This window comes from Bradyrhizobium sp. ARR65, from assembly GCF_000472385.1.
Lineage (GTDB): Bacteria > Pseudomonadota > Alphaproteobacteria > Rhizobiales > Xanthobacteraceae > Bradyrhizobium.
Genome location: NZ_AWZU01000004.1, coordinates 1 through 113,646 on the forward strand (window position 1 = coordinate 1; position 113,646 = coordinate 113,646).

The following is a 113,646-nucleotide window of genomic DNA, read 5'->3' on the forward strand; positions in this document are numbered from 1 at the left end:
CGAGGCCGACGCCGCCGATCACGCCGGCGCCCAGCCACATGATCCAGAGCTGATGCACATAGACGCCGAGCGCCGCGATGACGAGGCCGCCGCCCCAGCACAGGGCGGCGACGACGCCCGCCTTGCGCGNGCCGACGCGCTCGAGCCAGCCGCCCCAGATCGCGGCGGAGACGCCGAGCAGCACGAAGAACAGCGTGAACATCCAGCCCATGCTGGCGACNCGCCAGTCGCAGGTGGTGGTGAACAGCTCCTGCCACAGCGACATGTCCGGACAGGCCTTGCTCTGGGTGATGCCGATCGCGCGCGACAGCGGCAGCCAGAACACCGAAAAGCCGTAGGCCATGCCGATGCAAAGATGGATGCAGAGCGCCGCGGGCGGCACCAGCCAGCGATTGAACCCCGCCTTGGCCACGGTATGCGAGCGATCAAGAATACCCACCCCGGCGCCCGACAGGACGCCGGCAGTCTCAGCAGTCGTCATTCAAATCTCCCCTGGACAGCCACCCTCTGGCGCTGCCTGCCCTAAAGATCCCGGTCCCACAACTCCGGCTGATGTGCGCCCACATCTTGCCGCTTCGCACAGCTTTCGAGATGCGCCGGGATCAAGAACGCGCATCTCAAGGCTCCGACATCCTTTCCTGCCGTCGATGCGCGATCTCAGGAGAGGCCGAATAGCCTCCTGAACGCTGCATCTTCGCCGATCGACAGGCAAACTTTTACGACCTGCGGAAGGAAGTCTGAGCGCAGTGCATGGCTGCAGGAGGCTTCTCCCTGCATGGGCTGGATGGCGAAACTGCGGCAGGAGCGCGGTATCGGGAACGCTGCATGAGCCTTGCGCCGAAAGCCGAGAGATGCCAGCGGCGGCGATGCCGCAATGCGAGGTCATGCGCGGCATTGCCATTCATGCCGGCCAGATTTCGAAGATCGCCTGCCAGCCTCGTCTCGTGTCCATATATTCGCGGACCAGGCTGATACGCTCATCGGCCAGCTTGAACACGAAGCAATAATCATTGTCGTACGGCCTGCCGCCCGGCAGCGTGGCCCGCATTCGCTCTTCGACAATCACGGTGTCGCCGTCCGCGTGAATGCCGCGAAAGCTGATGTCGATCTCGGAAAACAGCTTGTGCATTTCGAAGGCGATGAAGTGCGCGATTTGATCTGCACCAATCATGTGATGAGTGTGTGACAGCGCGACGGCTGTCGCATTGTCCTCCGGCGCAATCCATTCGGCATCGGGCGTGAACAGGCCCGCGATCAGGCCGGCGTCGCGGGTCTTGAATGTCTTCCAGGCGTTGATGACGATGTCTTTGGCTGTCGGGCCCATGGCTTGCCTTCCGTATGTCAGCTAAGGAGATCGCTCTGGTGTAGGAGGGCGCGCCGGTTGCTGCTGGCCGGAATCGGACCTGATCATCGCGGGCCGATTTTGTTGCCCGGCGCGGTACGCTATGATCTGCTCATGCTCGACTTCGAGACCTGTAACGCGGCGCGACTGCGGCGCGATCCGCGCTATGATGGCCGCTTCTTCACGGCGGTGAAGACCACGCGGATCTATTGCCGTCCGGTCTGTCCGGTGAAGCAGCCGCTGACGCGCAACGTGACATACTATCCCACGGCGGCGGCGGCCGAGGCCGCGGGCTATCGGCCATGTCTGCGTTGCCGCCCGGAGACGGCGCCGTTCTGCGCTGCATGGAACGGCACGCGCTCGACCATCACGCGCGCCTTGAAGCTGATCGAGAGCGGCGCGCTCGATTGCGGCTCGGTGGCCGCGCTTTCCGAGCGGCTCGGCATCAGTTCGCGCCATCTTGCGCGCCTGTTCGAGCGCCACGTCGGAGCGAGTCCGCAACAGGTCGCCAAAACGCGACGTGTGCAGCAGGCAAAGCGCTTGCTTGATACGACGGACGATCCGCTGGCGCAGATTGCCTACCGTGCGGGATTCGGAAGCGTGCGCCGATTCAACGCCGCCTTCCTGGAACTGTATGGCCGATCGCCATCGAGCATCCGCGGCTCCTTGCGGCCGCCAGCCGCCATTGCGCATTGACCCACTGGTCGGGCGAATCTGTCGCAGCCCAACAATGAAATGCGAGCCTCTTCACATTTGACTTTTGCTACCCAAGGTATAATTACCGTGGCGTTCAGGGATTGTGAGTTGCGCTGCAAAGAGCCAGCCGCCTGCGGCGGTATCGAGGCCAATGGTGCAGCAAAGACGAATGGTCACGCTCGCAAGGTCCTGTCGGGCCTGATATAGTCAGTGTCGTGGACGCACCTTTATTGGAGGGTACGCCATGCCTTCGTCGCCCGCAGAGTGGTTGTCCGCTTCAGTTGCGCCATCGAACGCAGACCTCGAAATCTGTGTCCTGGATTATGATGGAATAGTCCACGCGCTCGCCTTTCCCTGCCAAAAAGATGGAACCGAATGGGTCGATGCTTCAGGTCAGAAGCAGATCGACATTCAGCCGACGCATTGGCGTAAATGGGCTGAACGCAGTGAGGTGAGCGTGTGAAGCGTGATGCCGGCCCCGCAAGGGCCGCGCATGAAGACTGGAAGCAATTTTCTAAACGCGCGACCAGCGGGGCGCGCGTTCGCTGGAGTTCGGCAGAGACTTTTCGGTATTTTGATGCTGCATTTTGATCTCGCTAGGGTTTAAAGGAGCAAGGATTCCGGAGCATCGCTAGCCAAAAGACGTGCGCTTAATGAGCGTTTAACGCTTTTGCGCGACAGATGATGCCACCAGCGCGAAATGACATCCTAGCAGAAATGCGGCTCCGTCCCCGGGGAGGGGAATGGCATGGGACTGCTTGTCATCGGCGTGGTTGCCGGACTCTTGGTCGGATTCGCCTGGCTCGCGCCGTCGCAGGGGCACCTGCAGACGTGCATGTTTCAGTGGCAGGGCTGCTTCGACAAAGCTGCGATCAGCCCACTGGCACAGCCCCAGCAAGTGGCCGTCAAGCCGGATCCGCAGAAAGCGCAGGCGAAGTCTCACAGCCCCGCGAAGCCCAGCAAACATGCGTCCGCCAAGCCGCACAGGCCCATCGCTCACGCCAAGAACGCGGTTTCGGCGGCGAGGATCACCGTCTCCGCGCCCGATCATCGGCCGGACGAGACATCAGATCCCGTCTTGAACAAGGCAAGAGCCGCGATCGCGGCGAAGATGGAAAATCCGGCGTCGGCAGAGTTCAGCGATATGGATCGCGCTTTCAGGAAAAATACGTTCGGGCGGGCCACGGACACGATCTGTGGCCACGTCAAGGGGAAGACAGCGTCAGGCGAAGATACTGGAGAGAGGCCGTTTTTGTATCTCGTGAAAGAGGATGATGCATATGTGGTCGACGGGAAGCCTGATACGGCGGCGGCGATCGCATATCGAAACATCTGCAACTAGAGCATGATTGCCGAAAGAGATACCGGATTGAAACATGCTCACGGGACCAGGGCGCTCGCGGTGCGATCGGATCGCGTCGCGCGCGAACTGGGTCGTGCGGAAAGAACTTCCGCCTGGAATTGATACGTGAATCTCTTTCGTGCAACCCGTCGCACGATTGCCGTGCTCGGGCTGCAAGGACACGCCGATAGAAAATCTCGCGTGGCGTGCATTGTGACGAAGCCGAGAGATGGGCGCTTCGCATTGAAAATCGGGGACTGCACGATCGGAAGTGGAAATTTGAAGAAGTGAAATTGGATCAGCAGTTCTTTGCATCTCGGGGCCATTATGGACGACATCGTCAATTCCGTAGAACGGCTGCACGGATCGCTGCAGTTGCCGGCCGTCGTCATCATCGAGCCGCTCACTTTGACGCGCACCTGCATCTTGAGCATTCTCAGGAAGGAATTGGTCGGCTTCGATCTCATCGATATGGCAACGACGGACAGTCTGGATTGTGCATCGGCACGGGACGTCCGGCTGGTGGCGCTGAGCATCGCGGACAAGTCCATCATCGATCCTTCGGTCGAATACGACCTCATGCTGGTGGCAGATTGCCACCCCAATGCCTCGATCACGCTCTGGTCAAATCGTGATGACGAGGCGACAGCGCTGGAGGCGATGAACCTCGGTATCCGCGGCTTCTTCCCTACCTCCTTGCCGATCGAGCTTGCAATCGCCGGCCTGCGCCTCGTCCTCGCCGGCGGCGTCTATAGGCCGCTGCCGATCGTCGGGCCACATGCGATGTCGCGCCTCGAGCAGCCGTGTCCTCGCGGGCTGCCGGGGCCGCAGCTTGCCAACGGCCTTGCAAAAGCAGTTGCCGATAGAGGCACGATCGATTTCACGCCGCGCGAGCAGCAGGTGCTGGCGGAACTGGAACTCGGCCTTCCCAACAAGCTGATCGCGGCGAAGCTCAAGCTTTCGGAAAACACCGTCAAAATGCACATTCAGCACATCATGCGCAAATGCGCCGCGCGCAATCGCACCGAGGCAGTCCTGCGCTGGAGCGGCCGCTTGCCGGCTCGTAATCGTCATTCCGATACAGGCGAGCCTTCGCCGTCGTGAGCCCTGCACCCGAAGCGCACTAGTGGCAGCCGTGGGGCCGTCCATCCTTCGAGGCTCGCTTGCGCGAGCACCTCAGGATTACGGCCGGAACGCGCGCCCTCTCCGATTCGCTGAGCTCGGCGACTGCTCTAATCCTCGCGGAATGCACTGTGGAAGCTGTCGAGCAGGGGCCTCAGTGCATAGAGCGCGACCGTGCCGCGCCCGGTCGTGATGAACACTTCGGCAGGCATTCCCGGGATGATCTTGATGTGGTTCTCGCGTATCCGGGGATCTTCCACGCGAATTTTCGTCGCGTAGTAGGGTTGGTCGGTCCGCTTGTCGACGAGGCGGTCCGCGGACACGTGCACCACCGTTCCCTTGAGGCGCGGGACGCGACGCTGATTGTACGGCACGAGATGGACCTCGGCATTCAATCCCGGATGAACCACATCGATGTCCTCGGGCCGAAGGCGCGCCGTCACGATCAGGCGATCCTGCCGCGGCACCAGATCCAGCAGCGGGGCGCCGGCCGCGATTACGCCGCCCGTGGTATGAATCCGCAGGTCCGTGACCACGCCGTCTTCGGGCGCCTTGATCTCCGTTCGGGATAGCTGATCCTCCACCGCCAACAGTTTTTCGCGCAGCTGGAAGATCTGGTTCTGTGCTTCCCGCAGTGCCTGCGCGATCTCGCTTTGCCTGTCGCTCTCGAGCTTGAAGCGCGTTGCGATCGATTCGTTGATGACCTGCTCGGCGCGCGAAATCTGCGCGGTGATCTCGCCACGGCGTCCTTCGATGTCGGCCATTTCCCGTTGCAGACTCAGAAGGCGCGGTCGCCGCTCGAGTCCCTTGTCGACGAGAGTCGCGACCATGTCGAGTTCCTCGCGGACGATATCGGCGCGCTGGGTGGCGGCAGCCTTTTGCGCCTTGAGGCCCTCGATCTCCGAGTCGACCTCGGACTTCTTTTGCCGGATCACCGCGATCTGCGATTCAAAAACCTGCCGGCGTGCTTCGAAGATGTTTCGCTGCGCCGTCAGGACGGTCGCGGCCGACGGACTCTCCCGCGCCGCCGCCTCCAGCACAGCCGGGAACGTCACCCGATCACGCTCCTGCTGTTCGGCCCGGAGCCTTGCCTCGCGTGCCGCGGCATCCCACAACTGGCTCTGCAGACTCTGCACCTCGGCGAGGACGCGCGTGTTGTCCAGCGCGATCAATGTCTGCCCGGTGCGTACGACGTCGCCGTCCGCGACCAGGATTTTTTTGACGATGCCGCCCTCGAGATGCTGGATGGTCTTGCGGCTCGACTCCGGCTCCACGACGCCGGAAGCGATCGCCGCGCTCTCGAGCGGCGCGAAGCCCGACCACGTTCCGAGACCGACCACAAAGCAGAGCACGAGCAGATTGCCTGCCAAGGTGACGCCGCGAAGCCTGGGGCGAGGCGAGGCTGGCGCCGGCAGCGGGCACCAGGCAAACTCAGCGGGCTCGAAATCGTCGATGGCGGTGATCACAATACCTCGCCGGGATTCCCTGAGTTCGGGCGAAGGCCCGCCTGCTCCTTGTCGCTTCCAGGTGTGTTGCAGCTTCCTGGTCACGGGACGGCTCGCTCCTGTGACGGGTCGTCGGTGGAAGGCTTGTTCTCGGGCGGCGTGACCTGCGATGACACCTGCGGGCGGCTCAAATGCGTCTCGAAAATCTGCTCGCTCTCGCCGAATGCGGTGACCGTGCCGGCCTCCATGATGGCAATCTTGTTGGTCGCCGCGAGCAGGCCCATTCGATGGGTGACGACGACCACGATGGTATTGGCGGCCTTCATTTGCTCAATGGCGTCCAGCAGCACGCGTTCGCCGACATAGTCAAGGCTGGCATTCGGCTCGTCGAGCACCACGAGGCGCGGCTCGCCGAAAAACGCCCGCGCAAGGCCGAGGCGCTGGCGATATCCGCGGGAGAATCCCGAACCGCCATTGGGAATGACTGTGTCATATCCCTCGGGCAGGCGCATGATCGTATCATGGATGCCGACGAGCCTCGCCGCTTCGATCACTTTCTGAAGATCGGGATCGCCAGGCGGTCCAATGACTTCCTTGATCGTCTCGCCGAAGAGGTTGATGTCCTGCGGCAGATAGCCGAGGCAACGGCCGCCCCGTGCCTCGCGCAAGACTGACACGTCGATATTGTCGAGCAGAACACGACCCCACGTGGGTGTCGAGAGCCCGGCAATGATCTGGCCGAGCATGGATTTCCCGGAGCCCGATGGGCCGATGATGCCGAGGCATTCGCCGGGCCCAACACTGAATGAGATGCCCTTCAGCAGAAAGCTGCGGGAGTCCCGCAGCCATACGCCGATGTTATCGAGGACAAGGCCGCATTGCGGCCGGTCCGATGGAATATCCGTATTGTCTCTCGCTGCAGGGGCGGCGGCAAGAAAGCCATCGAGCCGTCGATAGGTGCTCCTGGCCGTCGTCAAGGCCTTCCAGCCCGCGATGGCGCCCTCGACCGGCGCGAGCGCGCGACCGAACAGGAGTGTCGTCGCGAAGATGATGCCGCCGCTCTTGCCGTAATCGAGCACGAGCCAGGCCGCCGCGCCCATCATCAGAACCTGTCCTAGCGCACGTATCGGCTTGGCGGCGAGCATAACGATTTCCGCGCGCAACTGGGCCACGTCCTGCCTGTATCGCGCCTCCTGCGCGGCATCGCAGATCTGGCGCGCGGCGCCGTCGAGCATTCCCATCGTGCGGATCAGGTGAATATTGCCGAGGGCGGTCGCGAGCCGGCCATAGCTTTTCGCCAAGGCAGCGCCGGATTTCGTGAGCGCCTCTGCGGTGAGGAATTCGCTGGTAAGCGCGAGCGCGAACAGAACAAACACGTTGCAGGCCGCGATCACGCCAAGCAATGGGTGGATGAGAAAAAGCACGGCGAGAAACAGCGGGGCCCAGAGTGCGTCGAACAGCATCGGGCATGCATTGGACTCGATGAATTGACGCAAGGCGGCAAGATCGCGATAGACCGCCGATGCGGCTGCGGGATCGCTGCGGACCGCAAGCTCGAAAGCGGCCGAGAGCGCGTTTGGGCGAAGTCGATCTTCCAGCCAGGAGCCCAGTCGGCCCAGGACGGCGCGGCGCAGCGTGTCGAGCACCCCTCCGACGATGACCGCAAACGCAACGATCAGTGTGAGCATCAGCAGCGTGTGACCGCTGCGGCTCGAAAGGACGCGATCATAGATCTGGAGCAGGTAGATCGAAGGAGCAAACAGCAGCAGATTGTAGCTGCAGCTATATGCGAACACGAGGCCAAGCGGGCCGGCGCAGGCCCACAGCGCCGCCTGCAGCGGAGTTTGTGGCGAGGCCAGCATATTCGACCGGGTGGGCGGCTTTGGCATTGTCGTAACCGCCAGAGGTTTTGAGACTAGATCCTCTCGTTCGACCGTCAATTCCAGCGTGGACGAGCCGGCCGGCGACGGTCAGAGACCGGCGGCGGATGCCGCCAGTCTCTGTCAGCCGGTATCTATCAGCGGGGCTTGCCGCCCGTCAGATGGACGGATCGAGGTGGAAATCCACATTGCCGCCCACCGCGGCGTTGTCGTTTCCGCCATTGCCGCCAATGCCGGCCATCACTTCCTGATGCAGGTCGGCCATCAGGGAGTTCGTCTGAGTGGCTGTCGTATTGGCGGTAACGGTGGACGTGTCGTGACCGCTCGACGAGCTCTGGTCGCCGCTCGAATTTGCCCAGGCCTTGGCCGTTGACCCCTTGTGAGCGTCCGCGTCCGCCGTGCCTGCGTCCCAGGAAGCCTTTTGATAGACGTGATCGCCGTTCTTGACGGAGACGTCGGCGCCTTCGGCCTTGTTGGTGGGGTCGAAGTTGAGCGTCGGCGCGTTGACGACGTATCCCTTGAAAATGCCGTCGCCGCCGTTGCCGGCGCTGTTGTGGCCCGTGTCGATCGTCTTGAAATGGATGGAATCCGAAACGTGAATTGACGGCTTTGCAACCATATGAGCCTCCGTGATTGGTTGTGTTCGTAGGTCATCCGTCCAGATCGGGATGACCGATCTACGCGACGAGTGTGAGCCCCGCTTGCGTGCGCGCGATAGATGCCAAATGGGATGTCATTCGGCTCGGTGGACTACGTCCGAAAGACCTACATTCATCGTGCGCATCGTGATGCGATGACATGCGGATGTGGCCAGCCGCGCATCCGAGCAGCGGATTTTCACGGGGCTCGACGCTGAGATTTTTTGCGCGTGGAGTTTTCGCAAAAGTCACGACGCGCTTTGCGCTGATCCGCCCCGAACGGGGCCGGATCATTTTCTATGCGACCAAATGAAGATCGGAGAGGAGGTGTGTCGCGAGCTCGCCACCAAGCGCTATGTTGCCGTTGCCGCCGTCTCCGCCAACTCCGGCGATCTGGACCGCGCTCTGGTCGAAGTGCACGTTGTTGATCTGGTCCGCTTCGGCTGTCGCATGCGGGCCCGCGATTGCGATGTTGATCGGAGCATAGATCGCGATGCTGACATCGACGAGGCTGCCGGAAAAGTGACCGCTGCCGCCATCGCCTGCGCCGTTGCCTCCGGTTGCGATCGTATCGGCACCGCTGGAGAATTTAGACAGAAGGCCGCCATTCCCGCCCGTTGCAGCGTTGCCGCTGCCGCCATTGCCTCCGATGCCTGCCATCTGCGACGAAGACTGATCCAGATTCACGTTGTTCGTCTGATGAGCATCGGTGCTGGAATTGAAGCCGGCAACAGCGATATTGATCGGGTCATACACGGCGACAGAGGTGTGGACGAGGCTGCCATGGAAGAAGCCGTTTCCACCATTGCCGGCCTCGTTGCCGCCCGTCTGAAGGAGCTGCCAGCCGCCCAATAGCGAACCGGATCCGGCCGTGGATATGTCCCCACCGATGGCGATATTGCCGCTTCCACCATTGCCGCCGATCCCCGCCATCTGGAGCACGGACTGATCGATCTCCACCGTATTCGATTGCGAGGCTTCGGCCGTTCCACCCGAGCCCGCCAGCGCAATGTTGATCGGGTGGTAGACAACGACAGGAGCGTCCACGAGCGAGCCGGAGAAGGAGCCGGAGCCGCCGTTGCCGGCGCTGTTGTGGCCGGTCGCGATCGCATCGGAGCCGGAGGACGAAACGCCGACATTGCCACCAGAGGCGATATTGCCGTCGCCTCCGTTTCCGCCGATGCCGGCGATCTGAACGGCGGATTGATCGATGCTCACATTGTTGGCCTGGTCGGCCAACGCGATGGAGCCGTATCCTGCCGATACGCTGATATTGATGGGGTCATAAAACACCATCGAGGCATGAATGATGTTACCGTAAAAATAGCCGTCCCCGCCGTTGCCGGCGCTGTTGGCGCCGGTCTCGATTCCGCCCGAAGCAGGCCCGGCATGAACCGAAGCGGCGCTGGGCGCGAGCGCGGAAACGGTGCCGCCCTGGGCCAGATTGTCGTTGCCGCCGTTGCCGCCGATGCCCGCCATCTGGACGGCATGCTGGTCGATCTGAACCAGATTGGATTGATGCGCATCGGCGTGGCCGAGACCTCCCGCCTGCGCGGTGTCGACGGGACTGAAAATGGCGTTGGGCGCGTTGACCACCAGGCCCGCAAAGAACCCGTTGCCGCCATCGCCCGCGCTGTTATCGCCAGTGTCGATGGAATCGGAGAAGGAGGCCGGCCAACCCGGTGCATCCGCGTGATCGCCATGGTGCCCGTGATGATGGGGCTGATGCTGCGGTCGGATTCCATCCGATAGCTGCCAGAAGTTCATGGTCGCTCTCCGTAGCGGCGATGGCTCCGCATGGCGCAATCGCCCGTCCCGACCTCGCGGGGAACAAATCTCATCCTGACCAAGTCAAAAGCCGAGTCGTCAATTCGGATGCAGCGTTTCGGGTGGCGGGTGCCATATCGGCTACATCCGTTTGTATGCGGGCAGGTGGGGCCTGGCGGGGCTCAGCCGCTTCGAATTGGGTGGGAAATCATCCAGCCGCAGTGCCACTATCTGTGTGCGTAGCGGGTCTGCATCTGGCGCGGCGTTTGCGCTACGCCTACGCCTCGGTGGGCTCGATATCTTCGGTGTGCTTTTTCTCCGCGTCGAACAACCTGACTTGCAGATAAGGGAAGCGCCGCTTGAGGTCCTCGGCGCGGGCGCGCGCCGCGTCCTTGCTCTTGAACTCGCTCTTGATCTGGCCGTCGACGATGAGTGCGTAGCCGCTGGTCGGCATCTCCGGCGCCGTTCTCACGATCGGACCGGGGGCCGGCGTGATCGGCTGCCTGCGCGTTCTGCGCATGGAGTTTCTAGCCATGTGCGATCCTCCTCGAGGATGAGGCGGAAGTGCGGTGGCGAAGCCTGATCGCACTCCGGCCTATGATCGGGCATGGTCCTTTCGGAAAGCCGGCGCCGACTTTTCCGGATCATGCTCCGCGGTCGGGGATCGCCTCCGTTCGGAGATTTTCGCGCTCGACAAGCTCGGCCGTCACCTGCCTTGAGCGTGCGAGCGTTGCTCTGATAGCGGCTGGACATTGCCGGCGCGCTGCAAACAGCCCGCTTCCTGATAGTGGCACTCCGGGCAGCGGAACCGTATCTCCTGGCGCGAGGAGCTTGCTTTCGGCAAGCTCGCAGCCATCGGCCAGGCACCGCAGCGCGGACATTTAACGAGCAGACTATCGGTCTCGATCACGTTGAAGGCTCCCAACCTGAAGCCCCCTGCTTGCCAAGCCAACACGCTGGGGCCGCTGGTTGTTCCGGCAATCCGTCAATGAGCAAACGACTGGTCGTCCCGGCGAAGGCCGGGACCCATACCGCGGAATCGATCGGTGGACCCCTAGGCGAGACGTCCTTCGCGATAATGGCCGCCCGGGTTGATGGGCCCCGGATCGCGCTCGCGACCCGCGAACGCTACGTGTTGCCGGGCGCTCGCTTGCCCGGGAACGACGGCGTTGGTGGCGGTCATCCCCTCACGCCTGGCCGAACACGCGCTTGAAGATGGTGTCGACGTGCTTCAGGTGGTAACCGAGATCGAACTGCTCCGTGATCTCGGCATCGCTAAGATATTTCCTGACGTCGGGGTCCTTCTTCAGGAGCGTCTGGAAATCGCCCTCGCCGCGCCAGACCGGCATGGCGTTGCGCTGCACCAGTTTGTAGGCTTCTTCGCGGCTGGCACCCTTCTGCGTGAGTGCCAGCAGGACGCGTTGCGAGTGCACGAGCCCGCCGAGCCGGTCGAGGTTCTTTTGCATGTTCTCTGGATAGACCAAGAGCTTCTCGATCAGGCCGGCGAGCCGGTTGAGCGCGAAGTCCAGCGTCACCGTGGCATCGGGGCCGATCATGCGTTCCACCGAGGAGTGGGAGATGTCGCGCTCGTGCCAGAGCACCACGTCCTCGAGCGCCGGCGTCACATAGGCGCGTACCATGCGTGCAAGCCCGGTGAGATTTTCCGACAGCACTGGGTTGCGCTTGTGCGGCATGGCCGAGGAACCCTTTTGGCCCTCCGAGAAGAACTCTTCCGCCTCCAGCACCTCGGTGCGCTGCAGATGCCGGATTTCGGTGGCGAGCCGCTCGATGGAGGAGGCGATCACGCCGAGTGTCGCAAAATACATGGCGTGACGATCGCGCGGAATCACCTGCGTCGAGATCGGTTCCGGCGTCAGCCCCATGGCTTTCGCCACATGCTCTTCGACCCGCGGGTCGATCTGGGCGAAGGTGCCGACCGCGCCCGATATGGCGCAGGTCGCGATCTCCTTGCGCGCGGCGATCAGCCGCTTGCGGGCGCGGGAGAACTCCGCATAGGCATAAGCGAGCTTCAGCCCGAAGGTCACCGGCTCGGCATGGATGCCGTGGGAGCGGCCGATGGTCGGCGTCATCTTGTGCTCGAACGCGCGCTTACGCAGCGCGCCGAGCAGGCGATCGATGTCGTCAATCAGGAGGTCGGCGGCGCGGGTGAGCTGCACATTGAGGCAGGTGTCGAGCACGTCGGAGGAGGTCATGCCCTGGTGCACGAACCGCGCTTCGGGGCCGACGATCTCGGCGAGATGGGTCAGGAATGCGATCACATCGTGCTTGGTTTCGCGCTCGATCTCGTCGATCCTCCCGACGTCGAAGATCACGTCGCGCGCCTTATGCCAGACGGCCTTCGCGGCCTCTTTCGGAATTACGCCGATTTCGGCCAGCGCATCCGCTGCATGCGCCTCGATCTCGAACCAGATCTTGAAGCGCGTCTGCGCGTCCCAGATCGCGGCCATTTCCGGGCGGGTGTAGCGGGGGATCATAGATAGGGACTCCGAAGGTCAGGGGCGGAAGCGCGAGGGCGTCCGGGCCAAGTTTTTACGCCGCGCTTTAGCAGATTGCTGTTCCGGAAACCACCACTACGAGCGCCGGGTGGAAAACTGCCGGGATCTGGACCGTCATCCCGAAGGCGCTCGCGCCAGCGAGCCTCGAAGGATGAACGGCCCCGCTGCAGCAGGCGGGCCGTCGCCCTTCGAGGCCGCCGCGGAGCCTGTCATCGGGCCGCGCTTTGCGCGGACCCGTTGGCGACGGCGCCTCCAGCGACAAACGGCGAAGCCGTTTGCGCGGGGGTGACGGTGATGGTTGGAAGCTCACTTCGACGATCATCTCCGGCTTACGGGCTGGTCAGCCCGCACTCGGCCGCCAGGCGCACGAGCTGGGCGTCGGTGCGCATGCCGGTCTTGGCCTTGATCAGATAGTGGTAGTTCTGCACGGTCTTCAGGCTGAGATTGAGACTGGCGGCGATCTCTTCCTTGGTGGCGCCGGCCGCCAGTTGCCTCAGGATCTCGATCTCCCGTTCCGCGAGCTGATCCAGCAGGGAGCCCACGGGCGTCAGGCTATCGAGCGCCAGCACCTGCGCGACGTCGTCGCTCATGGCGCGTTCGCCCCGAGCGACCGAACGGATCGCCCTGATGAGCACCGCCGGCTCGCTGCTCTTGGTGACATAGCCGCTGGCACCGGCGTTGAACGCGGCCTTCACCAGCGGCGCCTCGCTATGCATGCTGAAGACAAGAATGCGCGCGCGCGTGCCGCGCAGGCGGATGTTCCTGATGGCATCGAGGCCGCTGGCGCCGGGCATCGAGATGTCCATCACCACGATATCGGGAGCATGGGTCTTGAACGCGGCGTAGGCATCCGTGGCGTTGTCGGCTTCCGCGACCACCTGGAAGTCGCTCTGATGTTCCAGCACGCGCCGATAGCCTTGGCGGACGATCGGATGGTCGTCGACCAGCAGGATCGAGATGCCCTTGCCAGGTAGCGCGGTCATCGGTGCATGCCGTCAGGCCGCGAGCGGAATGGTCGCGGCAACGCTTACACCGCGCCTCGCGCGCGCGATCGACAGCGAGCCGCCGAGCGCCGCCAGCCGCTCGCGGATTCCGGTCAGGCCAAAGCCCGCCGATTGTTGCACGCTCGCCGCATCGCCGCCGCCATCGTCCTCGACGCGGATCAACAGCGCATTCTCTTCGCCGCTGCGGCGCTCGATCCGGAGCACGATCTCCCGCGCTGCGCTGTGGCGGAGCGCATTGGTCAGGCATTCCTGCGCCACGCGATAGGCCGTGGCGGCGACGGTGCCGCGCACATCGGCAAGGTCGCCCTGCATGTCGAGCTGGATCAGCGGCCGCGCCGCATGCTGCGAGTGCCAGCTGTCGACCAGGCTGATCAGGCTTGCTTCCAGGCCGAGTTCTTCGGCGGGCGGATGGCGCAGGCGGTTCAGCGTATCCCGCAACGACGCCATGATCCGTAAGCTCGCCCGCGAAATCATCCGCGCATCCTCGGCGACGCTCTTGTCCTGCGTGCCGGCTTCGATCGTGTTGGCGAAGGCGAGGATGGCGGTGAGATTCTGCCCGAATTCGTCATGCAGCTCGCGGGCCAGCGCCCGCCGCTCGTCATCGCGGATTTCGAGCAGGCGCCGGGTGAGGGCGGCGCGCTCTTCCATGGCGGCTGCCAGCCGGTCGCCGAGATCGGTTACGGCCTTTCCGATCATGGCAAGTTCCATGGAATGGAAGCGCGGCAGAGCGGTGCGGTATTGCCCATGCGCCATACGCTGCAGTGCGGCAACGATGGACCGCGCTGGCGCCAGCGTGTGCGCGATCGCGATCGAGGCGAGCAGCGCAATCGCCGCGGCCATCAACAGGGCGACGCCGATATTGTCCAGGATGTGGGCCCAGGCGAGCCGGATCGCGGCGTCGGGATCCGGGCTGGCGGATACCACGCCTGCGGTTGTTTCTCGCGCGCTGATCGGCCGCGCGACAGCCGCGTGGCCGCCGAGAAGGGTCTGCACGGCGCTCGCGAACCAGCGCGGCGGCGCTTTGCCGAGCCCTTGGCTCTGCCCGCAGAGCGGCTTCTCGAAGGGCTTGGCCGGCTCGAACTGGACGCAAATGCCAGGCGAGATCAGCTTCACCGTTTCGGTGGTGCGCCATTCCGGCACTGGCAGGAGATGTTCGTGCATTCTGCTGCTGCGCAACAGCAGTTCGCGCCAATACAGCGCCTGCAGCGCCTCGGAGACGCGGTCGGCGGAAGCGGCGGTCGCCCGGTCGACGCTGCGATAGGCGTCGACGGTGGCCCAGACGGTCGCGGCGGTCAGACACAGGATAACGACGACGAGGAGACGAGCGACGAGCTGAAGCACAAGGCGCATGCGATCACCCTCAGCGAGCGGGGGAGGACGATAACAACACCGCCCTTCGCTGCCAATTGCAAGCGCGGCGCATCCGGGAAAATCGGGAAATTTTCCCAAGGGATCGCGGGCATCCGTCGGCGGACCGGGCCGGTCCGCTTTGCTTTAACGGAAAGCGGAGAGCCCGTTTGCCAACAGGCGCAGAAAACGTCTTCGGGAGCTAACGCCAGCCATGAGTTCCATGATCGGCGCCGTGAGCGCACCGCCCGCAAGCGACGCTCCAGAACGAAGCGTCCTGCTGCTCTGGATGATCTTCACCGGCCTGTCCGTGTTCGCCGCCGTGCTGCTATGGCGCTACGGCTTGATCCACCTGATGGTCTCCTCCGACCGCACCTACATTTCGAGCGTCATCGCCGTTCTCTACATCATCACCAGCTTTCACTGCTTCTTTCGAACCCGCGCGATTGCGCGCGAAGGCGATGTGGCACGGCGCTGCCGCGCCATCCTGTCGGCCGCTAATGGCGCCAGGGCGCTGGAAAGCGATGCGCGGGCGCTGCCGGTCGGGCTGGTGACGGATCACATCCGCAGCCTGGTGGAAAAGGCCAAGGCGCAAGCGACGGGGCGCATCGACCAGACGCTGCTATTGCGCTCGCTCGCCGACCGCCTGCGCGGCTCCAACGGCTTCGGCGCTTTCGCGTCCGATACGCTGATGAAGCTCGGGCTGCTCGGCACCATCATCGGCTTCATCATCATGCTGGCGCCGATCGCCACCCTCGATGCGGCGGACAAGGCCGCCATGAAATCATCCATGGGGCTGATGAGCGACGGCATGGCGGTCGCCATGTACACGACGCTCGCCGGCCTCGTCGGCTCGATCCTAGTCAAGATCCAATATTACATGCTCGATGCCGCCACCCAGCGGGTGTTTTCCGATGCCGTCATGCTGACCGAGACGCACGTCACCCCAGCATTGGAACGTCGCCTTGGAACGCCGCAATGATGGATGAGTTCGGCCTCTATCCGCGCGAGGACGCGTTCGATCCGCTCGGCGTGATGCTGTTCAAGGCGTTGCAGGTCGTTGCCTTTTTGTTCTTCATCGCGCTTCTTGCGGTATCGCCGGACTCCAAAGACGGCAAAATCGATTCCAAGGCCGAATTCATCATCACCATGGACTGGCCGGACAATCACCCTGATGACATCGACCTGTTCGTGCAGGACCCGGCTGGCAACATCGCCTGGTATCGACATCGCGAGGCCGGCTTTCTCACGCTCGATCGCGACGATCGCGGCGGCACCAACGATTTCATCGTCGTCAACGACAAGAAGATCCCCTCGCCAATCCGCGAGGAAATCGTCACGGTGCGCGGCATCGTAGCCGGCGAATACACCGTCAACGTGTCGCATTTCCAGGCCACAACCGGGCAGCCGGTGCCGGTGACGGTCAAGGTCCAGAAGCTTAACCCGTCCACGCAGGTGGTTTTCGACAACACGGTGATGCTCGATCATACCGGCGAGGAAAAGACGGCCGTGCGCTTCTCGCTCGACCGCGAGGGCAAGGTGATCAATGTAGAGCAGCGGCAGAAGTCGCTCTTGGAGACCTTTCGCAGCGCGTGGAGGAATGGTGCGGACGTCGATGCTAAGACAGGCGTCAGGATGGGACGGCCGTGACTAGTCTGCAGTCGGACATTCTCACGCTGTCGATCGCCTATTCCCTGATCGGCGCGCTATTGCTCCTGGTGCTGGTCTATGCGCGCTTGCCCTGGCCGGTGAAGGCGGTAGCCGTGGTCGTGACCAGCGCGTTCTATATTGTCAGCTTCGTCGGCATGCGCGGACTGTTGGGCTGGGCCAGCGTCGACAGGCTGCCGGCCTTGTTCAAATTGCTGCAGGCGCGGATCGTCGAGCCGCATTCGCTTCAAGGCGACCCGGGCTCGATCTATCTGTGGGTCGAGGCGCTCGACGAGAGCAACCGCCCGAGCGGCGTTCCCAGGGCCTACCGCATTCCCTACAGCGACTCGCTGGCCGAGAAGACCGACAAGGCGCAAAGCGAGATCGCGGCCGGGCATCCGCAGGGCGGCCGGGCCGCCGATTTCGGCACCGGCGAGGGCGGGCTGCTCGAACAGGCCAGAGCCTACATCACGCCGAGCGCCATCGTCGACACCTCGGGCGGCGATCCTTCGACGGGAGGAGGGGCGACCGCGATCCCGCAAGGTGCGGAAGGGGTGTCGTTTACCCCGCTGCTGCCGCCACGCATGCCGCCGAAGGACGAGCAACAGACCTCGCCCTGACGGAGGTTGTTTGACATCCCTCAACCCGGTAACAGTCACCCGCCCGAGAACGCGAGGGGATCAAGGCCCCTGGCGTTCTAGCATTTTAAGCAGAGCATGATCTTTTCGGAAAACCGGTGTCCACTTTTCCGGATCATGCTCTAGTCTATGGGCGGGAGGATAGCGTGCTGCTGGCGATCTTTTCGGACATTCATGCCAACCGGCAGGCTTTCAGCGCATGCCTTGAATCGGCGCGCACCCGCGGGGCGCGGCGGATCATTTTCCTCGGCGATTTCGTCGGCTATGGCGGCGATCCCGAGTGGACGGTGGACACCGCCATCCGCCTGATCGCGGATGGCGCGGTCGCGGTGCGAGGTAACCACGACCAGGCCGTCACAAGCGCGAGCGAGAGCATGAATCCGGACGCGCAGGCGGCGATCGAATGGACACGCGGCCGGCTCAGCGCCGCGCAGCGCCGCTTTTTGGCCGAACTGCCGCTGACGTTGGAAGAGGACGATCGGCTCTACGTCCACTCCGAGGCCTCCAGCCCGCAGCGTTGGCGCTACGTGCAGTCGACGCCGGATGCGGCGCGCAGCCTGATTGCGACGCCCGCGCATGTCACGTTCTGCGGCCACATCCACCGGCCCGCGCTTTATTCCATGTCGGCGACGGCCAAGATGACGAGCTTCGTGCCGACGGCGCATGTCCCGATCCAGCTCCTGCGCGGCCGGCAATGGCTGGCTGTGCTGGGCTCGGTCGGCCAGCCGCGCGATGGCGATCCCGCCGCCGCCTATGCCTTGTACGACACGAGCTCGCGTGAAATCACCTACTGCCGCGTTCCCTACGATGTCGATGCGGCGGCGGCGCGGATCAGGGAGAACGGCCTGCCGGACCGGCTCGCCGACCGCCTGTTCGTGGGGAGGTGAGGTTGGCCAGGCCGAGCGTCCAGCCGGGCGTGGTCATCGACGGCTTCAAGGTCGGTGAACGCCTGCACTCCGGCGGCATGGCGACGCTGTGGAGCGTCACGCGGCCGGACATCAACGTGCCGCTCTTGATGAAAATCCCGCGGATATCCGAAGGCGAGGACCCGGCCGCGATCGTCAGCTTCGAAATGGAGCAGCTCATCCTGCCGCGGCTCAAGGGACCGCATGTGCCCGCGTGCTTTGCCACCGGGGATTTCGCGCACCAGGCCTACGTCGTGATCGAGCTCATTCCAGGACAAACGCTCTATCGGCGGTTGCCCGAGCTGCCGCTGCCTTACGGAGAAGCCTGTCTGATCGCAGGCAAGATCGCCGCCGCGCTTGCCGACTTGCACCGGCAAAACGTGATCCACCACGACATCAAGCCGTCGAGCATCATGTTTCGCGACAGCGGCGAAGCCGTGCTGATCGATTTCGGCCTGTCGCATCACACGCAACTCCCGGACCTGTTGCAGGAGGAGTTCCGTCTGCCTTACGGCACCGCGCCCTACATGGCGCCCGAGCGCCTGCTCGGGGTGCGCGACGATCCGCGCAGCGATCTGTTTTCGCTGGGTGTGCTGCTCTATTTCTTCACCACCGGCGTGCGGCCGTTCGGCGAGACCGAGACGCTGCGCGGCATGCGACGACGGCTGTGGCGCGATCCGCATCCACCGCGCAAGCTCAAGCCTGATTATCCGCCCTGGCTGCAGGAAGTGGTGATGCGGTGTCTGGAGATCGAGCCGGCGTCGCGCTATCCGACGGCGTCACAACTGGCGTTCGATCTTGCCCATCCCGACCAGATCAAGCTCACCGCGCGCGCCGAGCGCATCAAGCGCGATCCGCTGATGACGGTCTGGCGGCGGCGCTTCAACCAGGGCCTGTTGCAGGTGGAGCGCAAGGTCGACGTCGCGGCCCAACTCGCCTCCAGCCCGATCGTGGCGGTTGCGATCGACACCGTGGACGGCACCGATGAATTGAACGGCGCCCTGCGGCGCACCGCCGCGCGCATCCTGGAAACGCTGCCCGCCGCGCGGCTCGCCTGCGTCAATGTTCTCAAGCTCGGCCGCATCACCATCGATCGTACGCTGGACGAGCAGGGCCAGAACAAGCACGTCGACCGCCTGGTGGCGCTCAAGCACTGGGCAAGCCCGCTCAAGCTCAACGAAAGCCGCCTGACAGTGCATGTGCTCGAGGCGATCGATCCGGCCTCGGCGATCCTGGAGTTTGCCCGCGCCAACCATGTCGACCACATCATCGTCGGCGCGCGGCAGGATTCCTTCGTGCGGAGCCTGCTGGGCAGCGTCTCGGCCAAGGTTGCCTCGGAAGCGCCGTGCACCGTCACGGTGGTGCGCCCACAGCGGCCGGCGGGTTAGGGCGCGATGGCGTCCGCTCGCAACAATTCTCCCGGCGAGCAAGGCGCGCCTGGAGGCGAGATAGCGATGAATTTTCGGGCCCCAGCATTCGCCGAGTTGAGCGAATCGAGAGGATGCGCCCAAGCTCCGGCGTCATTGCGAGCGCAAGCGAAGCAATCCAGACTCTCTCCGCGGATGCAGTCTGGATTGCTTCCCTACGCGCAAAGGCGCTTCGGCGGGACTTCACGCCTCGCCATAGCTCGCGCAACGAGCGACGGCGGGTCGTCGCTTTCGCTTCTCGCAATGACGGGCCTGTCGGCGGATGCTCTAAAGCTGAGCTTCGATGGCTGTCTTATCGATGACCGACCATACTTGCACAATCTTCTTTGCCCGGAATTCGTAAAAGACATTCTCCGTAAACGAAACTCTCTTCCCGTTGACATCGAGGCCAAGGAACTTTCCCTTTGGCGAACAGTCGAAGGCCAGCCGGCTCGCTATATAGGGCGCATCGGAAATCAGTAGTTCAATGTTGAAGCGAAGGTCCGGAATTTCAAGAAAATCCCTCTCCAGCATTTTGCGATAACCTGACAGCCCGATCTGCTGACCGTTGTAGCAGACATCATTATCAACGAACCGTTCCAGCTTCGGCCAATCCTGCTGGTTCAGGCAGGCGATATAGTCTCGGTAAACGTCGGTGAGCTCGGCCTCGATCATGGCACTTGTTCCCTGTGTTTCGACAAATCCCGCTGCAACTCACACTAGGCAGTAGTTCCGCAGGCCAACAACGCTGTTGATAATCGGAAAATCGGACGCCGCCCGTTACTCGTCCTGCGGAACCGGCCGCGCCGGGCGCGAGTTGGTGCCTCACAAGATGGCAGGAATATTGGCATGGCCGAGGAGCGACATTTCAGTCGGCGTGGACCCGCGATCATTGCGGTCGTGGTGGCCGTCGTCTGTGTGGCTTTGTTGGTGCTGCTTGTGCGCGATCGCTGGAATCGTCCGCAAGTCAAACCGCCGGAGGTGGCGCAGTCGACCACGACGGGGCAGACAGCCCGTTCGGCCGGTGCCAACGTGTTGCAGACCGACCCGAAACTGTCGGTCGAGCCGACGCCGGCTGAACAGCCGCCGGTGCAGCCGGCCAATCCGAACTGATCGGAAATACACCTCTCGCGCTGTTGCGCGCATCAAGCGTCGTGCACGTGAGAGGCGACGCAATATTCGTCCAGCGGCGGCCGGCGCTACACCGCTTCGCCGCGTGCGGCTGCTGCTTTCAGGCGGATCGCATCGATATTGGTCTTATAGGCCTCCTTGGTGCCGCCCTTGAAGACGGCCGAGCCGGCGACGAAGGCGTTGGCGCCGGCGGCCGCGAGCTCGCCCGCGACATCGGGGCCGACACCGCCATCGACCTCGATATCGATGTCGCGTCCCATCGTCATCGCGCGCAGGTCGCGGATCTTACCGAGCGCCGCCGGGATGAAGGCCTGGCCGCCAAAGCCGGGATTGACCGACATGATCAGCACCAGGTCGACCATATCGAGCACATATTCGATCGCCGAGAGCGGCGTGGACGGGTTGAGCGACACGCCGGCCTTCCTGCCCAGTGCGCGGATCGCCTGCAGCGAGCGATGCAGATGTGGACCTGCCTCCGCATGCACCGTGATGTGATCGCAGCCGGCTTTCGCGAAGGCCTCCAGATAGGGATCGCAGGGCGAGATCATCAGATGCGCGTCGAACACCTTCTTGGTATGCGGACGCAGCGCCTTGATGACATCGGGACCGTAGGAAATGTTGGGAACGAAATGTCCATCCATCACGTCGAGATGGATCCAGTCGGCGCCGGCCGCATCGACCGCGCGGACCTCCTCGCCAAGCTTGGCGAAATCGGACGCCAGGATCGACGGCGCGATGACGAGAGGACGTGGCGTGAATGACTGGGTCATGGCCGAACAAACGCTTTCTTGAACCGCCATCCTGAGGTGCTCGCCACCGGGTCCGCGCAACGCGCGGCCCGAAAGGCTCCGCGAGCCTCGAAAGATGAACGGCCCCGCTGGGAGAGCCGGACTGTCGCTCTTCGAGACGCACGCAAAAGCGCGCTCCTCAGGGTGACGGTCAGCCTGAGCGTCCGCTTCAAGTGACGCGACCGCGCTCCTAACATGCGGCATGGGCATCGGCAATAAAGCGGGAAAAATCTTCCCAGGCCGGCAGCTCTTGCCCGGGGACCGAGGCGGCCTGGCTAAACCGAAAGGCTGATTTTTCGGGCATTTTGCCGCTGGCACGCCGCTTGCTCAAGCTATGCCGTAAATTGAACGAGCCGCTGACGAGGCGCCCTTGGTGGGAGTTCCCTGATGTTTTTTGCGCTTGGTGCCGCCGCATCCCTGCTGGACGGCCTTCAGTCGTTGACGTCGTCAACATCCTCGACGCAATCGACGAGGTCTCAGAGCGGTGGCAATGCGTTCACTTTGCCCGCAGGAGCGAGCCCGCAAACCTTCGATTCCACATCCGGAGCAGGCTTCTCGCGCGTTTCGCCCGAGACCATGAACGAGCTGATTGCCATCCAGAGCCAGTCGGGTTCGGCCACTACGACGGCCACGTCCAGCCCGTCCGACTCCCTGAAAGATCTGTTTTCCCAGATCGACGCCGATGGTGACGGACAGATCACCAAGAGTGAATTCGAGAACGCGCTCGACGCCGGCGGCAGCAATGTCGCGCAAGCCGACAGCGTGTTCGGCAAGCTCGACAGCAACGGCGACGGCAGTGTCAGCCTCGGCGAATTGAAGTCGGCGCTGCAGGGCGCCGGCGGCCATCATGGCGGGCATCATCGCGTTGCGGACAGCGGTGATGCCGCTGGACTGGACAGCGGAGCCAATAGCGGCGGATCGGATACCGATCCGTTGATGCAGGCGCTCGACGGCGCCTCGTCCTCGGCCGTGACCAACAGCGACGGCTCGACCACCACCACGATCACCTATGCCGACGGCTCCAAGGTGACGATGACGACGCCCGCCGCATCCACGAGCTCGAACTCCGCGGCGGCGAGCGCCGCCAGTTCGTCCTACAACTGGATCGAGAAGATGATCCAGGGCGAGGCAAAGGCGCTCTCGACGCAGCCCGGAAGCGCGCTGTTGGTCAGCGCCTGATCGGTTCGTCGTCGCTGATTTCGCTGCTAACCGAAACGATCCTTCCACGCCGGCAGCGCGCCTTCGAAGGGCAGCGCGGTCGCTTCATAGACGCCACGGGCGATGGCGCGCGCCATCACATTGGCTGCGGTCATCCCAAGCTCGGTGAGGCCGACGACGGGATCGACCGGCTTCTCGCCGGTCGCGGCCGCGAAGACGACGTCGCCATCGAGGGGCGCATGCACCGGATAGATCGCACGCGCGAAGCCGGTCTGCGCGATCATCGCAAGCCGCTTGGCCTGTACCTTGGTCAGCGCGGCGTCGGTGACGAGAACGGCGATCGTGGTGTTTTCGGCCGCATTCGCGGCGGCGCCGCCCTTCATCCGTAGTTTCAGCATGTCTGGCGCGAAGGAGGAGGGCCAGCCGCGCCCGCCATATTCGCCATCAAGCTCGAACGGCGCCGCCCAGAACCACGGACCGTCGCCGACGGTGACGCTGCCGACCGCGTTGACGGCCGCCAGTGCTGCGACCTTGACCCCGCCAGCGGTGATGGCCGAGGCCGAGCCGAGCCCGCCCTTGAAGTTCGCGGTGGTGGCCCCGCAGCCTGCGCCGACGCTGCCGAGCGCGAAATCGGCGCCGGCGTTTGCCGCCGCGGCATAGCCAAGATCGCGGTAGGGCGAGAACCGGCCCCAGGCCTTGTCGCCGCCGTTCAGGAGATCGAACAGGATCGCGCCGGGCACGATCGGGATGACGGCGCCGCGCACCACAAAGCCGCGGCCCTGCTCCACGAGCCAGGCCTGGATGCCGCCGCCGGCCTCAAGCCCAAAGGCCGACCCGCCGGCGAGCGCAAAGGCGTCGACGCGCTCCACGGTGTTGGCGAGATCGAGCAGCGCGCCCTCGCGCGTGCCCGGTCCGCCGCCGCGGACGTCGATGGCGGCGACCGCGGGCTGATCGAAGATCACGGCGGTGACGCCGGAGGCGATCCGCGCATCGTCGGCATGGCCGACCTTGACGCCCGCGATATCGGTGAGAAGATCTTTCAAGACGCCCATCCGCAAGGCAGGTTACCAATCCGAATGTTTTGCCACGTGACCCGCCCGGGGCAAAGCCTCGGCAGGAATGATCCCTGCGGCGCAGAAGAGCGGGTGGGGTTTGGCGGCGCTGTCCGCCTCCTCTTGTGATTGAAGGTCCGACGCCCTTGCGAGTAGTCGCACGCGGCCTAAACGCGCTCCTGGTAAGCTCCTACCCAGTCGCCGCTTTTTCTTTCGTCACCCGGAACACCGCTGGCGCCTTCATGTTGGAATTCCGCAAGAATCGAGACACATGCAACGGCTCTGTCCGCCGCAGAGGGTTGCCAACAGTGGGAATCCGACCATGGACGCAGATGCAATCAAGCAGGCAGAGCAGATCTCAGGGGGACAGAAGAAGGCGGGCGCCAGCCAAATCGACGAAATGGCCAAGGCCGTTCACGGCGCCGCGGATGAACTTCAGGACCAAATGCCGAAGGCCGCCGAGTTCGTCCACGCCGCTGCTTCGCGTCTTGAACAGGGCGCCGGCGCCCTTCGCGATCGCAGCATCGAGGACCTCATGAGCGGCTTCAACGACTTTGCCCGCAAGGAGCCTCTGGCCTTCTTCGGCGGCGCCTTGCTCGCTGGATTTGCGATCTCTCGTTTTCTGAAAAGCAGTACCGAGCGTTCGCGCTGAGACCGTTCACGCCAAGGAGGTTGCGATGGCTGCTCCCAATCCTCAGCGCCCCGTTCCCGAAATCATCAGCGATCTGTTTGCGCAATTGGCCACGCTGCTGCGCAAGGAGACGCAACTCGCCCGCGCGGAGGTGTCCGACAACGTGGCCGGCATAGGGCGAGGCCTCGGCCTGATCATTGGCGGCGCAGTCCTTCTGATCCCTGCGCTCGTCATTCTGCTTCAGGCGGGAGTTGCGGCATTGGCGCAAGGCTCCGGCTTGGCGCCCTATTGGTCTGCGCTCATCATCGGTGGCGGGGTGCTGATCCTCGGCATCATCTTGCTTCTGATCGGTGCGAGCCGTCTCAAGATCGAAAATCTCGTGCCCAACAGAACCGTCCACCAGTTGCGGCAAGACGCATCGGTGGCAAAGCAACAAGTGAGCCAGGACGATGAGCTACACCGAGCAGCTTGAACGCGAAACGGAGCAAGCCCGAAACCAAATCGCCGACACCTTGGAGGAGCTGCGCACCTCCATGACGCCGAGGCAGGTGTTCAATCAGTTGGCCGATCGCGTCGGGGATGCAGGCGGCGCGGCCTTTGTCAGCAATCTGAAAAGGCAGACCATCAACAATCCGGTTCCTGTCGCGCTTATCGGAGCGGGCTTGGCTTGGCTCATGCTTGGCGGCCGCCGGTCCGAGGCGCTGGGGCGCTCCCTGGCCGGCGATGCCGCGCAGCGGCTCGGCGAGGCGGCGAGCGCTGCGGGCGATGCCGTTCGCGGTGCCGCCGATGCGACAGCGCAGACTGCAAGCCGGAAAGGTGCAGAATGGCGTGATGCGGCGAGCCAGAAACGAGCCGAATGGAGCGAGGCCGCGAGCCAGAAGAGTGGGGAATTGAGCGATGCGGCGGGCGGCAAAGGCGCGGAGTGGAGTGATCAGGCGGCAGGGCTTGCCGATGATGCGCGCAGGCGGGCCGGCTCGGCTGCGGATCGCGCACGACAGTCCGCCGCAGAAGCCGCAGATGCAGTCGAGCAAATGGCGGGCTCGGTAACCGAATCGGCCCAGCGCAGCGCGTCGGCAGGTTATGAAGCGCTGTCGGACGGCGCGCGCCGGACCGCGGCCACGGTGAGCGGGTCGACCCGTGCGGCCGGGCAGCGCACACTTCAAGCCGGCAATGCCTTCGCGGATTTCTGCCGGGACGAGCCGCTGGTGTTGGCCGGGCTTGGTCTTGCGATCGGCGCCGCCATCGGCGCGCTGTTGCCTCAGACCGAGACCGAAGACCGCCTGATGGGCGAGCGCAGTGACAAGCTGAAGGAGCGCGCGCAGGGCGTTGTGTCGGAGCAGTATGAGGCGGCGAAAAAGGTCGGCGACAAGGCGCTCGACGCTGCAGGGGACGAAGCCGCCAAACAGGCCGGCGAGCAGTCGCAAGCCGCCTCATCTGACGCCGCGGCAGGCGCTGGGGAAACGCATGAACCCTCGCTCGTGCCCACGCATTTCGATGATCCTTCACCGGGAGGCAGCCTGAGCGCCGACGATCCGCACCCGTGACCAGACGGTCTCTTCGCGGGTTCACTTCGGCGGGGCCGTGAACTCCGCCATTGAGCCCCTTCGCGTCCGCCTCAACTGGCGAGCGCGATCCGGATCATCCGGGCGAGCTCCGGCTTGCGGTAGGGCTTGGCGAGCAGCAGCACGCCGGGATCGAGCCGGCCGTGATGCAGGATGGCGTTTTCGGTGTAGCCCGAGGTGTACAGCGTTTTCAGGTTCGGGCGGCGCTTGACCGCCTCGTCGACGAGCTGACGGCCGTTCATCGGGCCCGGCATGATCACGTCGGTAAACAGCAGATCGATGTCGGGATGCTTGTCGATGATGGCGAGCGCTTCGGTTACGTTGGCGGCTTGCAACGTCGTGTAGCCGAGGCTCTCGACCTGGGTGACGACATATTTGCGCACCAGCGAGTCGTCCTCGACGACGAGCACGGTCTCATGGCCGCGTTCGACCGTGGGGAGGGTCGCCGTATCGGCCGCGCCCTCCTGCAGGCCGCTCGCGCGCGGCAAATAGATCTTCACGCTGGTGCCGTGGTCGACCTCGCTATAGATCTTTAGGTGCCCGCCTGACTGCTTGACGAAGCCGAACACCATGGAGAGCCCGAGGCCGGTCCCCTTGCCGACTTCCTTGGTGGTGAAAAAGGGGTCGAACACCTTCTCCAGATGCTGCGGCGGAATGCCTACGCCGGTATCGCTGACGGCGATCATGACATAGTGCCCGATCGCGACCTCGCTGTGCATGCTGGCATAGCCCTCGTCGAGATAGACGTTGCGGGTTTCCAGCGTCAGCTTGCCGCCACGAGGCATCGCATCGCGCGCATTCAGCGCGAGATTGATGATCGCGGTAGTGAGCTGGTTGGGGTCGACCATGGCCGACCAGGCGTCCTGCGCAAGCTTCGGATGGATCTCGATCTGCTCGCCGAGAGTGGGATGCAGGAGCTTGGCGGCTTCCACGACGAGGCTGTTGACGTCGATCTCGCGCGGCTGCAGCGGTTGCTTGCGGGCGAAGGCGAGCAGGTGCTTGGTCAGTTGCGCGCCGCGCTCGGCGGCGTCGTCGATCAGCCTGGCGATGGAGGAGAGCTCGGGCCGGTCCGCGACCGCATCCTGCAGGATGCTGATGGTGCCGGTGATGACGGTCAGAATGTTGTTGAAGTCATGCGCGACTCCGCCGGTCAATTGTCCCACTGCATCCATCTTTTGCGCATGGCGGAACTGCGCCTCGGCCGCGCGCTGCTCGGTCACGTCGCGTCCGATGAAGAAATGGCGACGCACCGGCTCCGACCAGGATCCCGCCCAGTTCAGCAGCACGGCGTGGCCGTCCTTGTGGATATAGCGGCATTCGAAGCTGCGCAGTTGCTTGCCGCGCCGCGCGGCACGCATCTCCTCGCGTGTGGCCTCGAGATCGTCGGGATGGATGAACTCGACCGCGCTGTGCCCGATCATCTCGTCCGGCCGATAGCCGAGGATGGAGATCGAACTGGGGCTGACCTGCACGAAATTGCCGACCTTGTCGGTGACCAGGATCAGGTCGTGCGAGGTCTCGAAAATGCGTTGCCGCTCCTCGATCTCGCGGCTGAGCGCGTTCTGGGTCCGCTTGCTCTCGGTGATGTCGCGGGCGATCTTCGACGCGCCGATGATATCGCCGGACGCGGAGCGCAGCGGGGCGATGGTGAGCATCACGTCGAGCATTCTGCCGCTTTTGTGCATCCGCCGGGTTTCGTGATGTTCGATCACCTCGCCTTGGCGGATCCGCTCGATGATGTCGTACATCTCGTCGTGCCGGTCCGGCGGAACGATCGTCCGGATATGCTGGCCGACCGCTTCCGCCGACGAATAGCCGAACAGATGTTCGGCCGCCCGGTTCCAGGCGGTGATGGTGCCGTCGAGCGACTTGGTGATGATCGCGTCGTTGGAGGATTCCACGACGGCGCTGAACAGCCACTCGCGTTCGCTGACCCGCTTGCGGACGATCGACAACAGGCGCGACAGTTGGGTCTGCATTGTGACGTTGTCTACGAGCAGCACGATCAGCACGAAGGCGGCCGCGCACAGGCCATAGATGCGTCCGACATAGAAGCCGAGATCGTAGCGGGCGACATTGACGATGGCCGACAGCGCGATGTCGAACAGCCAGGCGCACATCACCACCATCAGCCAGATGTCGAGTACCGAATGCGGCCTTCGCAACAACAGCGCCAGCAGCGCGGCGAGGCTCAAGCACCACACGGCGGAGACGACGCCGATCATGACCGGCGTGTAACGGCCGCCGCCGAGCAGGACTGGCAAAAGGTCGTGCTTGGCAGTGACGACATAAACGAGCGCGGCGATGACCGCGAACACCACGGCGATGCTTGCGATGATCGCGGTCGGGGCCGAAACCGTAACCTCAGGGCCGCCGCCTTCGGCCTTGCTCAAGGCGTAGCTGAGAACCAGAAGGGGGAATCCGGCGTGCCAGATCATGAAAAGCCAGACGGTCGTCTGCGGACCCGCGCCCAGGAGGCCGGCGGGCGCGAACAGGCCGGGAAAGCTGACCGCATGCGCCATGGCCGCCAGTGCGGTGAAGATGTAGCCGCTCGACAGCAACAGCAGGGCGCGGGAACGCAACACCGCGAATTGCGCAAACAGCAGCGCTGCGGTGATGATGTCGCAGGTCGCAAGCGCCGATTGATAGCTCGCGACAAAGGCGGGAACGGGCGTCAGCGCCACCCCGGCATAGGGCACCGCGAACGCGAACAGGATCGCTGAGATGCCGACGACCCAAAGCGCCACCGCGCGGTCGCGCCGCGAGGCCGGAAAGGTCGCGAGAAAGACATGACGGTCGTTACCGGTCTGCATGTCGTCTCCGCCACACCGCGGCTCTAGATCTGCAATTCCGCGCGAGAGACACGCAATGCGCCCATCCCATCTGCCGAGAAGTCAACGAGATCGATCCGACGTCTGATATTAGAAGTCTGATATTACTTGATATTGGCCGCCCGGCCAGAATTGGAGCCGGCAGGGGTAACGCCTCCCTTACGGCGGGGTTGCAATTTCGCCCGGGCTCTTACCCCATCCAATACGCCAAGTCGTAGTTACATTGTAGAATTGCCTGGCAAGCCGCCGGGAGTTCCCGATACCGGGTGGATCGAGAACGACGAGGATATCCGCGCGATGATCTGCATCGTGCTGCGCGTCGACCGTCGTGAGGTCGAAGCGCGAAATAGAAAACGCCCCGGACGTGGCCGGAGCGTTTCGCGTTGCTCAGGTTTGGGCCTCAGGAGCCTTTCTCGTTCACCTCGGCATAGCCGCCCTTGTCGTCCCATCTGTACACGACATAGTCGAGCTGCTTGATGTCGCCCTTGGAGTCGTATTCCAGCTTGCCGATCACGGTGTCCCAGGAGCCGGCCTTGATCGTATCCATCACCTTCTTCGGATCGGTGGTGCCCGCCTTGGCAGCGGCCTGCGACCACACCTGCACGGCCGCATAGGTGTAGAGCGTGTAGCCCTCGGGATCGATGTTCTTGACCTTGAACTTTTCGACGATCGCCGCCGCGGTCGGCTTCTTGCGCGGATCGGGGCCGAAGGTGAACAAGGTGCCGGCGGCGGCGGGCCCGGTGATCGAGGCATATTCCTTGTCGGCCATGGCGTCGCCCGCCATCAGGATGGTCTTCAAGCCCTGGTCGCGCATCTGGCGCAGGATCAAGCCTGCCTCCTGATGATAGCCGCCGACATAGACGAGATCGATGTTCTCAGCCTTCAGCCGCGAGACGATGGCGTTAAAGTCCTTGTCGCCCTTGGTGTAGGATTCGTAGAGCTTTTCGGTGACGCCGGCCTTGTTGAGCGCCTTCTTGGTCTCGTCGGCAAGACCTTTGCCATAGGTCGTCTTGTCATTGAGGATCGCGATGTTCTTGCCCTTGAAATTCTTGGCGATGTAGTTGCCGGCGACCTGGCCTTGCTGATCATCGCGGCCGCAGACGCGAGCCACATTCCACAGCTTGCGTTCGGTGAAGGTCGGATTCGTCGAGGCCGGCGTGATCTGCAGCACGTTGTTTTCCGCATAGGCCTCCGAGGCGGGGATCGACGAGGACGAGCAGTAGTGGCCGACGACGAATGGAATTCGCGCGCTGCCGATCTTTTCCGCCACCGAGCGCGCCTGCTTGGGATCGCAGGCATCGTCCTCGACGTCGAGCGCGAGCTTCTTGCCAAGCACGCCGCCTGCGGCGTTGAGGTCCGTCACGGCCATGTCGGCGCCGTTCCTTAACTGGCGGCCGAAAGCGGATTCGCCGCCGGTCATCGGTCCCGCCACGGCGATGGTGAGGTCTTGAGCAAATGCTGCGGTCGATAGCGCCAGCGACGCGCCAAATGCCAGGCCGATGAGCTTCATTGATGTCATGAGGGTCCTCACGGTGATCGCTTCTGTTTTAAGTCCCGGCCAAGGCCGGCTTGGAAGATCGCGCGCCATTGTCGGCCGATTTTGCCGCGAAGTCATCGGCAATTTTCGGGCAAGACGGGTCGCCGCTTCGCAGCATCTTGCCGCAGCCTCAGCATGGTCGTCCTGGCGAAAGGAGGAATCGCAGCGGGCTTGCTACCCCCGCCGCCCGCCTTCGAGGTAGGCGGCGCGGATCTCGGGGCGCTGCAGCAGCTCGGCGCCGGTTCCGGCGAGCGTGATCAGGCCGTTGACCATGACGTAGCCGCGGTGGGCGAGCTTGAGCGCATGATTGGCGTTCTGCTCGACGATCAGCACGGTCAGCCCGTCCTGCCGGTTCAGCGTGCGAATTGCGTCGAAAATCTGCCGCGCGATCAGCGGCGCGAGCCCGAGCGAGGGCTCGTCCAGCAAGAGCAGGCGGGGGCGGCTCATCAGCGCCCGTGCGATCGCAAGCATCTGCTGCTCGCCGCCGGAGAGCGTGCCGCCGCGCTGCGCCATGCGCTCCCTCAGCCGCGGGAACAGCGAGAACACCCGCGTCAACGTGCTTTCGCGCTCGGCCTCGTTCGAATAGGTGACATCGGCGCCCATCTGCAGGTTTTCCGCAACGCTCATGCGCGGAAAGATCCGCCGGCCCTCGGGCGATTGCGCAATGCGTAGCCGCGCGATCTCATGGGTCGGCACCTCGGTGATGTCGCGGCCGTCGAACAGGATTTGACCGGCGCGGGCGCGCGGCCGGCCGAAGATGCTCATCATCAAGGTCGACTTGCCGGCGCCGTTGGCGCCGATCAGCGCCACGATCTCGCCGGCATTGATCTCGAGATCGACGCCCTTCAGCGCCTCGATCTTGCCGTAGGCGGCGCGCAGGCCGCGGATCGCGAGCAGGGGCGGGCTCACGCGTCGCTCTCCATCACGGCGATGGCTTCCTGCTCGTCGGCGCCCAGATAGGCCGCGATCACGCGCGGGTCGTCGCGCACCGTTTGCGGCGCGCCTTCCGCGATCTTCACGCCATAATCCATCACCACGACGTGGTCGGAAATCTCCATCACCACGCTCATGTCGTGCTCGATCAGAAGAATGGAGGTGCCGTGATCGGCGCGGATCGAGAGCAGCAGCTCGCTCAAGGCCGCGCTCTCGCGCGCGTTCAGCCCGGCCGCCGGCTCGTCGAGGCAGAGCAGGGCGGGCTCCGTGCACATCGCGCGCGCGATTTCGAGCCGGCGCTGGTCGCCATAAGCGAGGTTGCCCGCGGCATCGTCGGCGCGATCGATCAGCCCGACGCGCTTTAGCCAAAAGGTGGCACGCTCGATCGCGCGCCTCTCGGCCGCGCGCCAGGACGGCGCGCCGAACAGGCCGAGAAAGGTGAAGCCCGAGGCCAGCATCAGCGCGTTGTGCTGGGCGACCATCAGGTTTTCCAGGGCGGTCATGCCGGGAAACAGGCGGATGTTCTGGAAGGTGCGCGCGACCTTTGCCTGCTTGGAGATACGAAAATCGTTCAGCCGCTCCAACGCGATCTCGCGGCCGTTGTCGTGCGCGAGCCGCATGGTACCGCCGGTCGGCTTGTAGAAGCCGGTGATGCAGTTGAATACGGTGGTCTTGCCGGCACCGTTGGGGCCGATCAGCGCGGTGATCCTGCGCCGCCCCGCATCGAAGGAAAGTTCATTGACGGCGACGATGCCGCCAAAGCGCATGCTGAGGCGGTCGACGGTGAGGATGCTATCGGTGTCGCTCATCCGTGCCCCTCCTTGACGAGATCGGAGGAGATGGCTTCCGCCCGCTTCAGATAGACCGTTGGCGCGCGGTGACCGATCAGCCCGCGCGGGCGCCAGATCATCAGGAGCACCATGGCGATGCCGAACACCAGCATGCGGTATTGCTCGAGCCCGCGGAAGAGCTCGAAGCCGCCGATCAGCGCGAGCGCGGCGAGCGCGACGCCAAGCTGCGAGCCCATGCCGCCGAGCACGACGATCGCGAGCACTAGCGCCGATTCCTGGAAGGTGAAGGATTCCGGGCTGATGAAGCCTTGACGGGTGGCGAAGAAGGCGCCGGCGAAGCCGCCGAACAGCGCGCCGGTCGCGAAGGCCGTCAGCTTGGTCGTGGTGGTATTGATGCCGAGCGCGCGGCAGGCGACCTCGTCCTCGCGCAGCGCTTCCCAGGCGCGGCCGATCGGCAGCCGCCGAAGGCGGATGGTCACCCAGTTGGTGATGAGCGCGAGCGCCAGGATCACGTAGAACAGGAACACGATGCGGTGGGTCGGATCGAATTCGATGCCAAGCCTTGCCGCCAGTCCGTCGTCGGCAGGAGTCAACGGAATGCCGAACAGCGTCGGGCGGGGAATGCCGGAGATGCCGTTCGGCCCGCCGGTGAGACTCTGCCAGTTGACGATGACGAGCCGGATGATCTCGCCGAAGGCAAGCGTCACGATGGCAAGATAATCGCCGCGCAGCCGCAAGACCGGAAAGCCCAGCATCACGCCCCAGAGCGAGGCGAGGATCCCGGCGAGCGGCAGGCAGATCCAGAACGACAGGCCGAAGGTGGTTGCGAGCAGCGCGTAGGAATAAGCGCCGACGGCATAGAAGGCGACGTAGCCGAGATCGAGCAGGCCGGCCAGCCCGACCACGACATTCAACCCCCAGCCCAGCATCACATAGGTGAGCACGAGGATGGCGAGATCGAGAATGTAGCGCTGCTGATAGAAAATCACCGGCACCAAGAGGGTGAAGATGAGCAGCGCGGGCGCGATCAGGCGTCCGGCAAGGGCCAGACCGTTTTGCACCGGAGGCGGGATCAGATTGGCCGTAGGAGCAGGTCCGAGCCATTGCCGCATCAGCTCGACAATGATGCTGCCGATGAAGACCGCGCCGACCAGGCTTGCGAGCTCGCTGAACCGCGTCCAGTAGATCAATTGCCCGGTTGGCCCGGCTTCGGTGCGGATGCCGATCATCAGCGAGAACAGCACCAGCGCGACGAAGGCGCTGAGCAGGGCTTTCTTGAGAATGAAGGCGGCGCGGTGCGCGCGCGCCGGCTTATGGTCGGTCGTAGGTGCTGTCACGCGGCCGCCCGACACTAGACTTTTTCGACTTCCGGCCGGCCCAAAAGGCCGGTCGGCATGAAAATCAGGACCACGATCAGAATCGAGAACGCCGCGACGTCCTTGTACTCGACCGAGAAATACGCCGACCACAGCGTCTCGATCAGCCCAATCGCGAGCCCACCCAGCATCGCCCCCGGCAGCGAGCCGATGCCGCCGAGCACGGCCGCGGTGAACGCTTTGATGCCTGCGACAAATCCCATGTAGAAATCCACCAGGCCGTAATAGAGCAGGTACATCATGCCCGCCACGGCTGCCAGCGCGGCACCAATGACGAAGGTCATGGAGATGGTGCGGTCGACATCGACGCCAAGCAGCGCCGCCATGGTCTGGTCCTGCTCGCAGGCGCGCATGTCGCGTCCGAGCCGGGTCCGTGCCACCAGCCAGGTGAAGAGAGCGAGCAACACCACGGTGGTGATCACCACGACGATCTGCACGTTGGAGAGCTGGACGACAAAGCCGCCTGCGCCCTTATGCAGCGTGTAGCCGCCGGTGATGATCGGCGGCACCGGCTTGACCCGCGCGCCTTGGGCGACCTGCGAGAAATTGGAAAGCACGAAGGACATGCCGATGGCCGAGAGCATTGGCGCCAGGCGGAAGGAATGGCGTAGCGGACGGTAGGCGATACGCTCCACCGTCCAGCCATAAAGTGCGGTGATCGCCATCGCGACCAAAAGCACGATCAGGAGGATCACGGGCACGGCGGTGAGCCCGAACGAGACCAGCACCAGGAACGAGATCAGGGCGATGAAGCCGCCGATCATGAAGATGTCGCCATGGGCGAAATTGATCATGCCGACGATGCCGTAGACCATGGTGTAGCCGATCGCGATCAGGCCGTAGATCGAGCCGAGCACCAGACCGTTGATGAGCTGTTGGGCGAAATAATCCATGACTGCCGCTTACGGGACCTCTTTCGGCTCTGATCAGGTCGGGACCGGAGAAAAGTCCCAGGTTCGTGCAGGACCGACGCGGCGAGGGCCCCGGGCAGCCTTGAGCGACGCGTCTTGGAGCGTTTTTTAACAGCGGGAACAGGGGGCGGCAACTGTGCCAAAACGCGAAGAGCACCCTTCTACAGGATTGTTTTTGCTGGCGGTTCCTTGCTTAGGGTTCCCTGGCCACGAAGCGGACAAATTGGCGACGCGGGAGGCACGCGGCCAGTTCCCCTGGGGCAGCAGCTTTCCGGGCACGAGGGCGCATCGGTATCTCGCCACCGGGCCCGTTAAGGTAAACAAAGGGTTTAAATTGCCGCCCCGACTTTGGGCGCGTTAGCTGCCTTGCAAATCGCGGCGCCCTGCAAAGGCGCTGCGGAATAAGTGGGAAGGCGACATGTCCACGAATTGGCGGATCAGTTCTTTCAATGGCGCGCTGCTCGCGGCCTATTTCATTCCGACCTGGGCCATTGTTGCGTTCAGGATCATCGAGGCGCCGGTCCGTGGCCTGTTCGAGCGGCCGGACGTGGCGGCGGCGTTCTTCCTCGGCGATCATCTGCAGTGGGGTGCGACCGGTCTTATGCGCGTGGCGTGGCTGCTCGCGCTGGGGCGGCTGACGGTGGTTGCGTTCTTCGCGCTGTTTGTGGTCCTGATTTGCCGGCCGCGAATCCGCCTGTCCGGCGGCTGCGACGAGGCGCTTGGGCTCGCGCTCGGCATTGGCAGTGTGATCAGTTTTGCGCTGATGCTGATGGCCTCGAAGGTCGGCGAGCTTGAGGCGCTGCGGCTGCACGCCACCGAGCTTTTGATGCTGCTGGGCACCGCGATCGTGCTTGCGGTCGAAGGACGCCCTGCGGCCACGCCGGCCGACGCCGGCGTTCCGGCCGAGCCGCTACCGCTTGAGCAGCCCCAGCTCCTCAACAATGGTTGAGGCCTCTTTCACCGCGTGATTGGCGGCCGGGACGCCGCAATAGATCGCCTGCTGCAGCAGGATTTCCTTGATGTCGTCTGGCGTGAACCCGCCTTCGGCGAGCGCGGCGCGCACATGCAGGCGAAATTCGTCCCATTGACCGAGCGCCACCATGGTGCCGATCACCAACACGCGCCGCGTCCGCTCGTCGAAATGCGGCCGGGTCCAGATCTCGCCCCAGGCATAGCGGGTGATCAGGTCCTGGAAATCGGTGTTGAAGGAATTGCGGCTCGCAATCGACTTGTCGACCCAGGCATTGCCCAGCACCTTGCGGCGCTGGCCCATGCCCTGATCGCGGCGGTGTTGGTCGTCCATTGGATGTCCTCCGTCATTCCGGGGCGATGCAAAGCATCGACCCCGAAATTTCGAGATTCCGGGTTCGCCTCTGCGAGGCGCCCCGGAATGACGAATGAAACTAGCGCTGCGTCAAGAACCCGACCACCGCTTCCGTGAAAGCGTGCGGCTGTTCGACATTGGAGATGTGCGCGGCGTCCAAAATGGTGAGGCTTGCGCCGGGAATCTGGCTGCGGATGTATTCGCCGGCCGCGACCGGGGTCGACATGTCGTGGCGGCCGGCGATCACCAGGGTCGGGCTCTTGATCTTGGGCAACAGCGCGCGCTGGTCGAGCGTGCTGAGCGCCTTGCAAGAGGCGATATAGCCCTCGACCGGCGAGGCTAGCAGCATCGCCTTCATGTTGGCGGTCACTTGCGGCTCCCGCTCACGGAAGTCAGCCGTCAGCCAGCCGGCCATCACGGTATCCGCGACGGCCGCGAGGCCGCCTTCCTTCACCGCCTTGATGCGGTTATGCCAGTTGGTCGGATCGGGATAGTAGCAGGTGGTGTTGGAGAGCACGATCCTGTCCAGCCGCTCCGGCGCATTGGCGCCCAGCCACTGGCCAACCATGCCGCCCATCGACAGTCCGCACCAATGCACCTTGTCGATGTTGAGATCGTCCAGGATCGCCAGCACGTCGCGGCCGAATCGCTCCACCGAATACGGGCCGGGCGGCACGCTCGATTTGCCGTGGCCGCGCCGGTCGTAGCGGATGACGCGAAACACCTGAGCGAGCGCCTTCATCTGCGGTTCCCACATCTGCAAGGTCGTGCCCAGCGAGTTCGACAGCATCAAGGTGGGTCCGCTTTGGCGGCCCTCGACGGAGACATTGAGCAGGCAACCGTCGGCATCGATCATCGGCATGGGAAGCGTTCTCCAGCGTTATTCGTCAAGCGAAGCAAGCAGGCGGTCGATCAGGGCTTGCGAAGCGCCTTGATAGGCCATCGGCTCGAACAAGTGTGCTAATTTTTCCGCACTGATTTGCGCCGTTATGTTGGAATCGGCAAGCAGGACATCGCGCAAATGTCTTTTCTCGCTAACTGCCTTTTTGCTCGCGGTCTCGATCAGATGATGTGCCTCGCTTTTACCGATCTTTGCCGCGAGCGCCATGGCGACCGCTTCGGCCATGATCAACCCGCCGGTCTCGTCGAGATTGGCGCGCATGCGCGCGGCGTCGATCTCGAGTCCTTCGGCGATATCGACGATTGCCGCGAGCGCGCCCGAAGTCACCAGCAACAAGGTCGGCAGCGTCGGCCATTCGGCGTGCCAGGGCCCGGCGCTGCGCTCATGCTCCTGCACCTGGGCCGCAAGAATCGTTGCGGCGAGATTCGGCGCCATGGTGGATGCGGCGAGCGCGCTCGCGGCGGCGACCGGGTTGCGCTTGTGCGGCATGGTGGAAGAGCCGCCGCGGCCTTCCCCTGACGGCTCGAAGGCTTCCGCGACATCGGTCTGCATCAACAAGGAAATGTCACGCGCGATCTTGCCGCAGGTGCCGGACAGAATCGCAAGTACGGAGGCCGCTTCCGCGATACGGTCGCGATGGGTGTGCCAGGGCGCCTCCGGCAGCGGTAGCTTCAGCTCGATAGCTAGTTGGTCGGCCACCGCAAGACCCTTGTCGCCGAGCGCAGCCAGCGTGCCGGCGGCGCCGCCGAATTGCAGCGCCGGTCCCTCCCGCCGCAGGCGCGTCAGTCGCAGCCGCGAGCGATGCAGCGCCGCGGCATACTCCGCGAGCTTCAGTCCGAACGGCATCGGCAGCGCATGTTGCAGCCAGGTGCGCGCGACCATGGCCGTATCGCGATGGGCGCGCGCGAGCCCGGCAAAGCCGGCAATGGCACGATCGCAATCAGCCAGCAGCACCTCGAGGGCCGCGCGCAGCGTCAGCATTGTGGCGGTGTCGATCACGTCCTGGCTGGTCGCGCCCCAATGCACGAAGCGGGCGGCCTGTGCGTCAGCCTTCGCCACCTCGGCCGTGAGTGCCTTGACCAGGGGAATCGCAAGATTGCCGGAGCGGGTCGCGGCCTGCGCAAGCTGGGCCAGGTCGAACGATGCGGCGCTGCAGGCCGCACCGATCGGCGCGGCCGCGCTTTCCGGAATCACCCCGGCGCTCGCTTCGGCGCGCGCCAGCGCTGCTTCGAAATCGAGCATGGCCTGCAGATATGTGACATCGTCGCAGACGGCGCGCATCGGGCCGCTCGACAACATCGGCGCCAGCAGGGGCGAAAGGGACGTGCTCATGTTCGGCGCGACCTAACCACTAAAGCATGATCCGGAAAAGCCTGGACCACACGATGTGAGGGGATACCGGTGCAGCCGCTCTGCCAAGGCCAAAGCGCATGCGCAAGGCTTTTTGCGGTTGCGAATATGCATCGCAAATCCTCGTCATGCACACTTTCCTTCTGTCGCCGCCTGCTTTACTTGGGAACGACTGACCATAGTGATCCGGGGAGGCCCTCATGGCGATGACAATGAACGGGGAAGTCGAACTTCCAGCTTCGCGCGAAGCGGTGTGGGCCAAGCTCAACGATCCCGAGGTGCTCAAGGCCTGCATTCCCGGCTGTGAGGAGCTGGAGAAGACCGACGAGCAAGGCTTTCGCGCGGTCGCGAAGATGAAGGTCGGGCCGGTGTCGGCGCGCTTCAAGGGCAAGGTCACTTTAAGCGATCTCGATCCGCCCAATGGTTACAAGATCTCGGGCGAAGGCGAGGGCGGGGTGGCCGGCTTCGCGAAGGGCGGCGCGACGGTGAAGCTGGCCGACAAGGATGGCGGTACGCTTCTGAGCTACGATGTCGAAGCCCAGATCGGCGGCAAGCTCGCCCAGCTCGGGCAGCGCCTTATCAACGGTGCGGCGAAAAAATTGGCGGACGAGTTTTTTACGAATTTTGCCAAGGCCGTACAGGGTTAGCCCGATCCGATGAGGTAACAGGTGAGGTTGCCCATGACCGTGTTGACCCATATGATGGGTTTTGAACGATTTTAAGACGACGCTGCCGTGCAATGCGGCAGCGGTAGCTGCGGCCTGCCGCGGCGGCGACAACAGAGAGTGCTGATGGCCAAAATTTCCCTGATCGTGAACGGCAACCCCGTAACCGCCAACGTCGACCCGCGTACGCTGCTCGTGCAATTCCTGCGCGAGAATCTGCGGCTGACCGGCACCCATGTCGGCTGCGACACCTCGCAATGCGGCGCTTGCGTCGTGCATCTCGACGGCAGGGCGGTGAAGTCCTGCACCACGCTCGCGGTGATGGCCGACGGCCATGAGGTGAAGACGATCGAAGGGCTCGCGCCCGATGGCGGGCCGCTGCATCCGATGCAGGAGGCTTTCCGCGAGCACCACGGACTGCAATGCGGCTTCTGCACACCGGGCATGATCATGACCGCGGTCGACATCGTGCATCGCAAGGGCCACGAGCTCTCCGAAGATGTCATTCGCGAGGAGCTCGAAGGCAATCTCTGCCGCTGTACCGGTTATCAGAACATCGTCGCCTCGATCGCCGCCGGCGCCAAGGCGATGGCGAAATCCGATCTCGCATAACAATCACTTTCCGCTTCGCGGGGCATAACATCCCATGTACGAATTCAAATATCATCGTCCCGGCACTGTACGGCAGGCGGCCAATCTGCTCGCCAAGAACGAGGATGCCAAGGTGATCGCCGGCGGCCACACGCTGGTGCCTGTCATGAAGCAGCGGCTGGCGAGCCCGCCGCATCTGGTCGATCTCTCCCATATCGAAGGCCTCAACGGCATCGAGATGAAGGGCCGTTCGCTGGTGATCGGCGCAACCGCTACCCATTTCGACGTCGCCACTTCGCCCACCGTCGGCGAGGCGATTCCCTCGCTTGCGGAGCTCGCCGGCATGATCGGCGATCCCGCGGTGCGCCATCGCGGCACCATCGGCGGTTCGCTCGCCAACAATGACCCCACCGCCGATTACCCGGCGGCCGTCATGGCGCTGGGCGCGACCATCGTCACCAACAAGCGGCGGCTAAAGCCGGAGGAGTTTTTCCAGGGCCTGTTCTCGACCGCGCTGGAGCCGGACGAGATCATCACCAGGGTGATGTTCCCGCTGCCCAAAAAAGCAGCCTATGTGAAATTCCGCAACCAGGCTTCGCGGTATGCGCTGGTCGGTGTCTTCGTCGCCAGGCGTCCGTCGGATGTGCGGGTTGCGGTGACCGGTGCCGGGTCCAACGGCGTGTTCCGCGTCACCGCATTCGAGGAGGCCTTGAAGAAGCGCTTCTCGCCAAAAGTGCTGGAAGGTTTGAATGTGCCGGCGGAAGGACTAAATAGCGATATACATGGCAGCGCAGAGTACCGCGCGCATCTGATCGGGGTGCTGACACGCCGGGCGGTCGAGGCTGCGAACGCGACTGCCAAAGAGTGACACCCGGCCCTCACGGCCCATCAACACTGGCTCATTCATGACGGCATCGGCAATTCCTGCATCCGTCGATGCGATGCTCGACCTCTTGGGAACGCGTGGCTACTTCGCCGAGCGTTCGCTCGCCACGGTGGCTTTCCTTTCGCTCCGCATGGGCCGGCCGCTATTTCTGGAAGGCGAGGCCGGCGTCGGCAAGACTGAGATCGCGAAAGTTTTATCGGCCGCATTGGGGCGCAAGCTGATCCGCCTGCAATGCTATGAAGGTCTGGACGTCGCTTCCGCCGTCTACGAATGGAACACGGCCGCGCAGATGATCGCGATCCGGCTGGCGGAGGCCGCCGGCGAGACCGATCGCGAGCAATTGGGCGCGGACATTTTCGCCGATCGCTATCTGATCAAGCGGCCGCTGCTGCAGGCTCTGGAGCCTGATGTCGCAGGGGCCCCGGTGCTGTTGATCGACGAACTCGACCGCGCGGACGAGGCGTTCGAAGCGTATCTTTTGGAAATCCTTTCGGACTTCCAGGTGACGATCCCCGAATTCGGTACCGTGAAGGCGCCGCATCCGCCGATCGTGATCATCACCTCGAACCGCACCCGCGAAATCCATGACGCGCTCAAGCGGCGCTGCCTCTATCACTGGGTGGACTATCCGTCCGCCGAGCGGGAGCTCGCGATTGTCAAGTCGCGCCTGCCGGGCATCTCCGCAAAGCTCTCCCAGCAGGTGGTGCGTTTCGTGCAGGCGCTGCGTGACCAGGACTTCTACAAGTCGCCGGGTGTCGCCGAGACCATTGATTGGGCCACCGCGCTCACCGAGCTCGATGCGCGTTCGCTCACCCCGCAAGTGGTCGGCGATACCTTGGGCGCGCTCTTGAAATACCAGGACGACATCGCGCGGATGCAGGGCGATGCACTGCAGAAGGTGGTGAAGGAAGCAACGAGCGAGAATTAGAGCGGCGGCGCCGACCAGCATTCGTCATTCCGGGGCGCGCTGAAAGCCCGAACCCGGAATTTAGAGGTTGTGGCGCGAGATTCCGGGTTCATCGCTGGCGCGTCGCCCCGGAATGACGGGGAAATCGAAGCGCCCGGAATGACGAGTGGATAGAATGGTGCCCATGCCCATCGATCATCTCTCACCTCCGACCGGGCAGATCGCTGACAATGTCGTCGGCTTCGCCCGCGCGCTGCGCGCGGCTGGCATTCCGGTCGGGCCCGGTGCCGTGATCGACGCCATGAATGCGCTGCAGCTCATCGACATCGGCAACCGCGCCGACGTGTTCGCGACGCTGGAGGCGATCTTCGTCAAGCGCCATGAGCATGCGCTTATCTTTGCCCAGGCGTTCGACCTGTTTTTCCGCGCCGCCGAGGACTGGAAGCACATGCTGGATTCGGTGCCGCTGCCCGATCACGCCCAGAAGAAGCCGCGGCCGGCCTCGCGCCGCGTGCAGGAAGCGCTGGCGCAGCCCTCGATGCGCGAGGAGGCGCAGGTCCAGGAACAGGATCTGAGGCTTTCAGTCTCCGACAAGGAAGTGCTGCAGAAGAAGGATTTTGCGCAGATGACCGCGGCCGAGATCGCGCAGGCGATGCGGGCCGTGGACCAGATGCGCCTGCCCCAGGCGGAGCTGCGGACGCGCCGCTACCAAGTCGACCCGCGCGGGCTCAAGCTCGACATGCGTCGCACGGTGCGCCGCAGCTTGCGCACCGGCGGCGACATCGTCGACATCCAGCGGCTGGGCCGGATCGAGAAGCCGGCGCCGATCGTCGCGCTGCTCGATATTTCGGGTTCGATGAGCGAGTATACCCGCCTGTTCCTGCATTTCCTGCATGCCATCACCGATGCCCGCAAGCGGGTCTCGGTGTTCCTGTTCGGCACGCGACTCACCAATGTGACCCGGTCCTTGCGTGAGCGCGATCCGGACGAGGCGTTGGCGAGCTGCTCCGCGGCGGTCGAGGACTGGGCCGGGGGCACAAGGATCGCGACCTCGCTTCACACCTTCAACAAATTGTGGGCACGCCGGGTGCTCTCGCAGGGCGCCATCGTGCTCCTGATTTCCGACGGGCTGGAGCGCGAGGCGGATGCCAAGCTCGCCTTCGAGATGGACCGGCTGCACCGCTCCTGCCGCCGGCTGATCTGGCTCAACCCCCTGTTGCGTTTTTCCGGCTTCGAGGCCAAGGCGCAGGGCATCAAAATGATGCTGCCCCACGTTGACGAATTCCGCCCGGTGCATAATTTGAGCTCGATCGAGGCTTTGATCAAAGCCCTGTCGTCCCCAGTGCCGCCGCATCACCGCAGCCTGATCCGTTCCGCAGCCTGATGGAGGTTTTCATGCTCAACCGTGACGAGGATATCCTGAAGGCGGCCGAGGACTGGCAGAAGGCCGGCCACGGCGTTGCGCTCGCAACCGTGGTGGAGACCTGGGGCTCGGCGCCGCGCCCCGCCGGCTCGAGCCTCGTGATCAATGATGACGGCACGTTCCTAGGGTCGGTCTCCGGCGGCTGCGTCGAGGGCGCGGTGGTCACGGAGGCGCTCGACGTCATCACCTCGGGCCAGCCGAGGATGCTGGAGTTCGGCGTGGCCGATGAGACCGCCTGGAATGTCGGCCTGTCCTGCGGCGGCACCATCCGCGTCTTTGTCGAGAAAGTGGGGTAGGCCGTGAAGCTTGCAACCCTTCATGAGCTCAATGCCGAGCGCGCCGCGCGGCGGCCGGTGATCATTGTGACCGATGTCGCCAATGGCGAGCAGCGGCTGGTCAAAGCCGGGGATTTTGCCCGCGATCCGCTTGGAGCTGAGCTCGCAAAGCAGCTTCGCATGGGCAAGAGCGGCATGATCGAGGCCGGCGGCAGGAAGCTGTTCCTCAATGTCTATGCGCCGACAGCAAAACTCGTCATTGTCGGCGCGGTCCATATCAGCCAGGCCTTGGCGCCGCTGGCGCGTTCGCTGGACTATGATGTGACCGTGGTCGATCCGCGCACGGCCTTTGCCAGCCCCGAGCGCTTTCCCGACGTGCCGCTGATCGCGGAATGGCCCGATGTCGCGCTGCCGCCGCTCAACATCGATCCCTACACCGCCTTCGTGGCGCTGACCCACGACCCCAAGATCGACGACCCGGCGCTGCTGCACGCCTTCAAGTGCGACTGCTTCTATATCGGCGCGCTCGGCTCGCGCAAAACCCACGCCAAGCGCGCCGAGCGGCTGCGCGCATTGGGCGCCAACGAGACGGATATTGCGCGCATTCACGCGCCCATCGGCCTGCCGATCGGCGCGGTCTCGCCATCGGAGATCGCGGTTGCGATCATGGCCGAGATCACCGCGCAATTGCGCCTGCCGCCAAAGGAAAAAGAACAAGCCGCATGAAATTCGGGCCTGCCAGTCCAAGAGACGCGGTTGGCGGGGTGACGGTTCACACCCTGCGCCAAGGCTCGCTGCTGCTGAAAAAGGGCACCACGATTGGCGCCACCGAAGTCGAGGCGCTGGAAAGAGCCGGCGTGAAGGAAATCGTCGTGGTGCGGCTGGAGCCGGGCGACGTCTCCGAGGACGAGGCCGCATCCTCGATCGCGAATGCCGTCACCGGCGAGGGCATCAATGTCGAGCGCGCCTTCACCGGCCGCGCCAATTTGTTCGCCGCCCGCCCGGGCGTGCTGGTCATCGACCGTGCCGCGGTCGACCGCATCAACGGCATCGATGAAGCGATCACCTTTGCGACGTTGCCGGCGTTCAAGCCGGTGGTCGAAGGCGAGATGATCGCGACCGTCAAGATCATTCCGTTCGGGGTCGAGGCGAAGTTGCGCGACGCCGCGGTGACGGCTGCGGGCACCGGTGCCCTGCGGATCGCTCCTTACGTCATCAAGCGCGTCGGCGTGGTCTCGACCCTGCTGCCGGGACTGGCGCCGAAGGTGATCGAGAAGACGCTGCGCGTCACCGCCGAACGGTTGGCGCCAGCGGGTGCAACCATCATCGCCGAGCGCCGCGTGCCGCATGATGAGGCGGCGCTCGCCCCCGCTATCAAGGACATGCTGGCGCGGGGCGCCGAGCTTGTGATCGTGTTCGGCGCGTCCGCAATCGCCGACCGGCGCGACGTGATTCCGGCGGCGATCACTGACATTGGCGGCGCCATCGAGCATTTCGGCATGCCGGTCGATCCCGGCAATCTGCTCCTGGTCGGCAGCGCCGATGGCGTGCCGGTGTTGGGCGCGCCGGGCTGCGCCCGCTCGCCGGTCGAAAACGGCTTTGACTGGGTGCTGATGCGCCTGCTCGCCGGCCTCAAGGTCTCGCGCACCGAAATCATGGGCCTCGGCGTCGGCGGTCTGCTCATGGAAATCGTCACGCGCCCGCAGCCGCGCGCGAAATCCGAGACCGAAGGCAATCGCAACGTGGTGGCGGTCGTGCTGGCGGCGGGACGCTCGACCCGGATGGGCGGCCCGAACAAGTTGCTGGCCGAGCTTTCCGGCAAGAAACTGGTGCGGATTGCGACCGAGCAGGCGCTCGCGTCCAAGGCTTCCGAAGTGATCGTGGTCACGGGCCATCAGGCCGAGCTGGTCGAGCAGGCGCTGGCCGGGCTGAAGGTGAAGTTCGTACGAAATGCGGATTTCGCCGGCGGGCTTGCCAGCTCGGTCAAGGCCGGCATTGCCGCCGTGCCGGATAAAGCCGACGGCGCGCTGGTCTGCCTTGGCGACATGCCGCTGATTGATGCCAAGCTGATCGACCGGCTGATCGAGGCGTTCGATCCGGATCGCGGCAATTTGATCGTGGTGCCGGCAGCGGATGGCCGGCGTGGCAACCCTGTGCTGTGGTCACAGCGTTTCTTCGGCGAGCTGTTGACGCTCGATGGCGATGTCGGCGCGCGGCATCTGATCGCAAGGCATGCCGAAGCCGTCGCCGAGGTGCCGGTCGAGGGCGAAAGCGCCTTCCTCGACATCGACACGCCACAGGCGCTGGAAGCGGCTAGGCACGGGTAGCCGCGAATTTGCAGGGTGGGCAAAGGCTGCCCACCGCGTGCCGAACGGTGGCACGCTTGGCTTTGCCCACTCTACGAAAGTCAATTTCAACCTCCCGTTCACCAAGTGGAAACGACCGCTCCGTAAATTTCGCGGCGCTCAAGGGGTTGGGGAGGGGGTCGTGCTCTCGTTCACGGTTGCGCGCGCGCATGTTGCTGCGCGGTTGCTGGCGCTCGCAGTATTGGCAATTCCGACGCCGCTATTGGCCGCGGGCGCATTTGCCATGGGCCAATGCGGCGCTTACGGCCAGGCCTACGATTATGCCGGTGAAGACGCCGCGCGCGCCGCGGCGCTCAAGCAATGCCAGGGCAATTGCGTCGCGGTCACGATGAAGCACGCCTGTGCCGCCTTCTCCATCGACATGAGCAACCCATGTGGCCCGCATGGCTAGGCGGTGCGCCCTAAGATCTCGAGTTCGCTAAACGAAGCGACGCGCGAATGCTATAAATACGGCGGCAAGCAATGCGTGATCCGCGCCTGGGCGTGTGACGGGCGAGGCTGATTTCTTAACGTCATTCCGGGGCGATGCGTAAGCATCGAAGCCGGAATCTCGAGATTCCGGTCTGCGCTTCGCGCATCCGGAATGACGGTACTTACTAGTTCAGCGCAATTGACGTCGCTCAACATCGCCGCTGATCGCAGCCGCTAGCTTGCTCCCTCGCAATCAAGGAGCAAACAACATGGCAACGACAATGAAAGCCGCAGTCGTACGGACCTTCGGCAAGCCGCTTGTGATCGAGGACGTGCCGGTTCCGGTCCCTGGGCCGGGCGAGGTCCTGGTCAAGGTCAAGGCCTGCGGCGTCTGTCACACCGATTTGCACGCGGCTTCCGGCGACTGGCCGGTGAAGCCGGTGCCGCCTTTCATTCCGGGCCATGAGGCAGCCGGCACGGTTGCGGCGCTGGGGCCCGGCGTCACCAATCTGAAGGTCGGCGATGCTGTCGGCGTCGCCTGGCTGCACGACGCCTGCATGGCTTGCGAATATTGCGAGACCGGTTGGGAGACGCTGTGCGAGCATCAGCACAACACCGGCTACAGCGTGAACGGTGGTTTTGCAGAATATGTCATTGCATCCGCGCCCTTTGCCGCGCGTCTGCCTGCCGACGTGGACTTTGCAGGCGTGGCGCCGATCCTCTGCGCCGGCGTGACCACCTACAAGGGATTGAAAGAGACGGAGGCACGGCCCGGCGAATGGGTCGTGATCTCCGGCGTCGGTGGCCTCGGTCACGTCGCCATCCAATATGCCAAGGCGATGGGGCTGAAGGTGGTCGGCGTCGATATCGCCGAGGACAAGCTTGAGCTGGCAAAGGAGGCTGGCGCCGATCATGCCGTCAATGCACTATCCAAGGACGCGGTTGAGAGCGTAGTGCAGGCGACAGGCGGCGGCGCGCATGGCGTGCTGGTGACGGCGGTGTCGACGCCCGCGTTCGGACAAGCGCTGCGTATGGTCCGACGTAAGGGAACAATCAGCCTGGTCGGCCTGCCGCCCGGCGAATTTCCGACGCCGATCTTCGACGTGGTGCTCAAGCGCATCACCGTGCGCGGCTCGATCGTCGGCACAAGACGCGACCTCAACGAGGCCATCGCCTTTGCCGCCGACGGCAAGGTGAAGGCCGAGATCACCAAGGCGCCGCTGTCCGACATCAATGCGATCTTCGACCGCATGAAGGCCGGCAAGATCGACGGCCGCATGGTGCTGGATTTCGGCTAAGGCGTGTGTCTAGCGGTAGCCCGCAGACTATCGCATGTGGGCCTCCGCTGTTCGCGCGCCCGCCGCTTCAAAGAATTCGGTGTCATCCCCAAACTCCATCCTGGGGTTGTGGGTCCCGGCTCGCGCGGAGGCTGTGATCGGGCCACGCTTCGCGCGGACCCGCTAGCTTGCCCGGACGACGCTGTTCTTCTTCGCCATAATGCGATTGCCCGCGGTAGCCCGGGTGGGCGACTGGTCCGCGCTAGCTCAAAGAGCGAAGGCGGAAGCGATCCCGCGCAGATCCTGCATGTCGCTTTCGCACATGCGGACGACGGACTGCGGCTCATCTTGCGAGGCAGGAGTCATCCCGAGTTGCCTGCTGATATCCATTGACATTGACTGACTGGTCAGTCATAACGGGGCCATGTCGGACAGAGCACGAAAGCCAGCGGCGAGCAGGGCGCCTCGCGCCCGCGGACGGATCGCGGCCTCGTCGCCAACAGCGCCGGCAAGCCGCGCCGAGCGTGCGGCCGAACGGCGCGCGGCCATCGTGGACGCTGCACTGGATGAGTTCATCGCGCGCGGTTTCACCGCGACGCGGCTCGACGACGTCGCCAGGCGCGCCGGGGTGGCAAAAGGCACGATCTACCTGCACTTCAAGGACAAGGAGACGCTGTTCGAAGAGCTGGTGCGCACGGCGATCGTCCCGCTGGTGGGGCGGCTCGCCACGTTGCCGCCGCCGACCGGCTCGGTCCGCGACGCGCTCGAAGCGTTTGCGAGGACTTTCATCCAGGAGGTCGCGAGCACGCGACGGGGCGACATCATCCGGCTGATCCTGGCGGAGGGGCCGCGCTTTCCTGCCATTGCCGACTTCTACTATCGCGAGGTGATTTCGCGCGGGCTCGGCGCCATGCGCGCGCTGATCGCGCTCGGCATCAAGCGAGGGGAGATCCGCCAGGCCGCGCTCGCGGATTTCCCGCAGATCGTGGTGGCACCGGCCATCATCGCGGTGATCTGGAAGAGTCTGTTCGACCGCCACGCCCCGCTCGACGCCCACGCGCTGCTGGGCGCCCATCTCGATCTCATTTTCGGCGAACGGAGTGCGCCATGAACGGCCGGGCCATGATACGCGCGGTGGCGGCGCTCGCATTGCTTGCCGCGCTTGCCGGCTGCAACGACAATCGGGATCCCGGTTTCCAGGGCTGGGTCGAGGCCGACATGATCTTTGTCAGCCCCGATGAATTTGGACGGGTGACGAAGCTCAACGTCCGCGAGGGCGACGAGGTCAAGGCCGGCGATCCGCTTTACACCGTCGATGACGATCTGCAGCAGGCCGACCTCAACCAGAACAACGCGACACTGGCGAATGCCAAGCAGACCTATGATCGCGCGCTCGCGCTCTCGAAGACAGGCGCCGGCACGCAGGCAACGCTGGATGCCGCCGTCTCCGCGCTGCGGGTCGCGGAAGCGCATGTCAGGACCTCCGAGACGCGGCTCAAGCGGCGTGAGGGCTTTGCGCCGGTCGCCGGCACCGTGCAGCAGATCTATTTCCGCGAAGGCGAAATGGTGCCGGCACAGCGGCCGGTGTTGTCGATCATGCCGCCAGGCAACATGAAGATCCGCTTTTTCGTCTCCGAAACCGAGTTGCCGAAGCTTGCCATCGGCGATGAGGTGCGCGTCACCTGCGACAATTGTGCCGCCGATCTCACCGCGCGCATCTATTTCATCGCGACCTCGGCGGAATACACCCCGCCGGTGATCTACAGCCTCGATGAACGTCACAAGCTGGTCTACCTGATCCAGGCGCGCCCCTCGCGGCCCGATGCGCTGCGCGTCGGCCAACCGATCAGCGTCTATCTCAACCCCAAGACGCCTATGGCGGAGCAGCGATGAATGGCGCGCCGTCATCCCCGATCGCGATCGACGTCAGGGGCCTGACCAAATCGTTCGGTGGCCGCGAGGTCGTGCATGACCTCTCGATGCAGGTGAGGCGCGGCTCGATCTACGGCTTTCTCGGTCCCAACGGCTCCGGCAAGACTACCACCATCCGGATGCTCTGCGGCCTGCTGACGCCTGATAGCGGCGAGGGCACCTGCTTAGGGTTCGACATCCGCCGCGATGCCGAAAAGATCAAGCGCCGCGTCGGCTACATGACGCAGCGCTTTTCGCTCTATCAGGACCTGTCCGTTCGGGAGAACCTGGAATTCGTGGCGCGGCTCTATGGCGTGCCGGACCCGCGCGGCGCTGCGCGCGAGATGATCAGGCGGCTCGGGCTTAATGGCCGCGAGGCGCAGCTCGCGGGCGAGCTCTCCGGCGGCTGGAAGCAGCGGCTGGCGCTCGGGGCCTGCACGCTGCCCAATCCGCAGCTTCTGCTGCTGGACGAGCCGACCGCCGGCGTCGACCCCAAGGCGAGGCGCGATTTCTGGAACGAGATCCACGCGCTGGCGGCCGAAGGGCTGACCGTGCTGGTCTCGACCCATTACATGGACGAAGCCGAACGCTGTCATGAAATCGCGTATATCGCCTATGGCCATCTGCTCACGCATGGCACGGTGGAGCAGGTGATCGCGAAATCGGCGCTCACCACCTACACCGTAGCCGGCGACGATCTGAATGGTCTGTCGGCGGCGCTCGCAGGCCAACCCGGCGTCGACATGGTCGCGCCGTTCGGCAATTCCCTGCACGTCTCCGGGCGCGACAAGGCTGCGCTGGAGACGAGTATCGCACCCTGGCGCGAGAAGGAGGGACTGCATTGGCAGTTCTCCGCGCCGTCTCTGGAAGACGTATTCATCGAGCTCATGAACCGCTCCAAGGATAATTTCCAATGAGCGCCGTCGACACATCCGCGCCTGCCGCCGAAATCCGCGAGCCGTCTTTCGGCTTCTGGCGGCGCGCTTACGCCATGGTGGTGAAGGAGTTCATCCAGCTCCGTCGCGACCGGGTATCGTTCGCGATGATCGTGATGATCCCGGTAATGCAGCTCCTGCTGTTCGGCTATGCCATCAATACCACGCCGCACAATCTGCCGACCGCGGTGCTGCTGCAGGAAGACACCGATCTCGGCCGCTCCATCCTGAAGGCACTGGAAAACACCGCTTATTTCCGTTTCGTCCGCGAAGTGCATGATGTCGATGAGTTCGACAACCTGCTCAAATCCGGCAAGGTGCTGTTCGGCGTCGAAATTCCGCGCGGCTTCGAGCGCGCGGTGCGCCGTGGCGACAAGCCGGCGCTTCTCGTGGCGGCCGATGCGACCGATCCGGTGGCCGCAAGCTCGGCGCTGTCCTCGCTCAGCGTGCTCGTGCAGACCGCGCTCGAGCACGACCTTTTCATCGGCGATCCGCCCTCGCTACCGTTCGAGATCCGGGCGCATGCCCGCTACAATCCGGCCGCATCCTCGCGGCTCAACATCGTGCCGGGCCTGGTCGGCACCATCCTCACCATGACGATGCTGATCTTCACCGCGCTGTCGGTGACACGCGAAATCGAGCGCGGCACCATGGAGAGCCTGCTTTCGATGCCGATCAAGCCGGTCGAGGTGATGTTCGGCAAGATCATCCCTTACGTGGTTGTCGGCTTTCTGCAGGCCGCGATCATCGTCTCCATCGGCATCTTCCTGTTCGGCGTGCCCGTCTTCGGCAGCCTGCTTCTGCTGGCGCTGCTCTCGACGCTCTTCATCACCACCAACCTTGCTATCGGCTACACCTTCTCGACGCTGGCGCAGAACCAGTTGCAGGCGATGCAGCTATCGATCATGTTCTTCCTGCCTTCGATCCTCTTGTCTGGTTTCATGTTCCCCTTCTTAGGGATGCCGGTGTGGGCGCAATATGTCGGCGAATGCCTGCCGCTCACGCATTATCTGCGCATCGTCCGCGCCATCATGCTGAAGGGCTCGACGCTGCAAAACCTGCAGTATGATACGCTCGCATTGTTTGGCTTGATGCTATTGGCGATGACAATCGCCGTGACTCGGTTCCGCCGCACCTTGGATTGAGGCAGAATTACTCTCGTCATTCCGGGGCGATGGGACAGCATCGAACCCGGAAGCTCGAAATTCCGGGTTCACGCTTCGCGTGCCCCGGAATGACAGGGGCATCTCATGGGCGCATTAGCTGACTTATGGCGACGCACAAGGAGTGGATCATCGGTCTCAGCCGATTTCGAGCACGCGCTGATGCGCGAGGTGATGGCGTCCGAGCTGCTCCGCGTCAAGGCGCTGATCATCACCGCCGCGATTCTCGTGGTTGTGATCGGGACCACCTATTACTTCGAGGAGGCCGCAATCGAGCGTCTCTGGCGGGGCGGAATGCGGCCGATTTACATCTATGAAATTCTGCTGCCGTTCATCCTGTTCGAACTGTGGGTCTACACCGCGATCCGGCGGCACATGAACAAGGATCGCGATCTGCCGATCTATCGACGCTATCTCGGCGCGCTGATCGAAACCTCCATGCCGACCGTTGCGCTGATGCTGCACATCCAGAACATGGGCACGATCAAGGCGCTCGGCTTCGTCGGGCCGCTCGCCTATTGCATCTTCATCGTGCTCTCGACGCTGCGGCTGGATTTCTGGCTTTCGGCGTTTACCGGACTTGTCGCGGCGGTCGAGATGTTCTGTGTCGCGGTGTTCTTTCATCCGCCCGTCGCGTCCGATCCCGTTCCGGATCTCTACTATCATGGAGCTCGCAGCATACTCGTTCTGATTCTCGGCGTGCTCGCCGGGGCCGTCGGGCTGCAGCTCAGGCGCAGTTTTGCCGCGAGCATTCGCGCGGCAACCGCGCGCGATCGCATCACCGATTTGTTCGGCCAGCATGTTTCGCCGCAAGTGGTCGAACGCCTGATGGCAGAGGGCGCGAGCACTCAAAGCGATATCCGCCGGGTTGCCGTGATGTTCGTCGATTTCCGCAGCTTTACCGCGTCTGCCCGCTCACGCTCGCCGCAGGAAGTGGTCGATCGCCTGGACGGCGCCTTTGCCGTGCTGGTGGACGTTCTCGATCGCCATGGCGGCATCGTGAACAAGTTTTTGGGCGACGGATTTCTGGCGCTGTTCGGCGCGCCGCTCGATGCGGCCGATGCCGCGCACCGGGCCGTCGCCGCGGCCCGCGACATGCTGGTTGCGATGGAGCGCATCAATGCCGGCTCCGACTGGAAGCTCCGGATCGGCATCGGCATCCATTTCGGCGAGGTGGTCGCCGGCAATATCGGCTCGCCGCGACGCAAGGAATATACCGTGATTGGTGATACCGTGAATTTCGCCTCGCGCCTGGAGGCACTGAACAAGGATTTCGGCTCCCAGCTTCTGATTTCCGCCGCGGTGCGCGAGGCGCTGGGCGCGGACTGCGGGGACGCCGTCCCCTTGGGCGAGGTGCCGATCCGCGGCTACGAGCAACCCATGACCGTCTGGCAATTGGGGTAGGGCGGGCTGGCCCACTCGCAGTCGTAGTCTTGACGCGCTTTCATATAGTCATCTATATGACTATATGAGCATGCTCGACCAGCGCCTCCCCCGTTATCAGAGACTGCGGGACGACCTCGCGAGTCGGATCAACCGCCGGGAACTGCGTCCGGGCGATTCGATCCCGTCGGAGGCTGAGCTTGCCGCCCAGCACGGTGTCGCCATCGGCACCGTCCGCAAGGCGATCGATCAGCTCGTCGCCGATGGCGTCCTGGAGCGTCAGCAGGGCCGAGGCACCTTCGTCCGTCGCGCCCGCTTCAATTCCTCGCTGTTTCGCTTCTTCCGTTTCCAGTCCGAAAGCGGTGAGCGCCGCATTCCGCAAAGCCGCATCCTGCGGCGCGACGTCGTCGCCGCGCCGTCCGCGGTGGCGTCCGCCTTGCGGATTGCGAGCGGCGAGCCCGTGATCAGCCTGTCGCGCCTGCGGCTGATCGATGGCGAACCGTTGCTTGCGGAAGAAATCTGGCTGGAGAAATCGCGCTTCGAAGCGGTACTCGACATTGCGCCTGAGGATTTCGGCGATCTGCTCTACCCGCTTTATGAAGAGCGCTGTGACCAGGTGGTGGTCTCCGCCGACGAGAACTTAAGCGTCGAAATCGCGACCGACATGCAGGCGCAGCTCCTGCATCTGGAGAAGGGTGCGCCCCTGATCGTCATCGAGCGGCTCGCCTTCGATCTCGAACGCAGGCCGATCGAATGGCGCCGCTCGCGCGGCCCCGCGAAGCGGTTTCGCTATCACGTCGAAATCCGCTGAGTTCAAGCGCTCACAACGACAACAACACGGCAGAGAGGAAACAAATGGCCAACTGGTACAGCGAGACTACGCTGCTGGAGCGGCGCACGTTCTGGGCGAGTTTTGGCGGCTGGGCGCTGGATGCGCTCGATGTGCAGATGTTCTCGCTCGCGATCCCCGCCCTGATCGCGTCGTTCGGCATCAGCAAGGCGGAAGCGGGACTGCTGGGCTCGATCACGTTGTTCTTCGGCGCGATCGGCGGCTGGGTCGGCGGCGCGCTGGGCGATCGTTTCGGGCGGGTGAAGGCGCTGCAGATCACGATCGCGACCTTTGCGCTTGCGACCTTCGCCTCGGCCTTCGCGATGAGCTACGGCCAGCTTGTGTTCCTCAAGGCGATCCAGGGACTGGGGTTCGGCGCGGAATGGGCCTGCGGCGCGGTGCTGATGGCCGAGATCATTCGTCCCGAACATCGCGGCAAGGCATTGGGCGCAGTGCAGAGCGCCTGGGCCGTCGGTTGGGGTGCCGCGGTTGTCCTTTCCGCGCTTGTCTTCACCTATGCGCCGGCTGAGATCGGCTGGCGCATTCTGTTCGCGCTGGGGCTCCTGCCGGCGCTGTTGATCCTGTTCATTCGCCGCGGGCTGAAGGAGCCGGCGCGGCTCGACAAGACTGAGGCGCGGCCCGCGCTGTTGGCGACTCTGTCGGGCATTTTTCACGCAGATGTGCTGCGTTCGACCTTGATCGGCGGTTTGTTCGGCATTGGCGCCCATGGTGGCTACGCGGCATTGACGACCTTCCTGCCGACTTACTTGCGCGAAGTTCGGCATCTCTCCGTGCTCGGCTCCAGCGCCTATCTTGCCGTGATCATCTTCGCCTTCTTCTGCGGCTGCGTCGTCAGCGGCATCTTGAGCGACCGGTTCGGACGGCGCGCCAATGTCACCTTTTTCGCGGCCGCGTGTATCGCGACCGTGCTCGCCTATATCTTCGCGCCACTGTCGAACGCGGAAATGCTCGTGCTCGGTTTTCCGCTCGGCTTCTTCTCGGCAGGCATTCCCGCCAGCATGGCCGCGCTGTTCAGCGAGCTCTATCCGGCCGGCGTGCGCGGCACCGGTGTCGGCTTCTGCTACAATTTCGGGCGCGTCGTCTCCGCTGCGTTTCCGTTCCTGGTTGGCTTTCTCGCCGATCGGATCGGGCTTGGCCCCGCAATCGGCATCGACGCCGCCTTTGCCTATTCGCTTGTATTGCTCGCGGTCTTAATGCTGCCGGAGACGCGCGGAAAAGCGTTTGAAAAAGAAGCTGTGGCCACGCGCGCTTAATTCACAAGAAATCTGGAGGAACAGATGAGAGTGTCGGAGCGTGGCCTCACGCGACGTAGATTTTGCGCCGCCGGTGCCGCATTGGTGTCGTTGGTCGGATCAGGAACGAGGGTTTTGGGCGAGGTGAAGACACCGCAATTGGCTATCGATACGCATGCTCACGTCTTTCATCGCGGTCTGAAGCTGGCTGCTGGCCGGCGCTATGCGCCCGACTACGACGCGCCGCTTGAACTTTACCTGCAACAGCTCGACGCGAACAGCATGACCAACGGGGTGCTGGTGCAGCCGAGCTTTCTCGGCACCGACAATTCCTATCTGCTCGAATGTTTGAAGCAGGCGCAGGGCAGGCTGCGCGGCATCGCCGTGGTCGATTCTTCGGTCTCCTCGCAGGAGATCATCGCGCTGGAGAAGGCCGGCGTTGTCGGCATCCGTCTCAATCTGGTTGGACAACCGCTGCCCGATTTCTCGGCATCCGAATGGAAGGCGCTGCTGGCCCTCGTGAAATCCGCAAACTGGCAGGTCGAGGTACAGCGCAACGCCTCTGATCTCGCGAGCCTGACGCCAAAGCTTCTCGACGCCGGCGTCAATGTCGTGCTGGATCATTATGCGCTACCTGATCCCAAGCTCGGCGTGGACGATCCGGCGTTCCAGGATGTCCTGAAGCTCGGCGCCTCAGGCCGGGTTTGGGTGAAGATTTCCGCACCCTATCGCAACGGACCGCAGGGCCAAGCATTTGCCAAGCAGGCTTATCCGTTGCTGCGTGCGAGTTTCGGCCCCGACCGACTGCTGTGGGGCAGCGACTGGCCGCACACCCAGTTTGAGGCATCGGAGAGCTACGGGAAGAATCGGCGATTCCTGAATGAGCTCGTGACCGACGAGCGCGAGCGCGCCGACGTGCTGATTGCACCGAGAGCATTGTTTCGCTTCTAGGGCGCGCTAGGGTCATGGTATTGCTGCTTGCCAATGACTCCGGCGATATCAATGAGGGCAGCATGCAGCGGCGCTACATCACTGTCGACGTCTTCACCGATCGCGCGTTCGGCGGCAATCCGCTGGCCGTGGTGCTCGATCCGCAGGGTCTTTCGACCGCGCAGATGCAGGCCATTGCGGCCGAGTTCAACTATTCCGAGACCACCTTCGTGCTGCCGCCGCGCGAAGCTGGGCATGACGCGGAGGTGCGGATATTCACCGTGCGATCGGAGATTCCGTTCGCGGGCCATCCCAATGTCGGCACAGCATTCGTACTGGCCTCGCAAGCGGCGCAAACGCCGCCCCGGTTGCAGTTCGAGGAGAAAGCCGGGCTGGTGCCGGTCGAAATCCTGCAGGAGCAGGGCAGGGTCATCGGCGCTGAATTGACAGCGCCGCAACCGCTGAAGCGGCTTTCAGAGGTGAGCGTCGAGCAGGCGGCCGCCTGCCTTTCGCTCTCGCCTGGCGAGATCAAGACCGATCGGCACGGGCCGCACATCATTTCTGTCGGCCTGCCGTTCCTCGCCGTGGAGCTTGTCTCGCGGGAGGCGTTGCGGCGCGCGAGGCCCAATGCTGATGCGTTCGCGCGCACGTTTCCGCTCGACAACAGCGATGCGATCTACTTCTACACGCGCGATGTGCCTGCAAGCGAGCAGCCATGCGAGCTGCAGGCGCGGATGTTTCATCCCGGCGCGAGCGGCCTCTCCGAAGATCCCGCGACCGGCAGCGCCACCGCGGCCGCTGCGGCGCTGCTCGCTGAACTCGACGCAAAGCAGGACGGCGAGTTGCGGCTGACGATCGGGCAAGGCTTTGATTTGGGACGGCCGAGCCTGTTGTTGACGCGTGTGATCAGGGAGAACGGCAAGATCGTCTCCGTCCATGTCGGCGGCCGCTGCGCGCCGATGATGCAGGGGACGCTGTGGTTGGAAGGGGATAGCCGCTAACTGCTCGGTCATTCCGGGCGATGCACTGGCATCGAATCCGGAAATCTCGAGATTCCGGGTTCGCCTCGTCGAAGCCGAATGACGGGGGGTCAGACCAATGGCGGCGCCAAATTCTCTGTTCTGACCCCCTCGCGCTCCTCGATGATTTCCGCGATCATCTGCCGGTGGCAATGGCGGTGGTCGCGCTCGTAGCAGAGCAGGCACACCGGGCCTGCCTTCTTCACCAAGGCTGACAGCTCCTCCAATTCGTGCCGCGCCTCCGGCTTCTTCAGATGCGCGGAATAGATCTTCTCCAGCTCCGGGTAATTGCCGCTGCGCGCAGCTTGCCGGCCCTCTTTCGGCGTACCCAATGCCTTGAGATGAATATAGGCGATGCCGCGCTCGTCGAGCCCGGCGGCGAGCTGGTTCTTGGAAAAACCGGGACGGCGGGAGGAGGTCACCGCGCGGACATCGACCAGAAGCTTGACGCCGGCGTGTTGCAGCTCATCCAGCACCGCCTTTTGCGGCGTCTGCTCATAGCCGATCGTGAAGAGTTTTGTCGCTTTGGCCATGAATGCTTTCACTTCACGCGTTCGATCAGCTCCATCGCGCCGGCCGGCGCGCGCACCTTGCCTTCGTGGATGACGTAAGCGAACACGTCGCGCGGCTTCTTCTCGGGCTTGCCCGAGTCAACGCGCGGCAAATCGTCCGGTTCGCCGCCGGCAGCCCAAAGCTGCAGGCGCTTGGCCCAGGCATCAAGCTGTTTCGGCGGATAGCAGGTCTTCAACTCGTCGTTGCCCTTCTGCAGCCGCGCATAGACGAAGTCGCCGACCACGTCGGCAATCCCTGGATAGGTGGCGTGCTCGGCGAATACCACGGGGATGCCGAATTGCCGCAACAGCGCGATGAAAGCCGGCGCGCGGAAACTGTCATGACGCACTTCGACGACATGGCGCAGCGTGCGGCCATTCATTTCGCGCGGCAACAATTCCAGAAACTTGCCGAAATCCGCCTCATCGAATTTCTTGGTCGGCGCGAATTGCCAGAGCACGGGACCCAGGCGGTCCCCGAGCTCCAGCACGCCGGTGTTATAAAAGTGCTTGATGGAATCGCCGGCTTCCGCCAGCACGCGGCGGTTGGTGGCAAAGCGCGGGCCCTTCACCGAGAACACAAAGCCGTCAGGCACCTCGCGTGCCCATTTGCGAAAGCTCTCCGGCTTCTGCGAGCCGTAATAGGTGCCGTTGATCTCGATCGAGGTCAGTTTCGAGGCGGCGTATTCGAGCTCCTTCGCCTGAGGCCATTTTTCCGGATAGAAGACGCCCCGCCAGGGGGCGAAGGTCCAGCCACCGACGCCGATATAGATTTGACCCGATTTTTTTGCAGCGGTTGAGGATTTGGCCACGCGAGTCTCATTTCCGAAAGGCGGGAATGCTTGCCGGAAAGACTATTCAAATTGACCGGCATTGACCAGTTCGCGAAAAGCCGCCCTTTCGCAACCGCTTGTGCTGCTTCAACGATGGTGGCGGGGGTGATGCCGATGCGGATAATAGGGCCGGTCCGGCATTGGCGCCGCGTAAGCGCCCGGGGGGCCAGCCGGCCCATAGCTGCCTGGGTAGAGCGGGTTGCCGGGGCCGTAATTCTGGCAGTTGGCGTTCGGATAGTACTGGGCGCAATAGCCGGGATCCTCGACCACAGCCTGCGCGCGGGCCTCACCCGAGAATCCGGCCGCGAGCAGCACAGCGCCCATCACCGCATTTCTGATCAAGAACGACATTTCCGTTGATCCTTTCCATGGAACACCGCTTCCGGCCGCCTATTCCGCGCGGCGGTTCAAACCGTCATGCGCTTAACGGCCTGCGAAGTTCAAGCTAAGATGCCGTGAACAAGGAGAAGAAGATGCGGATGATGTTGGCTGTCGCGCTAACGCTGGCCGCCTCGCAGGCGCTTGCGGACGAGGTGGAGGACGCGCACAAGCTGGCGCTGCAGGGGCGGGACTCCTATTGGCATTGCCTGGCGCGCGAATATTCCCGCCTCGACGTCAAAGGCATGTCCGCGGCAGATTTCACCGCCGACGTCGCGAGTGCCTGTCCCTCCGAACGGCAGAATTTTCGGGTGAGGCTTTTGGATTACCTGAGCCTGCAGTTCCCAGGTGCGGAGTCGGACTCCAATCTCAGCACCGCAAATCGCGCCATTGAGCTTGCGCAAAAGGATGTTGTGACAGCCTTTGTCCATCGCAAAGGGACAGCCAACTAGCAGTTGATAGGGCGCCGTTCCGTGCTATCAATCGGCTGGCGCCAGGGGGAAGGTGAGTATGACTTCTCAATCATTCGCGGGCCTGTTGGGCACGATCGTCGCGATCGTTGCGCTGGCTGCTGCGGTCTATTATGGGCCGATCGGTCAATTCGGCAAACCGCCCAAACCCGCACCGGTCGCGCAACCGGCAGAGCCGGCTCCTGCGGCGCCACCTCCGCGGGGACCAGTGGTCCGGGAGGTTCCGAATTAGCGGGGCACTCTTGCGGAACGCAGTCAGGGTTCCTATTTGGTGGTCAACGGCGACGTTGACGCTCTGAACCCACGGGCTCCGTCGCCGGGCGACCACGAAATAGCGAGGCAGCGCCGGATGTACGCGCGCCTGTTATTCGTGGTCGTGGCGTTTTCTCCACGGCTTTTGCGCAGGTCACGGCGGTTTTCCCGGGGCGATCCGGCTTGGCATCACCTGATGCGGCAGATATACGCTTCCCCCGCATGAACGAAATCCTCAGACCGACCACCGAAAGCTCGCCGGCCGTCGTCGCGGGCCTGCCGGTTCTTTCCGTCGTCGTCCCCACCTTCAACGAGCGCGATAACGTCATCAAGCTGTTCGAGAAGCTGCAGGCGACGCTGAAGGGCATTGCCTGGGAGGTCGTTTATGTCGACGACAATTCGCCTGACGGCACCTGGGACGTGGTGCGGGAGCTCGCGCGCCGCGATGGAAGAGTGCGCTGCATTCGCCGGATCGGGCGGCGCGGCCTCTCCGGAGCCTGCATCGAGGGGATTTTGGCCTCCTGTGCGCCCTATGCCGCGGTGATGGATGCCGATCTGCAGCATGACGAGACGCAGCTCCCGAAGATGCTCTCGTTGTTGCAGAGCGGAGCTGCGGAACTGGTGGTCGGCAGCCGGTATATTGAGGGGGGGAGCGCCGACAGTTTCAACAAGCAGCGTGCCAGCGCCAGCGCATTCGCAACCGAAGTGGCAAAGCGGGTGCTGGGCGTGGCGATCGCCGATCCCATGAGCGGCTTTTTCATGATCCGCCGCGACCGCTTCGAGCAGCTCGCGCCGCAACTCTCCACGCAAGGTTTCAAGATTCTGCTCGACATCGTCGCAACTGCGCATGGCAAGCTAAAAGCGGTCGAGATCCCCTACAGGTTCGGCTCGCGGCTGCACGGCGAGAGCAAGCTCGATTCCATGGTGGCGCTGGATTTCCTCGGGCTGGTGCTTGCCAAACTGACCAACGATGCGGTGTCGTTGCGCTTCCTTCTGTTCGCGATGGTCGGCGGCACCGGCCTGTTCGTGCATCTCGGTACGTTGTTCATTGCGTTGAGGGTTTTCGAGCTGCCATTTGCGGAAGCCCAGGCCTCCGGCGCGTTTGTGGCGATGACCTCCAATTTCATTTTGAACAATTTTCTGACCTATCGCGACCAGCGGCTGAAGGGCTTTGCCATCCTCCGCGGCCTGATCGCGTTCTACCTCGTCTGCAGCGTCGGCCTGTTCGCCAATGTCGGCGTGGCGTTCTCGGTTTATGACCAGGAGCCGATCTGGTGGCTCGCCGGTGCCGCGGGGGCGTTAATGGGCGTGGTCTGGAATTACGCAATGTCCGGACTGTTTGTCTGGCGCAAGCGATGAATCCCGACGATCGGCAGCTCGTCCGCAATACGGCTGTCACGATCCTCGCGCTCACGGCATTGCGGCTGGTGGCCGCGGCCTGGACGCCGATCACTTTCGATGAGGCCTATTACTGGCTGTGGTCCAAGCACCTGGCCGGTGGCTACTATGACCATCCGCCGATGGTGGCGCTGGTCATCCGCGCCGGCACGATGATCGCGGGCGACACCGAATTCGGCGTCCGGCTGGTCTCGGTGCTGCTGGCGCTGCCGATGAGCTATGCCATCTACCGCACCGCGTCGATCCTGTTCGGCGGTGTGCGGATCGCGGCGACCGCGGCGCTGCTGCTCAATGCCACGCTGATCGTGTCGGTGGGCACCATGATCGTCACACCGGATGCGCCGCTCCTGGTTGCCTCGAGCTTTGTATTGTTCTTCCTGGCCAAGCTCTTGGAGAGCGCGCGCGGCGTCTGGTGGCTCGCGGTCGGCGCGGCAGTGGGCACGGCACTGCTGTCGAAATATACGGCACTGTTCTTCGGCCCGGCCGTCCTGATCTGGCTCTTGATCGTTCCGAAGCAGCGGCACTGGCTGTTCACGCCCTGGCCCTATCTGGGCGGACTCGTCGCGCTTCTCTTCTTTGCGCCCGTGATCCTGTGGAACGCGGATCACCAGTGGGTCTCCTTCATCAAGCAGATGACGGGGCGCGCGCGCATCGAGGATTTCCGTCCCGGCTATATCGCCGAACTGGTTCCAACCCAGTTCGCGTTCGCAACGCCGCTCGTCTTCATCCTTGGCGTGATGGGGCTGGATGCGCTGATCTGGCGCAAGGCGGGCACTTCGCCGGCGCGCGCGCTGGTGAATTGCATGTTCTGGACGATCACGCTCTACTTCGTCTGGCATTCGCTGCACGCTCGCGTCGAGGCCAACTGGTTCGCGCCGGTCTATCCCGCCTTTGTCATCGCGGCCGCGATGGCCGCGCATCTGGCAAGCTGGGAGGGGTGGCGGCGGCGGCTCGCCGATGTCTGCCTGCGGTGGGCCGCGCCGGTCGGCATCACCATGTTCGCGCTGCTGATCGTGCAGGCCAACACCGGCATTTTGAGCGGCTACCGGCGCGATGCCACGGTGCGCAGCGTCGGCGTCGGCTGGCGCGACCTGGCAGGCGAGATCGAAGCGGTTCGCGCCCGTGTCGGCGCGACCTGCATCCTGGTGCCGGACTACGGCACGACGGGCTGGCTCACCTTCTACTTGCCGCCGGGCACCTGCATCGTGCAGCCGATCCAGCGCATCCGTTGGGTCAACATGCCGGAGCCGGATGCGGCCAAGCTCGCCGGTCCCTTGCTCTATGTCGACGAAGTGCGGCCGATGCAGCCGCCGTACCTGAAAGACCGGTTCGGCAGCATCCAACGCGTCGCCGAATTGCCGCGCAAGCGCGGACCGCTGGTGATCGAGACCTATGCGCTCGATCTCTTGCGCAACCCGAAGGGCGACGTGCTCGACCGCTCGCCGCCGCCGGAGCTGTCGCCGTAAGCGCAGGCGCGTAGTCCGCGCGATCCACGCAGGACGCATCTACGAGCGCGCGTTACCATTTGCCGCCTGCTCTCCAGCTCCATGCGCGACGGACGCAAGCTGTCTCACGTGAGGACCTTTTCGGTGCGTCACGTTCTGGTTCTGTCCAAATCTGATCTTAAAAAAGCCATGCGTGGCAGGCACTTCCTGCAGTTATGGGGCTCCCTCCTGATTAATCCGCATTTAACTAAAAGTCGCCTTAATGACGCTTTGCGCCGATGCGAGATGCTGTGCCGCCGGAGAGCCGATCCGCACGGTATCGAGCGAACGAAGGTGGATGGTTCCCGGCGCTGGGTGGGTCAGCAAGAGTAGAGTAGCGTTGAGTAGAGTTGCGCTGGCGGGGCAGAACCGCAAGAAATCGTCGGGGAAAGCCGTCTCCCAGAACCTGCTGGGCGGCGCTGCGATCGCTTGTCTCGTGCTCGGCTGCGGCTGGACCGTCTACAGCAACATCATCTCCGCAAGCGTTTATCCGACGCTGGGCAGCGCGGGTTATGACGAGCCTATCGCCGCGAAACCCAGCGAGCACGTCGCGGGACGCAGCGCCGCGCAGGCGATCAGCGAGGCGTTTGCGTCGCTGCCCACGCTGGCGCAGCGCGCGACATCGGCGACCGTGGCCGCGATCACGCCGGACCAGTTCAACGATCGCTTTGCGGCCTCCGCGCCGACGAGCATCGCCTCGCGCGCGGCGGAGGCAGCACCGCCGTCATCGCAAGTCGCTGAAACGTCAAAGCCGGTCAACGGGCCGAAGCTCGCCGAAGCCGCGAAGGCAAAGGAGATCGCACCGAAACAGGCGCCAAAGCAGGTCGCAATGAACGTGCCGCCACCGCCGGCGCCGTCTGCGGTAGAGGCAAAGCCGGCAAAGGCCAGCGGTGTGTCATTGCGGGACATGGCCGAACGCGCCAAGGCGACGATGATGTCGATCACCTCCGGCGGCCGGTCGAGCATGGTCGAGAAGCTGTGGGGCAAGCAGCCGTCGCAGGGCTCGCTGCTCGCCTATGCGTCGGCCGATGCCGGCGTGACCGCCTCGATCAGCCGCGAACAGAACCCGATGCATGGCGGCTCGCCGCCCTATGATCGCGACACCGCGGTCTACGATATCTCGGCGCACACCGTTTACCTGCCTGACGGGAGCCGGTTGGAAGCGCATTCCGGCCTCGGCTCCCGGCTCGACGATCCGAGCTCTGCGCCGGTCCGCATGCGTGGCGTGACGCCGCCGCACATCTATTCGTTGAAGCCGCGCGAAGCGCTGTTTCATGGCGTGCCAGCGCTGCGGTTGACACCGCTCGGCGGCGAGGGCGCGATCTACGGGCGTGAAGGCCTTCTCGCCCACACCTACATGCTCGGCCCGAACGGCGACTCCAACGGCTGCGTCTCGTTCAGGGATTACTACGCCTTCCTCGACGCCTATCGTAGCAAGGGCATTAGGAAGCTCGCGGTACTGGCGCGGATCGAGTGAGAACAACGCACAGGGTGCAATAGCGCGACCCGTCAATCCGGGGCGCCCGCAGGGCGAGCCTGAGCGTAATGCAGCTCGCTCGACCATGGCGTGACCAAGGCCATTGCTCTTTGTCCCTCGCGCAGCTCGTTGTTTACAAATCCTAGAAATCGTGTATGTGCACGCGCGCAACCCGCGCCGATATGCGCTTGCGAGAGACCAATGCTGTATTCGTATTCACGCCCGATCAAGGAAGCGGCCCTGCCGATGAACCGGCACGATCGCGTCTCGGCGTGCGTGCTGCAGGTCTCAGCGGCGGAGGCGCAGCCTGAAGGGCTCAGGCTGATAGCTTAAGGGGGCAGCGGTTTTCCTCTGCCCGGCAGAGAGAAAATCCGCAAATCGCCCCTCAGGGCCCGTTGCATCTCCACATATCTCTCTGCCTGCACGGCGGTCCGGCCGGCGCGAATTGATATCGCGCGCCAGCCGGACGTCCGGAACGACCCCCTGACGGGTTTCCAGTTTGATGTGTGAAGCAAGACGAGGAGGGTCCGATGCGATCCGATCCCTATCGAGAGCGAGCCAGGGCCATGGCGATCGAAGCCGGCCTTGATCCCGACGCGAAAGTCGACCGTCCGGGTCAGCGTCCCATGCCGCTCTGGTGCACATTTCGTGATGCTGCTCGCAAGGAGCATCTCGCGCGGGAAGCGGAAGTGCTTGCGGCCGGCGTCGCAAGCGAGCCGCAGGCGCCGCAATACCGGAACAGCCCCCTGAAGATCTTCGGTGAGCATCATCATGCGACGATCGCGCAGATGCGCAACTGCATGTCGGTCGGCAACGCTGTTGCCGGCGTGATCTGTGCCGATGGTCATCTCGGCTATGCGCAGCCGGTCGGCGGCGTGATTGCCTATGAGAAGCAGATCAGCATCTCCGGGGTCGGTTTTGACATCGGCTGCGGCAACATGGCGGCGCGGCTCGACACACGGTTCAGCGATGTGGAGAACCGGATCGGAACGATCGCCAGGGACATCCACAACGCGATTTCGTTCGGCGTCGGACGCGCCAACGACGAACGTGTTGAACATGAGCTGTTCGACGACGAGGAGGCCTGGCGGGAGTCCGACATGGGCGCCTATCGGGCGAAGGCAATCGCGCAGCTCGGCACCGTCGGGTCCGGCAACCACTATGTCGACCTGATGCGGGATGAGAGCGGCTTGGTCTGGATCGGCGTGCATTTCGGCAGCCGCGGCCTCGGGCACACCAGCGCCACACGCTATCTCAAGGCAGCGGGCGGCAAGGACGGGATGAATGTGCCGCCCGCTGTTATCGACGAGGACAGCGAGATCGGGCGGCGCTACATCGCGGCCATGCAACTCGCCGGACGCTATGCCTATGCCGGGCGGGAGTGGGTGGTCGAGCGCGTCCGCCAGATCATCGGCGGTGCGGTGACCGACACGATTCATAACCACCACAACTATGCCTGGCGCGAGAACCATGGCGGCAGGGATCTGTGGGTCGTTCGTAAGGGCGCAACGCCCGCGTTTCCGGGCCAGCGCGGCTTCGTCGGCGGGTCCATGGGTGACGATGCGGTGATCATCGAGGGCGTCGAGTCAGAGGAAGCGAAGGCCTCGCTCTATTCGACCATTCATGGTGCCGGGCGGCTGTTCGGTCGCAAGGAGGCCAAGCGCAGATTCAGCCGCGCCGAGATGGACGCGTGGCTGCAGTCGCGCGGCGTCACCCTGATCGGCGCGGATCTCGATGAAAGTCCGATGGCCTATCGACGCCTGCCGGAGGTCCTGGCCGCGCACGCCGGCTCGGTCAGGGTGTTGCACAGCTTGCGCCCGTTTGCGGTGGTCATGGCTGGCGCGAACGAGTTCGATCCATTCAAGGACTGAGGCGTTCGCGCTGTTCCAATGTCGACCGATCAGGGAGAGCTGCCTGCGGACGGCCTTCGTCCAGGTAAACGAAACCCCGGCATCGCTGCCGGGGTTCTGCATTCGTGTTCGCTTCAGTCGCGAGCAGGACCTTAGAAGTCCATGCCGCCCATGCCGCCGCCCGGAGGCATGGCAGGGCCGGCGGCCGGCTTCTTCGGCAGCTCGGCGACCATCGCTTCGGTCGTGATCAGGAGCGAGGCAACGGACGAGGCATTCTGGATCGCGGTGCGGACCACCTTGGTCGGGTCGATGATGCCCTTGGACACCATGTTGCCGTACTCGCCGGTCTGGCTGTCGAAGCCGTAGGCGTACTGATCCTTCTCCAGGATCTTGCCGACCACGACCGAGCCGTCCTCGCCGGCGTTGATCGCGATCTGGCGGGCCGGCCAGGACAGCGCCTTGCGCACGATCTCGACGCCGGTCTTCTGGTCGTCGTTCTTGGTGCGGATGCCCTTGAGCTGCTCGGAGGCACGGAGCAGGGCGACGCCGCCGCCCGGCAGGATGCCTTCCTCGACCGCCGCGCGGGTCGCATGCATCGCATCATCAACGCGATCCTTGCGCTCCTTCACCTCGACTTCGGTCGCGCCGCCGACGCGGATCACCGCAACGCCGCCCGCGAGCTTGGCAAGGCGCTCCTGCAGCTTCTCACGGTCGTAGTCCGAGGTGGTCTCCTCGATCTGCGCCTTGATCTGGGCGACGCGCGCCTCGATGTCGGCTTTTTTGCCGGCGCCGTTGACGATCGTGGTGTTCTCCTTGTCGATCATCACCTTCTTGGCGCGGCCAAGCATGTTGAGGGTGACGTTCTCGAGCTTGATGCCGAGGTCTTCCGAGATCGCCTGGCCGCCGGTCAGGATCGCGATGTCCTGCAGCATGGCCTTACGGCGATCGCCGAAGCCCGGCGCCTTGACGGCGGCGACCTTCAGGCCACCACGCAGACGGTTGACGACGAGGGTGGCGAGCGCTTCACCTTCGACGTCTTCCGCGACGATAAGCAGCGGCTTGCCGGTCTGCACCACGGCCTCGAGCAGCGGCAGCAGCTCGTTCAGCGAGGAGAGCTTCTTCTCGTTGATGAGGATGTAGGCATCATCCATTTCAACGCGCATCTTGTCGGCGTTGGTGACGAAGTAGGGCGAGATGTAGCCGCGGTCGAACTGCATGCCCTCGACGACGTCGAGCTCGGTCTCGAGCGACTTGGCTTCCTCGACGGTGATGACGCCCTCGTTGCCGACCTTCTTCATCGCATCGGAGAGGAACTTGCCAATCTCGGAATCGCCGTTGGCCGAAATGGTGCCGACCTGGGCGATCTCCTCGTTCGAGGTGACCTTCTTGGAGTTCTTCTCGAGGTCCGCAACAACGGCTTCGACAGCGAGGTCGATGCCGCGCTTCAGGTCCATCGGGTTCATGCCGGCGGCAACCGCCTTGGCGCCTTCGCGCACGATCGCGGCCGCGAGCACGGTCGCGGTGGTAGTGCCGTCGCCGGCCGCGTCAGCGGACTTGGAAGCGACTTCGCGCACCATCTGCGCGCCCATGTTCTCGAACTTGTCGTCGAGCTCGATTTCCTTGGCGACGGTGACGCCGTCCTTGGTGATGCGGGGAGCGCCGAACGACTTGTCGAGCACCACGTTGCGGCCCTTTGGGCCGAGGGTGACCTTCACGGCATTGGCGAGAATGTCGACACCGCGCAGCATGCGGTCACGCGCGTCGACGCCGAATTTGACTTCTTTGGCTGACATATCTGGTTTCCCTGAGTTGAATTTTTCTCACCCGGTCGGAGGCCCTTGCAGGCGCTCCTCAGGGTGAGCGTTGCAAGAGGCGGATTAAGCGGCCTTCTTCTTGGAGCCGATGTCGGTGAGGACGCCCATGACGTCGCTCTCCTTCATGATCAGGAGCTCCTGGCCGTCGATCTTGACCTCGGTGCCCGACCACTTGCCGAACAGCACGCGGTCGCCGACCTGGATGTCGATCGGGATCAGCTTGCCGCTCTCGTCGCGACCGCCGGGGCCGACGGCGATCACTTCGCCCTGGGAGGGCTTTTCCTTGGCCGTGTCGGGAATGATAATGCCGCCAGCAGTCTTCTCTTCGGCGTCGATGCGCTTAACCACGACGCGGTCGTGAAGCGGACGGAATTTCATGCAGTCCTCCTAAGATACTGAAGATGTTAGAGAGTTCCCGGATGTTAGCAGTCTCGCACTGCGAGTGCCAGCGCGAGCGCGCTTGGAGATAGGCGGGAAATTTGCCGCGGACAAGCCCTTTTAGCGAAAAAATTGGCACTCCAAAGCGGCGTCTGCCAAAACTGGCCAGCATGCTTAATGCGGCGGGATGGCCTGCAACTGGTGTTAGCAGGCGCGGTAAGCTGCTGCCAAAGCGAGAAATTTCAACAAGACGTTAAACGTTTAGGCTTGTGATGGATTGGTTAAGTGCGTCACATTTCTCTCATGTGAGCGCATCTCCACCGGGTGGCTCTTAAGGGGTCTTTGGCCACCTCCGACATGCGCTCCAGCAATGGAGGTTGGAATGGTTTCGCAGGTTGGGGTTGTTTCCGAGGACTTTCGGAAGCAGGTCATGGGGTACGGGCTGACGACGGCGCAGATCCTCTATCGGATGCCGGATCATCCCTCGCTGCTGCAGACTTATGTCTGGCAGAACTACGATATGTTTCCGAAATTCCCGGCACTCCAGGATTTCCTCGCCTTCTGGCAGGAAAAGCTCGATGGGCCCCTGTACTCGGTCACCGTGGCGCATTCCAGGCTGATCAGGCCGACCGAACTGCGCGCCGTCGACGGCGTATTCCGGCTGCATTGAGTCCGGTCGTCCCGGCGCAGAGCCAGGACCCATACCGCGGGGTCCATACCTAAGCCCTTGGATGGGCGAGCTTCGAGCAGTCGGGGCTTGTGGACGACGAAGGAGAGAACGCCCACCCCAGTTTTGCCAACTGTGTTAGCCTCCCTCCGCTCAAGCGATCAGGGAGGCACACATGCCTAAGCGAAAGGCGACAACGAGGCAGGCCGCTCGGCCCGCGGTCACGAAGAAGTGGAGTGGCGGTACCGCCAAATCATCCACCCGCAAGCCCACAACGTCCAAGGCCCGCGGCGTGCCTGCAAAGGCACGTACCACCACCAGACCAAAACAGCGCATTGCGGTCAGCCATCATCGCGAGGAAGACTTCAAGGTCGACGGTCTGCGCGCCTACGCGAAGTACCGCGATCTCGGCATTGCGGACGCAACAAGCGGGCTTGCGCGGGCGCATGTGATCCGTTTTACGGGTCCGTGCAATCCGGAGAAAGTTTCGAAGTTGCATTTTCACGATGTCGACTTTCAGATGGTCTATGTCCTGAAGGGCTGGCTGAAGACCTACATGGAGGGGCAAGGCGAGACCTTGATGCGCGAAGGCAGCGCCTGGACCCAGCCGCCGCGCGTGAGGCACATGATCCTGGATTATTCCGATGACGCCGAAGTGCTCGAAGTGATTCTGCCGGCGGACTTCAAGACGGTTGAATTGACAGCCTAGACGATTCAAGACTTGCCCGCCAAAGCCAAGCCCTCATCCCTCTCTCGCGTTTGGCGGGAGAGGGATTTTCCCGTTCGCCACCCTTCATGACGTCAGGCTATCGCGAAGACATCGACTGGCTGCGCGCCATCGCGGTGCTGTCCGTGGTCGCCTTTCATTTCGAGGCGCCGGCGCTCTATGGCGGCTTTGTCGGCGTCGATATCTTCTTCGTCATCTCGCCTTCGCGCGCTTTTCCAAGCCTGGTCTGGTGCTGGAGGCCGGCGACAAGGTCGCGTTGTTCGCGGTGGCCGTGATTATTTCCTACCTTTCCTGGCGCTATATCGAGCAGCCGTTTCGGGCCCGCCAATTCGCGCCGTCGCGCGGCGCCACATATCGTTTCGCCGCGGCAAGCTCGGCTGTGCTGCTTGCCGGCAGCGCCGGCGGCGTGATGCTGAGCCGGACGCAGACCGATACCGATCGCGCCGAGGCGGCGCTCGATGCCTACAATGCTTACGCCTATCAGCCACTCTATCGCTTCGGGACCTGCTTTTCGCCAGCGTCGGGCGTATTCGATGAGGCTTGTCTCCGGATCGTGCCCGGCAAGACCAACCTGATGCTGTGGGGCGACAGTCTTGCTGCGCATTATTATGAGGGGCTGCGCAATGCCGTGGACACGCAGGCCGTCAACATTATGCAGGCAACGCAGCCGGCCTGCATGGCGACGCTGAATGCGCAGGTTCAGGGCACGGCCGCCTGCCGCAATTTTTCGGTGCAGGTGCAGGCGTTTTTTGCGCGCCAGCGGCCAGACGTCGTGGTGATGTCGGCGGACTGGCTGGAATATGCGCGACCGCCGCGTTTCGATCGCATGATCGCGGATGTCAGGAACACGCTGGAGCAGCTCGAGGCTTCGGGAATCCGCGTGGTACTCTTGGGTCCTGCGGTGCAGTTCCGCTCGCGTCTGCCCTCGATGCTGATCCGCACGCATTTGCGCAAGCTCGAGCCGCGGCCTGAGGATTTCGTGCTGCCGGACGTTTTTGCGCTCGACGCTATGATGAAGGCCGCGCTGCCGGCGAACCGGCATTTCAATTATGTCTCGGTGCTCGATGCGGTATGCCCGCAGCGGCAATGCCCATTGACGGTCACCGGGGTCCCGCTGTCTTTCGATCACGCGCATCTCACTGCCGAGGGGTCGGATTACGTGATGGCAAGGGTGCTGCCGATGCTGGGGCTTCCGAAACGTTGACTCCATCATTCCGGGTTGGCGTCCTCGACGCGCCCCCGAATGACAGTGTTCTGCGGTCACGTCATCACCCCCACGATTGCGCCCATCAGGCACGTCGTCAGCGTGCCCGAGACAATCGACTTCAGCCCGAGCGAATTGATCTCGTCGCGTCGTTCCGGCGCCGTGGTGCCGAGCCCGCCGATCATGATGCCGAGGCTGCCGAAATTGGCAAAGCCGCACATCGCGTAGAGCATGATCAGCCGGGAGCGGGGATCGAGCGCATCTGGTGCGAGTTTCGAGAGATCGACATAGGCGATCAGTTCGTTGAGCACCGTTTTGGTACCCATCAGGCTGCCTGCGGTGACTGCTTGCGACCACGGAAGGCCCATCAGCCAGCACACCGGCGCCATGACGAGCCCGAGCAGGCGCTGCAGCGAAATCGCGCTGCCGCCGACGTGCGGCAATAGACCAAGGATCGCATTGGCGAGATAGACCAGCGCCACCAGCACGATCAGCATGGCAACGATATTCAGCAACAGTTCGAGCCCGGCTGTCGTGCCCTTGACGATCGCATCCATGGTGCTGGAAGCGACCATCTTGGGATCGTCGCCGAGCGCACCGCCAGTGAGATGATCGCCAGTTTCGGGCACCATGATCAGGCTGATGAGGATCGCGGCGGGGGCGCCGAGCACCGAGGCGATCACGAAATGCGCCGCGGAATCCGGAATGATCGGCGCCAGCAGCGTGGCGTAGAGCACCAGCACCGTGCCGGCGATGCCGGCCATGCCGCCGGTCATCACCAGAAACAATTCGCTGCGCGTCATCTGCGCCAGGTATGGCCGCACGAACAGCGGCGCCTCGACCATGCCGAGGAAGATGTTGGCCGCCGTGGACAGCCCCACCGCGCCACCGACGCCGAGCGTCCGCTCGAGCAGCCAAGCCATGCCGCGCACGATCGGCGGCAGCACGCGCCAGTAGAACAACAGCGTCGTCAGCACGCTCATGACAAGCACGATCGGCAGCGCCTGGAACGCCAGGATGAAATCGGCACCCGGCGCCTTGACGTCGAACGGCGCGGGGCCGCCGCCGATATAGCCGAAGACGAAGGAGGTGCCGGCGCGGGAGGCCGCCGAGATCGTGTCGACCGCATCATTGATCGCGCCGAACGCGTGCGCAACCAGCGGAAGCTTGACGAGAACGACCGCCGTGACCAGCGTGGCCGCAAGGCCGATGGCCGCTTGCTTGAGCGATACCGCACGGCGGTTCTCGCCGAAAGCCCAGGCGATCGCCAGCAAGGCAACGATCCCGATCGCCGATTGCAGTCGAAGCATGTATCCCCCGCGGAACGCGCCCTTGCGTGATTATGCCGAGGCGAGACGGCAGCGCAATGCCGGACCGCCCCGCGTCAAGAGCAATTGACAAGGCAGCCTTCCTCAGCCACCGATCAGCCATGTCCTCCACAACGTCCGCGGGCGCCGGCACGCTGCTCAGGCAAGGCTCGTTTCTCTTCTTCCTGTCGTCGCGAAGCCTCTCGCGCTTTTCCAGCCTGATCGGGATCGTGGCGATGGGCTGGCAGATCTACGATCTCACCGGCAGCGCATTCGCGCTCGGCGCCGTCGGCTTGGTCGGTTTTCTCCCGACCGCGCTGCTGGTGTTCGTGGCGGGACACGCGGTAGACCGCTACGAGCGCAAGCGGATCGTGCAGGCGTGCCAGCTTGCGCAGGCGCTGACGACGGCCTTTCTCGCCTGGGGCGCTTTTGCCGGCTGGCTCACGGTGATCGACATCTTTGTTGCCACCCTCGTGTTGGGAACCACGGCCGCCTTCGAGATGCCGGCAACCGCGGCGCTGTTGCCCTTGATCGCGCCCGAGGGCTCGCTCCAGCGCGCCACTGCTTTGTCGAGTGGTTCGGCCCAATTGGCGACGATTGCGGGACCTGCACTCGGCGGCTTCGCCTATGCAGTCTCGCCGGCTTTGCCTTACGCATTGATGGTGCTGTTTTGGCTGTCTGCCGCGCTGTTCGCAGGCGCGATCCAGCTCACGCAATCGGCCGCGCCCAAGCGCGCCGCAACGCCGGGTGACCTGTTCGCCGGTGTGCATTTCATCCGCAAGAGTCCTCCCATCCTCGGCACGATCTCGCTCGATCTGTTTGCGGTGCTGTTCGGCGGCGTCACGGCGCTCTTGCCGATCTATGCCCGCGACATCCTTGCGACCGGGCCGTGGGGGCTTGGCATCCTGCGTGCCGCGCCTGCGGTTGGTGCGCTGTTGATGACCACGCTGTTGGCGCGCCATACCATCCGCCGACGTGTCGGCATGCGGATGTTTCAGGCCGTGATCGTGTTCGGCGCGGCCACCGTCGTATTCGCGGTCTCGCAATGGATGTGGCTGTCGGTGCTGGCGCTCGCGGCGCTTGGGGCGGCCGACACCGTCAGCGTCGTGATCCGCTTCTCGCTCGTGCAATTGGCGACGCCTGACGAGATGCGCGGGCGGGTGGGGGCGCTGAATTTCCTCTTCATCAACGCCTCCAACAACCTCGGCCAGTTCGAGAGTGGCGTCACCGCCGCGTTGTTCGGCACCATGCCGGCGGCCGTGCTCGGCGGTGTCGCCACGATCGCCATCGCGCTGCTCTGGATGAAGCTGTTTCCAACGCTGCGCGATGTGGACAGGCTGGAGTAGGGTGTTCGAAGCAATCGCGCTCCCAACCATCACCGTCACCCTGAGGTGCCTTCGCGCAGCGGAGGCCTCGAAGGGCGATGGCCCGGCTGCAGCAGCGGGGCCGTTCATCCGTCGAGACGGCCGCGGTTCGCGGCCCCCTCAGGATGACGGGTTAGAGATGGGCGCTTTCGGTCCCAAACGTTCGCTCTAGCCCCGTCCCACGAACGGCATCTTCGAGGCCATCACCGTCATGAACAGCACGTTGGCGTCGAGCGGCAGCGTCGCCATGTAGGCGACCGCATCGCCGACGGCCTTGGCGTCCATGCGCGGCTCGGGGATCTTGCGCCCGTCGGGCTGCAGCACGCCTTCGACCATGCGATCGGTCATTGGCGTCGCGGCATTGCCGATGTCGATCTGGCCAACGGCGATGTCATAGGCACGGCCGTCGAGATTGCTCGCCCTGGTCAACCCCGTGATGGCGTGCTTGGTCGAGGTGTAGGCGGCCGATAGCGGCCGCGGTGCATGCGCGGAGATTGAGCCGTTGTTGATGATGCGGCCGCCGCGCGGGGTCTGGTCCTTCATGATGCGGAAGGCGTGCTGGGTGCAGAGGAAGGGGCCGGTCAGGTTCGTGTTCACCACCGCCTGCCATTGCGACAACGGCAAGTCCTCGAACGGCACCGCCGGTGCGCCCATGCCGGCATTGTTGAACAAGAGGTCGAGCCGGCCGTAGGTCTCCGTCACTTTCGCAAACAGCGCCGCGATCGAGCCGGGGTCGGTCATGTCGGCCACTACAGGCAGGCTCTTTCCAACGCTCTCGCCGAGCTTTTGCGTCTCCTGCAGCTTGTCGAGGCGCCGGCCGACCAGCACCACGGTGAAGCCGGCCTTCATCAGCGCCAGCGCCGCGGCGCGCCCCACGCCGGTCCCTGCGCCGGTCACGACCGCAATCTTCTGTGCTTCGCTCATAGGTTTCCTTCCTTGTTCTGCCTCTTGGCTTCGTATTCGCTCTTGTAGGGCGGCAGCGGAATGTTCCGATGCGCGGCGCGCAGCGCTGCCGACCAGCGCGAGCGCAGATCGTGGAAATATGGCTCGCCGGCCTCGATGCGGTGATTGAGATCGGCGTCGCACACGTCGGTGCGAACCACCAGCACGTCGATGGGAAGACCGACGCCAAGATTGGAGCGCATGGTCGAGTCCATCGAGATCAAGCCGGTCTTGAGCGCCTCATACAGCTCGACATCGTAATGCATGGCGCGGTCAAGCACCGGCTTTCCGTATTTGTGCTCCCCGATCTGCAGGTACGGCGTATCGGTCGTGCATTCGATGAAGTTGCCGGCCGGATAGATCATGAACAGCCGCATCCGCGCGCCCTTGATCTGGCCGCCGAACAGGAAGGAGACATCGAAATTGATGTCTTCGGCCCTCAAGGCCGCGCCCTCGGTCGCGTGTACCGCGCGGATCGCCTTGCCGATGCGCTGCGCCGCCTGGAACATGGTCGGCGCGTTCATCAGCGTCTCGATCTCGCCGGTGTGTGGGTCTTCCATGCCTTCCGTCAGCGTCGACAGCACCGACTGGCTGATGGCGAGATTGCCCGCACTTGCGATCGCCATGATGCGCTCGCCGGGTTTGGCGAAGATGTGGAGCTTGCGGAAAGTGGAGACGTTGTCGAGTCCGGCATTGGTCCGGGTGTCCGCGATCATGACAAGCCCGTCCCGCACCAGAATTCCGCAACAGTAGGTCATTTCCGTCCCCCGAACCGTTTAAGGTGATCGGCCGGCAACTAGTAGCGAATTTCGGCGGGGCCTCCAACCCAAATCCCAAAGGCACGCCTGCGCGTTCCCGCCGCACAATTGTGCGCCGGTTGAAGGGAAAAGGCGCCCCATCGAGAACAGAGGGCGCAGGGAAGGCCGGGTGGCCGCTGCACCCGGGGCCCCCGCGCAAAAGGAATTTGCGCGAGCGCGTTGACCACAGGTGAGCGCGGCAATCACTCCGGCCTTCCCTGCGCAGTGGTTTACGGCTTACTCCGCGCTCCCCGGTGAACCAGCCTTTGCCACCGTCGTTTTCGCGCATGATGCGCGAGAACTTAGCGCCTGCCTGGGCGCGCCAGGACCACACGGCTTCGCCGTCCGCAAAAGCCGCCGCTCGTCTGTCGGCGCATTCACGGCCACCGCATCCCCGCCTCACGTTTCGTGACGATCGCGATACGCCCTCTGCAAGCGAGGCGGGATGCGCGGAGGATACGACTGATTCTGGTTTCGGAAAAACAGAAATATTTTCGCGTGCGAGGGTTGACAAGAATTTGCGGGCGCGTGCTCGTCGGGCAAATCACTGTATCCGTAGTATGGAAGGGTAGAGCGAAGCGAAACCCATAGAGCTTGTGGAGGCGAAGTGATGGGGTTCGCTCACGCTCAACCATCCTTCTGTAACGGGCCTCGAACGGCCCGTTATCCGATCCTACGGCTGTCAATGGCGGCGGCCGTCTCAGCTCGTGGCGGATTACGCTTGGCTGATCCGCCATAGGACCTATTGATTGATTTCAGGCTCGGCCAGCTTTGCCAGGTTTCGCAGCGACTCCTGCCAACCGAGGTAGCAAGCCTCGGGTGGAATCACGTCCGGTATGCCTGCCTGCACGATTTCCAGCTCGGTGCCGACCGATACCTTTTTCAACGTTACGGTCACCCGCATCTCGCCGGGCAGATTGGGATCGTCGAATTTGTCCGTGTAGTGCAGGCGTTCGCCCGGAACGAGTTCGACATATTCGCCGCCAAAGACGTGGCTTTTGCCCGTTGTGAAGTTCCGGAAGGACATTCTGAACGTGCCGCCGACCTTTGCTTCCAGGTGATGCACGGTGCAGGCAAAGCCGTTGGGCGGGAGCCATTTCGCGAGCGCGTCGGCCTCGACGAACGCGCGATAGACCTTCTCTGGGCTGGTTGCCAGAACGCGGTGCAAGCGTACGGTGTTGGGCATACTCTTTTTTTCCTTGTGAATGGAGGGGAGGGACGTCGACGCCGATCAGGCGCCATACCCCGAGGACGAATGACACTCCGCCGGTCCGACACCGCATCTCGGATTTCTTGAAAGCGCGTACGGCGGATGGGCCAAGCGTGAGCCGTCATTCCGGGACGCGACGAAATCGCGAATTCGGAATCTCGCGCCACAACCTCCGGATTCCGGGTTCGCTCGCTGGCGCGAGCGCCCCGGAATGACGGAGACAAGGACTCACTGTGATTGCGACTGCCACTGCCGGCGCCGCCCAGCCTGTTCGACCTTTACTGCCACCGAAAGCGTCTCGGTGCCGCCGCCATAGCGGGTGGCGCACACCGGAGGGGCGCCGAGATAATCGAGGCCGATCGCGACGCGGACATAGGCATCCGTGGTGCAGATGCGGTTGGCGGCATCGAAGCCGACCCAGCACCGGACATGACCAGATGCGTGAAGCACCAAGCGGCAACGAGCACACACCGAGGCCGCCGACAAGACGGCCTCGGTGATCGCGAGCGCGCGTGTTGGGTCTCACTTCGCTGCGTCGGCACCCGCCTTTGCGACTTGGCCATCCTGAACTGACGTCCCGCCGGAGACGCCGATCGCCCCGACAATCTTGCCATCCACATTGATGGGAATGCCGCCTTCCAGCGGTGATGCCCCACGGAGCGCCAATGACCGCAAACCGATGCCGCCCTGCGCCACCAAATCCTCGAACACTTTGCTAGGGCGCCTGTAGTTGATAGCGCTTTGTGCCTTGTCCTCGGCAGCCATAAGAGAGCCGTATTGGGTATTGTCGAGCTTGTGCAGCATCACCATGTGGCCCGTGCTGTCGAGGATGACGATGGCCATCGCCCAATTGTTCTTTACGGCCTCCGCTTCCGCGGCAGCCATTATTTTTTTGGCTGCCTCGAGCCCCAGTGGCGCTCCGTAAGGGATTGCCGGAGGTGGGGATGGCGCCTGTTGAGCGCTGGCTGTTGCCGAGAGTATCACTGCAGCTAGGATGGAAGCGATTATCGTCTTGCCCTGCATCCTCATGTTGTTGTCCTCCCGATATCTGCTGGTCGGCTAAATGGGCTGCTCCTGTACCGGACATTTTTCGAACGGGGAATTGCGCCAGTCGGTGCCAGAGTCCACTGGCGGGGCGCCCGGCGCAAATGAGGGGGCCCCTTTTTTCCTATTATTGGTAACATTCCGGGCCGGGTTAGTCGCGCTTCGATTGGCATCAGCCAGGAGAGATTGTCATGCGGCTTCTTGCTCTCATATGCCTCATTGACATTGCCATTGCTGGTTTTGGCTCTGTCGTCTTCGGCCAGATTTCACCCCCTTGGACGAGCGATGCCGAAGTCGGCCGGCCGGGCCAACTCGATGGCGTTTGGCATTGGACCTTACCTGATACGCCGAACGGGCTTCGACCCACACAGAGTTGGCATGCGACGGCGTCCTCACCGGACGGTGATATCTATGTGGCCGGGATGGATCACGTTACGAATGCGGCCCTTTACAGGCTCAACTGGCGAGAAGGTAAGCTTCAGTTCGTGGGCGATGCGCGGTCCGCGTCTGAAGCAATGGCGAACTGGATGCCTGGCGAAACAGCACAAAAATTCCATACCCGCCCGCTTTGGCACCGAGGCAAAATCTACGTTGGAACCATGGACCGCTCGACGCTGGATGACGAATACCTCACCCGACGCGGTTTTCATTGGTATGCCTACGATCCCATCTCGAACAAATTTTCAGACTTAAGCGCCTTGGAGCCTGGCGGCAGTGCCGTGGCGCACGGGAATGTGGTGACTCTCGCTTCCGATCCGGTGCGAAACGTCATTTATGGCGCGGGCGTTCCTACAGGCGAGATCTATCGATACGACGTCGCGCGTGGCCGAACGGATGTTCTGGGGCGGCCGGCCTCGTATGACCAATCGTACGTCTATACCGGACGGGTGATGTGGGTGGACTCCCGCGGCCGTCTCTACTTCACCGCGACCAATACAAACAGCCCATCAGTATACGGGCACGTCCACTACTATGATCCAGAAACTGGATTCGGCGAGAGAAAAGATTGGCAATTGCAGGAGGGGCAAGCTCTTGAAGTCGGCCAATGTCTGGCCAAGAAAAAGCGGTGCTTCTTCTCAGACGATCGAGGCCACGTTTATCGCTTCGATGACGATGGTCCTTCCTGGTCGTACCTTGGTCAGATCGAAACCAACCGACACGCACTACCTACATATATCTGGTTGTTTGATGTAACCGCAGACGGAAGCAGGGTTTACGCGGCGACGAGCACGTCGCCACAACCAAGCGACTTTACATCACTTTACGAGTTCGATCTCAGTACCGGAAAAACACTACGGCTGTGCGCTCTTTCGGAGCTGGATCCCGCGCTGCACGGTCTCCATGTTCATACAGGTTATGATGCATGGGACCCCCAGGGACGCTTTTATTTCGCAAGCTTCAACGGGCTGCCCGATCAGCGGGTCATTATCACTCGTGTCGATCCCACTCGTCTAAAGGCAGCGCTAAGCAAGTTTCGATGAGGTTCAAAGTGATTCGGGTCTTTGCGATTTGGTTGGCTAACGGTTGAGCCAGCCCGTGGCGCGGCTTAGAAGCGAAGCACAATCCGGCGTCAGACCAATAATCCGGTTGGCCAAACTTGCGCCACAACCTCCGGATTCGGGTTCGCTCGCTGGCGCGAGCGCCCCGGAATGACGGAGACAAGAGCTCACTGCGATTGCGACTGCCACTGTCCGGGCCGCCCGGCTTGCTCAACCTTCACCGCAACCGAGAGCGTCTCGGTGCCGCCGCCGTAGCGGGTGCCGCGCACCGGCGCTGCGCCGAGATAATCAAGGCCGATGGCAACGCGGACATGGGAGTCGGTGGTGCAGATGCAGTTGGCGGCATCGAAACCGACCCAGCCCAGATCGGGCACATAGGCTTCCGCCCAGGCGTGGCCGGCGGGCTGATTGATCATGCCATCGGAGCGGAGGAAGTGGCCAGAGACGAAGCGCGCGGGCACGCCGCCGCTGCGGGCGCACGCGATGAAGATATGCGCGTAGTCCTGGCAGACGCCGCGCTTGAGCGCGAAGGCTTCCGCAGACGAGGTGCCGCTGTGGGTCGGGTCTTCGTCGAAGGTCATGTGCTCGTTGACGTGGGTCATCAGCGCATGCAGGAAGCCGAGCACGTCACCTTCGGATTCCGCGCGCAGCTCGCGCACGAAATTCGCCATCGCGGGATTGATCGCGGTCAGCGCGGTCTGGCGCAGGAATAGCCCTGGCGGAAAGCGCTCATCCGTGCCGCGCAGCACGCCGCCATTGTCGTGGGTCTCGACCTGTCCCTCCACGGTGATGGTGAGATCGGCAGTGTTGCCGTTCGTCATCACATGGATGACGTTGCCGAACGCGTCCTCATGGGCGTCGAGGCGGGAATCGGTGGAGACGTCGATCTGCCAGTCCGCGACGTACTGGCCGTCATGGCTGCCGGGTGTCATCCGCAGGATCTGGATCACGCCGGAGGCGGGCGGATCGTAGCGGTAGGTGGTGGCGTGGGAGATTTTCAGGCGCATGGCGGACGGTCATTCTGGTTGGGCAGACCATACCCGAGCCGGAGAGGTCATCAAATCAAATACTGCTTCGCAATGATCTCCCCCAGCCGCGCATTGTCCGCGATGAACTCCTGGATGAACTCGTGCACGCCCCTCTGGAAGATGTCGTCCATATGGCTGTGCTCGAGCCGGTTGCGGATGCCGCGGGCGTGGCGCTGGGCGGGGCCCTGGCGGCCATAGGCGACGCCGATCTGGTCGAGGTTGCGCACCAGGTTGCCGTAGCAGCTCGCGAGCGAGCGCGGCAGCGTGTCGTTGAGGATCAGGAGGTCGGCGATCAGCCAGGGTTTTAGAGTTTCGCGATAGACCCAGTGATAGGCGGTCAGCGCCGAGACCGAGCGCAGGATCGAGCTCCATTGGTAGAAGTCGAGCGGACCGCCAACATGCTCCTCCTCGGGCAGCAGCACGTGATATTTGACGTCGAGGATGCGCGCGGTGTTGTCGGCGCGTTCCAGGTGCAGGCCTAGCCTGGAGAACCAATAGGCGTCGTTGCGCAGCATGGTGCGGTAGGCCGAGCCGTCGAAGCGCAGCGAGGTTTCCTGCACGAAGCGCAGGAAGCGCGCCAGTTGCTCGCGGCTCGTGGTGCCCTTGGTCCAGACCTCCTGCAGCTCGATCCAGGCGCCGTTGATGGTGTCCCACATTTCGCTGGTCAGCGCGGTGCGCACCGAGCGTGAGTTCAGCCGCGCCTGCTCGACGCAGTTCTTGATCGAGGAGGGATTGGCGGGATTGAAGGAGAGATATTCGACGACGTTGTGCTCATTGGCTTCGTCGTAAGTCTCATAGAAGCTTTGGCTGACGCCGGCGGTGAGCAGCGCCGACTCCCATTCATTGGTCTTGCCGATATAGGCGGCGGGCAGCGCGGTGACGCGCAAGGTCGCGTCGATGGTGCGTGCGATATATTCGGCGCGTTCGACATAGCGGGCCAGCCAGAACAGGTTTTCGGCGGTGCGCGAGAGCATGCGTTACTCGTCCAATATCCAGGTGTCCTTGGTGCCACCGCCCTGGCTGGAATTGACCACCAGCGAGCCCTCCTTCAGCGCCACGCGGGTGAGCCCGCCCGGCACAATGGTGGTGCGGTCGCGCCCCGTCAGCACGAAGGGGCGCAGGTCGACATGGCGCGGAGCGAGGCCGGATTCGGTGCAGGTCGGGCAAGTCGAGAGCGCCAGCGTCGGCTGGGCGATAAAGCCCTCGGGCTCGCGTTTGAGCTTGTCGCGGAAGGCCTCGATGGTGGCCTTGGTCGCGGCGGGGCCGATCAGCATACCGTAGCCGCCGGAGCCGTGCACTTCCTTCACCACGAGATCGTCGAGATTGTCGAGCACGTAAGCGAGATCCTTGGGCTCGCGGCAGCGCCAGGTCGGCACGTTCTTTAAGATCGGCTCCTCGGCAAGATAGAATTTCACGACATCAGGCATGTAGGAATAGATCGCCTTGTCGTCGGCGATCCCGGTGCCGACCGCGTTGGCAAGCGTGATGTTGCCGGCCGCATAGGCGGACATCAGCCCGGGCACCCCTAACACCGAGTCGGGCCGGAAGGTCAGGGGATCGAGGAAGTCGTCATCGACCCGGCGGTAGATCACGTCCACGCGCTTTAAGCCTTCCGTGGTGCGCATGAAGACCTCGTCGTTCTTGACGATGAGGTCGCGCCCCTCGACGAGCTCGATGCCGAGCTTATCGGCCAGGAACGAATGCTCGTAATAGGCGGAGTTGTAGACACCAGGCGTCATCAGCGCGACCGTCGGCTCGGCCGAGGCGCTCCGGGGCGCCACCGAGCGCAAGGCGGCGAGCAACTCGTCCGGGTAGCGCTCGACCGGCGCGATGCGATGCCGCGCGAACAGGTCCGGAAACAGCCGCATCATGATTTCGCGGTTTTCCAGCATGTAGGAGACGCCCGAGGGCGTGCGGGCATTGTCCTCCAGCACGATGAAGTCTTCCGCATCGACCCTGACGATGTCGATGCCGGCAATGTGGACATAGACGTCATGTGGCACGTCCTGGCCGTTCATCTCGGGGCGGAACACCGGGTTCTGGAAGATCAGATCGTCCGGAATGATGCCGGCGCGCAGGATATCGCGGTTATGATAGATGTCGCTCAGGAACATGTTGAGCGCGCGCACCCGCTGCTTCAGGCCCTTTTCCAGGATCGTCCATTCCCTGGCCGACAGGATTCGGGGAATCACATCGAAGGGAATCAGCCGCTCCTGGGCCTCGGAGTCGCCATAAACGGCAAAGGTGATGCCGATCCGGCGGAACAGGAGCTCCGCCTCCTGGCGGCGATATTGGAGGGCGTCCGGCGGGGTCTCCTTCAGCCAGCGGGAGAGTTCGGAATAGGCCGCGCGGATATCGCCGCCGGGGCCGTTCATTTCATCGAACGCAACTGCCATCGAACCTGAGGTCCCCCTTGAGCCAGTGCGTAACAGTGCATGACTTGAAGGGATGGTAGCAAGGGTCGGGCCAGCGCGATATGCATTGGGAGGCGGCATTTGCCGACGAAGTTTCGAATGCTGCCCGAAAAAATGGCTCGCTTGTGCTTATTTCGGCAGCAAAATCCCGTGACTTCAAGCTGTCGGCCCGGCAAGTTGGGGTGACGCGGGAAGGGACAAGATTTAGGGAGAGGTCATGACTGAGATCGTCACCGCCGGGCTTTTGGTTATCGGCGACGAGATCCTGTCCGGACGGACCAAGGACAAGAACATCGGCTTTATTGCGGAATACCTGACCAATATCGGGATCGACCTGAAGGAGGTGCGGGTGGTGGCGGACGATGAGGACGACATCGTCGCGGCGTTGAATGCGCTGCGCGCCCGGTACACCTATGTCTTCACGACAGGCGGCATCGGCCCGACCCATGACGACATTACCGCCGATGCGGTCGCAAAAGCATTCGGCGTCGGCATCGATCATCATCCCGAAGTGGTGGCGCGGTTCAAGGAACGGTTTCAGAACCCGGGCGAGCTGAACGAGGCCCGCCTGCGGATGGCGCGGATTCCCGATGGCGCCGAGCTGATCCAAAGCGCGACCATCCTGGCGCCGGGCTTCAAGATCGGCAACGTCATCGTGATGGCCGGCGTGCCCTCGATCATGCAGGCGATGATGGACATCATCTCGCCCAAGCTGAGATCCGGCGTCAAGATGCTGTCGGACACGGTGCGCGCCAATTGCAGGGAGGGCGACATCGGCGGGCCGTTGCGCGCGATCGCGCAGGCGCATCCCGATACAATCATCGGCAGCTATCCCTTCATCGACGAGGACAAGAAGCCCAACACCAATCTCGTGGTCCGCTCACGCGACCCGGACAAGCTCAACGCCGCGATGGAGGCCGTGAAGGAGATGCTCAAGCAACTGCATGGCAGCACGACTTCTTAATACAATGGATCTGATACATGGTTGAACGAAGCTCTGAACTCACCGCGCAGGAGCGCGCGGGCAAGGCCTTTCCGGTCTCATGGGACCAGTTTCACCGGGATTGCCGGGCGCTGACCTGGCGGCTGAACGAGGTCGGGCCGTTCCAGGCGGTGATCGCGATCACCCGCGGCGGGCTGGTGCCGGCGGCGATCGTGGCGCGCGAGCTTGGCGTGCGCGTCATCGATACCGTCTGCATCGCAAGCTACGATCACACCAAGCAGGGCGATCTGAAGGTGTTGAAGGGTATTTCGGAGGAAACCGCGAAGCTCGGCGGCGGCACCGGCAAGGGGCTTCTGATCGTCGACGATCTCGTCGACACCGGCAAGACCGGGCGGCTGGTGCGCGAGATGCTGCCCGATGCACACTTCGCCACCGTCTATGCCAAGCCGAAGGGGCGGCCGCTGGTCGACACCTTCATCACCGAGGTGTCGCAGGACACCTGGATCTTCTTCCCGTGGGATACCGCGCTGTCCTTCCAGCCGCCGATCCGTGATGGGGCGGCGTGAACGGAGCGCCGCCGTTCCGGGTTCGCTCGCCGACGCGAGCGCCGCGGAATGACGGTGGAGTGCCTGGCACCATGCCCCTGCAAAACCGCGTCACCCCGCTAGGGGACATCATCGCCACGCCCGAGCGCGGCCTGTTCGTCGGCAATCGCGGCATCATCCACGATCCCGCCACCAGGACCTTGCTGCGAAAGCGCTGGTCGACGCCGGCCTGGCTCACCTGTGTCCTGGAGTTTCGCGGCCGCCGGCGCAAGGTGATGGGCGGCCGAAGCTGGACCGAGCTGTTCTTTCTCGACGAAGCCACCGCGCTCGCGGCCGGGCATCGGCCGTGCTTCTTCTGCCGGCGTGACGATGCCAATCGCTTTCGCAGCGCCTGGGAGAAAGGCAATGGCTGCGGCCATCTGTTGGCGGGCGAAATGGATGCGGTTCTGCATCGTGAGCGGCTGGACCGCGGCAGGAAACGGCTGCATCCGCTGCCGATGCCGCTGCAAGAGCTGCCTGATGGTACGATGGTGCAGGCCGGGGCGGACAGCTTTTTGATCGCACAGGGCAGGCCGCTCAAATGGTCGCCGGCGGGCTATGTGAAAGCATCGAGTGAGTTGCAAGATCCGATGCTGCTGACGCCGCCCTCGACGTTGCGGGCACTCATCGCGGGCTACCGGCCGGTGTTGCATCCGAGCGCGAGAACGTAGCCCGCACAAGCGCCGGCGCCATACGGGACACTCGCGCATCGCTGTCGCTCACGCCGGCTACAACGGTCGGGATCGCTTACCGCATCAGCCGAGCTTCTCGCGCGCGAGCCTTGCGCCGGCGCCGAGCGCGGCGAGCTTGGCTTCGGCAATATCCCGGCGCATCGGCGCCATGCCGCAATTGGTCGTCGCGATGATGTTGCTCCTCGGCACGAATTTCAGCACAGCCTCGATCACCTTGACGACATCCTCCGCTGTCTCGACCTCGTCGCTGGCGACATCGATCACGCCGGCCTGCACCAGCTTGTTCGGGAGAGCCGACAACAGGTCAAGCGGCACGTGCGAATTGCGGCATTCGATCGCGACCTGCTGAATGCTGCTCTTGTCGATCGCCGGAAAGATCTGTTCATATTGTCGCCATTCGCTGCCCAGCGTCTGCTTCCAGTCGGTGTTGGCCTTGATGCCGTAGCCGTAGCAGATGTGCACGGCGGTTGCGCAGGTCAGCCCTTCGGCGGCGCGCTCCAGTGCTTTGATGCCCCAGTCATTGACCTCGGCCATGTAGACGTTGAAGGCGGGCTCGTCGAACTGGATGAGGTCGACGCCGTCGGCGGCAAGCGCCTTGGCTTCCTCGTTGAGCAGCTCGGCGAAAGCAAACGCCATCTTGACGCGATCGCCATAATAGCGATCCGCGATGGTGTCGATGATGGTCATCGGGCCGGGCAGGGTGAATTTCAGTTTTCGCGCCGTGTGGGTGCGGGCGACGCGCGCCTCATCCGCGTGGACGCGGCCCTTTAGCCTGAGCGGCGCGACCACCTGCGGCACCATCGCCTTGTAGCGGTCGGCACGGATTCCCATTTCGACCTTGTGGGCGAAATCGATGCCGTCGATCTTCTCCAGAAAGCCGTGCACGAAATGCTGCCGCGACTGCTCGCCTTCGGTGACGATGTCGATGCCGAAATCTTCCTGCAGCTTGAGCCAAAGCAGGGTCGCGTCGCGCTTGGCGCGCGAAAGCTGCTCGCCGGCGCTTTTCCAGGGGGCCCAGAGGATGTTGGGCTCGGCGAGCCATTCCGGCTTCGGCAGCGAGCCGGCGATGGTGGTCGGAAACAGCATGGGCACCTCCCTTTCTGTCTGATTGAGCCTCTCTGTGCCATGTCTTATGCTCAAGGTACAGAACAACAGTCATCGTCCCGGTGGGCAAAAGCGCGAAGCGCGTCTTTCGGCCAAATCCTGCCGGGGGCGTACGGGGAGACCATGATCGACCTCTATTACGCGCCGACGCCGAACGGCTGGAAAATCTCGATCATGCTGGAGGAGCTCGGGCTTCCCTACAAAGTGATCCCGGTTGATATCCGCGCCGGCGAGCAGTTTCGTCCCGAATTCCTGGCGATCAGCCCCAACAACCGCATACCGGCGATCGTCGATCATGAGCCGGCCGATGGCGGCGAGCCGTTCTCCGTGTTCGAGACCGGTGCGATCCTGATCTATCTCGCCGAAAAGACCGGCCGCTTCTTGCCGGCCGACCTGCGCGGCCGATCCAGGGTCGTTCAATGGGTGATGTGGCAGATGGGCGGCTTGGGCCCGATGCTCGGCCAGCACGGCCATTTCGCGCTCTATGCGCCGGAAAAGATTGCGTATGCGATCCAGCGCTACCGCGACGAGGCGGCGCGGCTCTATCACGTGCTCGACGTGCAGCTCGGCAAGACCGGCGCCTATGTCGCCGGCGATTATTCCATCGCCGACATCGCCTGCTTTCCCTGGACCATGACGCACAAGGCGCAGGGCTTTACGCTGGACGATTATCCCAACGTCAAGCGTTGGTACGCAGAGGTCCGGGCGCGGCCGCAGGTGCAGGCCGGGCTTGCGATCGGCAAGTTCGTCAAGGAGCCGTTCGATGAGGAGGCGCGCCGCAACATGTTCGGCCAGCGCGCGAGGGAGATGGCGGGGAGAAAGTGAGAAGGGAGTTCCTCATGGTGAGGAGCGCCAAGCGCGTCTCGAACCATGAGGCCCGAGTTAATGCCACAAGCTCATCCTTGGAGACGGCTCCTCAGGATGAAGACCGAGAAATGGGAAACCCCAATGATTGAATTCTTCTTCGACTGTTCCAGCCCCTGGACTTATCTTGCCTTCCACAACATCCAGCCGCTCGCAAAAGAGTTCGGCGAGGAGATTTCGTGGCGGCCGATCCTCGTCGGCGGCGTCTTCAACACGGTCAACCCGAGCGTCTATGCGTCGCGGGAAAAGCCGGTGCCGCTGAAGCAGCGCTACATGCTCAAAGACCTTGGCGATTGGGCGCGCTCGGCTGGACTTGCGATCAAGATGCCGCCCACGGTGTTTCCGGTGAACAGCGTGAAGGCGATGCGCGGCTGCATCTGGGCGGGTAAGGAGATCGTGCCGTTTGCGCGTGCGGTGTTCGAGGCCTATTGGAGCGAGGACAAGGACATCTCGCAGGACGCGGTGCTCGCGGAGATCTGCCTGCGCGTGGGTGTCGATCCCCAGACATTCTTCGCCGGCATTGGCCAGCAGGCGATCAAGGACCAGCTCAAGGCCAATACGGATGAAGTCATGGCGCGCGGCGGCTTCGGCTCGCCCACCATCTTCCTCGACGAGACCGATATGTATTTCGGCAATGATCGCCTGCCGCTGATCCGCGAGGCGTTAGCGCGGCGCAAGGAGCGCGCCGCCTGATGCCGAAGGCGGTGGTGTGCCGCGAGCTCGGACCGCCCGAGCGGCTGCGGCTAGAACAACTTGCATCGCAGCCGCTACGCGAGGGCCAGGTGCGGATCGCCATCCGCGCGGCCGGGATCAACTTTCCCGATATACTGATGGCGGCGGGCGAATATCAGCTCAAGCCGGAGCTGCCGTTCACGCCCGGCGTGGAGGCCGCGGGCGACGTGGTCGAAATGGACGGCGCGGTGCGCGGCGTTGCCCTTGGCGAGAAGGTGATCGTGCGCATGCGCTACGGCGCCTATGCGGAGGAAGCGGTGGTCGCGCCGACGCAGCTCACGCCCTTGCCCGGAAATTTCGATTATGCGGAGGGGGCGACTTTTCTTGCCGCCCACGGCACGGCGTATCATGCGCTGGTGGACCGCGGGCAGCTTCAAGCCGGCGAGGTGTTATTGGTGCATGGCGCGGGCGGCGGCGTCGGGCTTGCGGCCGTCGAGATCGGCAAGCTGCTCGGCGCGACCGTGATCGCGGCCGCATCATCGGAACAGAAGCTCAGTGTGGCGCAGGCACGCGGCGCCGATCATCTCGTGCTCTATTCCCGTGAGCCGTTCCGCGATGCCGTCAAGCGCATCACCGGCGGGCGCGGCGCGGACGTCGTGTTCGATCCGGTGGGCGGTGAGATCTTCGAAAACAGCCTGCGCTGCATCGCCTGGGGTGCGCGTCTGCTCGTCATCGGATTCACCGGCGGCATCGGCCTTGCCCGCACCAATCTCGTGCTGATCAAGGGCGCAAGCGTGCTGGGCGTGCGCGCCGGAGAAGCAGCGCGGAAAAATCCCGCATTGGCGGAAGCCCGCATGCAGGCGCTGTTGCAATGGGCGGAGGCGGGGCGCGTCCGCCCCAACATCTCGCATCGCCTGCCGCTCGCGGAGTATGCGCAAGCGATGCGGCTCTTGATCGAGCGCAAAGCGATCGGAAGAGTGGCGCTCATCATGCATTAGCGCATCCGCCGATTAGGTTGCAGATGAGCGCCTTCAACTAAGCCCGTCATTGCGAGGAGCGAAAACGACAAAGCAATCCAGCCTGCATCCGCGGAGGAGGTCTGGATTGCTTCGCTTGCGCTCGCAATGACGCCGGAGGTTCGGCACGTGTCCTCTCGACTCGCTCAGCTCGGCAACAGCTCTATCGCGCGTCGGCCTGCTTGCCTGGCTTGTAGTCCAGACAAGTCCGCACGATCTGGCCGCAGGCGGCATCCCGCGCGTCGAGGATGTCGGTCGCGCCGGCATATTGCACTTCCGCGACTTTGCCGGAAGCGAAGCGCAGTTGCACGCGACAATAACCTGATGGGGCCGAGCCGCCGACATTAAATCCCGGCGGCACCGTGAAGGTGGGCGGCGCCACACCGCCGGGCGGTGAGGTCGTGTGCTCATACATCCAGATTTCGCCACGGCCGTCCTTCGTCGTACCGGTCGGGAGGCCGGCGCACATGCGGATGCTCGACTGATCCAGTCCGATCAGGCTCTCCTTGCCGCGCTGCGCCCATTCGGCCTCTTTTTCGGCACAGCCGGCGAGGACGAACGGCGCGACGACGAGCGTTCGCAGGTATCGGTGCATCGATATCGGTTCCGAGGTGAGTGACAGACACGATACCGCAGCACGGTCTCGCAATGCAGCGGGATAGCCCGCGCCTGCGCATGCATGGCCGGCATGGATCAAAATTCAGAGTAGTACGTTATAGCGGCCCACTTCAGCGCTTCGCTTGGCCGGGACGACGGCTACCGATACTCCCGCTCGTCCCACCACGGAAAATAGTCCGGCATGTCGGCGGAAATCTTGTTCTTGAACACGGCCGGCCGTTTCTCCAGGAACGCCATCACGCCTTCCTTGACGTCGTCGGAGCGTCCGCGCGTGTAGATGCCGCGGCTGTCGATCTTGTGCGCTTCCATCGGATCGTCGGCCCCCAACATGCGCCACATCATCTGCCGGATCAGCGCGATCGAGACCGGCGCGGTCTTCTCGGCGATCTCGCGCGCCAGCCCCTGCGCCGTCGGCAACAACTCGTCCGCCGGCACCACCTTGCTGACGAGACGCCCCGCAAGCGCCTCCTGGGCCGGAAACACGCGGCCGGTGTAACACCACTCCAGGGCTTGCGCGATGCCGACGATGCGCGGCAGGAACCAGCTCGATGCCGCCTCGGGCACGATGCCGCGCTGGGAGAACACGAAACCGAAGCGTGCGGCCTCCGAGGCAATACGGATATCCATCGCAAGCTGCATGGTGACGCCGATGCCGACGGCCGGTCCGTTCACCGCGGCGATGACAGGCTTTAAGCACTTGAAGATGCGTAAGGTCACCTGGCCGCCGCCGTCGCGCACGTTGGCGTCGCTGTAGTCCACTTGGCCGTCGGGCAGGCGCTTGACCGGCCCGCGCCGCGCATCGCGATCAAAGGTATCGGCGCCGGAGGAAAGATCGGCGCCCGCGCAAAATGCGCGGCCTTCGCCTGTTACGATAATGGCACGGACATCGTCATCCTTGTCGGCGCGGTCGAACGCGTCGATCAATTCCCGCTGCATCGTGGCGTTGAAGGCGTTGAGCTTTTCCGGCCGGTTCAATGTGATGGTGAGGATTTGCTCGGCGACCTCGTATTTGATGGTCTCGTAGGCCATTGGCGCTTTCCTTCCGCAGATTTTTTCACCGTCACTCCGGGGCGATGCGAAGCATCGAACTCTGATGTGCGATTGCACATCCGAGAATCTCGAGGTTCCGGGTTCGGTGCTTCGCACCGCGCCGGAACGACGGGGTATCTTGCCTACTTCTTCGGCGGGGTCGGCCAGGGCCGCTGAGGACCACGCAGGCTCTCAAACGCCTTGGCCATCGCCAGCACGCCGAGATCGTCGAAGCGGCGGCCGATGATCTGTACGCCGATCGGAAAGCCCTTGTCGTCGTAGCCGCCATTGATCGAGATGGCGGGATTTTCCGACATGTTCCAGGGCACGGTGTAGCAGATGTGCTCGAACGGTTTGTGCGGGTCGTTGAGCGGCGCGGCGTATTCGGCCGGGAAGTTGACGACCGGCGACACCGGCGAGATCACATAGTCGAGATCACAGAACAGCTTTGCGGCCGCGGCACGGATTGCCATGGTGGCATTGAAGCCGCGGATGACGTCGACGCCGGACAGCTTCGCGCCGCGTTCGCCCCATTGGTAGATGTAAGCTAGCATCTTGCGCCGTTCGTCCGGCGCAAGCTTCTCGATCTCGTCCCACATCCGGGCGCGCCAGAAATTGTCGAGCCCATCCAGCATCTCTCGCGTGAGGATGCCGTCGACCTCGGTGACGACGCTCCCGGCGGATTCGAACGCCTTCGCCGCCTTCACCACCACCTCGCGCACCGGCTTCTCCAGCGCCTGGCCGACGTCGAGGTTGAGCATCAGGCCGAGCCGCAATTTGCGCGGCGATTTTTCCAGCGTCTTCCAGTGGATGTCGTTGGGCGGCAGGCTCATGCCATCGCGGCGATCGGGCTTGGACAGCACAGCCATCATCAGCGCGGCGTCGTCGACGATCCGCGTCATCGGGCCGGCGACGCGGCCGACATAGGGCGGATCGATCGGCACGCGCCCGAGGCTCGGCTTCAAGCCAACCAGGCCGCACCAGCAGGCCGGCAGCCGCACCGAGCCGCCGATATCCGTGCCGAGATGCAGGGGACCGTAGCCGGCCGCCGCCGCGGCGCCCGCGCCCGCGCTGGAGCCACCGGGATTTTTGGAGAGATCCCAGGGGTTGCGCGTCAACGGATGGAAGCTGGAGAGGCCTGACGACAGCATGCCGTAATCCGGCATGGTGGTTTTCGAGAAGATGATCGCGCCGGCTTCGCGGAGCCGCGCCGCCGGCGGCGCATCGGCTGCCGCGGGCGTGAGCCTGGTGCTTGCCGCGCCCAGCGGCATCGGCACGCCCTTGGTTGCGATATTGTCCTTGATCGTGACCGGCACGCCGTCGAGCGCGTGGGTCTTTTCGTCCTTTTGCCAGCGGTCGGTGGAAGCCTTGGCGGCCGCACGCGCCCCGTCGGGATCGAAGGCGTAGAGCGCCTTGATGTGGGGCTCCCAGGCCTCGACATGCGCCAGCACCTCTTCCAGCACTTCCGAGGGCGAGAACTGTTTCGCGCGATAACCGGCGAGCAGGTCGACGGCGGAGAGGTCGTGCAGGGAGGTGACGGTCTCGTCGGGGGCTGAGTTATGCATGGGCGCCTGCCGGAAGCCTTGTTTCAACGATGCGCGCGAACATGCTGGCGCCAATGGGCAGAATCTTGTCGTCGAGCACGTAAGCAGGATTGTGCACCGGCACCGAGCCATCGTGGCCGATCCAGAAATAGGCGCCGGGAACGGTCTGCAGCATGTCCGCGAAATCCTCACTGCCCATCTTGGGCTGCGACCGGGTAAACACCTTGGCCGGATCGACGATGGTGCGCGCAACGTCCTCGACCACCCTGGACTGCTCTTCCCGGTTGACCAGCACGCTGAAAATGTCGCGGATATCGACGGTGATCTCGCAATCGAATGCGGTGGCCATGCCGGCGCACAGCGCGCGCATGCGCTCGCGGATCAGCGCACGCACTTCATCGGAGAACGCGCGCACGGTGCCGCAGAGCTTGGCGTCGCCCGGAATCACGTTGTAGGCGGAGCCGGCGTGGATCTGCGTGATCGACAGCACCGCCGCCTGCAGCGGATCGACATTGCGGCTGACGATCGTCTGCAGCGCCTGGCCGAGGGTCATGGCGATGACGACGGCGTCCTTGGAACGTTCGGGCATCGCGCCATGCGCGCCATATCCGTTGATGTTGATATCGAAGAAGTCCGCGCCGGCCATCGCGGGTCCCGGCAGGATCGCGATCTCGCCATGGTTGAGATCGGGCGCGTTGTGCAGCCCGTAGAGCTCGTCGCAGGGGAATTTCTCGAACAGACCGTCCTTGATCATGGCCCGCGCGCCGCCGAGACCTTCCTCGGCGGGCTGGAAGATGAAATGCACGGTACCGTCGAAATTGCGGGTCTCGGCGAGATAGCGCGCGGTGCCGAGCAGCATGGTGGTGTGCCCGTCATGGCCGCAGCCATGGAAGCGGCCGGGAATGGTCGAGCGCCATTTCAGATTGGTGTTTTCCTCCATCGGCAGCGCATCCATGTCGGCGCGGAGGCCGATGCGCTTGCCGCCATTGCCCTTGCCCTTGAGCACGCCGACCACGCCGGTGCCACCCAAGCCGCGATGCACCTCGATGCCCCATTGCGCCAGCTTCTCGGCGACGATGCCAGAGGTGCGCACCTCTTCGAAGCCGATCTCGGGATGGGCGTGCAGGTCCCGGCGAATGGCGGTCAGTTCGTCGGCATAGCCTTGGATGCGATCGATGGTCGGCATTTCTCTCTTATCCGTTTGAACGGGAATTTGCTTGCGGCGTGAACACGGAACCGTTCGGCCTGAGACGAACGCCGGGACGCAGCCGGGTCCAGGGCAGGCTCGCGGGATCGGCCGGCATCGCGCCGGGCGCGGCGCAGATGAGGAGCTTTTCAGCGATCGGCTCGAAGTCGGCGCGGAAATGCACCGAGCTCTTGTTGACGAGGATCGCCTGTTCGGTCGGCTCGATGCCGACATAACGGTACATCGCCTGGTCGGCGAGCTGCGCCTTGTGCGAGGCAACGACCACGCGGACTTCGCCGATGCGCAGACAGGCGGACGGACCCATCTCCATTTCCCGGCCGCCGAAATAAGGGCCGGGCGCGATAAACTTGCCGTCGGACAGCCGCTCGACGACGAAACTCTCTTCATAGGGCGCATCGCCCGGGATGCCGGACTTGCCGCCGAGCGCGAGCGTGATGGTTGCGCCGACGCCTGCCTCATGCGCGGCCTTGGCCGATTGCGGGTCGTAGATCACGCCGATCGCGGCGCGGCTTGCCCGGTTGCGGACCAATGCGCGCAGCATGCCCGTGGTGTCGGAATCGCCGCCGGCGCCGGGATTGTCCTGCGTGTCGGCGATGATGATCGGCTTTTTCGCTGATCTCGCCAGCTCCATCGCGTGGCGTATGCCTTCGTCCGGCGAGTAGATGCGACCATCGAAATCGCTTTCGTGACTTGCGACCAGGCGCGCAACTGCGTCCGCCGCGGCATCCGCATCGGCTTGCGTTCGTCCATAGGCGAATACGCTGGGGCCGCAATCGGCAATATCCGCGGCAGGAAAGCCCGGCGCGAAGGAGAGGGTGGGCACCGCGTCGCTCTCGAGCGCGGCGAGTTTTTCGTAGATGCCCTTGGTCGGCTGGTCGTTGGTGCATTGCCAGCTAATCGGAATCAGGAACGGCAATTGCCGGAACGCTTTAGCGAAACGTTGCCTGGTCCGAAGCAGCAAGGCGAGATGCCTGGCCGAGGCGCGCCCGGTCTCCGCCATATCGACATGCGGATAGGTGCGATAGGCGATCAGCGCGTCCGCATGCGCGATCATGTCCGGCGTGACGTTGGCGTGGAGGTCGAGGCTCGCGACCAGCGGCAGGTCCTTGCCGATCACTTTGCGCACCCGCGCCAAAATTTCGCCTTCGCCGTCGTCGAGATGCTCGGTCACCATGGCGCCGTGCAGGTCGAGATAAACGGCGTCGATCGGGCCGGCCGCGGCGATGCCGTCGACCATCACCTTGACGATGCGCTCGAACGCATCCCTCGTGACATGCGCGGATGGGCTCGCGCCGCAGGCGATGGTCGGCACCAGGTTCCAGCCGTAGGTCCCGGCGACGTCGACAAAGCCTGCAAGACCCACATTGATGCCGCGCATCACCTTCAGCACGTCGGCGCCTGTTGTCATCGACGGCCAGCCGCCGCCATGCACGAAGTCATCATAGGTCGCCTTGGTGGGCGCAAAAGTGTTGGTCTCGTGCAGAAAGCCGCCGACCGCGATGCGTGTCATTCCAGGAGTCTCAGTTCAGGTTGGTGCGCGCGACGTTAGCTCGGTCATCGCAAGATGCAAGACAGCGAGCAATTACACTTTTGCATGCCGTATGAGCGCAGGAGTTTACGCGGCAGTGCAATGAATTGAGTTGTTGCGGGAAGCGCATACATTACACTCCGTCATTCCGGGGGCGGTGCGTTAGCACCGAACTCTGATGTGCAATTGCACATCTGAGAATCTCGAGATTCCCCGCTGCGCAATTGCGCATCTGAGGTTCGCGCGCGCCCCGGAATGACAGTGTGGATCGATCACGCCGTCGCCACCGCGCCCTCTGCCACGGGACGGAAATTGGCAAAATCCCAACTGCGGCCGGGAGCCGCGTCGAGGAGGGCCTTTGTGTAGGGCTGCTGCGGGTTGGTCAGCACTTCCGCGGCGGGCCCCTGTTCGACCACGCGGCCGTTCTGCATCACGACGACATCGTCGCAGATTTGCGCGGCGACGCGGAGGTCGTGGGTGATGAAGAGCAGCGCGATGCCCAGTCGCTTCTGGATTTCGTCGAGCAGTTCCAGCACCTGTGCCTGCACGGACACATCGAGCGCGGAGACGGCTTCATCCGCGACCAGGACGTCGGGGTCGAGCGCAAGCGCGCGCGCAATCGCGATGCGCTGGCGCTGGCCGCCGGAGAACTGGTGCGGGTAGCGCGAGGCGGCATCGGCGGGCAGATCGACCAGCTCGAGCAGCTCGCGCGCCTTCGCCAGCGCCTCTCCGCGCGGCACACCGTAATTGATCGGACCCTCCGCGATGCTTTCGCCGGCGGTGATGCGCGGATTGAGCGAACGATAGGGGTCCTGGAAGACGATCTGGATGCGCCGGCGGTGCGGCTGCAGCAGGCGGCGCGACAGGTCGGAGATTTCGCGGCCCACCAGCCGGATACCGCCGGAGGTGGGATCGACCAGGCGAACGATGCAGCGTGCCACCGTCGACTTGCCGGAACCGCTCTCGCCGACGATGCCGAGGGTGCGGCCCCTGCGCAGCGTCAAGGTGACGTTGTCGGCGGCGTGCACCTCGCGCGGTTTGCCGAAGAAGGAGCGCTCGCGATAGACCTTGCTGAGCTCGTTGGCTTCCAGCACAATCGGCTCTTTCGTCTCGGGGCGCGGCGCACGCGGCACGAGGCTCGGCACCGACGCAAGCAGGTTACGGGTGTATTCCATTGTGGGCGCGCGCAGGATGGCATCGAGCACGCCGGTTTCCACAAGGCGTCCCTGGCGCATCACGGCGACGCGATCGGCGATCTCGGCGACCACGCCCATGTCGTGAGTGATGAACAGCACGGCGGTGCCGTGATCGCGCTGCAGGTCGCGGATCAAAGTGAGGATCTGCTTCTGTGTAGTGACATCCAGCGCGGTGGTCGGCTCGTCGGCGATCAGGAGTTTGGGTTCGAGCACCAGCGCCATCGCGATCATGATGCGCTGGCGTTGGCCGCCGGAAAGCCGGTGTGGGTAGGAGGCGAAGATGCGCTCGACCTGCGGCAGCCGCACCTGCTCCATCATGTCGAGGATGCGCTTGCGGCGCGCGCGGGCGTCGAGACGGGTGTGGGCGCGCAGCACCTCGTCGATCTGGCGGCCGACCGGCACCACCGGGTTCAGCGCCGTCATCGGCTCCTGAAAGATCATCGCCATCGTGGTCGTGCGCAATTGCCGCAAGCGGCGATCGCTCGCGGTGAGGAGCTCCTCGCCGACCAGCTTCACGCTGCCGGCGGTCGGCATCAGCGCGCCCTTTTGCAAGAGCCCCATCACCGTGAGCGAGGTGACGGACTTGCCCGAGCCGCTTTCACCGACGAGGCACAGAGTCTCGCCGCTGCCGACCTGCAGCGACAGGCCGTCAATGATGCGCGGTCCTTCGCCTTTCTTGCCAAGGCTGACGACGAGATCGCGGATGTCGAGGACGGTGTTGGTCATTTTACCTCTTGCACGTCATTCCGGGGCGATGCGAAGCATCGAACCCGGAATCTCGAGATTCCGGGTTCGCGTCTGCGACGCGCCCCGGAATGACGGAGCCTGTTTCGGTTCGCTCGTGGCCACGAAGCTCACTTCCCGCTCTCCCGCTGCTTCATGCGCGGATCGAGCGCGTCGCGGGCGGCATCACCGATCAGGTTGATGCTCAGGATAGTGATGGACAGCAACAGGCCCGGCCAGAAGATCAGCGACGGCTTGATCTGGAAGTAGGCGCGGCCCTCGGCCATGATGTTGCCCCAGGTCGGCGTCTCCGGGCTGATGCCGGCGCCGAGGAACGACAGGATCGCCTCGGTGAGGATGGCGGAGGCGCAGACATAGGTGCCTTGCACGATGAGCGGCGCGATCGTGTTCGGCACCAGATGCCGCCACATGATCTTGGGCAGGCTGGAGCCGACGGAGATCGCGGCTTCCACATAAGGCTCCTCGCGCGCCGACAGCACGACCGAACGGACCAGGCGCGCAACGCGCGGGATCTCGGGGATGGTGATCGCAATCGTCACGGTCGCAAGGCTAGCGCCTGATAGCGAGACCACGGCGACCGCGAGCAGGATTGAGGGGATCGCCATCATGCCATCCATGATGCGCATCATCACGGCGTCGATCCATTTCAAGAAGCCGGAGACGAGCCCGATCGCAAGGCCGATGCCGATGGAGAAGATCGCGGCGCCAAGGCCAATCAAGAGCGAGATGCGCCCGCCATAGATGACGCGCGACAGCAAATCGCGGCCATAGGCATCGGTGCCGAGCAGGAACTGCGCGCTGGACGGCTTCAGGCGCAGCGCCGGCGTGAGCTGCAGCGGATCGTGCGGCGCGAGCCAGGGCGCCAGCACCGACATCACGATGATCAGCGCCAAAAGGACACTGGCGACCGCAATGATCGGCGTGGCCGTGAGAAAGCCGAGCCTCGGCCGCAGCGGCGTTGTGATCGGAATGGAAGGTGAGGGGACGGATTCGATCGCCATCAGTATCTGATCCTCGGATCGAGAAGCGTGTAGGCGACGTCGATCAAGAGATTGACGGCGACGTAGATCAGCGATGTCAGAAGGATCATCGCCTGGATCACCGGATAGTCGCGCGCCAGCACCGCGTCGACGGTGAGACGACCGATGCCCGGCAGGTTGAACACGCTTTCGGTGACGACGACGCCGGAGATCAAAAGCGCAAAGCCGCTGCCGATGACGGTGATGACCGGCACGGCGGCGTTGCGCAAGCCGTGGCGCAACAGCACGGCGCGCTCGCCGACCCCTTTGGCGCGTGCGGTGCGGATAAAGTCCTCGCCCATCACGTCCAGCATCGCGGCGCGCGTCATGCGCGCGATCAGCGCGATGTAGATGAAGGAGAGCGTCAAGGTCGGCAGGGCGATACGCTCAACGAACGGGCCGAAGCCGGCGCTGATGCTCTTGAAACCCTGCACCGGAAGCCAGCGCAGATCGATCGCAAAAAGCTGGATCAGCACATAGCCGATCACGAACACCGGCACCGAGAAGCCGAGCACGGACAGGCCCATTACAAAGCGATCGATCCAGGTGCCGTGCTTCCAGGCCGCGATCACGCCGAGCGGGACCGCGATCAGCACCGCGAGAATGATGGTGGTCAGCGCAATGCTGATCGAGGGCTCGACGCGCTGGCCGATCATCTTCAAGACCGGCACGTTGGAGATCAGGGACACGCCGAGGTCCCCGTGCAGGAGCTTGTTGATCCAGGTGAAGAACTGAATATAGAGCGGCTCGTTGAGGCCGAGCGAGGCGCGAATGCGCTCGAGCTGCGCGGGCGTCGCATTGTCGCCGGCAAGCACGGCCGCGGGGTCGCCGGGCGTCAATCGCAAGAGCAGGAACACGAACAGCGCAACCACCCCCATGACGGGAATGGCGGCGAGCACGCGGCGAACGAGGTATCCAAGCATCGTGACGTCTCAAGTCTCAGCGCGCGTTTGCGCTGTCAACACGCAACTGTGAATGCATCTGCATCACCTTGAATGAATCCGGCATTTTTTCAACAGCCGGGGATTTGTCCGCCCAATCGCTTGCAAGCCCTATGCCATCGCATTTCGTCCGTCCGCAGGTTCCGCGCGCGATTTGTTCACGCCGCGTGATCTTCGGAGCCGCGGTTTTCCCCGATCGACATCGCGCAGATCCGGGACAGATGCACATAGGGCAGTTCGGTTTCCTCGGCCCAGGCGTTGAACTGCGCCTGCACCTTGGCGAGATCGCTCTTCGATTTTGCCTCCGGGCCGATGTCCAGGCCCGCATCGCGCAGGCAGGCCACCACGTCCTGTGAGGTTACGAAGCCGTCGTAGCCGACGAAGCGAAGGAACATCTGCCCCGTGTTGCCGCCGAGCCGGCTGCCCCGCTTGGCCAGGAGATCGAGCAAGCCGACTTCGTTCGAGGAGGGCCATTGCTCAAGGAATTTTCCGAAGGAGCCGTGCTCCCGCGCGATCTCAAGCACGAACGCGGCGTTTTCGCGGACCGCGACGATCTTGGCGCCGTTGCGCACGATGCGCTGATCGCGCATCAGGCCTTCCCAATACTCGTCCGGCTGAAAGCTTAATCTCGCCGGATCGAAACCCAGGAAGGCTGCCTCGAAGCCTTCCCATTTGGCCTCGATGACGCTCCAGGCAAAGCCCGCCGAAAACACCCGCTTGGTCATCTCGGCGAGGATGCGATCGTCGCCGAGCCTTGCGAGCGCCTTGGGATCGGGCATCTTCGGCAACAGGCTTTGCAGGGCATCCGGACCGCCCTTGCGTTTCTCGGCGCGGGCGCGAATGGTCTTGAATGGCGTGATGCGGGAAGCGGCTGGCGCTTTGGGCATGAGGCAGCCTAGCGCATATCCGGAAAAAATGGACATCGGTTTTTCGCGAGGGATCGGCGCCAGATCAGGAGGCTTACTCCAGCGTCGCCAAAAGGCCCGCCATCAGCCGGCCGCGTTCGGCGAGGCTTTCGACGATGATGTGCTCGTTGAGCGTGTGCGGATCTGCACCGCGCACGCCCAGGCCGTCGAGGGTGGGGATTCCCATCGCACCGGTGAAATTGCCGTCCGAACCGCCGCCGGCGCTACCATGCGGCAACTGCATCCCAAGCTCTTTGGCAATGCCGTGCGCCTTTTCGTAGAGCGCCATCGTGCCGGCATCCGCCTCCCAGACCGGGCGGGTCACGCCGCGTGTCACCGTGAAGGTGACGCCATCGGTCGTGCCGGAGAGCGCGAGCATCTTCTCCACGCCGCGATCGAGGTCCGCCTGGCGCTTGGCCATACTCAGGGCTTCGCCGGTGCAGGTGGTGGCAACGCAATTGACCCACTGGCCGCCATGAACGATGCCGACCGAGAAGGTGCAGTCCTCGTTGCTCATGCCGTCGATGACCAGAGTCTGCCGCGCCATTTCCCGTATGGCGGAACGCCCCGAGGACAGATTGGCGCCGGCATGGCTCGGCTTTCCAACCGCCTCCAAATTGAAGCGCGCGATCGCGTAGCGTCCGGTGACCACGCCGTTATTGGCGCGGCCGGGCTCGGGCACCAGCACATATTTGTTGCGCGCGGCCTCCGCCTCGATGATGTCGCGCGTCGATGGCGTGCCGACCTCCTCATCGGGGGTGAACAGAACGGTAATCGGCAACGGTGTCGCGACACTGGCGCGGATCAACTGCCTGATGGCTTCGAGCGAGAGATAATTGCCGCCTTTCATGTCATAGATGCCGGGACCAAAGCACTTGTCACCCTCGCGGCGGAACGGCAGCTTTTGCAGCGTGCCGACCGGATGAACCGTGTCGAAATGTCCGACGATCAGGATGCCGGGCTCACCCTGCTTTGGATGCGGAAAACGCGCGCGAACGCAGCCGCCAAACCCCTGCCGTCCCGCGATGCGCTCGATTGTCGCGCCCATCACGGCCATGTCGCGCGCGGCGATATCCAGCATGCGGTCGACGGCGGCAGCGTCCCAGGTCGGGCTTTCGCATTCCACCCAGACGCGCAGACCCTGCAGCATGGCTTCGGAATCAAAGGGAAGGTTGGCGGGATTCATGACGCTCTCGTTAATGTTCGAAAGAAGGACCAGGTGGGAGCGGTTAGGAGTAGGCCGTGCTGCGTCGTTGTAAAGTGAAAGCTGCGCGTTGCTGGCATCAACCAAATCGCGATTGACGCGCTTCGCGCTTGATGCAAGTCTCGAAACTGATGCGTTTACAGCGTGTTAGTTCGCCCAAATAACGGACGACATGCATAATCGGTGACCGGCCTTTGACTGCTTTGACGTCACTTCAGGAGACCAACTGATGTTTCAGATCTCGCGCCGCAAACTCCTCAAGCTCGCGGGCGTTGCACCAATCGCGTCTGCATTCTCGGGCGGCGCATGGATGTCGCGGGCCTCGGCCGCCGGCAAGAAGACCATCACGGCCGTGATGCATTCGGATTTGCGCGTGATCGATCCTGGCTTCACCACCGCCTATATCACGCGCGACCATGGCTACATGGTCTACGACACGCTGCTCGCGACCGACTCCAATTTCAAGATCCAGCCGCAGATGGCGGAGTGGAAGGTCTCCGACGACAAGTTGACCTATACCTTCACGCTCCGCGACGGCTTGAAGTGGCACGACGGCGCGCCGGTGACGGCGGAGGACTGCGTCGCCTCGCTCAAGCGCTGGGGCAGGAACGACGGCATGGGCCAGAAGCTGATGGACTTCACCGCCAGCATAGAGGCGCCGGATGCGAAGACCATCGTGCTCAAGCTGAAAGAACCTTATGGGCTGGTGCTGGAATCGATCGGCAAGCCATCCTCGCTGGTGCCGTTCATGATGCCCAAGCGCCTCGCCGAGACGCCGCCGGGCAAGCAGATCCCCGAACAGATCGGCTCCGGTCCCTTCAAATTCGTCCAGGCGGAATTCCAGCCGGGCGTGAAGGCGGTCTACGAGAAGTTCACCGACTATGTGCCACGCAAGGAGCCGCCGAGCTGGACCTCGGGCGGCAAGGTGGTGAAGGTCGACCGCGTCGAATGGATCACCATGCCGGACGCGCAGACCGCGGTGAACGCGTTGCAGTCGGGCGACATCGATTTCATGGAGCAGCCGTCGTTCGAGCTGTTGCCGATCCTGGAAGGCAACCCGGATATCACGGTCGAAACGCTGAACAAGTTCGGCTACCAGACGCTGGGACGCATGAACTTCCTGCTGCCGCCGTTCGACAACGTCAAGGTCCGCCGCGCCGCGCTTCTGGCACTGAACCAGAAGGACGTGCTCGACGCGCTCGTCGGCAATCCCAAATACTACAAGGTCTGCGGTGCGGTGTTCGCCTGCGATACTCCGCTTGCAACCGACGTCGGCGCCGGCGATCTGATCAAGGGCGGCAACATCGAGGCGGCGAAAAAGGCACTGGCCGCGTCAGGTTATGACGGCATACCCATCGTCATCATGGCGCCCGGCGACGTGACCACGCTGAAGGCGCAGCCGGTGGTCGCGGCGCAATTGCTGCGCCAGGCCGGCTTCAAGGTCGACCTGCAGGCAACCGACTGGCAGACGGTGGTGAGCCGCCGCGCCAGCCAAAAGCCGGTGAGCGAAGGCGGCTGGAACATGTTCTTCACCAACTGGGTCGCGGCCGACATCATGAATCCCGTCGTGAACGTCTCGGTCGGCGGCCGCGGCAAGAATGGCGGCTGGTTCGGCTGGGCCGAGGACGCCAAGATGGAGCAGTTGCGCGACGCCTTTGCCCGCGCGTCCTCGCCGGAGGAGCAGAAGAAGCTCGCGGCCGAGGTGCAGGAGGAGAACTACGATCAGGTGATCTACATTCCGCTGGGGCAGTTCGTCGTCCCGAGCGCCTGGCGCAAATCGCTCACCGGCATTCTCGACGGCCCGGCGACGCCGATCTGGTGGAACGTCGACAAATCGGAGTAGGGCGGCGGGCGGCACAGATTGCTGGAACCCTTTTTCCCCGTTTGATGGCGCCCGTCCGGCGAGCGGGCGCCTCAAATTTGCCTGACTGACCCTGGCCAACTCAACAGTCCCACGATTCCGTTCGCGGGGCAGGGTCGAGTGCGGTTCCGAGTTCCAGAAAGGTTCTCACAATGCGTCTCGCCAGTCGGTTAGCCGCTGCTGCAATAGCTGCGTTCATTTTCGGGGTAGTGGATTCGCCTGTGGAGGCGGCGCCCGGTGCATGCGGGGAGATCTCGGTCTTGCCGTCGCCGTTTGCGCCTTGGAAGGGCGCGCCGCTGCGCGTCATGATCGTGGCCGAAAAGCCGCTCGAGGGTGTGATGTCGCTGATCGCGCCCGATGGCAGCGTCGCAGCCAAATCGTCCGACCGGCACGGCGGCGCGCCGTACTCCTGGTTCGCCGAGGTCGCCGAGCCGGCCGCGGGCACGTGGCGCGCCACGCTCGCGCTCGACCAGCCGACGGCGGATTGCAGCACGATCACACGCGAGATCTCCGTGAGCGGGCGCAAGCCGGCCCCTCCGCCTGTTCCGTCCGGCGCCTTCTGGAAGGTGCGCAATAGCTGGGATCACGCGACGGAAGCTTTGTTTTCGGCCTGGATAGAGAAACTATTCGACGCGCCTCCCGATCAGGATCTGTCCTGGAAAGCCTGGCACGAAGTCCTGCACGACCGATCGCGCAATTTCCTGTTCAACTATCTAGGTCGCGGCGAAGACAATGCGCAGACCGGCCTTCGCCCCGACTGCGCCGATTTCGCGTACTTCCTGCGCGCCTATTTCGCCTACAAGATGGGACTGCCGTTCGGCTATTCCAATTGCTCGCGCGGTGCCGGCGGCAAGGCGCCCAAGTGCTACCAATGGTTCGACATGGAGCATCCGGACCTCACACGTCCGCCGCCGCCGCCCGAACAGGAAGTCGCCTCGGCTACGATTGCCGCCGCCACGCCGCCGGCGCAAACGGCTCCAATCTTGAACCTGTTTGGCCGCCCCCAGACGGCTGAGGCGGCGCCGACGCTGCCGCCCGCGGCTCCACTGAGGCCGCAGCCCAAGCGGCCGACGACATTCAACGAATATCTGCGCGACGTCGGCGACGTCGTCCATACCGGCGCCGTACGCGTCGCCGCGAGCGACGAAAACACCGATTTCTACACTGTCCCGCTGACGCAGGACGCGCTCCACCCGGGCACGGTGTATGCCGACCCCTACGGCCACGTGCTGATGCTCGTGCATCGCGTTCCGGAGGCGAACGGCAAGCCTGGCGTCTTCCTTGCCGTTGATGCCGAGCCCGACGGATCGATCACGCGAAAGCGCTTCTGGCGCGGCAATTTCCTGTTCGTGCACGATCCTGCGCTCGGTAGCCCCGGCTTCAAGCACTTCCGGCCGATCGTGCGCGACAAGAACGGCTCGCTGCGGCGGCTGAGCAACGCCGAAATCACCGGCAATCCGCAGTACGCCGATTTTTCGGTCGATCAGTCGCGGATGAGTGCCGAGGATTTTTACGATCGCATGGACGACGTGATGTCGCCCGAGCCGCTCGATCCGGTGAAAGCGATGACGGATGCCATCGCGAGCCTGAACGAACAGGTGAAGACGCGCGTGACCTCGGTCGAGAACGGGCGAAAATACCAGGAAAAGCAGGCCGGCGACGTATCTATGCCCGACGGCCCCTCGATCTTCGAGACGTCGGGACCCTGGGAGGATTACTCCACTCCGGCGCGTGATTTCCGCCTGTTGATCGCGATCGACGTCGTGCGCGGATTTCCCGATCGCGTCGTGCGGCGGGCGGCGCGCTACGCGATGCCCAGCGGCAAGAGCGTCGACGACGTTAAAAGCGAGTTGCAAGGGGTGCTCGCCTCGGAGCTTGCCTCGCGAAAAATCTCCTACACGCGTAGCGACGGCTCGCAGTGGACGCTTTCGCTCAAGGAGGTCATCGACCGGGCACCGAATTTCGAGATGGCCTACAACCCGAACGATTGCGTCGAGGTGAGGTGGGGCGCGCCTGACAACAGCGAGGAGGCATCGACCTGCAAGCGGCATGCGCCGCAGGCGCAGCGCGCGAAGATGTCGTCGGAGTACCGCACCTGGTTCCGCGAGCGGCACTGGCCGACGCACACGTGAAGTGCGATAGACTGAGATGGAATCGCCATCGCGCTCTGGCTTTATGGGCCAGTCTCACTGCGTCACAACCGGCCCTATCCCTCATCCTGAGGAGCTTGCGCGAGCCAAGCGTCTCGAAGGATGCGGCCCGAAAGTCGGCAGGCGGCCTCATGGTTCTCCCGGGGATTCACAGCATCGTCCGGAGACGGCGCTTAGGCGCCTCCTCACCATGTGGGTCTAGCGACGCAGTAAGGCTAAGCAAGATTTCATCCCGCATCTGCGAGGGGGCAGGGAGACGGCGTCGCGCCGTCTCCAGCAGCCGAGATCTGCGCAACGCTGGAATGCGCGTAGGCATTCCTAGATCATCGATTTTGACCGATGCGCGACTTGCCTGACCCGCGCATCTTCTGATGCAATCCCATCCCGTTCTTCGCCGATGGAGCGCGATGGGAACCGGTTGATCGTCATCGCGCTCTCGTTTGTTGTTTGAGCATGATCCGTCCGGAAAACGCTTCCGGACGATCCTCCAGCCCGGGAGATTACGATGGCTTTTGATCTGATCCTGCGCGGCGGCCGGGTGATCGACCCTTCCCAGAGGCTCGACGCCGTGATGGACGTCGCCTTTGCTGGCGGCAAGGTCGCTGCGGTCGCAAGCGGGTTGAAGGCGGATCCGGGGACGGATGTGCGCGATGTCTCCGGCGCCATCGTCACGCCGGGGCTCATCGATCTCCACACCCACGTCTATTGGGGCGGCACCTCGCTCGGCATCGATGCGGAGGAGTTTTGTCGCACCTCCGGCGTCACCACCGCGGTGGATACCGGCAGCGCGGGGCCGGGCAATTTCGCGGGCTTCCGCAAACACGTGATCGAGCCGAGCGAGGTCCGCATTCTCGCCTACCTGCATGTCTCGCATGCTGGCATCTTCGGCTTCTCGAACCGGGTGATGGTTGGCGAGAGCGAGGAGCTTCGGCTGATGAATCCGATCGATGCGGTCGAGGTCGCGAACGCCAACCGCGACCTCATCGTCGGCATCAAAGTGCGGGTCGGCCGTAACTCCTCGGGCACGTCGGGGATCGTGCCGCTCGACATCGCGCTCGAAGTCGCCGAACAGGTCGGCATGCCGCTGATGGCGCATATCGATCATCCGCCGCCGAGCTATGAGGAGGTCGTCGCGCGCCTGCGTCCGGGCGATGTGCTGACCCATGCATTCCGGCCGTTTCCAAATTCCGCAGTAACCGCACAAGGCACGGTGAAAAGGGTTGTGCTGGAAGCGCGTGAACGCGGCGTCCTGTTCGATATCGGCCACGGCAAGGGCTCGTTCGCGTTCAAGACCGCACGCGCGATGCTGGCCAACGGCATTTATCCCGACACGATCTCCTCGGATGTCCACGCGCTCTGCATCAATGGGCCGGCCTTCGACCAGGTGACGACGATGTCGAAGTTCCTGTGCATGGGCATGGGGCTGCCTGACGTGGTGGCGGCTTCGACGGTCAATGCCGCGATGGCGCTGCGGCGCCCCGAACTCGGCAGCCTCAAGACGGGAAGTGTCGGGGACGCCACCGTCATCTCGATCAGGGAAGGGCGGTTCGACTATGTCGACGTTGTCGGCGAGCACCTGATCGGCGATCGCAAGATTGCATCTGAAGGCGTGGTCATCGGTGGGCGCTGGTGGCACCCAGAGCAGTCGCCGCAGTTGCAACAGCGCGCAGGTTAGCCGGAACAAACCACGCGCGCGGTAAACGACCAGGCGTGCACCGCACCGATCGTCGGCGCTGTCTTTTTGTGGGCCGGCGCAGCGGGGTGCGGGTTTCACAATTTGTGTGATTGGGCAATCCGGAAGATCACTCCGGGCCGAAATATATTCTATCAACGGTTGTCATGGCGTCGAGGGTAGATTGCACTGCCGCGTCGTCCTGCGGCTCGTTCAGGAGATCCTACATGACCGTGCACCACCTCGTGCCTAATCCGATGCCCAGCGCCAATCGCTTCGCAAAGACAAGGCGCCCATTGCTCGAGCCGATTTCAGATCCGAAAAACAACCCACATTTCGAAAAGCCCCCGATGACCAACAACGTGAATCTCGCGCTCCCGCTTCGCGTGATCGTGCCGGAGGTGGCCGCGCTGGCGCAGCAGAAGCAAAAGCTCGTATTCCATGTCATCGGCGATTCCGGCGGCGTTCACGGCGACGACATTCAAGTCGCCGTTGCCGAGGCGATGGAAAACCAGGTCAAAGCGGCACAAGGGGCGGACAAGCCGGCCTTTCTCTATCACGTCGGCGACGTGGTCTATTTCAACGGCCAGAGCGAGCTCTACGGCGCGCAGTTCTACGAGCCCTATCAATATTATCCCGCGCCGATTTTCGCCATTCCGGGAAATCATGACGGGGACACGCGCGTTCGCGCCGGCGATGCGCCTGATGGCGAGCCGTCGCTCTATGGCTTTACCGAGAACTTCTGCGCGCCTCAGCCGCATCAGATCAGCGCCTATCGCGCGACCATGACCCAGCCCTATGTCTATTGGACATTGGATGCGCCCCTGGTCAGCATCATCGGGCTTTATTCCAACGTCGAAGGCACGCTCGATGCACGCGGAACGTTCGAGCAGCAGCGTTGGCTGGAGCAGCAGCTCAGCGATGCCAAGGCCAAGGACGGATTCATCGTTGTCGCCATGCACCATCCGCCTTATTCCTTGGACAAGACGCATGGAGGCTATCTCGACATCGTCGTCGCGCTCGACCAGGCCATGAAGAGCACCGGCGTCATTCCGCATGCGGTGTTGTCGGGCCATGTGCACAACATGCAGCGCTTCACGCGGCGGTACGAGGGGCGGGAAATTCCGTACGTGATCGACGGCCGCGGCGGATACGCCAACACCGAGCGCCTGATCCATAAGCTGCAGAAGGATGCGCAGGGCCAATATCCGGCCGCGCCGGTGACGACCAAGTCGCAGCGCGATCCAAACCTCGATCTTGATCTCGAGTATTATGATCAGGAGAGCGCCGGGTTCTTGCGCGTCACCATAACCCCGGAAACCCTGACCATTGATTCCTTCAGCGTGCCGTTCACTGAAGACTTTGAGGACATCGTCCGCGACACGGTGACGGTGACACGCGCCGGCCGCCTCAACGCTCCCGCCGCCCGCCGGCGAGGCCGGCGCTGAACTCGCGGGGTTACGCGCGCATCGAGATATCACCGCGAGCGGAGAACGCCGCTCGCGGTGCCTGTGTCGCCCTGCAGGTCCGTTTTACTGGCCCAGCCTTCTGTCGGTTGACATTCGGTAACCCATGACTTACGGTTAGTCATGACTTACGGAAGCGCATTGGTCGTCCTGGCCGATCCGACGCGGCGGGAGGTGTTCGAACGCCTGCGCACCGGACCGCGCCCGGTGAATGCAATCGCGGCCGGCATGCCGGTGTCCCGGCCGGCGGTGTCGCAGCATCTGAAGGTCCTCAAAGAGGCGGGCCTTGTCGAAGAGCGCAGCGAAGGCGTGCGGCGAATCTATTCGGTGCGGCGGGAAGGGCTCGCCGAACTGCGCGCCTGGATCGACAGTTTCTGGGGCGATGCATTGGACGCGTTCAAGCTGGAAGCAGAAAGTTCCTACCAGGCGAAGAAGAGGCAGAGATGAGCGAGCGCGTTGCCATCGCCCCCGTGCGCAAGACGGTTCACATCAAGGCGCCGATCGAGCATGCCTTCGAGGTCTTCACCAGCGGATTGACGCGCTGGTGGCCGCATGATCACGGCGTCGGCAAGCAGCCGATCGCGAAAGTCATGATGGAGCCGCGGCTCGGCGGCCGCTGGCTGGAGGTCTCGCAAGACGGCACCGAGACGACGGTTGCGACCATCACACTATGGGAACCGCCGCATCGCGTCGTGCTGATCTGGCAGATCAACGCGCAGTGGAAGCCGGATCTGACCATGAAATCGGAGGTTGATGTGCGCTTTACCGCCATTGGGCCGCAGGCAACGACCGTCGAACTCGTGCATCATAAGTTCGAGACGATGGGCGCGGAAGCAGGCGCTTCGATGCGCAACGATGTCGACCGCGGTTGGCCGGGTCTGTTGGAGAAGTTCGTGCGCGAGGCCGAGAAGCAGCAAAGCTAAAAGGATTGTCAACATAAGCAGAGGAGACCATCATGGCGGAATTCACGGTGCATTCTCATCCGGGAAGCCCGTTCGGACGCGCGGTCATGGCGACTCTCGAAGAGAAGCGCGCGCCGTTCGTCCTGGCCCGGCTCGTGCCAAAGTCACCCGAGCATCTGGCGTTGCATCCGTTCGGCCGCATTCCCGTGTTCGAGCACGACGGTTTTCGCCTGTATGAAACCCAGGCCATCCTGCGCTATCTCGACCGCGTATTGCCGAACCCGCCGCTCACACCTGATGATCCGAAGCGGGCAGCGCGCATGGATCAGGTGATGAACATCAATGACTGGTACCTGTTTCAAGGCGTCGGCAACGTGATCATTTTCCATCGCGTGGTCGGCCCGCGCGTGATGGGCACGACGCCGGACGAGGAGGCAATCAAGGCGGCGATGCCGAAGGCGCACGTGGTGTTTGCCGAGCTTGCACGATTGCTTGGCCAGCAATCCTACTTTGCGGGTGATGCGCTCTCGCTGGCCGATCTCATGATCGCTCCGGCGATGGCGTTCTTCCGACAAACACCGGAATGGCCGGCGCTTGGTGCGCCGCATCCAAATCTCGTGTCCTGGCTCGATCGCATGGAAGCCCGACCGAGCATGCAGGCAACGACCTGGGAACGCCTCACCGAGCGCGTCGCGCAGGCGGCGTGATCGGAGGCCGCCTCAATCGATCGGCCGTCGACGGCGGCGACATCTAGCCGCTGGCATTTCAATGCTGCGGCGCCGCGCCGGCCGACGCGCTGTCGGATCGATAGCCGTCGGTCAGCGTGCCCAGGAACGCGATCACGTCGGCAATTTCCGCGTCGTTGAGCGCAGGCGCCTCGCCTTGCTTGCGGTCGTAAGGCGCGTCGACCACGTCGACATTGGCGCGGTATTGCACGGGCAGGTCGTCGTAGCGATCGATCTCGCCGTTCGGCAGTTTTGGGTACCACTTTGCCGGCTTGGTTTCGCGCTCGACATAGAAGTGCAGCACCTGGTCGAGCGAGTGAAAGACGCCGTTGTGGAAGAAGACTTTGCGCGTCGCCACATTGCGGAGCGTCGGCGTCTTGAACAGGCCGCAATAGGAGGGGGCGCTAGCGTAATCCTTGCGCATCGGGCCGCACAGACCAAGGTCGTGGAAGTCGGCGTCTCGGTTGGCCGGCAGATCGCGATTGCGCGGCACGCCGAGTGCCTCGAATTGGTAGTCCGTGAACGCCGGCCGGAAGATGCCGTCACGGGACGGCCGATCGATATGGCAGGATGCGCAGTTGCCTTTCAGCGGATCCTCGAACAGCCTCAAGCCCCGTTGCTCCGCCGGGCTCAGCTCAGCCCGACCTGCGAGATAAGCGTCGTATTTGCTGTCATAGGGGTGAAAGCTCGGCTCTTCCGCCTGGAAGCGTGCCAGGGCAAACATCGCCTCGTCCAAGGCAAGCCCCGGCTGGCTGAAGATGTTTGCGCCGAACAGCTTCTTGATATCGTCGGCATAGGCCGCGCGCTGCAGACGCTCGAGCACCTCCGGGGCGCTGCGATTGTCCATCTCGTTCGGATCGAGCAGGGGGCCGAGCGCTTGCGTCTGAAACGTGTCGGCGCGGCCATCCCGATCCAATCCGCCTTGCGGCACGTTCGCCTCGGCCGCCGCACGCGCCGCCGCGTCGGCGGTCGCCTTGGCGACCGAGGCGACCTTGACATTGCCTGCCGGCGTCGGCAGCGCGGGCGCGCTGGTGTCGAGCGGGACCGGATCGTTATCCGCCATCTCCTGGTTCGGGCCGATCGAAAAATTCGGCGTGTGCTCGAGATATCGCAACGAGGGCACCGCCCGAATGCCTGGACGCTTTAGATCGGGGCCGCCCAGTTGGACCGCGAGGTCGTTCGGTGGGCCGTAGGCGGCTGCGGGGCTGTGGCACGAGGCACAGGCGAGTTGGCCGGAACTCGACAAAGACGGGTCGAAGAACATCTTGCGCCCGAGTTGAGCGACGGCCGAAAGCTCGGTTGTCGCACCAGAGCTGCTTTGGGGCGGACTTGCCTGCGGGATGGGATCGGCGCTGGCGAGGCCTATGGCAAGCAGAACCGACAGCAGGATGGATGCGGGCCAGGCCCGGGATGCGATCGGCTGCAGTTTCGAGAAGCGTGTCACCAATCAATCCCTGGAGATCGAGGAGCGTGAAATTGTGATGGGGCGGGCGCAACCGGTCCGTCCGCCCCATCCTGCTTAGGCTTGTTCAGACATCATCCGCAGGGCCGCGTCCGCGCGAACTGTGCAGCGGTCTTCCGCAGAGATCATACTCAAACGAAAATTCAGAGCGCGATGGCGATTCGCATCGCGCTCTGGCGCCTAAATGCGCGACCCGCCGTGGTCACGATCGGCGCGATCGTGATCGTGGTCGTGGTCGTCGTGATCGGAGTTGACCACCGTGCCAAGATTCGGGTCGAGGAACAGCTTCCGATCCGACTTGTGATCGAAGTCGAACATGCTGTCGATCTTGCCCGCGATCGCGTCGAACGAGCCCTGGCCGATGCGCTCGCCGTTCAGCCAGTTGTCCTCGACGAAACGCAGGATCGAGGACTGGTCGGTCAAGGTGTGATCGACGAAATTGCGCTTGGCAAAGGGCGAGATGACCAGAAGCGGCTGACGCGGGCCATAGCCGCAGCGGCCCTGGACCGGCTGTCCGTTGAGGCCGGGCAGCGGCGTGGAGAGCGCGCCGTGGGTTCCTGGCAGCGGCGTGCAGTTTTGCGCGGCGGTGAAATCGTCTTGCGCGCTATGCGACGGATTGATGACCATGTGGGCATGGTCGTACCACCCGTCGGAGTCGTCATAGGCGATGATGACTGCGGTGCTCTTCCACTCAGGGCTCTTCTGCAACATGTTGATCATGTTGACGACGAAGACCTGCTCGTCGAGCGGGTCCGAGTTGCTCGGATGAGCGTCCTGGATCGCCGGCGCTTTGAGAAAGCTGACCGCCGGGAGATTGCCCGCCTGAACCGCGGCAATGAAGTCGTTGGTGTCGTATTGGTGATTGGCGCCGCCGTCGAAGGACGTGCCGATCGCAGCGACCGACGTCGGACGCGTGTGGCTGACATTGCGCGTCGACGCATAATACTGGAACGGCTGATGATGCGGGACGTAGTCCTTCACATTGCTTCCGACCACTGCGGACGTCGAGCTGCGATTGCAGCCGGTCGTGCCGTTGGGATTGGTGGCGGTGAGATCGAAGCCCCCTTCGAACCAGCCCCAGGAAATGTTGCGGGCGTTCAGGAGGTCGCCGATATTCTTGCCGGTCATCTCGGTCGTCGCGCTCGTGGTCGACGAGCACACATCGCCGAAAGGATCGCTGTCGCCGTACATCGTGAAGCCGCCCTGGCCATCGGCGACGATGTTGTTGATCGTGTTGGTGCTGGAGCCGTTGCTGGGAGCATGACCCACTGCGCCGTTGGTCTGGCCGGAGATCAGGTTGATGGCGCCGGGCGAGGACGGGCCGAAGGTCGAGCTGTAGGAATTGTCGCTCATCGCGAAATGCTGGGCGTAGTTCCACAACGCGGTGACGGTGTTGCCGTCATAATACCCCATCACCAGGCCCTTGGTGTTGAACACGCCGGTGCCGCCGGTGCCGGCCGCGCCGGTGTTCAGCGGAAAGAGGTCCATCTTGCCGTCGTCGAAGGCAGCTTGCTCGGGACCGTAAGCGTGATTCTGGCTGGACGTGTGAGCCTGCGAGCGATCGAGCCGGAACGGATTGGTCGCGCCGGTGCCGTTGGCCGGGTTGAGATTTGGGTTGTTGTTGAGGAGCTCTGCCGTGAAGCCGTTGACCGCAGGCGTATCCCGCTTCGCAGTGAAAGCCGGTTCGCCGGGCGGATTGGTAGCGTGCGGATACGTACCAAAATAATGGTCGAAGGATTCATTCTCTCCGAAGATAATGACGAGGTGCTTGATCGGAGTGGCGGTGCGGAGCGCCTCCTCCTGCGGTCCGGCGAGGGCCGAGAGTGGGCCGTTCGCGGCTAACATCATCGACAAGCAAAGGGTCGAGGCGGCCCTCTTAAACGAAGCGGCCCTCTTGAAGCTGTGTGGCATGGGTTTCTCTTGGTGTGGCGAGACCAAACGCCTCCGCGCGAAAGACGGAAGCGGCCTTTGGGGGGCCGCAGCCTTCTAGGTTCAGCGAGTGACACACAAATGACCGACGAAAGTCAGATTCTTATCGCTTCCGTGAAAAAATTGCATTTGAGGCGCGACCGAAGCGCGCAGGAGACGAAGCCGTGGATCAGCAGTTGATCCGCTTCGGGAGCTCCCAAACTACACCTTCGAGAGATCGGTCCGAATTATACAACCACAATTAACTCAACCTTAGAGCGCGTCGTCGCAGATCTTCAAGGGAAATGGCAGAAGATGGCGCGGCATGTTTATCCACGGCGAGCCGAATGAGGGCTGGCGACTTTACACGCTGAACTGGATCGTTCTGAGCATGATAGCGCTGCTGCTCAGTATCAGCATTGCGGTATCCCGCTTCTCCGTCGAGATCGAAAGCGGGTTGTTGAAGACCATTGCGATGGCCGCGGTGTTTACGCTTGCGGGCCGCTATTTGATCTCGCATCGCTGGGGGGCACGGCCGGCACTCGTTCTCCTCTCGCTCGCACAACTCGATATGCTGTTCCTGTTCGGAACGCCGCTCTCCTACGTCACGGCGTCCGCGGATCTGCCCTTGCAGGACGGAAATCTCGCTCACCTCGATCAACTGCTGGGGCTCGACTGGACAGCCTATTATCGCTTCATCGTGGATCGGCCGGCGCTGCTGCCCTACGCGGTCTTCTTCTATGCGATGATCGGGTGGCTAGGGCTAGGCGTGCCGTTGCTGCTGGGCCTGACCAAGAACCACGTTCGTCTGCATCAATTCACGATGGCGTGCATCCTGACGGTGTGTGTCACCGCTCTCATCTCGGCACTGCTTCCGGCCATCGGCACCTATCAGGAATACCGCGTGCCTGCGGAAACCCCGAATTTCAGGGCGACAGGCTACCTGATACAGTTCGATCGGCTGCCGCTCGTTCGAGACGGCTCTCTGCGCCTTCTCAATGTCTCTCAACTCGGAGGCATCATCACCTTTCCGAGCTTTCATGCCGCCGCGGCGATCCTCGCTGTTTGGGCATGTTGGGGCGTATGGTGGATTCGCCCGCTCGCCTTGATCACGAATGCCGGCATGTTGCTCGCTACTCCTCTGGTTGGCGGCCACTACTTCGTCGACGTGATCGCGGGATCTGCTCTCGCCGTGCTGGGAATCGCCGCAGCAAAATCGCTGGGAACACGCTGGGCTGCGGCCGGGCAGAGGAGGGAGATCGTCGCCCCTCTGGGGAGTGGGAACGTGGCGCTGATCGCGGGCCGGAGGCGCGAGACCGCACTTTAGGGCGCCCCGAGCGACTCTTGCTCGTCCTTACTGGTGCGGGCGGCCTGGTGCGGGCGGCGGGACTCGAACCCGCACGACGTTGCCATCGAGGGATTTTAAGTCCCTTGCGTCTACCAATTCCGCCACGTCCGCGCATTGATTTCATTAGCCTTTTCGCGTTTTTCCCGCAAATGTTTTCCAACCGATCCCTCGCGTTTTCCATTTCGGCTGCAAAACCTGTTCACGTCTTGTCTTTCATCACTCGATCGAACGCCCGGGTGATGTTCTGCTCGGCCTCGACATGCCGGGTATAGTGGCCGCCCATGGCCTCCGATGCGTCGCCAATAAGATCGGCCACCTCGGACTTGCTTGCGCCATTCCGGCGCCACCAGGCGGCGTAGGAGACGCGCAGCCCGTGGAGGGTGGTTCCGGCGCCAATGTTGCCTACTCGCTCCTGGTTGCGGAGCCAATGGCTGACCCGGGTCTGCATCTCCTTCTCGCTCGGCCAGAGCGAGCCGTCGTCGCGGACCGCGATCACGCCGTCGGCGCGCTGAACCTTGAGCTCAGCCAGGAAATTCTGCAACTCGAGCAGCACCGGCAGGAGCACATAGGGAACCTTCTTTTTGTTCTTGCGTGGAGTGTAGCGAACAGCTTTGCCTGTTGGCCCCTCCGGATGGTCCTCAAACTGCTTGCGGTTGATGCTTACGATCGTCTGCCCACGCAGACCGGCGTAGCGAGCGAGCATCATCGGAATCAGCACCTCGAGCGGTGCGTTCTCGCGAGCGAACTTCCATTCTTGAGGGTACCATTCCCGGTTGTAAGCGGGGTCAGCCTCGTGAGTCTTGTCCATACCGTTGCAAGGGTTGAACGGCATCTTGCCGCGCTTCACGGCTTGTTTAAACATTGACGACAGCGCCGAGATCAGTTTATCGGCGAAGCGGGGCCATTTCCTGTTCGCGCAATTGTCCCGCATCTCGTATAAGTCTGGCTGTTTGACGTCGGCCAGCAACATATCGAAATCTTCGCGCAGATAGTCGTAGGCAGCCAGATAGTCTTTGCGCGTGGCCTTGGCCAGTTGCCGCCACTTCGGGTAGCCGTCCG

107 protein-coding genes, 1 tRNA gene and 3 pseudogenes (1 of these 111 only partly in view) are annotated in these 113,646 nt (G+C 63.5%); 60 read left to right on the top strand and 51 right to left on the bottom strand.

The genetic code is table 11. The features are described 5' to 3' along the window. Together F758_RS43360 and F758_RS0106300 are read right to left on the bottom strand one after the other, a co-directional pair. Positions 1–481 (bottom strand): annotated as a pseudogene (locus tag F758_RS43360) (MFS transporter); the annotation flags it as partial. A gap of 420 nt (positions 482–901) precedes the next feature. Further along, complete coding sequence (locus tag F758_RS0106300; RefSeq protein WP_024507065.1) at positions 902–1,324, bottom strand: nuclear transport factor 2 family protein; 423 nt, start codon at positions 1,322–1,324, stop codon at positions 902–904. A 132-nt stretch (positions 1,325–1,456) separates the two neighbouring features. Here F758_RS0106300 and F758_RS0106305 point away from each other — a divergent pair, with 132 nt between their 5' ends. From F758_RS0106305 to F758_RS0106315, 4 genes are all read left to right on the top strand, one after another. Then, positions 1,457–2,038 carry a bifunctional transcriptional activator/DNA repair enzyme AdaA gene (locus F758_RS0106305; protein ID WP_024507066.1) on the top strand — a complete coding sequence of 194 codons (582 nt, stop codon included), beginning with the start codon at positions 1,457–1,459 and terminating at the stop codon, positions 2,036–2,038. Between the two features lie 244 nt (positions 2,039–2,282). Beyond that, the gene (locus F758_RS47390) at positions 2,283–2,501 is read left to right on the top strand and encodes a hypothetical protein (RefSeq protein WP_084305131.1); all 219 of its coding nucleotides are present in this window, start codon (positions 2,283–2,285) and stop codon (positions 2,499–2,501) included. 285 nt (positions 2,502–2,786) lie between these two features. Beyond that, entirely contained in the window at positions 2,787–3,380 is a 594-nt protein-coding gene (locus F758_RS51585) for a hypothetical protein (RefSeq protein ID WP_245286427.1), read from the top strand. 327 nt (positions 3,381–3,707) lie between these two features. Then, positions 3,708–4,484: a helix-turn-helix transcriptional regulator gene (locus tag F758_RS0106315; RefSeq protein WP_024507068.1), complete on the top strand. Its 777-nt coding sequence runs from the start codon at positions 3,708–3,710 to the stop codon at positions 4,482–4,484. A gap of 128 nt (positions 4,485–4,612) precedes the next feature. Here F758_RS0106315 and F758_RS0106320 read toward each other — a convergent pair whose 3' ends face one another. The 8 genes from F758_RS0106320 to F758_RS0106370 form a co-directional block, all read right to left on the bottom strand. Beyond that, entirely contained in the window at positions 4,613–6,052 is a 1,440-nt protein-coding gene (locus tag F758_RS0106320; protein ID WP_084305133.1) for an HlyD family type I secretion periplasmic adaptor subunit, read from the bottom strand. Then, on the bottom strand, positions 6,049–7,836 hold the full coding sequence (locus F758_RS0106325) for a type I secretion system permease/ATPase (RefSeq protein WP_024507070.1): 1,788 nt from the start codon (positions 7,834–7,836) through the stop codon (positions 6,049–6,051). Before F758_RS0106325 ends, F758_RS0106320 begins: the two co-directional genes overlap by 4 nt. Positions 7,837–7,984: 148 nt before the next feature. Continuing rightward, positions 7,985–8,446, bottom strand: coding sequence for a hypothetical protein (locus F758_RS0106330; protein WP_024507071.1), 462 nt, complete (start codon positions 8,444–8,446; stop codon positions 7,985–7,987). 316 nt (positions 8,447–8,762) lie between these two features. After that, on the bottom strand, positions 8,763–10,232 hold the full coding sequence (locus F758_RS0106340; protein WP_051386709.1) for a hypothetical protein: 1,470 nt from the start codon (positions 10,230–10,232) through the stop codon (positions 8,763–8,765). Between the two features lie 277 nt (positions 10,233–10,509). After that, a complete protein-coding gene (locus F758_RS0106345; RefSeq protein WP_157449883.1) occupies positions 10,510–10,767 on the bottom strand; it encodes a hypothetical protein in 258 nt (85 codons plus the stop codon). A gap of 652 nt (positions 10,768–11,419) precedes the next feature. Continuing rightward, positions 11,420–12,727 carry an adenylosuccinate lyase gene (purB, locus tag F758_RS0106360; RefSeq protein ID WP_024507075.1) on the bottom strand — a complete coding sequence of 436 codons (1,308 nt, stop codon included), beginning with the start codon at positions 12,725–12,727 and terminating at the stop codon, positions 11,420–11,422. Between the two features lie 350 nt (positions 12,728–13,077). Next, positions 13,078–13,731 carry a response regulator gene (locus F758_RS0106365; protein WP_024507076.1) on the bottom strand — a complete coding sequence of 218 codons (654 nt, stop codon included), beginning with the start codon at positions 13,729–13,731 and terminating at the stop codon, positions 13,078–13,080. A gap of 12 nt (positions 13,732–13,743) precedes the next feature. Continuing rightward, positions 13,744–15,102 (bottom strand): histidine kinase, encoded by a 1,359-nt coding sequence (locus F758_RS0106370; protein ID WP_024507077.1) that lies wholly within the window; start codon positions 15,100–15,102, stop codon positions 13,744–13,746. A gap of 211 nt (positions 15,103–15,313) precedes the next feature. On the opposite strand from F758_RS0106370, the gene F758_RS0106375 reads away from it, so the two are divergent. The 5 genes from F758_RS0106375 to F758_RS43365 all read left to right on the top strand — a co-directional run bounded on the left by F758_RS0106375 (position 15,314) and on the right by F758_RS43365 (position 19,677). Continuing rightward, positions 15,314–16,081, top strand: coding sequence for a MotA/TolQ/ExbB proton channel family protein (locus F758_RS0106375; protein WP_024507078.1), 768 nt, complete (start codon positions 15,314–15,316; stop codon positions 16,079–16,081). Beyond that, on the top strand, positions 16,078–16,749 hold the full coding sequence (locus tag F758_RS0106380) for a DUF2135 domain-containing protein (RefSeq protein ID WP_024507079.1): 672 nt from the start codon (positions 16,078–16,080) through the stop codon (positions 16,747–16,749). The genes F758_RS0106375 and F758_RS0106380 overlap by 4 nt, the downstream gene beginning before the upstream one ends. Continuing rightward, positions 16,746–17,366 carry a hypothetical protein gene (locus tag F758_RS0106385; protein ID WP_024507080.1) on the top strand — a complete coding sequence of 207 codons (621 nt, stop codon included), beginning with the start codon at positions 16,746–16,748 and terminating at the stop codon, positions 17,364–17,366. The genes F758_RS0106380 and F758_RS0106385 overlap by 4 nt, the downstream gene beginning before the upstream one ends. A gap of 164 nt (positions 17,367–17,530) precedes the next feature. Further along, complete coding sequence (locus F758_RS0106390; RefSeq protein ID WP_024507081.1) at positions 17,531–18,271, top strand: metallophosphoesterase family protein; 741 nt, start codon at positions 17,531–17,533, stop codon at positions 18,269–18,271. A gap of 2 nt (positions 18,272–18,273) precedes the next feature. Then, a complete protein-coding gene (locus F758_RS43365; protein ID WP_035721113.1) occupies positions 18,274–19,677 on the top strand; it encodes a bifunctional serine/threonine-protein kinase/universal stress protein in 1,404 nt (467 codons plus the stop codon). A gap of 306 nt (positions 19,678–19,983) precedes the next feature. Here F758_RS43365 and F758_RS0106400 read toward each other — a convergent pair whose 3' ends face one another. Then, positions 19,984–20,370: an ester cyclase gene (locus F758_RS0106400; RefSeq protein WP_024507082.1), complete on the bottom strand. Its 387-nt coding sequence runs from the start codon at positions 20,368–20,370 to the stop codon at positions 19,984–19,986. A gap of 174 nt (positions 20,371–20,544) precedes the next feature. Here F758_RS0106400 and F758_RS0106405 point away from each other — a divergent pair, with 174 nt between their 5' ends. Continuing rightward, positions 20,545–20,808 carry a hypothetical protein gene (locus tag F758_RS0106405; protein WP_024507083.1) on the top strand — a complete coding sequence of 88 codons (264 nt, stop codon included), beginning with the start codon at positions 20,545–20,547 and terminating at the stop codon, positions 20,806–20,808. An 86-nt stretch (positions 20,809–20,894) separates the two neighbouring features. On the opposite strand, the gene rpe is transcribed toward F758_RS0106405, so the two are convergent. After that, positions 20,895–21,596: a ribulose-phosphate 3-epimerase gene (gene rpe, locus F758_RS0106410; RefSeq protein ID WP_024507084.1), complete on the bottom strand. Its 702-nt coding sequence runs from the start codon at positions 21,594–21,596 to the stop codon at positions 20,895–20,897. Positions 21,597–22,001: 405 nt separating this feature from the next. Between rpe and F758_RS0106415 the strand changes: the two genes are divergently transcribed. After that, on the top strand, positions 22,002–22,793 hold the full coding sequence (locus F758_RS0106415; RefSeq protein ID WP_024507085.1) for an EF-hand domain-containing protein: 792 nt from the start codon (positions 22,002–22,004) through the stop codon (positions 22,791–22,793). 26 nt (positions 22,794–22,819) lie between these two features. Here F758_RS0106415 and F758_RS0106420 read toward each other — a convergent pair whose 3' ends face one another. Further along, entirely contained in the window at positions 22,820–23,815 is a 996-nt protein-coding gene (locus F758_RS0106420; protein WP_024507086.1) for a P1 family peptidase, read from the bottom strand. A gap of 409 nt (positions 23,816–24,224) precedes the next feature. Here F758_RS0106420 and F758_RS46330 point away from each other — a divergent pair, with 409 nt between their 5' ends. From F758_RS46330 to F758_RS0106435, 3 genes are read left to right on the top strand one after another with little or no spacing between them, the layout of a single operon-like run. Continuing rightward, positions 24,225–24,476 carry a hypothetical protein gene (locus tag F758_RS46330; protein WP_157449884.1) on the top strand — a complete coding sequence of 84 codons (252 nt, stop codon included), beginning with the start codon at positions 24,225–24,227 and terminating at the stop codon, positions 24,474–24,476. A 25-nt stretch (positions 24,477–24,501) separates the two neighbouring features. Then, complete coding sequence (locus F758_RS0106430) at positions 24,502–24,927, top strand: phage holin family protein (RefSeq protein ID WP_024507088.1); 426 nt, start codon at positions 24,502–24,504, stop codon at positions 24,925–24,927. Next, positions 24,905–25,999, top strand: coding sequence for a DUF3618 domain-containing protein (locus F758_RS0106435; RefSeq protein ID WP_024507089.1), 1,095 nt, complete (start codon positions 24,905–24,907; stop codon positions 25,997–25,999). The genes F758_RS0106430 and F758_RS0106435 overlap by 23 nt, the downstream gene beginning before the upstream one ends. 71 nt (positions 26,000–26,070) lie before the next feature. Here F758_RS0106435 and F758_RS0106440 read toward each other — a convergent pair whose 3' ends face one another. The 6 genes from F758_RS0106440 to F758_RS0106465 all read right to left on the bottom strand — a co-directional run bounded on the left by F758_RS0106440 (position 26,071) and on the right by F758_RS0106465 (position 34,378). Further along, entirely contained in the window at positions 26,071–28,830 is a 2,760-nt protein-coding gene (locus tag F758_RS0106440; protein ID WP_024507090.1) for a PAS domain S-box protein, read from the bottom strand. Positions 28,831–29,248: 418 nt separating this feature from the next. After that, positions 29,249–30,367: a branched-chain amino acid ABC transporter substrate-binding protein gene (locus F758_RS0106445; RefSeq protein WP_024507091.1), complete on the bottom strand. Its 1,119-nt coding sequence runs from the start codon at positions 30,365–30,367 to the stop codon at positions 29,249–29,251. A gap of 192 nt (positions 30,368–30,559) precedes the next feature. Beyond that, the gene (locus tag F758_RS0106450) at positions 30,560–31,294 is read right to left on the bottom strand and encodes an ABC transporter ATP-binding protein (RefSeq protein WP_024507092.1); all 735 of its coding nucleotides are present in this window, start codon (positions 31,292–31,294) and stop codon (positions 30,560–30,562) included. Then, on the bottom strand, positions 31,291–32,127 hold the full coding sequence (locus F758_RS0106455) for an ABC transporter ATP-binding protein (RefSeq protein WP_024507093.1): 837 nt from the start codon (positions 32,125–32,127) through the stop codon (positions 31,291–31,293). Before F758_RS0106455 ends, F758_RS0106450 begins: the two co-directional genes overlap by 4 nt. Beyond that, entirely contained in the window at positions 32,124–33,446 is a 1,323-nt protein-coding gene (livM, locus tag F758_RS0106460; RefSeq protein ID WP_024507094.1) for a high-affinity branched-chain amino acid ABC transporter permease LivM, read from the bottom strand. Before livM ends, F758_RS0106455 begins: the two co-directional genes overlap by 4 nt. Before the next feature lie 14 nt (positions 33,447–33,460). Further along, the gene (locus tag F758_RS0106465) at positions 33,461–34,378 is read right to left on the bottom strand and encodes an ABC transporter permease subunit (RefSeq protein ID WP_024507095.1); all 918 of its coding nucleotides are present in this window, start codon (positions 34,376–34,378) and stop codon (positions 33,461–33,463) included. A 436-nt stretch (positions 34,379–34,814) separates the two neighbouring features. Between F758_RS0106465 and F758_RS0106470 the strand changes: the two genes are divergently transcribed. Next, positions 34,815–35,345 (top strand): hypothetical protein, encoded by a 531-nt coding sequence (locus F758_RS0106470; RefSeq protein WP_024507096.1) that lies wholly within the window; start codon positions 34,815–34,817, stop codon positions 35,343–35,345. Here the strand turns inward: F758_RS0106470 and F758_RS0106475 are convergent. From F758_RS0106475 to F758_RS0106485, 3 genes are all read right to left on the bottom strand, one after another. Continuing rightward, positions 35,307–35,699 carry a carboxymuconolactone decarboxylase family protein gene (locus tag F758_RS0106475; protein ID WP_024507097.1) on the bottom strand — a complete coding sequence of 131 codons (393 nt, stop codon included), beginning with the start codon at positions 35,697–35,699 and terminating at the stop codon, positions 35,307–35,309. The two genes, F758_RS0106470 and F758_RS0106475, sit on opposite strands and share 39 nt — an antisense overlap. A gap of 100 nt (positions 35,700–35,799) precedes the next feature. Continuing rightward, positions 35,800–36,582, bottom strand: a complete 783-nt coding sequence (gene pcaD, locus F758_RS0106480) for a 3-oxoadipate enol-lactonase (protein WP_024507098.1) — start codon at positions 36,580–36,582, stop codon at positions 35,800–35,802. A gap of 18 nt (positions 36,583–36,600) precedes the next feature. Beyond that, positions 36,601–37,953, bottom strand: a complete 1,353-nt coding sequence (locus F758_RS0106485; protein WP_024507099.1) for a 3-carboxy-cis,cis-muconate cycloisomerase — start codon at positions 37,951–37,953, stop codon at positions 36,601–36,603. A gap of 218 nt (positions 37,954–38,171) precedes the next feature. Between F758_RS0106485 and F758_RS0106490 the strand changes: the two genes are divergently transcribed. The 19 genes and pseudogenes from F758_RS0106490 to F758_RS0106585 all read left to right on the top strand — a co-directional run bounded on the left by F758_RS0106490 (position 38,172) and on the right by F758_RS0106585 (position 56,177). After that, positions 38,172–38,618: an SRPBCC family protein gene (locus F758_RS0106490; RefSeq protein ID WP_024507100.1), complete on the top strand. Its 447-nt coding sequence runs from the start codon at positions 38,172–38,174 to the stop codon at positions 38,616–38,618. A 144-nt stretch (positions 38,619–38,762) separates the two neighbouring features. Beyond that, positions 38,763–39,248: a (2Fe-2S)-binding protein gene (locus F758_RS0106495; protein WP_024507101.1), complete on the top strand. Its 486-nt coding sequence runs from the start codon at positions 38,763–38,765 to the stop codon at positions 39,246–39,248. Positions 39,249–39,282: 34 nt separating this feature from the next. Continuing rightward, positions 39,283–40,095 carry an FAD binding domain-containing protein gene (locus tag F758_RS0106500; protein WP_024507102.1) on the top strand — a complete coding sequence of 271 codons (813 nt, stop codon included), beginning with the start codon at positions 39,283–39,285 and terminating at the stop codon, positions 40,093–40,095. A 37-nt stretch (positions 40,096–40,132) separates the two neighbouring features. Then, complete coding sequence (locus F758_RS0106505) at positions 40,133–41,041, top strand: AAA family ATPase (RefSeq protein ID WP_024507103.1); 909 nt, start codon at positions 40,133–40,135, stop codon at positions 41,039–41,041. Positions 41,042–41,204: 163 nt separating this feature from the next. Then, positions 41,205–42,404, top strand: coding sequence for a vWA domain-containing protein (locus F758_RS0106510; protein ID WP_024507104.1), 1,200 nt, complete (start codon positions 41,205–41,207; stop codon positions 42,402–42,404). Positions 42,405–42,415: 11 nt separating this feature from the next. After that, positions 42,416–42,739, top strand: coding sequence for an XdhC family protein (locus F758_RS0106515; protein WP_024507105.1), 324 nt, complete (start codon positions 42,416–42,418; stop codon positions 42,737–42,739). A gap of 3 nt (positions 42,740–42,742) precedes the next feature. Beyond that, the gene (locus tag F758_RS0106520) at positions 42,743–43,444 is read left to right on the top strand and encodes an XdhC family protein (RefSeq protein ID WP_024507106.1); all 702 of its coding nucleotides are present in this window, start codon (positions 42,743–42,745) and stop codon (positions 43,442–43,444) included. Next, complete coding sequence (locus F758_RS0106525; RefSeq protein ID WP_024507107.1) at positions 43,441–45,045, top strand: NTP transferase domain-containing protein; 1,605 nt, start codon at positions 43,441–43,443, stop codon at positions 45,043–45,045. The genes F758_RS0106520 and F758_RS0106525 overlap by 4 nt, the downstream gene beginning before the upstream one ends. Positions 45,046–45,247: 202 nt before the next feature. After that, positions 45,248–45,586, top strand: a pseudogene (locus tag F758_RS43375) (DUF4189 domain-containing protein). 178 nt (positions 45,587–45,764) lie between these two features. Next, complete coding sequence (gene adhP / locus F758_RS0106535; protein ID WP_024507108.1) at positions 45,765–46,793, top strand: alcohol dehydrogenase AdhP; 1,029 nt, start codon at positions 45,765–45,767, stop codon at positions 46,791–46,793. Positions 46,794–47,196: 403 nt separating this feature from the next. Then, complete coding sequence (locus F758_RS0106545; protein WP_024507109.1) at positions 47,197–47,883, top strand: TetR/AcrR family transcriptional regulator; 687 nt, start codon at positions 47,197–47,199, stop codon at positions 47,881–47,883. Between the two features lie 11 nt (positions 47,884–47,894). After that, positions 47,895–48,665 (top strand): HlyD family secretion protein, encoded by a 771-nt coding sequence (locus F758_RS0106550; protein WP_502689127.1) that lies wholly within the window; start codon positions 47,895–47,897, stop codon positions 48,663–48,665. Next, complete coding sequence (locus F758_RS0106555; protein WP_024507111.1) at positions 48,662–49,600, top strand: ABC transporter ATP-binding protein; 939 nt, start codon at positions 48,662–48,664, stop codon at positions 49,598–49,600. The genes F758_RS0106550 and F758_RS0106555 overlap by 4 nt, the downstream gene beginning before the upstream one ends. Next, positions 49,597–50,763, top strand: a complete 1,167-nt coding sequence (locus F758_RS0106560) for an ABC transporter permease (protein WP_024507112.1) — start codon at positions 49,597–49,599, stop codon at positions 50,761–50,763. The genes F758_RS0106555 and F758_RS0106560 overlap by 4 nt, the downstream gene beginning before the upstream one ends. Positions 50,764–50,943: 180 nt before the next feature. Next, on the top strand, positions 50,944–52,185 hold the full coding sequence (locus tag F758_RS0106565) for an adenylate/guanylate cyclase domain-containing protein (protein ID WP_502689125.1): 1,242 nt from the start codon (positions 50,944–50,946) through the stop codon (positions 52,183–52,185). Between the two features lie 64 nt (positions 52,186–52,249). After that, positions 52,250–52,975 (top strand): GntR family transcriptional regulator, encoded by a 726-nt coding sequence (locus tag F758_RS0106570; protein WP_024507114.1) that lies wholly within the window; start codon positions 52,250–52,252, stop codon positions 52,973–52,975. 44 nt (positions 52,976–53,019) lie between these two features. After that, positions 53,020–54,267, top strand: a complete 1,248-nt coding sequence (locus F758_RS0106575) for an MFS transporter (protein WP_024507115.1) — start codon at positions 53,020–53,022, stop codon at positions 54,265–54,267. 24 nt (positions 54,268–54,291) lie between these two features. Beyond that, positions 54,292–55,197, top strand: a complete 906-nt coding sequence (locus F758_RS0106580) for an amidohydrolase family protein (protein ID WP_024507116.1) — start codon at positions 54,292–54,294, stop codon at positions 55,195–55,197. Between the two features lie 62 nt (positions 55,198–55,259). Beyond that, positions 55,260–56,177 carry a PhzF family phenazine biosynthesis protein gene (locus tag F758_RS0106585; protein WP_024507117.1) on the top strand — a complete coding sequence of 306 codons (918 nt, stop codon included), beginning with the start codon at positions 55,260–55,262 and terminating at the stop codon, positions 56,175–56,177. Positions 56,178–56,266: 89 nt separating this feature from the next. Here the strand turns inward: F758_RS0106585 and F758_RS0106590 are convergent, their stop codons facing one another. The 3 genes from F758_RS0106590 to F758_RS0106600 form a co-directional block, all read right to left on the bottom strand. Beyond that, positions 56,267–56,728, bottom strand: a complete 462-nt coding sequence (locus tag F758_RS0106590) for a DUF488 domain-containing protein (RefSeq protein ID WP_024507118.1) — start codon at positions 56,726–56,728, stop codon at positions 56,267–56,269. Between the two features lie 8 nt (positions 56,729–56,736). Continuing rightward, entirely contained in the window at positions 56,737–57,558 is an 822-nt protein-coding gene (locus F758_RS0106595; RefSeq protein ID WP_024507119.1) for a DUF72 domain-containing protein, read from the bottom strand. 108 nt (positions 57,559–57,666) lie between these two features. Then, positions 57,667–57,930, bottom strand: coding sequence for a hypothetical protein (locus F758_RS0106600; protein ID WP_024507120.1), 264 nt, complete (start codon positions 57,928–57,930; stop codon positions 57,667–57,669). Positions 57,931–58,052: 122 nt separating this feature from the next. On the opposite strand from F758_RS0106600, the gene F758_RS0106605 reads away from it, so the two are divergent. From F758_RS0106605 to F758_RS0106635, 6 genes are all read left to right on the top strand, one after another. After that, on the top strand, positions 58,053–58,409 hold the full coding sequence (locus F758_RS0106605) for a hypothetical protein (RefSeq protein WP_024507121.1): 357 nt from the start codon (positions 58,053–58,055) through the stop codon (positions 58,407–58,409). 58 nt (positions 58,410–58,467) lie between these two features. Continuing rightward, positions 58,468–58,659 (top strand): hypothetical protein, encoded by a 192-nt coding sequence (locus tag F758_RS0106610; protein WP_024507122.1) that lies wholly within the window; start codon positions 58,468–58,470, stop codon positions 58,657–58,659. Between the two features lie 242 nt (positions 58,660–58,901). Further along, positions 58,902–60,038, top strand: coding sequence for a glycosyltransferase (locus F758_RS0106615; RefSeq protein WP_024507123.1), 1,137 nt, complete (start codon positions 58,902–58,904; stop codon positions 60,036–60,038). Continuing rightward, positions 60,035–61,543, top strand: a complete 1,509-nt coding sequence (locus tag F758_RS0106620) for a glycosyltransferase family 39 protein (RefSeq protein WP_024507124.1) — start codon at positions 60,035–60,037, stop codon at positions 61,541–61,543. The genes F758_RS0106615 and F758_RS0106620 overlap by 4 nt, the downstream gene beginning before the upstream one ends. A gap of 358 nt (positions 61,544–61,901) precedes the next feature. Continuing rightward, positions 61,902–63,038: a DUF2778 domain-containing protein gene (locus F758_RS0106625; RefSeq protein WP_024507125.1), complete on the top strand. Its 1,137-nt coding sequence runs from the start codon at positions 61,902–61,904 to the stop codon at positions 63,036–63,038. A gap of 530 nt (positions 63,039–63,568) precedes the next feature. Continuing rightward, positions 63,569–64,909: an RtcB family protein gene (locus F758_RS0106635; protein ID WP_024507126.1), complete on the top strand. Its 1,341-nt coding sequence runs from the start codon at positions 63,569–63,571 to the stop codon at positions 64,907–64,909. A gap of 131 nt (positions 64,910–65,040) precedes the next feature. Here F758_RS0106635 and groL read toward each other — a convergent pair whose 3' ends face one another. Together groL and F758_RS0106645 are read right to left on the bottom strand one after the other, a co-directional pair. Further along, positions 65,041–66,681, bottom strand: coding sequence for a chaperonin GroEL (gene groL / locus F758_RS0106640; protein WP_024507127.1), 1,641 nt, complete (start codon positions 66,679–66,681; stop codon positions 65,041–65,043). A gap of 84 nt (positions 66,682–66,765) precedes the next feature. Further along, positions 66,766–67,080, bottom strand: coding sequence for a co-chaperone GroES (locus F758_RS0106645; RefSeq protein WP_024507128.1), 315 nt, complete (start codon positions 67,078–67,080; stop codon positions 66,766–66,768). Between the two features lie 382 nt (positions 67,081–67,462). Here F758_RS0106645 and F758_RS0106650 point away from each other — a divergent pair, with 382 nt between their 5' ends. The 4 genes from F758_RS0106650 to F758_RS43380 all read left to right on the top strand — a co-directional run bounded on the left by F758_RS0106650 (position 67,463) and on the right by F758_RS43380 (position 69,678). Beyond that, positions 67,463–67,750 carry an usg protein gene (locus F758_RS0106650; RefSeq protein WP_024507129.1) on the top strand — a complete coding sequence of 96 codons (288 nt, stop codon included), beginning with the start codon at positions 67,463–67,465 and terminating at the stop codon, positions 67,748–67,750. A gap of 172 nt (positions 67,751–67,922) precedes the next feature. Continuing rightward, positions 67,923–68,456, top strand: coding sequence for a cupin domain-containing protein (locus F758_RS0106655; protein ID WP_024507130.1), 534 nt, complete (start codon positions 67,923–67,925; stop codon positions 68,454–68,456). Positions 68,457–68,542: 86 nt separating this feature from the next. Then, on the top strand, positions 68,543–68,749 hold the full coding sequence (locus F758_RS0106660) for a hypothetical protein (protein WP_024507131.1): 207 nt from the start codon (positions 68,543–68,545) through the stop codon (positions 68,747–68,749). After that, positions 68,704–69,678, top strand: coding sequence for an SGNH hydrolase domain-containing protein (locus tag F758_RS43380; RefSeq protein WP_051386716.1), 975 nt, complete (start codon positions 68,704–68,706; stop codon positions 69,676–69,678). The genes F758_RS0106660 and F758_RS43380 overlap by 46 nt, the downstream gene beginning before the upstream one ends. Before the next feature lie 56 nt (positions 69,679–69,734). On the opposite strand, the gene F758_RS0106670 is transcribed toward F758_RS43380, so the two are convergent. Next, on the bottom strand, positions 69,735–70,988 hold the full coding sequence (locus F758_RS0106670) for a NupC/NupG family nucleoside CNT transporter (RefSeq protein WP_024507132.1): 1,254 nt from the start codon (positions 70,986–70,988) through the stop codon (positions 69,735–69,737). Between the two features lie 119 nt (positions 70,989–71,107). Between F758_RS0106670 and F758_RS0106680 the strand changes: the two genes are divergently transcribed. After that, positions 71,108–72,331: an MFS transporter gene (locus F758_RS0106680; protein ID WP_024507133.1), complete on the top strand. Its 1,224-nt coding sequence runs from the start codon at positions 71,108–71,110 to the stop codon at positions 72,329–72,331. A 186-nt stretch (positions 72,332–72,517) separates the two neighbouring features. On the opposite strand, the gene F758_RS0106685 is transcribed toward F758_RS0106680, so the two are convergent. The 5 genes and pseudogenes from F758_RS0106685 to F758_RS0106705 all read right to left on the bottom strand — a co-directional run bounded on the left by F758_RS0106685 (position 72,518) and on the right by F758_RS0106705 (position 76,327). Beyond that, on the bottom strand, positions 72,518–73,273 hold the full coding sequence (locus F758_RS0106685; protein ID WP_024507134.1) for an SDR family oxidoreductase: 756 nt from the start codon (positions 73,271–73,273) through the stop codon (positions 72,518–72,520). Next, positions 73,270–74,049, bottom strand: a complete 780-nt coding sequence (locus F758_RS0106690; RefSeq protein ID WP_024507135.1) for a proteasome-type protease — start codon at positions 74,047–74,049, stop codon at positions 73,270–73,272. Before F758_RS0106690 ends, F758_RS0106685 begins: the two co-directional genes overlap by 4 nt. 781 nt (positions 74,050–74,830) lie before the next feature. Beyond that, a complete protein-coding gene (locus tag F758_RS0106695; RefSeq protein ID WP_024507136.1) occupies positions 74,831–75,274 on the bottom strand; it encodes an SRPBCC family protein in 444 nt (147 codons plus the stop codon). 252 nt (positions 75,275–75,526) lie between these two features. Next, a pseudogene (locus F758_RS0106700) lies at positions 75,527–75,718 on the bottom strand (transglutaminase family protein); the annotation flags it as partial. 102 nt (positions 75,719–75,820) lie between these two features. After that, positions 75,821–76,327, bottom strand: coding sequence for a GlcG/HbpS family heme-binding protein (locus F758_RS0106705; RefSeq protein ID WP_349542333.1), 507 nt, complete (start codon positions 76,325–76,327; stop codon positions 75,821–75,823). 206 nt (positions 76,328–76,533) lie between these two features. On the opposite strand from F758_RS0106705, the gene F758_RS0106710 reads away from it, so the two are divergent. Beyond that, positions 76,534–77,823: an NHL repeat-containing protein gene (locus F758_RS0106710; protein ID WP_024507139.1), complete on the top strand. Its 1,290-nt coding sequence runs from the start codon at positions 76,534–76,536 to the stop codon at positions 77,821–77,823. A gap of 185 nt (positions 77,824–78,008) precedes the next feature. On the opposite strand, the gene F758_RS0106715 is transcribed toward F758_RS0106710, so the two are convergent. Genes F758_RS0106715 through F758_RS0106725 form a run of 3 tightly spaced genes read right to left on the bottom strand, consistent with a single transcriptional unit; the run spans position 78,009 to position 81,265 of the window. Then, positions 78,009–78,848, bottom strand: a complete 840-nt coding sequence (locus F758_RS0106715; protein WP_024507140.1) for a transglutaminase family protein — start codon at positions 78,846–78,848, stop codon at positions 78,009–78,011. Between the two features lie 50 nt (positions 78,849–78,898). Then, positions 78,899–79,843: an alpha-E domain-containing protein gene (locus F758_RS0106720; RefSeq protein WP_024507141.1), complete on the bottom strand. Its 945-nt coding sequence runs from the start codon at positions 79,841–79,843 to the stop codon at positions 78,899–78,901. Positions 79,844–79,846: 3 nt separating this feature from the next. After that, entirely contained in the window at positions 79,847–81,265 is a 1,419-nt protein-coding gene (locus tag F758_RS0106725) for a circularly permuted type 2 ATP-grasp protein (protein ID WP_024507142.1), read from the bottom strand. 235 nt (positions 81,266–81,500) lie between these two features. On the opposite strand from F758_RS0106725, the gene F758_RS0106730 reads away from it, so the two are divergent. From F758_RS0106730 to F758_RS0106740, 3 genes are all read left to right on the top strand, one after another. After that, positions 81,501–82,247 carry a competence/damage-inducible protein A gene (locus F758_RS0106730; protein ID WP_024507143.1) on the top strand — a complete coding sequence of 249 codons (747 nt, stop codon included), beginning with the start codon at positions 81,501–81,503 and terminating at the stop codon, positions 82,245–82,247. Positions 82,248–82,264: 17 nt separating this feature from the next. Continuing rightward, positions 82,265–82,792, top strand: coding sequence for a xanthine phosphoribosyltransferase (gene gpt / locus F758_RS0106735; RefSeq protein WP_024507144.1), 528 nt, complete (start codon positions 82,265–82,267; stop codon positions 82,790–82,792). 71 nt (positions 82,793–82,863) lie between these two features. Continuing rightward, on the top strand, positions 82,864–83,481 hold the full coding sequence (locus F758_RS0106740) for a hypothetical protein (protein WP_024507145.1): 618 nt from the start codon (positions 82,864–82,866) through the stop codon (positions 83,479–83,481). Between the two features lie 84 nt (positions 83,482–83,565). Here F758_RS0106740 and F758_RS0106745 read toward each other — a convergent pair whose 3' ends face one another. Then, positions 83,566–84,588: a methionine synthase gene (locus F758_RS0106745; RefSeq protein WP_024507146.1), complete on the bottom strand. Its 1,023-nt coding sequence runs from the start codon at positions 84,586–84,588 to the stop codon at positions 83,566–83,568. A gap of 141 nt (positions 84,589–84,729) precedes the next feature. Here F758_RS0106745 and F758_RS0106750 point away from each other — a divergent pair, with 141 nt between their 5' ends. The 3 genes from F758_RS0106750 to F758_RS0106760 all read left to right on the top strand — a co-directional run bounded on the left by F758_RS0106750 (position 84,730) and on the right by F758_RS0106760 (position 87,140). Continuing rightward, on the top strand, positions 84,730–85,431 hold the full coding sequence (locus F758_RS0106750) for a glutathione S-transferase N-terminal domain-containing protein (protein WP_024507147.1): 702 nt from the start codon (positions 84,730–84,732) through the stop codon (positions 85,429–85,431). A 123-nt stretch (positions 85,432–85,554) separates the two neighbouring features. Then, complete coding sequence (locus tag F758_RS0106755) at positions 85,555–86,163, top strand: 2-hydroxychromene-2-carboxylate isomerase (protein ID WP_024507148.1); 609 nt, start codon at positions 85,555–85,557, stop codon at positions 86,161–86,163. Further along, a complete protein-coding gene (locus tag F758_RS0106760; RefSeq protein ID WP_024507149.1) occupies positions 86,163–87,140 on the top strand; it encodes an NADPH:quinone oxidoreductase family protein in 978 nt (325 codons plus the stop codon). Before F758_RS0106755 ends, F758_RS0106760 begins: the two co-directional genes overlap by 1 nt. Positions 87,141–87,321: 181 nt before the next feature. Here F758_RS0106760 and F758_RS43385 read toward each other — a convergent pair whose 3' ends face one another. The 10 genes from F758_RS43385 to F758_RS0106810 form a co-directional block, all read right to left on the bottom strand. Further along, on the bottom strand, positions 87,322–87,753 hold the full coding sequence (locus tag F758_RS43385; protein WP_024507150.1) for a hypothetical protein: 432 nt from the start codon (positions 87,751–87,753) through the stop codon (positions 87,322–87,324). Positions 87,754–87,914: 161 nt separating this feature from the next. Beyond that, on the bottom strand, positions 87,915–88,805 hold the full coding sequence (locus tag F758_RS0106770; protein ID WP_024507151.1) for a crotonase/enoyl-CoA hydratase family protein: 891 nt from the start codon (positions 88,803–88,805) through the stop codon (positions 87,915–87,917). Positions 88,806–88,948: 143 nt separating this feature from the next. Beyond that, positions 88,949–90,370, bottom strand: a complete 1,422-nt coding sequence (locus F758_RS0106775) for an amidase (protein WP_024507152.1) — start codon at positions 90,368–90,370, stop codon at positions 88,949–88,951. Continuing rightward, on the bottom strand, positions 90,363–91,535 hold the full coding sequence (locus F758_RS0106780) for a M20 aminoacylase family protein (RefSeq protein ID WP_024507153.1): 1,173 nt from the start codon (positions 91,533–91,535) through the stop codon (positions 90,363–90,365). Before F758_RS0106780 ends, F758_RS0106775 begins: the two co-directional genes overlap by 8 nt. Positions 91,536–91,542: 7 nt before the next feature. Then, positions 91,543–93,066 (bottom strand): M81 family metallopeptidase, encoded by a 1,524-nt coding sequence (locus tag F758_RS0106785; protein ID WP_024507154.1) that lies wholly within the window; start codon positions 93,064–93,066, stop codon positions 91,543–91,545. Positions 93,067–93,356: 290 nt separating this feature from the next. Further along, positions 93,357–95,006 carry an ABC transporter ATP-binding protein gene (locus F758_RS0106790; RefSeq protein WP_024507155.1) on the bottom strand — a complete coding sequence of 550 codons (1,650 nt, stop codon included), beginning with the start codon at positions 95,004–95,006 and terminating at the stop codon, positions 93,357–93,359. Positions 95,007–95,134: 128 nt separating this feature from the next. After that, positions 95,135–96,025, bottom strand: a complete 891-nt coding sequence (locus F758_RS0106795; protein WP_024507156.1) for an ABC transporter permease — start codon at positions 96,023–96,025, stop codon at positions 95,135–95,137. Further along, positions 96,025–96,966 (bottom strand): ABC transporter permease, encoded by a 942-nt coding sequence (locus F758_RS0106800; RefSeq protein ID WP_024507157.1) that lies wholly within the window; start codon positions 96,964–96,966, stop codon positions 96,025–96,027. The genes F758_RS0106795 and F758_RS0106800 overlap by 1 nt, the downstream gene beginning before the upstream one ends. Before the next feature lie 176 nt (positions 96,967–97,142). After that, on the bottom strand, positions 97,143–97,844 hold the full coding sequence (locus F758_RS0106805) for a DNA-3-methyladenine glycosylase I (RefSeq protein WP_024507158.1): 702 nt from the start codon (positions 97,842–97,844) through the stop codon (positions 97,143–97,145). Between the two features lie 100 nt (positions 97,845–97,944). Then, positions 97,945–99,075 (bottom strand): M20/M25/M40 family metallo-hydrolase, encoded by a 1,131-nt coding sequence (locus F758_RS0106810; protein WP_024507159.1) that lies wholly within the window; start codon positions 99,073–99,075, stop codon positions 97,945–97,947. Positions 99,076–99,322: 247 nt separating this feature from the next. On the opposite strand from F758_RS0106810, the gene F758_RS0106815 reads away from it, so the two are divergent. From F758_RS0106815 to F758_RS0106845, 7 genes are all read left to right on the top strand, one after another. Next, the gene (locus F758_RS0106815; protein WP_024507160.1) at positions 99,323–100,936 is read left to right on the top strand and encodes an ABC transporter substrate-binding protein; all 1,614 of its coding nucleotides are present in this window, start codon (positions 99,323–99,325) and stop codon (positions 100,934–100,936) included. Between the two features lie 170 nt (positions 100,937–101,106). Then, positions 101,107–103,086 (top strand): hypothetical protein, encoded by a 1,980-nt coding sequence (locus F758_RS0106820; RefSeq protein WP_024507161.1) that lies wholly within the window; start codon positions 101,107–101,109, stop codon positions 103,084–103,086. Between the two features lie 523 nt (positions 103,087–103,609). After that, on the top strand, positions 103,610–104,779 hold the full coding sequence (locus F758_RS0106825) for an amidohydrolase/deacetylase family metallohydrolase (RefSeq protein WP_024507162.1): 1,170 nt from the start codon (positions 103,610–103,612) through the stop codon (positions 104,777–104,779). Positions 104,780–105,126: 347 nt separating this feature from the next. After that, positions 105,127–106,224 carry a metallophosphoesterase family protein gene (locus F758_RS46335; protein ID WP_198026419.1) on the top strand — a complete coding sequence of 366 codons (1,098 nt, stop codon included), beginning with the start codon at positions 105,127–105,129 and terminating at the stop codon, positions 106,222–106,224. A gap of 141 nt (positions 106,225–106,365) precedes the next feature. After that, positions 106,366–106,689 carry an ArsR/SmtB family transcription factor gene (locus tag F758_RS0106835; protein ID WP_024507164.1) on the top strand — a complete coding sequence of 108 codons (324 nt, stop codon included), beginning with the start codon at positions 106,366–106,368 and terminating at the stop codon, positions 106,687–106,689. Then, complete coding sequence (locus F758_RS0106840) at positions 106,686–107,165, top strand: SRPBCC family protein (protein ID WP_024507165.1); 480 nt, start codon at positions 106,686–106,688, stop codon at positions 107,163–107,165. Before F758_RS0106835 ends, F758_RS0106840 begins: the two co-directional genes overlap by 4 nt. Before the next feature lie 32 nt (positions 107,166–107,197). Further along, positions 107,198–107,851, top strand: a complete 654-nt coding sequence (locus F758_RS0106845) for a glutathione S-transferase family protein (RefSeq protein ID WP_024507166.1) — start codon at positions 107,198–107,200, stop codon at positions 107,849–107,851. Positions 107,852–107,909: 58 nt separating this feature from the next. Here F758_RS0106845 and F758_RS0106850 read toward each other — a convergent pair whose 3' ends face one another. Together F758_RS0106850 and F758_RS0106855 are read right to left on the bottom strand one after the other, a co-directional pair. Next, positions 107,910–109,313, bottom strand: a complete 1,404-nt coding sequence (locus F758_RS0106850; protein WP_024507167.1) for a cytochrome-c peroxidase — start codon at positions 109,311–109,313, stop codon at positions 107,910–107,912. 198 nt (positions 109,314–109,511) lie between these two features. Beyond that, positions 109,512–111,179 carry an alkaline phosphatase family protein gene (locus F758_RS0106855; RefSeq protein ID WP_084305139.1) on the bottom strand — a complete coding sequence of 556 codons (1,668 nt, stop codon included), beginning with the start codon at positions 111,177–111,179 and terminating at the stop codon, positions 109,512–109,514. Between the two features lie 385 nt (positions 111,180–111,564). On the opposite strand from F758_RS0106855, the gene F758_RS46340 reads away from it, so the two are divergent. Next, the gene (locus F758_RS46340; protein WP_024507169.1) at positions 111,565–112,566 is read left to right on the top strand and encodes a phosphatase PAP2 family protein; all 1,002 of its coding nucleotides are present in this window, start codon (positions 111,565–111,567) and stop codon (positions 112,564–112,566) included. A gap of 45 nt (positions 112,567–112,611) precedes the next feature. Here F758_RS46340 and F758_RS0106865 read toward each other — a convergent pair. Continuing rightward, positions 112,612–112,698 (bottom strand) — tRNA-Leu (locus F758_RS0106865). 88 nt (positions 112,699–112,786) lie between these two features. After that, positions 112,787–113,646, bottom strand: partial view of a tyrosine-type recombinase/integrase gene (locus F758_RS0106870; protein ID WP_024507170.1) — the 3' portion only. Its footprint extends 298 nt past the window's final position; 860 of the gene's 1,158 nt are visible here — the last part of the coding sequence; its start codon lies beyond the right edge, outside the window — the gene reads right to left on this strand; the stop codon is at positions 112,787–112,789.

Bases quoted from the DNA above. Each gene is read 5' to 3' on its own strand.
- F758_RS0106300 (WP_024507065.1), bottom strand. From the start codon at position 1,324: ATGGGCCCGACAGCCAAAGACATCGTCATCAACGCCTGGAAGACATTC.
- F758_RS0106305 (WP_024507066.1), top strand. From the start codon at position 1,457: ATGCTCGACTTCGAGACCTGTAACGCGGCGCGACTGCGGCGCGATCCG.
- F758_RS47390 (WP_084305131.1), top strand. From the start codon at position 2,283: ATGCCTTCGTCGCCCGCAGAGTGGTTGTCCGCTTCAGTTGCGCCATCG.
- F758_RS51585 (WP_245286427.1), top strand. From the start codon at position 2,787: ATGGGACTGCTTGTCATCGGCGTGGTTGCCGGACTCTTGGTCGGATTC.
- F758_RS0106315 (WP_024507068.1), top strand. From the start codon at position 3,708: ATGGACGACATCGTCAATTCCGTAGAACGGCTGCACGGATCGCTGCAG.
- F758_RS0106325 (WP_024507070.1), bottom strand. From the start codon at position 7,836: ATGCCAAAGCCGCCCACCCGGTCGAATATGCTGGCCTCGCCACAAACT.
- F758_RS0106330 (WP_024507071.1), bottom strand. From the start codon at position 8,446: ATGGTTGCAAAGCCGTCAATTCACGTTTCGGATTCCATCCATTTCAAG.
- F758_RS0106340 (WP_051386709.1), bottom strand. From the start codon at position 10,232: ATGAACTTCTGGCAGCTATCGGATGGAATCCGACCGCAGCATCAGCCC.
- F758_RS0106345 (WP_157449883.1), bottom strand. From the start codon at position 10,767: ATGGCTAGAAACTCCATGCGCAGAACGCGCAGGCAGCCGATCACGCCG.
- purB (WP_024507075.1), bottom strand. From the start codon at position 12,727: ATGATCCCCCGCTACACCCGCCCGGAAATGGCCGCGATCTGGGACGCG.
- F758_RS0106365 (WP_024507076.1), bottom strand. From the start codon at position 13,731: ATGACCGCGCTACCTGGCAAGGGCATCTCGATCCTGCTGGTCGACGAC.
- F758_RS0106370 (WP_024507077.1), bottom strand. From the start codon at position 15,102: ATGCGCCTTGTGCTTCAGCTCGTCGCTCGTCTCCTCGTCGTCGTTATC.
- F758_RS0106375 (WP_024507078.1), top strand. From the start codon at position 15,314: ATGAGTTCCATGATCGGCGCCGTGAGCGCACCGCCCGCAAGCGACGCT.
- F758_RS0106380 (WP_024507079.1), top strand. From the start codon at position 16,078: ATGATGGATGAGTTCGGCCTCTATCCGCGCGAGGACGCGTTCGATCCG.
- F758_RS0106400 (WP_024507082.1), bottom strand. From the start codon at position 20,370: ATGATCGAGGCCGAGCTCACCGACGTTTACCGAGACTATATCGCCTGC.
- F758_RS0106405 (WP_024507083.1), top strand. From the start codon at position 20,545: ATGGCCGAGGAGCGACATTTCAGTCGGCGTGGACCCGCGATCATTGCG.
- rpe (WP_024507084.1), bottom strand. From the start codon at position 21,596: ATGACCCAGTCATTCACGCCACGTCCTCTCGTCATCGCGCCGTCGATC.
- F758_RS0106415 (WP_024507085.1), top strand. From the start codon at position 22,002: ATGTTTTTTGCGCTTGGTGCCGCCGCATCCCTGCTGGACGGCCTTCAG.
- F758_RS46330 (WP_157449884.1), top strand. From the start codon at position 24,225: ATGGCCAAGGCCGTTCACGGCGCCGCGGATGAACTTCAGGACCAAATG.
- F758_RS0106430 (WP_024507088.1), top strand. From the start codon at position 24,502: ATGGCTGCTCCCAATCCTCAGCGCCCCGTTCCCGAAATCATCAGCGAT.
- F758_RS0106435 (WP_024507089.1), top strand. From the start codon at position 24,905: ATGAGCTACACCGAGCAGCTTGAACGCGAAACGGAGCAAGCCCGAAAC.
- F758_RS0106440 (WP_024507090.1), bottom strand. From the start codon at position 28,830: ATGCAGACCGGTAACGACCGTCATGTCTTTCTCGCGACCTTTCCGGCC.
- F758_RS0106445 (WP_024507091.1), bottom strand. From the start codon at position 30,367: ATGACATCAATGAAGCTCATCGGCCTGGCATTTGGCGCGTCGCTGGCG.
- F758_RS0106455 (WP_024507093.1), bottom strand. From the start codon at position 32,127: ATGAGCGACACCGATAGCATCCTCACCGTCGACCGCCTCAGCATGCGC.
- F758_RS0106465 (WP_024507095.1), bottom strand. From the start codon at position 34,378: ATGGATTATTTCGCCCAACAGCTCATCAACGGTCTGGTGCTCGGCTCG.
- F758_RS0106470 (WP_024507096.1), top strand. From the start codon at position 34,815: ATGTCCACGAATTGGCGGATCAGTTCTTTCAATGGCGCGCTGCTCGCG.
- F758_RS0106475 (WP_024507097.1), bottom strand. From the start codon at position 35,699: ATGGACGACCAACACCGCCGCGATCAGGGCATGGGCCAGCGCCGCAAG.
- pcaD (WP_024507098.1), bottom strand. From the start codon at position 36,582: ATGCCGATGATCGATGCCGACGGTTGCCTGCTCAATGTCTCCGTCGAG.
- F758_RS0106485 (WP_024507099.1), bottom strand. From the start codon at position 37,953: ATGAGCACGTCCCTTTCGCCCCTGCTGGCGCCGATGTTGTCGAGCGGC.
- F758_RS0106490 (WP_024507100.1), top strand. From the start codon at position 38,172: ATGGCGATGACAATGAACGGGGAAGTCGAACTTCCAGCTTCGCGCGAA.
- F758_RS0106495 (WP_024507101.1), top strand. From the start codon at position 38,763: ATGGCCAAAATTTCCCTGATCGTGAACGGCAACCCCGTAACCGCCAAC.
- F758_RS0106500 (WP_024507102.1), top strand. From the start codon at position 39,283: ATGTACGAATTCAAATATCATCGTCCCGGCACTGTACGGCAGGCGGCC.
- F758_RS0106505 (WP_024507103.1), top strand. From the start codon at position 40,133: ATGACGGCATCGGCAATTCCTGCATCCGTCGATGCGATGCTCGACCTC.
- F758_RS0106510 (WP_024507104.1), top strand. From the start codon at position 41,205: ATGCCCATCGATCATCTCTCACCTCCGACCGGGCAGATCGCTGACAAT.
- F758_RS0106515 (WP_024507105.1), top strand. From the start codon at position 42,416: ATGCTCAACCGTGACGAGGATATCCTGAAGGCGGCCGAGGACTGGCAG.
- F758_RS0106525 (WP_024507107.1), top strand. From the start codon at position 43,441: ATGAAATTCGGGCCTGCCAGTCCAAGAGACGCGGTTGGCGGGGTGACG.
- adhP (WP_024507108.1), top strand. From the start codon at position 45,765: ATGGCAACGACAATGAAAGCCGCAGTCGTACGGACCTTCGGCAAGCCG.
- F758_RS0106545 (WP_024507109.1), top strand. From the start codon at position 47,197: ATGTCGGACAGAGCACGAAAGCCAGCGGCGAGCAGGGCGCCTCGCGCC.
- F758_RS0106550 (WP_502689127.1), top strand. From the start codon at position 47,895: ATGATACGCGCGGTGGCGGCGCTCGCATTGCTTGCCGCGCTTGCCGGC.
- F758_RS0106555 (WP_024507111.1), top strand. From the start codon at position 48,662: ATGAATGGCGCGCCGTCATCCCCGATCGCGATCGACGTCAGGGGCCTG.
- F758_RS0106560 (WP_024507112.1), top strand. From the start codon at position 49,597: ATGAGCGCCGTCGACACATCCGCGCCTGCCGCCGAAATCCGCGAGCCG.
- F758_RS0106565 (WP_502689125.1), top strand. From the start codon at position 50,944: ATGCGCGAGGTGATGGCGTCCGAGCTGCTCCGCGTCAAGGCGCTGATC.
- F758_RS0106570 (WP_024507114.1), top strand. From the start codon at position 52,250: ATGAGCATGCTCGACCAGCGCCTCCCCCGTTATCAGAGACTGCGGGAC.
- F758_RS0106575 (WP_024507115.1), top strand. From the start codon at position 53,020: ATGGCCAACTGGTACAGCGAGACTACGCTGCTGGAGCGGCGCACGTTC.
- F758_RS0106580 (WP_024507116.1), top strand. From the start codon at position 54,292: ATGAGAGTGTCGGAGCGTGGCCTCACGCGACGTAGATTTTGCGCCGCC.
- F758_RS0106585 (WP_024507117.1), top strand. From the start codon at position 55,260: ATGCAGCGGCGCTACATCACTGTCGACGTCTTCACCGATCGCGCGTTC.
- F758_RS0106590 (WP_024507118.1), bottom strand. From the start codon at position 56,728: ATGGCCAAAGCGACAAAACTCTTCACGATCGGCTATGAGCAGACGCCG.
- F758_RS0106600 (WP_024507120.1), bottom strand. From the start codon at position 57,930: ATGTCGTTCTTGATCAGAAATGCGGTGATGGGCGCTGTGCTGCTCGCG.
- F758_RS0106605 (WP_024507121.1), top strand. From the start codon at position 58,053: ATGCGGATGATGTTGGCTGTCGCGCTAACGCTGGCCGCCTCGCAGGCG.
- F758_RS0106610 (WP_024507122.1), top strand. From the start codon at position 58,468: ATGACTTCTCAATCATTCGCGGGCCTGTTGGGCACGATCGTCGCGATC.
- F758_RS0106615 (WP_024507123.1), top strand. From the start codon at position 58,902: ATGAACGAAATCCTCAGACCGACCACCGAAAGCTCGCCGGCCGTCGTC.
- F758_RS0106620 (WP_024507124.1), top strand. From the start codon at position 60,035: ATGAATCCCGACGATCGGCAGCTCGTCCGCAATACGGCTGTCACGATC.
- F758_RS0106635 (WP_024507126.1), top strand. From the start codon at position 63,569: ATGCGATCCGATCCCTATCGAGAGCGAGCCAGGGCCATGGCGATCGAA.
- groL (WP_024507127.1), bottom strand. From the start codon at position 66,681: ATGTCAGCCAAAGAAGTCAAATTCGGCGTCGACGCGCGTGACCGCATG.
- F758_RS0106645 (WP_024507128.1), bottom strand. From the start codon at position 67,080: ATGAAATTCCGTCCGCTTCACGACCGCGTCGTGGTTAAGCGCATCGAC.
- F758_RS0106650 (WP_024507129.1), top strand. From the start codon at position 67,463: ATGGTTTCGCAGGTTGGGGTTGTTTCCGAGGACTTTCGGAAGCAGGTC.
- F758_RS0106655 (WP_024507130.1), top strand. From the start codon at position 67,923: ATGCCTAAGCGAAAGGCGACAACGAGGCAGGCCGCTCGGCCCGCGGTC.
- F758_RS0106660 (WP_024507131.1), top strand. From the start codon at position 68,543: ATGACGTCAGGCTATCGCGAAGACATCGACTGGCTGCGCGCCATCGCG.
- F758_RS0106670 (WP_024507132.1), bottom strand. From the start codon at position 70,988: ATGCTTCGACTGCAATCGGCGATCGGGATCGTTGCCTTGCTGGCGATC.
- F758_RS0106680 (WP_024507133.1), top strand. From the start codon at position 71,108: ATGTCCTCCACAACGTCCGCGGGCGCCGGCACGCTGCTCAGGCAAGGC.
- F758_RS0106685 (WP_024507134.1), bottom strand. From the start codon at position 73,273: ATGAGCGAAGCACAGAAGATTGCGGTCGTGACCGGCGCAGGGACCGGC.
- F758_RS0106690 (WP_024507135.1), bottom strand. From the start codon at position 74,049: ATGACCTACTGTTGCGGAATTCTGGTGCGGGACGGGCTTGTCATGATC.
- F758_RS0106695 (WP_024507136.1), bottom strand. From the start codon at position 75,274: ATGCCCAACACCGTACGCTTGCACCGCGTTCTGGCAACCAGCCCAGAG.
- F758_RS0106705 (WP_349542333.1), bottom strand. From the start codon at position 76,327: ATGAGGATGCAGGGCAAGACGATAATCGCTTCCATCCTAGCTGCAGTG.
- F758_RS0106710 (WP_024507139.1), top strand. From the start codon at position 76,534: ATGCGGCTTCTTGCTCTCATATGCCTCATTGACATTGCCATTGCTGGT.
- F758_RS0106715 (WP_024507140.1), bottom strand. From the start codon at position 78,848: ATGCGCCTGAAAATCTCCCACGCCACCACCTACCGCTACGATCCGCCC.
- F758_RS0106720 (WP_024507141.1), bottom strand. From the start codon at position 79,843: ATGCTCTCGCGCACCGCCGAAAACCTGTTCTGGCTGGCCCGCTATGTC.
- F758_RS0106725 (WP_024507142.1), bottom strand. From the start codon at position 81,265: ATGGCAGTTGCGTTCGATGAAATGAACGGCCCCGGCGGCGATATCCGC.
- F758_RS0106730 (WP_024507143.1), top strand. From the start codon at position 81,501: ATGACTGAGATCGTCACCGCCGGGCTTTTGGTTATCGGCGACGAGATC.
- gpt (WP_024507144.1), top strand. From the start codon at position 82,265: ATGGTTGAACGAAGCTCTGAACTCACCGCGCAGGAGCGCGCGGGCAAG.
- F758_RS0106740 (WP_024507145.1), top strand. From the start codon at position 82,864: ATGCCCCTGCAAAACCGCGTCACCCCGCTAGGGGACATCATCGCCACG.
- F758_RS0106745 (WP_024507146.1), bottom strand. From the start codon at position 84,588: ATGCTGTTTCCGACCACCATCGCCGGCTCGCTGCCGAAGCCGGAATGG.
- F758_RS0106750 (WP_024507147.1), top strand. From the start codon at position 84,730: ATGATCGACCTCTATTACGCGCCGACGCCGAACGGCTGGAAAATCTCG.
- F758_RS0106755 (WP_024507148.1), top strand. From the start codon at position 85,555: ATGATTGAATTCTTCTTCGACTGTTCCAGCCCCTGGACTTATCTTGCC.
- F758_RS0106760 (WP_024507149.1), top strand. From the start codon at position 86,163: ATGCCGAAGGCGGTGGTGTGCCGCGAGCTCGGACCGCCCGAGCGGCTG.
- F758_RS43385 (WP_024507150.1), bottom strand. From the start codon at position 87,753: ATGCACCGATACCTGCGAACGCTCGTCGTCGCGCCGTTCGTCCTCGCC.
- F758_RS0106770 (WP_024507151.1), bottom strand. From the start codon at position 88,805: ATGGCCTACGAGACCATCAAATACGAGGTCGCCGAGCAAATCCTCACC.
- F758_RS0106775 (WP_024507152.1), bottom strand. From the start codon at position 90,370: ATGCATAACTCAGCCCCCGACGAGACCGTCACCTCCCTGCACGACCTC.
- F758_RS0106780 (WP_024507153.1), bottom strand. From the start codon at position 91,535: ATGCCGACCATCGATCGCATCCAAGGCTATGCCGACGAACTGACCGCC.
- F758_RS0106785 (WP_024507154.1), bottom strand. From the start codon at position 93,066: ATGACACGCATCGCGGTCGGCGGCTTTCTGCACGAGACCAACACTTTT.
- F758_RS0106790 (WP_024507155.1), bottom strand. From the start codon at position 95,006: ATGACCAACACCGTCCTCGACATCCGCGATCTCGTCGTCAGCCTTGGC.
- F758_RS0106795 (WP_024507156.1), bottom strand. From the start codon at position 96,025: ATGGCGATCGAATCCGTCCCCTCACCTTCCATTCCGATCACAACGCCG.
- F758_RS0106800 (WP_024507157.1), bottom strand. From the start codon at position 96,966: ATGCTTGGATACCTCGTTCGCCGCGTGCTCGCCGCCATTCCCGTCATG.
- F758_RS0106810 (WP_024507159.1), bottom strand. From the start codon at position 99,075: ATGAATCCCGCCAACCTTCCCTTTGATTCCGAAGCCATGCTGCAGGGT.
- F758_RS0106815 (WP_024507160.1), top strand. From the start codon at position 99,323: ATGTTTCAGATCTCGCGCCGCAAACTCCTCAAGCTCGCGGGCGTTGCA.
- F758_RS0106820 (WP_024507161.1), top strand. From the start codon at position 101,107: ATGCGTCTCGCCAGTCGGTTAGCCGCTGCTGCAATAGCTGCGTTCATT.
- F758_RS0106825 (WP_024507162.1), top strand. From the start codon at position 103,610: ATGGCTTTTGATCTGATCCTGCGCGGCGGCCGGGTGATCGACCCTTCC.
- F758_RS46335 (WP_198026419.1), top strand. From the start codon at position 105,127: ATGACCAACAACGTGAATCTCGCGCTCCCGCTTCGCGTGATCGTGCCG.
- F758_RS0106835 (WP_024507164.1), top strand. From the start codon at position 106,366: ATGACTTACGGAAGCGCATTGGTCGTCCTGGCCGATCCGACGCGGCGG.
- F758_RS0106840 (WP_024507165.1), top strand. From the start codon at position 106,686: ATGAGCGAGCGCGTTGCCATCGCCCCCGTGCGCAAGACGGTTCACATC.
- F758_RS0106845 (WP_024507166.1), top strand. From the start codon at position 107,198: ATGGCGGAATTCACGGTGCATTCTCATCCGGGAAGCCCGTTCGGACGC.
- F758_RS0106855 (WP_084305139.1), bottom strand. From the start codon at position 111,179: ATGATGTTAGCCGCGAACGGCCCACTCTCGGCCCTCGCCGGACCGCAG.
- F758_RS46340 (WP_024507169.1), top strand. From the start codon at position 111,565: ATGTTTATCCACGGCGAGCCGAATGAGGGCTGGCGACTTTACACGCTG.